Annotated in this window: 102 protein-coding genes, 5 tRNA genes, 1 other RNA gene and 1 pseudogene (1 of these 109 only partly in view); 34 read left to right on the plus strand and 75 right to left on the minus strand. The window is 66.9% G+C overall.

Annotated features, from left to right (window positions below):
• The first annotated feature begins 271 nt into the window (after positions 1-271).
• Positions 272-1,435, plus strand: a pseudogene (locus NQ036_RS06470) (IS481 family transposase).
• A gap of 119 nt (positions 1,436-1,554) precedes the next feature.
• Here NQ036_RS06470 and NQ036_RS06475 read toward each other — a convergent pair.
• Positions 1,555-1,639, minus strand: a tRNA-Ser gene (locus NQ036_RS06475).
• A 160-nt stretch (positions 1,640-1,799) separates the two neighbouring features.
• Here NQ036_RS06475 and ffs point away from each other — a divergent pair.
• The 3 genes from ffs (at position 1,800) to NQ036_RS06490 (ending at position 4,464) form a co-directional block, all read left to right on the plus strand.
• Positions 1,800-1,894, plus strand: an RNA gene (gene ffs / locus NQ036_RS06480) — signal recognition particle sRNA small type.
• 272 nt (positions 1,895-2,166) lie between these two features.
• Positions 2,167-3,537 carry an Ig-like domain-containing protein gene (locus NQ036_RS06485; protein ID WP_257049202.1) on the plus strand — a complete coding sequence of 457 codons (1,371 nt, stop codon included), beginning with the start codon at positions 2,167-2,169 and terminating at the stop codon, positions 3,535-3,537.
• A 189-nt stretch (positions 3,538-3,726) separates the two neighbouring features.
• Positions 3,727-4,464, plus strand: a complete 738-nt coding sequence (locus NQ036_RS06490) for an SDR family NAD(P)-dependent oxidoreductase (protein ID WP_257057791.1) — start codon at positions 3,727-3,729, stop codon at positions 4,462-4,464.
• Between the two features lie 177 nt (positions 4,465-4,641).
• On the opposite strand, the gene NQ036_RS06495 is transcribed toward NQ036_RS06490, so the two are convergent.
• Positions 4,642-5,130 (minus strand): DUF779 domain-containing protein, encoded by a 489-nt coding sequence (locus NQ036_RS06495; protein ID WP_257057794.1) that lies wholly within the window; start codon positions 5,128-5,130, stop codon positions 4,642-4,644.
• Between the two features lie 25 nt (positions 5,131-5,155).
• On the minus strand, positions 5,156-6,679 hold the full coding sequence (locus NQ036_RS06500; RefSeq protein WP_257049205.1) for an aldehyde dehydrogenase family protein: 1,524 nt from the start codon (positions 6,677-6,679) through the stop codon (positions 5,156-5,158).
• A 213-nt stretch (positions 6,680-6,892) separates the two neighbouring features.
• Between NQ036_RS06500 and NQ036_RS06505 the strand changes: the two genes are divergently transcribed.
• Positions 6,893-7,633, plus strand: coding sequence for an AAA family ATPase (locus NQ036_RS06505; protein ID WP_257057797.1), 741 nt, complete (start codon positions 6,893-6,895; stop codon positions 7,631-7,633).
• Positions 7,634-7,651: 18 nt separating this feature from the next.
• Here NQ036_RS06505 and NQ036_RS06510 read toward each other — a convergent pair whose 3' ends face one another.
• The 3 genes from NQ036_RS06510 to NQ036_RS06520 all read right to left on the minus strand — a co-directional run bounded on the left by NQ036_RS06510 (position 7,652) and on the right by NQ036_RS06520 (position 10,737).
• Positions 7,652-8,278 carry a peroxidase-related enzyme gene (locus NQ036_RS06510; protein ID WP_257057798.1) on the minus strand — a complete coding sequence of 209 codons (627 nt, stop codon included), beginning with the start codon at positions 8,276-8,278 and terminating at the stop codon, positions 7,652-7,654.
• A 26-nt stretch (positions 8,279-8,304) separates the two neighbouring features.
• Positions 8,305-9,423 carry an AI-2E family transporter gene (locus NQ036_RS06515; RefSeq protein WP_257057800.1) on the minus strand — a complete coding sequence of 373 codons (1,119 nt, stop codon included), beginning with the start codon at positions 9,421-9,423 and terminating at the stop codon, positions 8,305-8,307.
• Positions 9,424-9,495: 72 nt separating this feature from the next.
• A complete protein-coding gene (locus NQ036_RS06520) occupies positions 9,496-10,737 on the minus strand; it encodes an MFS transporter (RefSeq protein WP_257057802.1) in 1,242 nt (413 codons plus the stop codon).
• 70 nt (positions 10,738-10,807) lie between these two features.
• Between NQ036_RS06520 and NQ036_RS06525 the strand changes: the two genes are divergently transcribed.
• Genes NQ036_RS06525 through NQ036_RS06535 form a run of 3 tightly spaced genes read left to right on the plus strand, consistent with a single transcriptional unit; the run spans position 10,808 to position 14,479 of the window.
• Positions 10,808-13,117 (plus strand): M3 family metallopeptidase, encoded by a 2,310-nt coding sequence (locus NQ036_RS06525; RefSeq protein WP_257057804.1) that lies wholly within the window; start codon positions 10,808-10,810, stop codon positions 13,115-13,117.
• On the plus strand, positions 13,117-13,677 hold the full coding sequence (locus tag NQ036_RS06530) for a YbaK/EbsC family protein (protein ID WP_257057807.1): 561 nt from the start codon (positions 13,117-13,119) through the stop codon (positions 13,675-13,677). Before NQ036_RS06525 ends, NQ036_RS06530 begins: the two co-directional genes overlap by 1 nt.
• Positions 13,664-14,479, plus strand: a complete 816-nt coding sequence (locus tag NQ036_RS06535; RefSeq protein WP_257057809.1) for an SGNH/GDSL hydrolase family protein — start codon at positions 13,664-13,666, stop codon at positions 14,477-14,479. The genes NQ036_RS06530 and NQ036_RS06535 overlap by 14 nt, the downstream gene beginning before the upstream one ends.
• A 27-nt stretch (positions 14,480-14,506) precedes the next feature.
• On the opposite strand, the gene NQ036_RS06540 is transcribed toward NQ036_RS06535, so the two are convergent.
• From NQ036_RS06540 to NQ036_RS06550, 3 genes are all read right to left on the minus strand, one after another.
• A complete protein-coding gene (locus NQ036_RS06540; protein WP_257049217.1) occupies positions 14,507-15,214 on the minus strand; it encodes a FadR/GntR family transcriptional regulator in 708 nt (235 codons plus the stop codon).
• 118 nt (positions 15,215-15,332) lie between these two features.
• Positions 15,333-17,237: an alpha/beta hydrolase-fold protein gene (locus NQ036_RS06545; RefSeq protein WP_257057811.1), complete on the minus strand. Its 1,905-nt coding sequence runs from the start codon at positions 17,235-17,237 to the stop codon at positions 15,333-15,335.
• A gap of 10 nt (positions 17,238-17,247) precedes the next feature.
• Positions 17,248-19,077: an ABC transporter family substrate-binding protein gene (locus NQ036_RS06550; protein WP_257057814.1), complete on the minus strand. Its 1,830-nt coding sequence runs from the start codon at positions 19,075-19,077 to the stop codon at positions 17,248-17,250.
• A gap of 171 nt (positions 19,078-19,248) precedes the next feature.
• On the opposite strand from NQ036_RS06550, the gene NQ036_RS06555 reads away from it, so the two are divergent.
• Together NQ036_RS06555 and gnd are read left to right on the plus strand one after the other, a co-directional pair.
• The gene (locus NQ036_RS06555) at positions 19,249-19,914 is read left to right on the plus strand and encodes a gluconokinase (protein WP_257057816.1); all 666 of its coding nucleotides are present in this window, start codon (positions 19,249-19,251) and stop codon (positions 19,912-19,914) included.
• 4 nt (positions 19,915-19,918) lie between these two features.
• Positions 19,919-20,926, plus strand: a complete 1,008-nt coding sequence (gene gnd, locus NQ036_RS06560; RefSeq protein WP_257057818.1) for a phosphogluconate dehydrogenase (NAD(+)-dependent, decarboxylating) — start codon at positions 19,919-19,921, stop codon at positions 20,924-20,926.
• 103 nt (positions 20,927-21,029) lie between these two features.
• Here gnd and NQ036_RS06565 read toward each other — a convergent pair whose 3' ends face one another.
• The 5 genes from NQ036_RS06565 to NQ036_RS06585 all read right to left on the minus strand — a co-directional run bounded on the left by NQ036_RS06565 (position 21,030) and on the right by NQ036_RS06585 (position 26,974).
• Entirely contained in the window at positions 21,030-21,617 is a 588-nt protein-coding gene (locus NQ036_RS06565) for a hypothetical protein (protein WP_257049223.1), read from the minus strand.
• A 109-nt stretch (positions 21,618-21,726) separates the two neighbouring features.
• Complete coding sequence (locus tag NQ036_RS06570) at positions 21,727-24,012, minus strand: iron ABC transporter permease (RefSeq protein ID WP_257049224.1); 2,286 nt, start codon at positions 24,010-24,012, stop codon at positions 21,727-21,729.
• On the minus strand, positions 24,012-25,145 hold the full coding sequence (locus NQ036_RS06575) for an iron-siderophore ABC transporter substrate-binding protein (protein ID WP_257049226.1): 1,134 nt from the start codon (positions 25,143-25,145) through the stop codon (positions 24,012-24,014). Before NQ036_RS06575 ends, NQ036_RS06570 begins: the two co-directional genes overlap by 1 nt.
• Positions 25,142-26,008 (minus strand): ABC transporter ATP-binding protein, encoded by an 867-nt coding sequence (locus NQ036_RS06580; RefSeq protein ID WP_257049227.1) that lies wholly within the window; start codon positions 26,006-26,008, stop codon positions 25,142-25,144. The genes NQ036_RS06575 and NQ036_RS06580 overlap by 4 nt, the downstream gene beginning before the upstream one ends.
• Positions 26,009-26,116: 108 nt before the next feature.
• The gene (locus NQ036_RS06585) at positions 26,117-26,974 is read right to left on the minus strand and encodes a helix-turn-helix domain-containing protein (protein ID WP_257049228.1); all 858 of its coding nucleotides are present in this window, start codon (positions 26,972-26,974) and stop codon (positions 26,117-26,119) included.
• Between the two features lie 98 nt (positions 26,975-27,072).
• Here NQ036_RS06585 and NQ036_RS06590 point away from each other — a divergent pair, with 98 nt between their 5' ends.
• Positions 27,073-27,903 carry an ABC transporter ATP-binding protein gene (locus NQ036_RS06590; RefSeq protein ID WP_257057820.1) on the plus strand — a complete coding sequence of 277 codons (831 nt, stop codon included), beginning with the start codon at positions 27,073-27,075 and terminating at the stop codon, positions 27,901-27,903.
• 103 nt (positions 27,904-28,006) lie between these two features.
• Positions 28,007-28,852, plus strand: a complete 846-nt coding sequence (locus tag NQ036_RS06595; RefSeq protein WP_257049230.1) for a siderophore-interacting protein — start codon at positions 28,007-28,009, stop codon at positions 28,850-28,852.
• 92 nt (positions 28,853-28,944) lie between these two features.
• Here NQ036_RS06595 and tgt read toward each other — a convergent pair whose 3' ends face one another.
• From tgt to NQ036_RS06610, 3 genes are read right to left on the minus strand one after another with little or no spacing between them, the layout of a single operon-like run.
• A complete protein-coding gene (tgt, locus tag NQ036_RS06600) occupies positions 28,945-30,267 on the minus strand; it encodes a tRNA guanosine(34) transglycosylase Tgt (protein ID WP_257049231.1) in 1,323 nt (440 codons plus the stop codon).
• On the minus strand, positions 30,264-31,757 hold the full coding sequence (locus NQ036_RS06605) for an FAD-binding oxidoreductase (RefSeq protein WP_257049232.1): 1,494 nt from the start codon (positions 31,755-31,757) through the stop codon (positions 30,264-30,266). Before NQ036_RS06605 ends, tgt begins: the two co-directional genes overlap by 4 nt.
• Positions 31,757-32,875, minus strand: coding sequence for a histidinol-phosphate transaminase (locus NQ036_RS06610; protein ID WP_257049233.1), 1,119 nt, complete (start codon positions 32,873-32,875; stop codon positions 31,757-31,759). Before NQ036_RS06610 ends, NQ036_RS06605 begins: the two co-directional genes overlap by 1 nt.
• A 267-nt stretch (positions 32,876-33,142) precedes the next feature.
• Between NQ036_RS06610 and NQ036_RS06615 the strand changes: the two genes are divergently transcribed.
• The 5 genes from NQ036_RS06615 to NQ036_RS06635 all read left to right on the plus strand — a co-directional run bounded on the left by NQ036_RS06615 (position 33,143) and on the right by NQ036_RS06635 (position 38,495).
• A complete protein-coding gene (locus tag NQ036_RS06615; RefSeq protein WP_257049234.1) occupies positions 33,143-33,301 on the plus strand; it encodes a hypothetical protein in 159 nt (52 codons plus the stop codon).
• Between the two features lie 48 nt (positions 33,302-33,349).
• A complete protein-coding gene (locus NQ036_RS06620; protein WP_257049235.1) occupies positions 33,350-34,534 on the plus strand; it encodes an alpha/beta hydrolase in 1,185 nt (394 codons plus the stop codon).
• Positions 34,535-34,606: 72 nt separating this feature from the next.
• The gene (locus NQ036_RS06625; protein ID WP_257057822.1) at positions 34,607-35,896 is read left to right on the plus strand and encodes a PLP-dependent aminotransferase family protein; all 1,290 of its coding nucleotides are present in this window, start codon (positions 34,607-34,609) and stop codon (positions 35,894-35,896) included.
• A 370-nt stretch (positions 35,897-36,266) separates the two neighbouring features.
• Entirely contained in the window at positions 36,267-36,752 is a 486-nt protein-coding gene (locus NQ036_RS06630) for a PadR family transcriptional regulator (protein WP_373456761.1), read from the plus strand.
• A gap of 180 nt (positions 36,753-36,932) precedes the next feature.
• Positions 36,933-38,495, plus strand: a complete 1,563-nt coding sequence (locus tag NQ036_RS06635; RefSeq protein ID WP_257057824.1) for an acetolactate synthase large subunit — start codon at positions 36,933-36,935, stop codon at positions 38,493-38,495.
• A gap of 119 nt (positions 38,496-38,614) precedes the next feature.
• Here the strand turns inward: NQ036_RS06635 and NQ036_RS06640 are convergent.
• The 3 genes from NQ036_RS06640 to NQ036_RS06650 form a co-directional block, all read right to left on the minus strand.
• A tRNA-Ser gene (locus NQ036_RS06640) sits at positions 38,615-38,702 on the minus strand.
• 157 nt (positions 38,703-38,859) lie between these two features.
• The gene (locus NQ036_RS06645) at positions 38,860-39,300 is read right to left on the minus strand and encodes a nucleoside deaminase (RefSeq protein WP_257049263.1); all 441 of its coding nucleotides are present in this window, start codon (positions 39,298-39,300) and stop codon (positions 38,860-38,862) included.
• Positions 39,301-39,335: 35 nt separating this feature from the next.
• On the minus strand, positions 39,336-39,896 hold the full coding sequence (locus tag NQ036_RS06650; RefSeq protein ID WP_257049239.1) for a tRNA adenosine deaminase-associated protein: 561 nt from the start codon (positions 39,894-39,896) through the stop codon (positions 39,336-39,338).
• Between the two features lie 73 nt (positions 39,897-39,969).
• Here NQ036_RS06650 and upp point away from each other — a divergent pair, with 73 nt between their 5' ends.
• The 3 genes from upp to NQ036_RS06665 all read left to right on the plus strand — a co-directional run bounded on the left by upp (position 39,970) and on the right by NQ036_RS06665 (position 42,793).
• Positions 39,970-40,605, plus strand: a complete 636-nt coding sequence (gene upp / locus NQ036_RS06655) for a uracil phosphoribosyltransferase (RefSeq protein WP_257049240.1) — start codon at positions 39,970-39,972, stop codon at positions 40,603-40,605.
• Between the two features lie 329 nt (positions 40,606-40,934).
• The gene (locus tag NQ036_RS06660) at positions 40,935-41,738 is read left to right on the plus strand and encodes a winged helix-turn-helix domain-containing protein (RefSeq protein WP_257049241.1); all 804 of its coding nucleotides are present in this window, start codon (positions 40,935-40,937) and stop codon (positions 41,736-41,738) included.
• A gap of 131 nt (positions 41,739-41,869) precedes the next feature.
• Complete coding sequence (locus NQ036_RS06665; protein ID WP_257057826.1) at positions 41,870-42,793, plus strand: endonuclease/exonuclease/phosphatase family protein; 924 nt, start codon at positions 41,870-41,872, stop codon at positions 42,791-42,793.
• Between the two features lie 42 nt (positions 42,794-42,835).
• Here NQ036_RS06665 and NQ036_RS06670 read toward each other — a convergent pair whose 3' ends face one another.
• The 3 genes from NQ036_RS06670 to NQ036_RS06680 form a co-directional block, all read right to left on the minus strand.
• A complete protein-coding gene (locus tag NQ036_RS06670) occupies positions 42,836-44,050 on the minus strand; it encodes a MarP family serine protease (RefSeq protein WP_257057827.1) in 1,215 nt (404 codons plus the stop codon).
• On the minus strand, positions 44,047-45,675 hold the full coding sequence (locus tag NQ036_RS06675) for a PrsW family intramembrane metalloprotease (RefSeq protein ID WP_257057829.1): 1,629 nt from the start codon (positions 45,673-45,675) through the stop codon (positions 44,047-44,049). Before NQ036_RS06675 ends, NQ036_RS06670 begins: the two co-directional genes overlap by 4 nt.
• Positions 45,676-45,837: 162 nt before the next feature.
• On the minus strand, positions 45,838-47,307 hold the full coding sequence (locus tag NQ036_RS06680) for a malate:quinone oxidoreductase (RefSeq protein WP_257049245.1): 1,470 nt from the start codon (positions 47,305-47,307) through the stop codon (positions 45,838-45,840).
• A gap of 288 nt (positions 47,308-47,595) precedes the next feature.
• Between NQ036_RS06680 and NQ036_RS06685 the strand changes: the two genes are divergently transcribed.
• On the plus strand, positions 47,596-49,977 hold the full coding sequence (locus NQ036_RS06685; protein WP_257057831.1) for a hypothetical protein: 2,382 nt from the start codon (positions 47,596-47,598) through the stop codon (positions 49,975-49,977).
• 122 nt (positions 49,978-50,099) lie between these two features.
• Here the strand turns inward: NQ036_RS06685 and NQ036_RS06690 are convergent, their stop codons facing one another.
• The 4 genes from NQ036_RS06690 to NQ036_RS06705 form a co-directional block, all read right to left on the minus strand.
• A complete protein-coding gene (locus NQ036_RS06690) occupies positions 50,100-52,106 on the minus strand; it encodes an acetoacetate--CoA ligase (RefSeq protein WP_257049247.1) in 2,007 nt (668 codons plus the stop codon).
• Positions 52,107-52,253: 147 nt separating this feature from the next.
• Positions 52,254-52,326, minus strand: a tRNA-Arg gene (locus NQ036_RS06695).
• 93 nt (positions 52,327-52,419) lie between these two features.
• Positions 52,420-53,742 (minus strand): Nramp family divalent metal transporter, encoded by a 1,323-nt coding sequence (locus NQ036_RS06700; RefSeq protein WP_373456755.1) that lies wholly within the window; start codon positions 53,740-53,742, stop codon positions 52,420-52,422.
• 98 nt (positions 53,743-53,840) lie between these two features.
• A tRNA-Arg gene (locus tag NQ036_RS06705) sits at positions 53,841-53,913 on the minus strand.
• Between the two features lie 353 nt (positions 53,914-54,266).
• Between NQ036_RS06705 and NQ036_RS06710 the strand changes: the two genes are divergently transcribed.
• The gene (locus NQ036_RS06710) at positions 54,267-56,099 is read left to right on the plus strand and encodes a phosphoenolpyruvate carboxykinase (GTP) (RefSeq protein ID WP_257049248.1); all 1,833 of its coding nucleotides are present in this window, start codon (positions 54,267-54,269) and stop codon (positions 56,097-56,099) included.
• Between the two features lie 276 nt (positions 56,100-56,375).
• On the opposite strand, the gene NQ036_RS06715 is transcribed toward NQ036_RS06710, so the two are convergent.
• Complete coding sequence (locus NQ036_RS06715; RefSeq protein WP_257049249.1) at positions 56,376-56,696, minus strand: XRE family transcriptional regulator; 321 nt, start codon at positions 56,694-56,696, stop codon at positions 56,376-56,378.
• 367 nt (positions 56,697-57,063) lie between these two features.
• Between NQ036_RS06715 and NQ036_RS06720 the strand changes: the two genes are divergently transcribed.
• From NQ036_RS06720 to NQ036_RS06730, 3 genes are all read left to right on the plus strand, one after another.
• Entirely contained in the window at positions 57,064-57,291 is a 228-nt protein-coding gene (locus NQ036_RS06720; protein WP_257057833.1) for a hypothetical protein, read from the plus strand.
• Positions 57,292-57,438: 147 nt separating this feature from the next.
• Complete coding sequence (locus NQ036_RS06725) at positions 57,439-57,807, plus strand: hypothetical protein (protein WP_257057835.1); 369 nt, start codon at positions 57,439-57,441, stop codon at positions 57,805-57,807.
• Positions 57,808-57,865: 58 nt separating this feature from the next.
• The gene (locus NQ036_RS06730) at positions 57,866-58,378 is read left to right on the plus strand and encodes a hypothetical protein (RefSeq protein WP_257057838.1); all 513 of its coding nucleotides are present in this window, start codon (positions 57,866-57,868) and stop codon (positions 58,376-58,378) included.
• 472 nt (positions 58,379-58,850) lie between these two features.
• Here the strand turns inward: NQ036_RS06730 and NQ036_RS06735 are convergent, their stop codons facing one another.
• From NQ036_RS06735 to NQ036_RS06905, 35 genes are all read right to left on the minus strand, one after another.
• Positions 58,851-59,375 carry a hypothetical protein gene (locus NQ036_RS06735; RefSeq protein ID WP_257057840.1) on the minus strand — a complete coding sequence of 175 codons (525 nt, stop codon included), beginning with the start codon at positions 59,373-59,375 and terminating at the stop codon, positions 58,851-58,853.
• 3 nt (positions 59,376-59,378) lie between these two features.
• The gene (locus NQ036_RS06740; protein WP_257057841.1) at positions 59,379-60,329 is read right to left on the minus strand and encodes a hypothetical protein; all 951 of its coding nucleotides are present in this window, start codon (positions 60,327-60,329) and stop codon (positions 59,379-59,381) included.
• Positions 60,330-60,394: 65 nt separating this feature from the next.
• Positions 60,395-60,697 (minus strand): hypothetical protein, encoded by a 303-nt coding sequence (locus NQ036_RS06745; RefSeq protein WP_257057844.1) that lies wholly within the window; start codon positions 60,695-60,697, stop codon positions 60,395-60,397.
• Complete coding sequence (locus NQ036_RS06750; RefSeq protein WP_257057846.1) at positions 60,681-61,097, minus strand: hypothetical protein; 417 nt, start codon at positions 61,095-61,097, stop codon at positions 60,681-60,683. The genes NQ036_RS06745 and NQ036_RS06750 overlap by 17 nt, the downstream gene beginning before the upstream one ends.
• Positions 61,094-61,549, minus strand: coding sequence for a carbohydrate-binding protein (locus NQ036_RS06755; protein WP_257057849.1), 456 nt, complete (start codon positions 61,547-61,549; stop codon positions 61,094-61,096). Before NQ036_RS06755 ends, NQ036_RS06750 begins: the two co-directional genes overlap by 4 nt.
• Positions 61,537-61,710, minus strand: coding sequence for a hypothetical protein (locus tag NQ036_RS06760; protein WP_257057851.1), 174 nt, complete (start codon positions 61,708-61,710; stop codon positions 61,537-61,539). Before NQ036_RS06760 ends, NQ036_RS06755 begins: the two co-directional genes overlap by 13 nt.
• Before the next feature lie 401 nt (positions 61,711-62,111).
• Positions 62,112-65,660, minus strand: coding sequence for a hypothetical protein (locus tag NQ036_RS06765; RefSeq protein WP_257057853.1), 3,549 nt, complete (start codon positions 65,658-65,660; stop codon positions 62,112-62,114).
• Positions 65,657-66,790, minus strand: coding sequence for a hypothetical protein (locus NQ036_RS06770; RefSeq protein WP_257057855.1), 1,134 nt, complete (start codon positions 66,788-66,790; stop codon positions 65,657-65,659). The genes NQ036_RS06765 and NQ036_RS06770 overlap by 4 nt, the downstream gene beginning before the upstream one ends.
• Positions 66,790-67,839 carry a hypothetical protein gene (locus NQ036_RS06775; RefSeq protein ID WP_257057857.1) on the minus strand — a complete coding sequence of 350 codons (1,050 nt, stop codon included), beginning with the start codon at positions 67,837-67,839 and terminating at the stop codon, positions 66,790-66,792. The genes NQ036_RS06770 and NQ036_RS06775 overlap by 1 nt, the downstream gene beginning before the upstream one ends.
• A gap of 13 nt (positions 67,840-67,852) precedes the next feature.
• Positions 67,853-68,716, minus strand: coding sequence for a hypothetical protein (locus NQ036_RS06780; protein WP_257057859.1), 864 nt, complete (start codon positions 68,714-68,716; stop codon positions 67,853-67,855).
• Complete coding sequence (locus NQ036_RS06785) at positions 68,716-75,117, minus strand: phage tail tape measure protein (protein ID WP_257057860.1); 6,402 nt, start codon at positions 75,115-75,117, stop codon at positions 68,716-68,718. Before NQ036_RS06785 ends, NQ036_RS06780 begins: the two co-directional genes overlap by 1 nt.
• A gap of 380 nt (positions 75,118-75,497) precedes the next feature.
• Positions 75,498-76,028, minus strand: a complete 531-nt coding sequence (locus tag NQ036_RS06790) for a hypothetical protein (RefSeq protein ID WP_257057863.1) — start codon at positions 76,026-76,028, stop codon at positions 75,498-75,500.
• Between the two features lie 124 nt (positions 76,029-76,152).
• Complete coding sequence (locus tag NQ036_RS06795; RefSeq protein WP_257057865.1) at positions 76,153-76,566, minus strand: hypothetical protein; 414 nt, start codon at positions 76,564-76,566, stop codon at positions 76,153-76,155.
• Between the two features lie 79 nt (positions 76,567-76,645).
• Positions 76,646-77,143, minus strand: a complete 498-nt coding sequence (locus NQ036_RS06800; protein ID WP_257057867.1) for a hypothetical protein — start codon at positions 77,141-77,143, stop codon at positions 76,646-76,648.
• Between the two features lie 83 nt (positions 77,144-77,226).
• A complete protein-coding gene (locus NQ036_RS06805) occupies positions 77,227-77,664 on the minus strand; it encodes a hypothetical protein (protein ID WP_257057868.1) in 438 nt (145 codons plus the stop codon).
• Complete coding sequence (locus NQ036_RS06810) at positions 77,657-78,052, minus strand: hypothetical protein (protein ID WP_257057871.1); 396 nt, start codon at positions 78,050-78,052, stop codon at positions 77,657-77,659. The genes NQ036_RS06805 and NQ036_RS06810 overlap by 8 nt, the downstream gene beginning before the upstream one ends.
• A 9-nt stretch (positions 78,053-78,061) precedes the next feature.
• Positions 78,062-78,502 carry a DUF6093 family protein gene (locus NQ036_RS06815; protein ID WP_257057873.1) on the minus strand — a complete coding sequence of 147 codons (441 nt, stop codon included), beginning with the start codon at positions 78,500-78,502 and terminating at the stop codon, positions 78,062-78,064.
• On the minus strand, positions 78,499-79,098 hold the full coding sequence (locus NQ036_RS06820) for a hypothetical protein (RefSeq protein WP_257057875.1): 600 nt from the start codon (positions 79,096-79,098) through the stop codon (positions 78,499-78,501). The genes NQ036_RS06815 and NQ036_RS06820 overlap by 4 nt, the downstream gene beginning before the upstream one ends.
• A 52-nt stretch (positions 79,099-79,150) precedes the next feature.
• Positions 79,151-80,020, minus strand: a complete 870-nt coding sequence (locus NQ036_RS06825; protein WP_257057878.1) for a P22 phage major capsid protein family protein — start codon at positions 80,018-80,020, stop codon at positions 79,151-79,153.
• 34 nt (positions 80,021-80,054) lie between these two features.
• On the minus strand, positions 80,055-80,744 hold the full coding sequence (locus NQ036_RS06830) for a hypothetical protein (RefSeq protein WP_257057880.1): 690 nt from the start codon (positions 80,742-80,744) through the stop codon (positions 80,055-80,057).
• A 74-nt stretch (positions 80,745-80,818) separates the two neighbouring features.
• Positions 80,819-81,958 carry a hypothetical protein gene (locus NQ036_RS06835; protein WP_257057881.1) on the minus strand — a complete coding sequence of 380 codons (1,140 nt, stop codon included), beginning with the start codon at positions 81,956-81,958 and terminating at the stop codon, positions 80,819-80,821.
• Complete coding sequence (locus NQ036_RS06840) at positions 81,955-83,430, minus strand: phage portal protein (protein WP_257057884.1); 1,476 nt, start codon at positions 83,428-83,430, stop codon at positions 81,955-81,957. Before NQ036_RS06840 ends, NQ036_RS06835 begins: the two co-directional genes overlap by 4 nt.
• A gap of 4 nt (positions 83,431-83,434) precedes the next feature.
• Positions 83,435-85,108, minus strand: coding sequence for a phage terminase family protein (locus tag NQ036_RS06845; protein ID WP_257057886.1), 1,674 nt, complete (start codon positions 85,106-85,108; stop codon positions 83,435-83,437).
• Positions 85,092-85,535 carry a hypothetical protein gene (locus NQ036_RS06850; protein WP_257057889.1) on the minus strand — a complete coding sequence of 148 codons (444 nt, stop codon included), beginning with the start codon at positions 85,533-85,535 and terminating at the stop codon, positions 85,092-85,094. Before NQ036_RS06850 ends, NQ036_RS06845 begins: the two co-directional genes overlap by 17 nt.
• Before the next feature lie 328 nt (positions 85,536-85,863).
• Positions 85,864-86,241 (minus strand): hypothetical protein, encoded by a 378-nt coding sequence (locus NQ036_RS06855; protein WP_257057894.1) that lies wholly within the window; start codon positions 86,239-86,241, stop codon positions 85,864-85,866.
• A 102-nt stretch (positions 86,242-86,343) separates the two neighbouring features.
• Positions 86,344-87,096: a hypothetical protein gene (locus NQ036_RS06860; RefSeq protein ID WP_257057897.1), complete on the minus strand. Its 753-nt coding sequence runs from the start codon at positions 87,094-87,096 to the stop codon at positions 86,344-86,346.
• A complete protein-coding gene (locus NQ036_RS06865) occupies positions 87,093-87,428 on the minus strand; it encodes a VRR-NUC domain-containing protein (protein ID WP_306439959.1) in 336 nt (111 codons plus the stop codon). Before NQ036_RS06865 ends, NQ036_RS06860 begins: the two co-directional genes overlap by 4 nt.
• Entirely contained in the window at positions 87,425-88,780 is a 1,356-nt protein-coding gene (locus NQ036_RS06870; protein ID WP_257057900.1) for an HNH endonuclease, read from the minus strand. The genes NQ036_RS06865 and NQ036_RS06870 overlap by 4 nt, the downstream gene beginning before the upstream one ends.
• 136 nt (positions 88,781-88,916) lie before the next feature.
• Entirely contained in the window at positions 88,917-89,399 is a 483-nt protein-coding gene (locus NQ036_RS06875) for a hypothetical protein (protein ID WP_257057902.1), read from the minus strand.
• A 181-nt stretch (positions 89,400-89,580) separates the two neighbouring features.
• Positions 89,581-90,126 carry a hypothetical protein gene (locus tag NQ036_RS06880; protein ID WP_257057904.1) on the minus strand — a complete coding sequence of 182 codons (546 nt, stop codon included), beginning with the start codon at positions 90,124-90,126 and terminating at the stop codon, positions 89,581-89,583.
• Positions 90,113-90,493, minus strand: a complete 381-nt coding sequence (locus NQ036_RS06885) for a hypothetical protein (protein WP_257057906.1) — start codon at positions 90,491-90,493, stop codon at positions 90,113-90,115. Before NQ036_RS06885 ends, NQ036_RS06880 begins: the two co-directional genes overlap by 14 nt.
• Positions 90,494-90,502: 9 nt before the next feature.
• Positions 90,503-90,697: a hypothetical protein gene (locus tag NQ036_RS06890; protein ID WP_257057909.1), complete on the minus strand. Its 195-nt coding sequence runs from the start codon at positions 90,695-90,697 to the stop codon at positions 90,503-90,505.
• 13 nt (positions 90,698-90,710) lie between these two features.
• Positions 90,711-91,268, minus strand: a complete 558-nt coding sequence (locus tag NQ036_RS06895; RefSeq protein ID WP_257057911.1) for a single-stranded DNA-binding protein — start codon at positions 91,266-91,268, stop codon at positions 90,711-90,713.
• Complete coding sequence (locus NQ036_RS06900; RefSeq protein WP_257057913.1) at positions 91,268-92,158, minus strand: hypothetical protein; 891 nt, start codon at positions 92,156-92,158, stop codon at positions 91,268-91,270. Before NQ036_RS06900 ends, NQ036_RS06895 begins: the two co-directional genes overlap by 1 nt.
• Positions 92,155-92,376 carry a hypothetical protein gene (locus NQ036_RS06905; protein ID WP_257057916.1) on the minus strand — a complete coding sequence of 74 codons (222 nt, stop codon included), beginning with the start codon at positions 92,374-92,376 and terminating at the stop codon, positions 92,155-92,157. The genes NQ036_RS06900 and NQ036_RS06905 overlap by 4 nt, the downstream gene beginning before the upstream one ends.
• 23 nt (positions 92,377-92,399) lie before the next feature.
• On the opposite strand from NQ036_RS06905, the gene NQ036_RS06910 reads away from it, so the two are divergent.
• Positions 92,400-92,603 carry a hypothetical protein gene (locus NQ036_RS06910; protein WP_257057918.1) on the plus strand — a complete coding sequence of 68 codons (204 nt, stop codon included), beginning with the start codon at positions 92,400-92,402 and terminating at the stop codon, positions 92,601-92,603.
• A 145-nt stretch (positions 92,604-92,748) separates the two neighbouring features.
• On the opposite strand, the gene NQ036_RS06915 is transcribed toward NQ036_RS06910, so the two are convergent.
• From NQ036_RS06915 to NQ036_RS06940, 6 genes are read right to left on the minus strand one after another with little or no spacing between them, the layout of a single operon-like run.
• On the minus strand, positions 92,749-93,054 hold the full coding sequence (locus NQ036_RS06915) for a hypothetical protein (protein ID WP_257057920.1): 306 nt from the start codon (positions 93,052-93,054) through the stop codon (positions 92,749-92,751).
• A gap of 4 nt (positions 93,055-93,058) precedes the next feature.
• Positions 93,059-93,496, minus strand: coding sequence for a hypothetical protein (locus NQ036_RS06920; protein ID WP_257057921.1), 438 nt, complete (start codon positions 93,494-93,496; stop codon positions 93,059-93,061).
• A gap of 9 nt (positions 93,497-93,505) precedes the next feature.
• Positions 93,506-93,739: a hypothetical protein gene (locus NQ036_RS06925; protein ID WP_257057922.1), complete on the minus strand. Its 234-nt coding sequence runs from the start codon at positions 93,737-93,739 to the stop codon at positions 93,506-93,508.
• Positions 93,723-94,487, minus strand: a complete 765-nt coding sequence (locus NQ036_RS06930; RefSeq protein WP_257057923.1) for a phage antirepressor KilAC domain-containing protein — start codon at positions 94,485-94,487, stop codon at positions 93,723-93,725. Before NQ036_RS06930 ends, NQ036_RS06925 begins: the two co-directional genes overlap by 17 nt.
• 60 nt (positions 94,488-94,547) lie before the next feature.
• Positions 94,548-94,784, minus strand: coding sequence for a hypothetical protein (locus NQ036_RS06935; RefSeq protein ID WP_257057924.1), 237 nt, complete (start codon positions 94,782-94,784; stop codon positions 94,548-94,550).
• The gene (locus NQ036_RS06940) at positions 94,781-95,134 is read right to left on the minus strand and encodes a helix-turn-helix transcriptional regulator (RefSeq protein ID WP_257057925.1); all 354 of its coding nucleotides are present in this window, start codon (positions 95,132-95,134) and stop codon (positions 94,781-94,783) included. The genes NQ036_RS06935 and NQ036_RS06940 overlap by 4 nt, the downstream gene beginning before the upstream one ends.
• 173 nt (positions 95,135-95,307) lie before the next feature.
• Between NQ036_RS06940 and NQ036_RS06945 the strand changes: the two genes are divergently transcribed.
• The 4 genes from NQ036_RS06945 (at position 95,308) to NQ036_RS06960 (ending at position 98,577) form a co-directional block, all read left to right on the plus strand.
• Positions 95,308-95,913 carry a hypothetical protein gene (locus NQ036_RS06945; RefSeq protein WP_257057926.1) on the plus strand — a complete coding sequence of 202 codons (606 nt, stop codon included), beginning with the start codon at positions 95,308-95,310 and terminating at the stop codon, positions 95,911-95,913.
• Between the two features lie 57 nt (positions 95,914-95,970).
• Positions 95,971-96,966, plus strand: coding sequence for an HIRAN domain-containing protein (locus NQ036_RS06950; RefSeq protein ID WP_257057929.1), 996 nt, complete (start codon positions 95,971-95,973; stop codon positions 96,964-96,966).
• Positions 96,967-97,021: 55 nt separating this feature from the next.
• Positions 97,022-97,444 carry an ImmA/IrrE family metallo-endopeptidase gene (locus tag NQ036_RS06955; RefSeq protein ID WP_257057931.1) on the plus strand — a complete coding sequence of 141 codons (423 nt, stop codon included), beginning with the start codon at positions 97,022-97,024 and terminating at the stop codon, positions 97,442-97,444.
• A gap of 68 nt (positions 97,445-97,512) precedes the next feature.
• The gene (locus tag NQ036_RS06960) at positions 97,513-98,577 is read left to right on the plus strand and encodes a site-specific integrase (RefSeq protein WP_257057932.1); all 1,065 of its coding nucleotides are present in this window, start codon (positions 97,513-97,515) and stop codon (positions 98,575-98,577) included.
• A 102-nt stretch (positions 98,578-98,679) separates the two neighbouring features.
• On the opposite strand, the gene NQ036_RS06965 is transcribed toward NQ036_RS06960, so the two are convergent.
• Positions 98,680-98,768 (minus strand) — tRNA-Ser (locus NQ036_RS06965).
• A gap of 297 nt (positions 98,769-99,065) precedes the next feature.
• Here NQ036_RS06965 and NQ036_RS06970 point away from each other — a divergent pair.
• The 3 genes from NQ036_RS06970 (at position 99,066) to NQ036_RS06980 (ending at position 104,586) form a co-directional block, all read left to right on the plus strand.
• A complete protein-coding gene (locus NQ036_RS06970) occupies positions 99,066-101,357 on the plus strand; it encodes an LCP family protein (RefSeq protein ID WP_257057934.1) in 2,292 nt (763 codons plus the stop codon).
• Positions 101,354-103,411 carry an FAD/NAD(P)-binding protein gene (locus NQ036_RS06975; RefSeq protein WP_257057935.1) on the plus strand — a complete coding sequence of 686 codons (2,058 nt, stop codon included), beginning with the start codon at positions 101,354-101,356 and terminating at the stop codon, positions 103,409-103,411. The genes NQ036_RS06970 and NQ036_RS06975 overlap by 4 nt, the downstream gene beginning before the upstream one ends.
• Positions 103,412-103,506: 95 nt before the next feature.
• Positions 103,507-104,586, plus strand: a complete 1,080-nt coding sequence (locus NQ036_RS06980) for a 2,3-butanediol dehydrogenase (protein WP_257057936.1) — start codon at positions 103,507-103,509, stop codon at positions 104,584-104,586.
• A gap of 149 nt (positions 104,587-104,735) precedes the next feature.
• Here NQ036_RS06980 and NQ036_RS06985 read toward each other — a convergent pair whose 3' ends face one another.
• Both NQ036_RS06985 and NQ036_RS06990 read right to left on the minus strand, forming a co-directional pair.
• Positions 104,736-107,078 (minus strand): YhgE/Pip domain-containing protein, encoded by a 2,343-nt coding sequence (locus NQ036_RS06985; RefSeq protein WP_257057937.1) that lies wholly within the window; start codon positions 107,076-107,078, stop codon positions 104,736-104,738.
• Entirely contained in the window at positions 107,078-110,101 is a 3,024-nt protein-coding gene (locus tag NQ036_RS06990; RefSeq protein ID WP_257049257.1) for an MMPL family transporter, read from the minus strand. Before NQ036_RS06990 ends, NQ036_RS06985 begins: the two co-directional genes overlap by 1 nt.
• Before the next feature lie 210 nt (positions 110,102-110,311).
• On the opposite strand from NQ036_RS06990, the gene NQ036_RS06995 reads away from it, so the two are divergent.
• On the plus strand, positions 110,312-110,998 hold the full coding sequence (locus tag NQ036_RS06995) for a TetR/AcrR family transcriptional regulator (protein ID WP_257049258.1): 687 nt from the start codon (positions 110,312-110,314) through the stop codon (positions 110,996-110,998).
• 97 nt (positions 110,999-111,095) lie between these two features.
• Here NQ036_RS06995 and NQ036_RS07000 read toward each other — a convergent pair whose 3' ends face one another.
• From NQ036_RS07000 to NQ036_RS07010, 3 genes are all read right to left on the minus strand, one after another.
• Positions 111,096-112,532, minus strand: coding sequence for an amidase (locus NQ036_RS07000; RefSeq protein ID WP_257057939.1), 1,437 nt, complete (start codon positions 112,530-112,532; stop codon positions 111,096-111,098).
• Positions 112,533-112,567: 35 nt separating this feature from the next.
• Positions 112,568-113,809 carry an amidohydrolase gene (locus tag NQ036_RS07005; protein ID WP_257049260.1) on the minus strand — a complete coding sequence of 414 codons (1,242 nt, stop codon included), beginning with the start codon at positions 113,807-113,809 and terminating at the stop codon, positions 112,568-112,570.
• A gap of 88 nt (positions 113,810-113,897) precedes the next feature.
• On the minus strand, positions 113,898-114,416 hold the 3' end of the coding sequence (locus tag NQ036_RS07010; RefSeq protein WP_257057941.1) for a C45 family peptidase. 858 nt of this gene lie beyond the right edge of the window; the window shows 519 of its 1,377 coding nt (coding positions 859-1,377); its start codon lies off the right edge, out of view; it ends in the stop codon at positions 113,898-113,900.

Below are 114,416 nucleotides of genomic sequence, written 5' to 3' on the forward strand. Positions count from 1 at the left end.
CTGAGTCCGGACAGCACGAAGGCCCCGGAGTTTTCACTCCGGAGCCTTCGTGTCATCCCTGTCGCGACTCATCTGTCAACGATGTCGCGACTCAGGACAAACTGCGGAGGATAGGGTGTCCAGCGTCAATACATCGTTGACAGCCTCCCGCCCGGCCGAACCCTCAAGACCGTTGACCGGTGAGTCGCGTCATCGTTGACAATCCAGACCCATGATCGTTGACTCATGAGTCGCGACACCATTGACAGCCACCTGTAGGCCAATATGGGGCATGACCACACACAGCCGAAACCTCGTCATCGCCCGATCCGTCATCGACCAGGGACTCACCCCAGCACAAGCCGCCACCAAATTCGACGTCACCCGCCAATGGGTCCACACACTCGTAAACCGCTACCGCACAGGCGGACCCCAAGCCTTAGAACCCCGCAGCAGAGCACCACACTCCACGCCCCGGGCCACGCCACCAACGATCCGCCACCGGATCATCGAACTGCGTAAAGAACTCACCGACCAAGGCGCCGACGCCGGCCCCCTGACCATCGCCTGGCACCTCGAACACGAAGGCCACCGACCCCCATCCGACTCCACCATCCGCCGCATCCTCCACCAGGCAGAACTCATCACCGACGAACCGAAGAAACGACCCAAAAGCTCCTACACCCGCTTCCAAGCCGACCTACCCAACGAATGCTGGCAATCCGACATAACCCACTGGTACCTCACCGACGGCACCCGCGTCGAAATCCTCGACTTCATCGACGACCACTCCCGCTACCTGCTATCCATCACCGCACGCACAGCCTTCACCGGCGCCGGAGTCGCCACCGAACTCCAACACCTCATCGACGACTACCGCCCACCAGCATCCACCCTGACCGACAACGGACTCGTCTTCACCACCCGACTCGCCCGCCACAAAGGCGGCAAGGGAGGCTTCGAAAAACTCCTCGACGCCCACCACATCAAACAGAAGAACGGCAACCCCGGCCACCCGCAGACCCAGGGCAAGATCGAACGCTTCCACCAAACCCTCAAACGCTGGCTGTCCGCCCGACCCAAACCCGCCACCACCGGCGACCTGCAGAACCAGCTCGACCAGTTCCGCACCTGGTACAACACCGGCAGGCCCCACCGCGCCATCGACAGGCACACACCCGAACAGGCCTACACCGCCCTGCCCAAAGCCAAACCCAACAGCGAACACGACCCCGAATGACGCACCCGCACCGACCGCGTCGACAAAACCGGCCGTGTCACTCTCAGATACGGAGGGAAACTCCGCCACCTCGGCATCGGCAGAGCCCACGCCGGACGACAAGTCCTCATGCTCATCCACGACCGCCACGTCGCCACCTCCGACGCCGAAACCGGAGAGGTCATCGCCGAACACACCATCGATCCCACCAAGGGATACCAGCGTCCCATCCGATAGCCCGGGATGAACCTACACGCGACTCCGGAAATAACAAGAGCCCCGGAGTGAAAACTCCGGGGCTCTCTGTAATCCTTGTCGCGACTCATCTGTCAACGATGTCGCGACTCAGGACAACGCGGAGGATAGGGGATTTGAACCCCTGAGGGCGTTAACCCAACACGCGTTCCAGGCGTGCGCCATAGGCCGCTAGGCGAATCCTCCGCAGATAACTTTACATGACCCGCCACCCCGGCGCGAATCGAAAAGGCCTCACGTGAGGCAACACACAACGATGCACACAACCACCCAGTGGTCGACTCGCGTCCCGCCTCCTGCGCTCCACCCCGTTTCGCTTCCACCGGTCCAATCCACTACACTTGTCAGTGGCTCTTCGTGCGGCGTCATCTTGCGAATCCCCCAGGACCGAAAGGTAGCAAGGGTAAGGAAGCTCTGGCGGGTGCACGGAGAGTCCTTTACTTTCCCCCTCCCCGCGGCAGTCCCTGTAACCACCTCCCCGGCCTCCCCCGTCGGCATATTACGATTCCGCAACAGTTCCCGTTGCTCTTTGAGAACGTTTGCCGCCCCCAGGCGTCGGATGCACGAGTTCTCACTGGAAAACGTCGGAGATTCGCATCACAAATACCTATCGCCGTACAGGACCGCCTCCTAACATGAATTGATCGCCTTCTTCCACCCGGGCACATCCGTGTGGAGGGCAGGTACTGAGCACCTTCTGGAGAGAGGCCCCCGTGTCACGTCGTCTTTACCCGATCGCCGCAGCCCTTGCGGCGGTTGTCGCCCTGAGCTCATGCACCGGCACGACCCCTGGCGGTGACGATGCGAAGAAGGCCGGCGCCAAAGCGGACGCCCCCGAAATCAGCGTCACCGCTCCCGATAAGACCATCAAGGCAGGCGGCAAGCTCAAGCTGAGCGTGGCCAATGGCAAGTTCCAGAAGGTCGAAGTCACCGATGCGGATCATTCCTCCGCCCCGGCCGACACCGGCGTGATGAACCCCAAGACCAAGTCGACCGCCACAGCGACGGAAACCGCCAAGGCCGGCGGAAACCTCGCTCTGACGTCGACCGACCAGACCACAGCGGCCACCGATCCGACGGACACCTCGGATGCGGAATCCAGTGCAGCCACCGACGACTCCGGCTCGCTCTCCGATACCCAGGCCAGTGCGGAGCCCACCGAACAGGGCACCACGTGGAGCTCGAAGTACGGCCTGGCCGGTAGCTCGACGTACAACTGGAAGGCCACCGTCGTCGACGACAACGGCAACACCCAGGAGAAGACCGGCACCGTCAAGACCGCCAAGCCCAAGGGCGAGGCAACCGGCATCAACCCGATCATCTCCGACGGCCAGACCGTGGGCGTGGGCGCACCGATCCTGTTGTACTTCAACACCATCGTCACCGACAAGAACAAGGCCGCCGTCGAATCCCGCCTTAAGGTCACGGCCACGGACAAGGATGGGAAGAAGCGCAATGTCGAGGGCACCTGGGCCTGGCTGCCGGTCGAGGACGGCATCTCCCGCCTGAACTACCGGCCGAAGGAATACTGGCCGGCCCACACCAACGTCAAGGTCGAGCTGCCGCTGAAGAACGTGCAGTACGCCGCCAATCGCTTCGGCAAGAAGGACGTGAACTTCAGCTTCAAGGTCGGCCGCGAGCAGATCGCCACCGGCAATGCGAAGACCCACCGCTTCAAGGTCGAGCGCAACGGCAAGGAGATCTGGAACTGGCCGGCTTCGCTGGGCCGCCCCGCTGCACCCAGCTACAACGGCGTCCACGTCGTCATGTCCAAACACGCGAACTACACGATGAAGTCCGAGCGCTGGAACTACACGACCCCCACCCAGTGGTCCGTGCGCATCCAGAACAACGGCGAATTCGTCCACGCGGCTCCCTGGTCGGAGGGCTCGCAGGGTTCGGCGAACGTGTCCCACGGCTGCATCAACCTGTCCAACAGCCGCGCGTACAAGTACTACAAGTCGGCTCTCTATGGCGACCCCGTCATCATCAAGGGCTCCTCGGTGAAGCTGTCGAAGTCCAATAGCGATGTCATCGACTGGGTCTACGACTGGGACGAATACAAGGAGATGTCCGCGCTCTAAGCAGCACGCGCCCACTCCGAACAGCGCAGGATCCTAGTGGCCGAGGCCGCACCCAACTGGGTGCGGCCTCGGCCACTTTGGGAATACATCCGATGACTTTCTGGTTGGAACAAGTGAAGACGCACAGATCGTCAGAACGGAACTGCCTTGCGCCTAGACACCCAGCCCACAAGACAAAGGAAACATACTATGACTGCTGTTCCGTCATTCGCACCCGACATGCTCGCCGGTAAGGTCGCCGTCGTCACCGGAGGCACCTCGGGCATTGGCCTGGCCACCGCGTCGACCCTGGCCCGCCTGGGCGCAACCGTCATCGCCGTCGGCCTGGGCTCCGATAAGACCCAGGTTCCCGAGGACGTCACCCTGGACCTGCGCGAACTCGATGTCACCGACGATGCAGGCGTCAAGGCCCTGATCGACAGCCTGGACCGCCTGGACATCCTGGTCCCAGCCGCCGGCATCAGCATGGGCGACCGCGAGGTCGAATGGGAGGCCTTCAACAAGGTCCTGTCCATCCAGCTCAACGCCGTCTACCGCATCACCGAACTGGCCCACGATCTGCTGGCCGCCTCGCACGGCTCGATCGTCAACATCGCCTCGATGTACTCGTTCTTCGGAGGCGGCAAGCGCGTCGCCTACTCGGCTGCCAAGGGCGCCGTCGCCCAGATCACCAAGTCCCTGGCCGAGGCATGGGCCCCCGAGGGCATTCGCGTCAACGCCGTCGCCCCGGGCTGGATCGACACCCCGCTGCTGGCCACCCTGGACGACTCCGGCAAGGAGCGCCTGCTCTCCCGCACCCCGGCCAACCGCTTCGGCCGCCCCGAAGAGGTCGGGCAGGTCATCGCCTTCCTGGTCTCCGACGCCGCGTCCTTCGTCACCGGCACCGTGGTCCCGGTCGACGGCGGCTACCTGACCACCGGCATCTGAGACACACCCGCGCCGGTGCCGTTTACAGCGGATCGGCCGGGCGAGGGGCCGGCCAGACAGCGGCCCGACCGGTCAGCCGACCGGCCCCTCCAAGCCAATCGGTCCCTGTGGGACGGATCCATCGAGGATTCCGTCCCACAGGGACCGATTCGCGTCCGGGCACGACGGCCCTGGTGCTCAGGCCTCCATCAGCCGCGAACGGATGAGGAAGCGCTTGCCCGTGGGCGACTCCACACTGAACCCCGAACCACGCCCGGGCACCACGTCCAGGGTCAGGTACGTGTGTTTCCAGTACTCGAACTGTTCGGCTGACATCCAGAATTCCAGCTCCGCCTGATCCTCCGGCACCCCCGGCAGAGTGAACCGTCCCAACAACACGTCCGCATCGCCGGTGATGAACTCGCCTGCCGGATAGCACATGGGCGAGGAGCCATCGCAGCACCCGCCCGACTGATGGAACATCAGCTGCCCATACTGCCCCACCAACTGCTGCAACAGCTCCAGTGCCGCAGCCTTCATATCGACCCGGGGCCGGGTCTCACCCTCGATCGTCGACTCCGAGGCGAGCACGGCCTCGACGCCGGTGTCCTGTTCGTTCGTAGATGCGCCGACACCCGCGGCGGGGGTGTCCCCCGCCGCGGGTGCTGCGCCGAAATCGGTATTCATGACGACACCGATCGATCCCTTCCGTTTAGAAGAAGCCCTGTTTGCCCTCGGCATAGCTGACCAGCAGGTTCTTGGTCTGCTGGTAGTGGTCGAGCATCATCAGGTGGTTCTCGCGGCCGATGCCCGAGGACTTGTAACCGCCGAAGGCCGCGTGTGCGGGGTACGAGTGGTAGTTGTTGACCCATACACGACCGGCCTGGATGTCCCGGCCCGCCCGGTAGGCGGTGTTGCCGTTGCGACTCCATACACCGGCGCCCAGACCGTACAGGGTGTCATTGGCCTGTGCGATCACATTGTCATAATCGGTGAACGAGGTCAGCGCCAGCACCGGTCCGAAGATCTCCTCCTGGAAGATCCGCATCTTGTTGTCCCCGTGGAACACCGTGGGCTGGATGTAGAAGCCATCGGCCAGGTCCCCATCGAGGTGTGCCTGTTCGCCGCCGATCAGGACCTTCGCGCCCTCCTGCTTGCCGATGTCCAAATAGGACTTGATCTTCTCCAGCTGATCGTTCGAGGCCTGCGCGCCGATCATCGTGTCCGTGTCCAGCGGGTTGCCGATCTTGGTATTGCGAACGCGCTCGATGCCGGCTCCGACGAAGCTGTCGAAGATGGAATCCTGAACGAACGAACGCGAGGGGCAGGTGCAGACCTCGCCCGAGTTCAGGCTGAACATCGCGAAGCCCTCGAGCGCCTTGTCGTAGAACGCATCGTCCTTCGCCGCCACGTCCTCGAAGAAGATGTTCGGGCTCTTGCCACCCAGCTCCAGGGTGACGGGAATCAGGTTCTGGGATGCGTACTGCATGATGAGGCGACCCGTGGTCGTCTCACCGGTGAAGGCGATCTTCGAGATCCGCTTATTGCTGGCCAGCGGCTTGCCACATTCCACGCCGAAGCCGTTGACGATGTTGACCACGCCCGGGGGCAGCAGATCGCCGATGATCTCCATGACCACCAGGATGGAGACCGGGGTCTGCTCTGCCGGCTTGAGGACCACGCAGTTGCCGGCGGCCAGGGCCGGCGCCAGCTTCCACACGGCCATCAGAATGGGGAAGTTCCACGGGATGATCTGGCCGACTACGCCCAGCGGCTCGTGGTAGTGGTAGGCGACCGTGTCCTCGTCGATCTGGGACAGGCTGCCCTCCTGCGCGCGGATGGCGCCGGCGAAGTAGCGGAAGTGGTCGACGGCCAGCGGCAGGTCCGCTGCCAGCGGTTCCCTGATCGCCTTGCCGTTGTCCCAGGTCTCGGCGACCGCGATCTTCTCCAGGTTCGCCTCGATCCGGTCGGCGATCTTGTTCAGAATCACCGCGCGCTCCGCCACGCTGGTCTTGCCCCAGGTGAGCTTCGCCTTGTGGGCCGCGTCGAGCGCGACTTCGATGTCCTCGGCATCGGACTGTGCGACCTCTGTGAAGGGCTTGCCGTTGACGGGGCTGACGTTTTCGAAGTAGCGCCCCTTGACCGGCGGGACCCATTCGCCGCCGATGTAGTTCTCGTAACGGGGCTTGAAGTCGATAAGTGCGCCCGGCGTGCCCGGTGCTGCGTAAACCGCCATGATGTCTCCTCGTTGAGTAATCGTGGTCCCGCTGTGCGGGTATGTCCACTGTAAGTCTGCTCATGCACAGTTGCACCCGCGTTGCATGGATTTTCTGGGAGGGCCGGCTCCCAACACAGGCGTAAACACCACGCGAGCGCGGGAACGACCGGCTGTAGTGAGTCGTTTCCGCGCTCAGGTGGTGTCTGCGCGCTCAAGCACTAGGCTCGGGGCATGGACTTCAAGCAACCGCCCGTCGTCCGCATCAGCCGGGACACCACTGGTGGCGCCGAGAACGGATCGGCCGGGGCAGAACCAGGCTCTGCTTACCCCTTTTCGATCCCCGCCGTGGCCCAGCTGCTCGCCGAGGGCCTGACCCTGGACCCCGGGATGACGTTCCTGGTCGGCGAGAACGGCTCGGGCAAATCCACGATCTTAGAGGGCATCGCCCTGGCCTTCGGCTTCGCCCCCGAGGGTGGGTCGATCCACTCCCAGCACAGCACCTGGCCATCGGAGTCCGACCTGTATACACGCCTGTACATCCAGCGGGGGATCGGGACCAAACGGTGGGGCTTCTTCCTACGCTCGGAGACCACCCATTCCCTCTACACCTACCTGGAGGAGGTCTCGCCCGGAACTGGGCTGCACCAGATGAGCCACGGCGAATCGTATCTGGAGCTCTTCTCCGACTACTTCTCCCGGCCCGGCTTCTACTGCATGGACGAGCCCGAGGCCGCGCTGTCCTTCGGCTCCACCCTGCGCCTGCTGCGCATCCTGGACCAGATCAGATCCGCCGGCGGGCAGGCGCTCATCGCCACCCACTCCCCCATCCTGGCCTCGCTGCCGGGTGCCACCGTCATCGAGGTGGGCGACTGGGGCATGCGACAGGTGCAGTGGCGCGACCTCGAGCTGGTCGACCACTGGTGCCGCTATCTTCAGGCCCCGGAACGCTATCTGCGGCACCTGCTCGATTAAGGCCTCGGGCGCGGCCGGCTACGCCAGGTCCATCATCTGGTCCTTGGGCACCCGCCCCATCACGTAGAACTCGGGGTTCGGCTGGATCCCGCCGACGATCGCCATGCGGTTCGACAGGCCGAAGAAACCGGTGACCGCCGCGATGTCCCAGATGTCCTCGGCGTCCAGGCCCTGTCGAAGCACCGGGACATAGTCGGCCTGGCGCACCAGTTCTGGCGAGCGCGCCAGCTTGACTGCCAAGTCGACGATCGCCTGCTGGCGCGGCGCCAGGCCGGCGTGCCGCGGGTTGACCGCGACCTTGTCCGCAATGTGCTTATCGCGCGCATAGATGCGCAGGAAGGCGCCATGGGACACGACGCAGTACAGGCAGCCGTTGGCCGCCGAGGTCGCGGTCACGATGAGCTCGCGGTCCGCCTTGGTCAGATTGCCGGTCTCCTTGGTCATGAGCGCGTCGTAGTAGTTCACGAAGGCCCAGAACTCCGCCGGGCGCCGGGCCAGGGCAATGAAGACGTTCGGGGTGAAGCCCGCCTTCTCGGTCTGCTGAGCCAGGTACTCGCGGATGTCCTCGGGAATGTCGGCCGGGTCCGGCAATGGGAATTCGACGGGTGGGAACGAAGTGGGTGAGATGTCGTCTTTGGCATTCATGGTCCAACCCTAACGCCTGCCGGCCCCTATCGCGCGGCCTGGTGCGGCACCACCACGCGCCGGATGATGATGAGCAGGCTGGCCGTCACCGGCACCGCCAGCAGGGCGCCCAGCACCCCGGCGATCGTGGCCCCGGCGACCGCCCCGATGATCACCAGGGCACCCGGCACGTTGACGGCCGCGCGCATGATCCGGGGGCTGAACACATAGGACTCGATCTGCATGTAGACCAGATAGTAGATGCCCGCGATGATCGCCATGGTCGGCGATACGAACAGGCACGATACGACGATGACGACGGATGCCGACAGGGTCCCCACCAGCGGGATCATCGAGCCGATGAAGGCGATCAGGGCCAGTAGCGCGGGCAACGGCGCCTGCAGGATGACCAGGAACACCGCGGAGAGGACTCCGTTGATGGCCGCCAGGCTGACCTGGCCCAGCACGTAGCCGCCGACCGAGCGCATGATCTCCTCGGCCACGGATTCCGTCCCGGCGCGCCGGGACGCGGGGACCAGTGCAAACGCCCAGGACTTGATCGTCGGCAGGGTCGCGGAGAAGTAGACGGTCAGGATCAGCACGATGATCACGCCTGTCGTGCCGTTGGCGATCGTCGAGCCGACGCTGACGAGCCCACCGCCCACGCTCACCAGGTTCTGCGGATCACTGGCCCAGGTGGTGGCGTTGGCGACCATCGTGTCGACGTCCAGCGAACCGCCGAATCTGCTCTCCAGGTCCTTGACCCATTCCTGTTCGGCGATATCGCCGATGATCGTGGGCAGATTGCCGATGAACGCCTGGATCTGCGCGACCAGGGTCGGCACGATCAACAGGAGGACGCCGGTGACCACCAGAAGGAAGGCCACCGCCACGATGACCACTGCAATGGAGCGTTTGATCCCCCGTTTGGCCAGGAAGCGCACGATCGGGTCCAGGCCCAGGGTGATGAAGAATGCGATGGCCACATAGGTGACGACGGTGGACAGGGTGTCGATGCCCTGCAGCAGCCACCAGCCCATACCCCCGCCGAGCACCAGCAGGAAGCCCACCAGGAAGGCCTGGCCCGGCCGGGCCAGCACCGCGCCCACGAGGTTCTTCGGGCGCGTGGCCGCGGGCAGCGGGGAATCCGACGATTCGTCACTCATGAACCCCAGCATAGGCGGACCCGGCCCGTGCCCGGCTACGGTGGGAAGCAGCCGCGGCGCAGCGGGAAGCGGCTACAGCAGTGAGCGGCTGCGGCGCAACATAATCGTGATGACCAGGCAGATCACCATGCACGCGCCGATCACCCAGGTCACGCCGGGCCAGGACGCCAGCTCCCAGGCCCGCGGCGTGACATTGCCCGCCAGTGAGGACCCCGCATAGTAGAACAGCATGTACAGCGATGCCGCCTGCGCGGGGACCCCGGCTCCGGCAGCCCCGCGCTGGGCCACCCACGCCGAGGCCAGCGAGTGCACCATGAAGAACCCGGTACTCAACAGCAGCAGGCCCAGGATGATCACCCACAGGGGCCGCATGGCCAGGGCCGCCACGCCCAATAGGGCGACGACCGGTCCGAACACCACGACGGAACGCAGACTGGTCCTATCCGCCAGGCGCCCGGCGAATGCCCCGGCCTGGCCCCCGATCGGATACACCAGGTAGAGCAGCCCGACCACGCCCACACTGAGCAGGTACGGCGCCTGTTCCAGCCGGAAGCCGATGACGTTGAAGGTTCCGACGAAGGCGCCCATGCCCAGTGCGCCCAGCAGATACAGGCCGATCAGCACGGGGTCGCGCAGGGCGCGACCGAACTTGGCCACCAGCTCGGCGACGGAATCGCGGTGCGGGGTGAAGCCTCGGGATTCCGGGAGCAGGATCCAGCAGCCCGCGGCGCACAAGGCGGACACCAGAACCGTGGCCGCGAGCGCCAAATGGGATGTGTCGAGCCAGGCCACGTGGCTCACTCCCAGTCGGCCGAGCAGTTCGATGACCCCGGCGGACACCAACCGGCCGGTCAGGCCGCCGATCGTGGTGCCGAAGATGTACTGGCCGGTGGCGGTGGTGGCATAGGAGGGGTGGATCTCCTCGCGCAGGTAGACAGCGGCTGTGCCGGGCAGTCCGGCCAGCACCAGGCCCATGCAGAAGCGCCCGCACAGGAACAGTGGCCAGCTGGGGATGAGGGAGACGACGATGCTGAGCACGACCGCCAGGGCCAGGGACCAGCGAATCAGCCGGACCCGCCCGATCCGCTCGGATACGGGCACCGCCAGGATCAGGCCGATGCCAAGGCCTGCGGTCGCCACGGACACCGACAGGGCGGCCGTAGCGGGGCTGATGCTGTAATCGCGCGCGAAATACGGCAAAATGGCTTGAGTGTTGTAGAGGAGGACGAAGGTCGCGATTCCAGCCATGAGCAGGCCGGCCTCGATTCTCCGTGTTGCGGGTTCTCCCTTGAGGTATCCGGCGAATTCGCTCACACGTCCATGGTAGGCGCCCGCCTCCCGCCCGCAACGGGGGCACCCGGGCGCCGCGATCGAGGAGACAAGAGTGACCGACGATTCCACCCCCGCGCCGGGCCCGGCCGGGGAAGCCACAACCGCGCAGATCCCACAGGTGGAGGAAGCCACGGCCGCTTCCGGGGCTGTGGCCGAGGGTCCAGCCACCGCTGAAGTCGCCGACCCGCTGGCAGCGCTCCCCGGACACCGGCAGGCGCTGCACGACTTCGTGGTGGCCCCGGAGAACCTGACGCTGCCGGACTTCTCCGGCATCGACTCGGCGGCTCTGCTGGAGGTCCTGGAGTTCGTCGAATCCTTCCAGGCCGCCCGCCTCGCCGAACTCGTCGCCGATCCGGCCGCACCCACCTTCATCAACACCACGCTGCGCATCGACGAGGCCACCGCTCCGGCGTTCCGCCTGGCCGCGGTAGCGCGCGTCATCGGCTCGAACATCATGACCGAGGCCATCACCGACGCGGTCAACACCGTGTTCCGTCGGCTCGCCGCCCTGCAGACCGGCCTGCTGTTGGACGCCGACCTCTACGCCAGGCTCGACGAGGTCCCCACGGCCGCGCTGACCCCGGAGGACCGTCGCCACCACGAACTCATGGTCGCCGATTTCGTCCACGCCGGTGCCAAACTCGACCCCGATGCCCGCGCCCGTGTGCGCGACCTGTCCGCGGAGATCACCCGGCTGGAGACGGACTTCGACGTCGAGGTCCTGGCCGAGTCCGATTCCCTGGCCCTGCAGGTGCCGTACGACCGGGCGGCCGCGGCGCTGGCCGGCCTCGACGCGGAGACACTGGCCGGGCTGCGCGAACCGGCGGGGGCATCGGCGGGGGATGCAGCCGAAGCCGGCTACACCCTGCCGCTGGTCAACACGACCCAGCAGCCGGCCCTGGAGCACTTGGACGATCCGGCGACCCGCGCCGCGCTGCTGGAGCGCTCCATGTCCCGCGGCGGTCGCGGGGGCGCGCACGATACGCGCACCATCATCGCCGACCTGACCGCCCTGCGGGCCGCGCTGGCCGCCGAACTGGGCTATCGCAGCTTCGCCGACTACTCGATCTCCACGCAGGCCGCCGGCTCCCCCGACGCGGCCTCGGCGCTGTTGTCCCGGATGCTCGAACCCGCGCAGGCGCAGGCCGCTGCGGAACTGGACGCGGTACGCTCGGCCTACGGCCTGGACGAACTGGGACCTGCCGATGTCACGCACTATCTGGCGCGCTACAAGCAGGACCATTTCGCGCTGGACCCCCGGGAGCTGCGGAGCTACTTCGAGTTCGACCGGGTGTTGGTCGACGGCGCGTTCTACGCCGCCACACAGCTCTACGGGGTCGAATTCGTCCGCACCGAACTGTCCGGCTGGCACCCCGATGTGACCGTCTACGCCGCGGTGGAGGACGGCGCCGTCACCGGGTTGGTCTGTGTCGACCCCTATGCCCGACCGATCAAGGGCGGCGGCGCGTGGATGGACCAGCTGGTCTCCCCCGGCCGCTATCTGGGTCAGGCCCCGATCCTGACCCTGTCGACGAACTTCGCCAAACCGGCCGAGGGCGCGCCCCTGCTGCTGAGCGTGGACAACGTCCGCACCGTCTTCCACGAGTTCGGCCACGTGCTCCACGGGCTGTTCTCCGATTCCCTGTACTCGACCAGGTCGGGGACGTCAGTGCCACGCGACTTCGTCGAGTTCCCCTCGCAGTTCAACGAGATGTGGATGTTCCACCCCGCGGTGCTGCCGAACTATGCGGTGGACCATCGGACCGGTCGCAGCCTGCCCCAGGAGACCGTGGAGCGCCTGCACACGGCCGAGCGCTTCGGGCAGGGCTTCTCCACCGTGGAGCTCCTGTCCGCCGCGCTGCTGGACCTGGGCTGGCACTCGCTGCAGGCGGGCGAACAGGTCGACGCCGTGCTGTCCTTCGAAGCCGCGGTCCTGGACAGCGCCGGATTCGATTCGCTCATTCCGCCGCGCTACCGCTCCACCTACTTCCGCCACATCTTCTCCGGTGGGTACGCCGCCGGCTACTACGCCTATCTGTGGTCCGAGGTGCTGGCCGCCTACACCCAGGAGTGGTTCACCGCACGCGGTCTGAGCCCCGAGGCCGGCGAGGCCTTCCGCACTCATATCCTGGCGCCCGGCTACTCCGCCGATCCGAGCGAGTACGTGCGCGAGTTCTTCGGCGAGGACCCGGGCGTGGGTCCGCTGCTGCGCAGCCGCGGCCTGGCTCCGGTCGAGGATGCAGATGCGGATGCTGACGGTGCCGCTGTCGCCGGGACTGGCGGCGGGACCGGGGCCGGACAGGCCGAAGACGCCGCGGGGATGGGAAACCCGGGTGCGGGCCCGGACGAACGGGACTCCTGATGCACGCGCGCAATCGGGCCGTCGAGGCCGATCTGCGCGCGGCTGGCATTGACGCGCAGATCAGGATCTTCTCCGAGCACACTCCATCGGCGCGTGCCGCAGCCGATGCCCTGGGCGTCGAGCTCGGCGCAATCGCCAACAGCCTCGTCTTCATGGCGGTGCCGAACGCGGACGCCTGCGGGCCCGCGGGCGGCGCGCAGCCGATTCCCACCGACGAGGCCGGGCCGGCCGACCCGGCGGGCAGCGCCGGTGAGCCGTTCGCGGTGCTGCTCATGACCTCGGGCGCGCACCGGGTCGATACCGGTTATGCGGCGGCCCGGCTGGGGGTCGCGAAGCTCAAGCGGGCCACGCCCGAACAGGTGCGCGCCGCGACCGGCCAGGTGATCGGCGGGGTGTCGCCCTGTGGGCACCCGGCGCCACTGCCGATCTACGTCGACCGGGCACTGCGCGACCATGATGTGCTGTGGGCCGCCGGCGGCACCGCCGATGCGATGTTCCCGCTGAGCTATGCACAGTTGCTCGCCCTGACCTGTGGCGAGGAGATCGATGTCGAGCCCTGATCGGGAAGGCCGCCTGGCTCTGCGGATTGCGGGCTTCGCTGCGGGAGTGGCCGCCGGTTACGGCCTGGACGTGGCCAGGGCCCAACTGCAATCGCGCTTCTACCCCCATTACTGGAACACCCACCCCTATCCCGAGGGACCAGAGCCACGATCCAAGGGGCTCCCGGCACCGGTGACCATGCACGTGGTGGGTGATTCTGCGGCTGCGGGGGTGGGTCCGGGCTTCATCGATCCCCGCAAGGGCTACGTGGGCCTGGTGGAGAAGCGTCTGGAGAATCTGGCGGGCCGGCGCGTGCGCACCTCCAACCTGGCGATCCCGGGTGCCAGTTCGTGGCTGCTCATGGAACATCAGCTGCCGAGGTTCCGCGCACTGCGGGAGCGGGTCGGCCCGGCCGATGTCACCCTGTGCATCATCGGCGCCAATGACATCGCCGGCCGCGAATACACGCTGGACGGTTTCATCTGGACGGCCGAACGGCTCTACGCACAGCTGCCCGCCGGCACCGTGGTCGGGACGATCCCCAGCTTCGGATTCGACCTGGTCAACCGCAGGGTGACCGACGCCAACGCCGTGATCCGGGCCCTGGCAGCCCGGCACGATCTGGAGCTGGCAGATCTGTTCGCCATCACCTCGGCGCTGGATCTACGCAGTTATCTGGCCCGCACGGGCGGCGACTTCTTCCACCCCAATGCGGCCGGCTACCGCCTGTGGACCCACGCGATCTGGCCGGCAGTGCGCCGGGCGTACCTGCGGCAGGGCCGCACGCAAACACGTCCTTTCCCCGCGAACACGTCCCTATAGCAGCGTGTTCGTGGGGAAAGGACGTGTTCAGGAAGCCGGACCGGCCCCCTGCACCGCGCTGTCGGACTCCTCCACGATCGCCAGGGCCGCCCGGAAGGCCGACTGCCCATCGCCCGACTGCACCGCCGCGACGATGTCACCGTGCCAGCGCAGGGCATTGGCATTGGCTATCTGCGGCATCAGGTCGTGATGGGTGCGCCCGGCCAATAGCGCATCGACCACACCGGTCAGGCCGGCGAAGAACTCATTGCCCGAGGCCTGTAGCAGCACCCGGTGGAAATCCATGTCATGGCGCAGATAGTCCTCGGTCCGGGCATCGCGCGCGGTGGCGACCATGCCGACATAGGCGGCGGCCAGTGCCGCGCACTGTTCGCCCGAGGCCCTTTCAGCGGCTCGGCGCGCGGCACTCGGCTCCACCGCCGCGCGCAGTTCGGCCAGGGTCCCCAGCAGTTGGGCGCGCTGCGGACCTGCCAGCCGCCAGCGCAGCACATCGGGGTTGTAGGGGCTCCAGGACTCCTGCGGCTGCACCGTGATGCCCACCCTCTGGCGGCTGGCCACCAGGCCCATGGACTCCAGTACCCGCACGACCTCGCGGATCACCCCGCGCGACACCCCGAACTGGGCTGCAACTGCATCGGTCGACACGATGGCCCCCACCGGGCGCTCACCGGACACGATCTCCTGGCCCCATTGCTCCACCACCGAGGTGTGGAGGTCTCTACCGGTCAGTGCCATAGCCACCCATCGTCGTCATAGCTCAAGGATACGAACTGGGTGGCTATGGACCGAAACCGGCAGGGCCCTCGCCATCGGCGGCGGGTCCGGCCGCGGAGGCCGCAGCGGGTAGGACCCCTTAGAGTCCCGGGGGCTCCAGGATCGACGGATCGTCCACCGAGGCGCCCTGGGTGGTCAACCGGCGGGAGTACACCGTGCCGTCCTGCACGATGAACAGGTCCCGCCGGTCCGCGCCACCGAAGGCCACCGCGTCGACCCCGTGGTGGACCACCGGCCCGGCCAGGAAGATCGCCACGCGCCCGATCGGTTCGCACACCTGCACTCCGGCGGGCGTTGCGAAGTACGCCCATTCCGCGGTGTCGAAGGTCGCCGAGGCGCTGCCGCCCCAATCGTCATAGGTCTCCAGGCGGAAGAACGGCGCCCCGAACTGCGGCAGCCGCGCCTCGTCGAGCTGGTAGATCCACTGATTGCGGTCCTCGGCATCGGCGATGATGAGCATCGAACCGTCCGCGCCCAGTGCCAGGGCCGAGGCCTCCTTCTGCGGCAGCGCGACCTCGCCGCGCACCGCGCCGGTGTCCAGGTTCACGACCCGCAGCACCGCCGTCACGCTACCCGCGCGCCTGGCTCCGGGGGCGGCGGAACCCGGCGTCATGGCCTCGGTCGAGGTGATGGGCCGGACCGCGTCCGCTGCCACCTCGTCGATCACGGCCAGGTCGCCGCCACCCAGCCAGCAGGCCGCGCGCACGTGCAGATCCGGCAGGATCGTCCGGCCGGCCGCGCCCTCGGCGCCGCTATCTGCAGCAGGGCCGGTGCCGAGGTCCCAGACCGTCAGGCCCCCGCGTGCGGGGTCCGCAGTCACCAGGCGGCCCGCTCCCGCGGCGGCGAGTACCGCGGCGGGTTCCGGAAGCACCCGGGTGCCGGCGGCCTCGGCTGCCTCAGCAGACGCAGCGTTCCCGGCACCGGTGGAGCCGAGCGCGACACGGTACACGCCGTCGTCCAGGCTCGCGTACACGCTGCCGTCGCTCGCCTGGGCCAGACCGGTGGCGCGTCCAGCGGGCAGCCCGGTCACCGGCTGCCAGTCGCGGATGCCGGTGATCGTCTCCCAGACGCTGCCGCGGGTGTCCCAGCCCGCCTGGCCGCGCGCCGGCGGCTCATGCGATTCCAGCGGGGCCGGGTAGTCCCGCCACAGCCAGCGCATCGCATCGGGCCACAGTTCCCCGGCGAGCACCGTGGAGTGGTCGCCTTCGAAGAAGTCGAGTTCCGCATCGTAGCCGGAGAATTTCAACGCCTCGTACATGGTCTGCGCGGCATTGGGCCAGGAGCCCGCGTAGAAGGTGCCCCAGGGCTGTGCAGCGGACAGGTGGTCGCCGTCGCCGGCCAGGATCCGCACCCGCAGCGGGCGGGCCTCGGTCTTGCGGACAAGTTCGGCCAGGGTGTCCCCGCCGCGCATCGCGACGAAGGTCGGAACCTGCGGGATGACGCGCCGGAACTGGTCCGGGCGGTGCCAGGCGGCCAGGAAGCAGGCGATGCCGCCGGTCGACGAGCCCATGATCGCGCGATCGTTCGGATCGTTCGACAGCGGGATCTCCGCGTGCACGGCCGGCAGCAGTTCCTCGGCCAGGAAATTCGCATAGCGAGGCGACAGCGAGTCGTACTCGTACGACCGGTCGTAGCGGCCCAGGTACGTCCCGTCGGTGTGCTTGCCGCTCAGCGTGGGCAGCACGCCCGGGTCGATGAACACCGCCGCCATCCGCGGCACATCGCCTGCGGCAATGAGCGCGTCGAGGCGCTGCGGCACCAGTTCCTTGTTCCGGATCGAGGTCCCGTCGAGCGCGATGAGCAGGGGCAGCGGGCCGTCGGCCTGTCCATCGGCCCGCGGCGCCGGACGGTAGATCGCATATTCGTGCGGGACTCCGGGGAAGTACTTTCCCGGTGCCAGGGTACGTTCCTCGACCGTCCCCACAGGGGCGTTCGGGTCGATTCCGCTGGGCAGGTCGCTCGCGTCGGCGGGATTGTTCGTCACTGTCATCCTCCTACTGCATCTTCCAATCGAAGTAGTTCCACAGCATGCCAGGGGCCACCGTGGTGGGCTTGATCCCGGTCAGGCCCTGCTTGTAGCCCACCAGATCGGGGGCTTGGAACAGGGGCAGGCCGTAGGCATCATCGGCCAGCTGCTTTTCGATCTTGGCCTCGAACTGGCCCTGCTTCGAGGTGTCGAGTGTGCGATGCAGATCGCCGAAGAGCTTATCGACCTGCGGATCGCTGTACTTCGTGTAATTGTCCTGGCCGGTGGTGATGTGGCGGGTCTCCGGCAGGGTGGCGCCCGCGTTGTCCGCGCTCCAGCCGAACAGGGCGGCGTCCCAGCGCGAGGAGTCGGCCAGGTGCTCACTGGCCTGCGCATCGGCTCCGTCGACGATCTCGAAACCGGCCTTCTCGGCGCCCTCCTTGATGATCTGGAACTGCTGCTCCCGGCGGACATTGCCCTTGGTGTAGAGGATCCGGACCTTGGGCTTGGAGACGCCGGCTTCAGCCAGTAGCTTCTTGGCCGCCTCCGGATCCGCTGTTCCGTACTCCTTGGACAGGCCGTTGGCCGCGACCATCTCATCGTAGCCATCGGATCCGGGGACCTTGAGGTACGAGTCGCGGACCACTGCTTTGTCGTTGAGCGGCTTGATGATGTCGTCGACGATCTTCTGACGCGGAATCGTCTTGAGGAAGGCCTGGCGGACCTTGAGCGCCTTGGCCTTGTCACCACCGTAGGTCTTCGGATCGAAGGGCCCGCCGTTGGCGAAGGCCAGATCGATGTGTTCGAAGACGGGGCTGTCGCCGTTCTGCATATCGACCCCGTCGAGCGCCTCGACCGACTTGCGGATGTCGGCGGTCGCCGTCGGGTTGATGAGGTCGACCTCGCCATTCTGCAGGGCCTGGACCGCAGCGGTCGGGTCCTGGTTGAAGCGGAAGGTCACGGTCTTGAACGCGGGCTTGCGTTCGCCCTCGTAGTCATCGCGGCGGGTCAGGGTGAGGAACTGGCCCTCCTGGAACTCCGTCATCTTGTACGGCCCGGTGCCCACCAGCAGGTCGGGATCATCCGGCAGTTTGGTGAAGTCGAAGCCGGTGTTCCACGTGTTCGCCAGCTTGGCCAGAGCGGTCTTGTCGTCATCCTTGAAGGCCTTGAGTACTGCGGCGTTGGCCTTGGCCGGGTCGTCGATCCCCAGGGCCTTCTTCGCCACGATGTGGGCGGGCAGGCCGGAATCCATCTGGGTCAGGTTGAACTGCCAGTCGGCGAAGGGCTCCGCGTATTCGAAGGTCAGGGTCTTGTTCTCATCGGCGATCTCCGGGAACTTCTTGATGACCGACAGGCTGGGCTCACCGGCGTTGAAGACGACGTTCTCGCCCTTCTGCGCCTTGACCGCGCCGGACTTGTCCGCGACCTTGTCCGCATCCTTGGTGTTGAAGTTGCCGCTGCGCGCACCCCAGGCCAGGACCAGGTCCGCCGCCGAATAGGGCGTGCCATCTGACCACTTGGCGGTGTCCGCGATCGAGTACTTGACCTTCAGCGGGCTGTCGGAGACCTTCTCCACCGTGCCGAAGGACTTGTTCGGCTGCACCTTGAGGTCCGAGTCCGTGTAGCTGAAGGTGTCGTCCATGAAGTACTTGATCGTACCGTTGGCCGAGTTGCTGTTACCCGTGGTCGAGTTCAGGTTCGACGAATAGAACGCTGCACTCTGCATGATCTTGATTTCGCCGTCATTGCCGCCCCCACCGGAGGCCGCTTCGCCTCCACCGTTGTTCGGCGTGCAGGCCGACAACAGCAACGCCGATGTCACTGCGGCCGCACCCAGGGCCAAGAAGTGCTTCTTCACTTCCCCTACCTCTCTTACGTATGATTACTCATGTATGTATCTTCTAATAGTATGAGTATTGTCACCATACTCTATGAATAGGCAGATGGACAGGGCATAGTCGGAATGCGGTACCGCGACAATCCGGCTCAGCAGCACCCCAACTCAGCCCAACGAAGGACGGAAACGGACGTGAACGGAACTGAAGTGGTCCCCGGCGACCCGGCAGGAGCCTCGGCGCGGGCGTCCGCGTCCGGATCGGAGTCCACACCGGCGGCCGGCACCCCGCCCATCCTCGTGGTGATGGGCGTCTCCGGCAGCGGCAAGAGCACCCTGGCCACCCGCCTGGCCACGGCCCTGGGCTGGGACCTGGCCGAGGGCGATGACCTGCACCCGCAGGCCAATATCGACAAGATGGCGCTGGGCCACCCGCTCACCGACGCCGACCGTGCGCCCTGGCTGGACCTGATCGCCGCCTGGATCGCAGAGCACACGGCCGCGGGTCGGCCCGGAATCGTCGCCTGTTCCGCCCTCAAGCGCCGCTACCGCGACAGGCTGCGCGCACCTGGCGTCATCTTCGTCCACCCGCACGGACCGCGGGCCACCGTGCACGAACGCATGCACCGGCGCCGCGACCATTTCATGCCCGAGTCCCTGCTGGACTCCCAGTACGCGGACTTAGAACAGTTGGCCGCCGATGAATCCGGCATCGTCGTGGACCTGGCACTGTCCCCGGATGCCCAGGCAGCCGAGGTCTTGGCCCGCTTGGGCCTGGCAGCCGCCGGTCACAGCGCACCGGACGAACCGGCTCCCGCACCCACAGCATCGTCATCGTCGTTCTCCGCTCGGAAGGAATAGAGATATGCATCTTGGAATGATCGGACTGGGCCGCATGGGCGCCAATATCGTGCGGCGCGTGATGCGCGCCGGCCACACCTGCGTGGTCAGCGATGTGAACCCGGAGGCCGTCGCTGAACTGGCAGGTGAGGGAGCACAACCGGCTGCGGACCTCGGCGACCTCATCGCGCAACTGCCCAGCCCGCGCGTCGTCTGGCTGATGGTGCCGGCCTCGCTGACCGATGCGCTGGTCGACCAGGTCGCAGCGTTGCTGGAGCCCGGCGACATCCTGATCGACGGTGGCAACTCGAACTACCGCGACGACGTCGTGCGCGCCGGCCGCCTGGCCGAATCCGGCATCGAGTACATGGACATCGGCACCTCAGGCGGAGTGTTCGGCCTGGACCGCGGCTACTGCCTGATGGTCGGCGGATCGGATCGCGCATTCGACACGATCGAGCCCCTGCTGTCCACCATCTCGCCGGGCACCGGCGACATCCCCCGCACACCAGGGCGCGAGGGCGAGCGGGCCCCGGAGGAACAGGGCTATCTGCACTGTGGCAAGGCCGGCGCCGGGCACTTCGTGAAGATGGTGCACAACGGGATCGAGTACGGGATGATGGCCGCCTTCGCCGAGGGCCTGAACCTCTTGGAGAACGCGGACGCGGGCCTGCGCGCAGCGGAGGACTCCGCCGAGGTCGCACCCCTGGCCGATCCGCACTTCTACGAGTTCGACATCGACACCGCCAAGGTCACCGAACTGTGGCGCCGTGGCTCCGTCGTGTCCTCCTGGCTGCTGGACCTGACCGCAGCAGCCCTGCAGGAGAACCCCACGCTGGATGGCCTGGCCGGGCGGGTGTCCGATTCCGGCGAGGGACGCTGGACCGTGCAGGCCGCAGTGGACACGGGTGTGCCGGTGCCGGTCCTGTCCGCCGCGCTGTTCGAACGCTTCGCATCGCGCGGTCAGGACCACTTCGCGAACCAGACCCTGTCGGCCATGCGCCAGCAGTTCGGCGGCCACCGCGAGCGCTGAGCCCGGAACCGGCCTGAGCACCTGAACACGTCGTTTCCCCGTGCACACGTCCCTATAGGGACGTGTGCACGGGGAAACGACGTGTTTTCGTGACGGACCGCGCTCAGCGACCGGCGGACACTGGCCTGAGTCTGCCGGTCTGGACGCAGAAGACGATGAACAGCACCAGGCCCAGCAGCGCCGCGCAGAACCCCAGGATCACCGCGCCGCCGATCAGCAGGCCCTCCACCAGGGTCTGTCCTATGGTGATGGGCTCTCCCACCTTGTAGGTCCCGGCCCCGTCACAGCGCACGATATAGGTGCCGTCCGCGGGGGCCTCGTAGGTGGCCGAGCCGTACCACCGGGTGCCGGAGTCGTCGTCATAGCTGTACGAGGAGTCGACTCGGGCGAACGGGGAGAGCTTCTGCTCCCTGGTATCGACCACCTCGCACTCATCCGCGTCCGTCCGTTCGTCCGCATATACGGAGAACCGGTCGCCGGACTCCAGCCGCAGTTCGATCGTCTCCGTGAACTCCTGATCCGTCTGTTTTCCCAGGACTCCGAATCCGGGGGTCAGCACCACCATGACCACCGCTACGATGACGCCGATGATGCACAGGCCCACGCCCGACCCCAGCAGCCACAGCGACGCCTTGCCAAGCGGTGTCCAGGGCTTCTTTCGCGGCCGCTGTGGATATCCTCCGTACATCATGGGCCTCAGACTAACAGTGACCTCCGACACAACACGTCGTTCCCCCGTGAACACGCCCCTATAGCAGCGTGTTCACGGGGAAACGACGTGTTTGGGCGACGGGCCCCTGCTACCCGCGCATCCGGCGCATCAGGTAGACGAAGTAGGGCGCGCCCACCAGTGCGATCATCAGGCCGGCCGGCAGCTGGGAGGGGGCGATGAGCGTGCGCCCCAGGGTGTCGGCGACCAGCACCAGCAGACCGCCCAGCAGCATGGACACCGGAATGATCCTCCCATGCCTGGCGCCCACCAGACTGCGCGCCAAATGCGGGGCGACCAGTCCGACGAAGCCCACCGTGCCCACCGCCACCACGGCCACCCCGGCCAGCACCGCGGCGATCGCCAGCAGGGTCAGGCGGGTCGCCTGGGGACGGATCCCCAGGATCCGGGGCGTGTCCTCGTCGACCGACATGAGGTCCAAGTCCCGCCGCAGCCCGGCCAGCAGCGGTATCGCCAGCACCAGCACAATGGCCACCGGCCAGACATCGGCCAGGGTCCGACCATAGGTCGTGCCCGACAGCCAGGTCATGATCCGCGGGGTCTGCCAGGGGTCGTTGCTCAACAGCAGATAGGTCGTCAGGGCGCTGAGCGCATAGCCCGTGCCGATGCCCACCAGCACGAAGCGGTCGGGCAGTAGTCCACCGCGCCAGGCCAGCAGGGTGATCAGCGCGAAGGTGGCAAGACCGGCCAGTACCGCCATGAGGACCATCGCACCCTGTCCCCCGCCCAGGAATCCGGTGGTGACGACGAAGACCGCACCCAATCCGGCGCCGGCCGTGATGCCCAGCAGTCCGGGCTCGGCCAGCGGATTGCGCACGGTCCCCTGGACCACCGTGCCGGACAGGCCCAGGGCGGCACCGGCCAACACGGCGGCGGCGATCCGGGCGGCGCGGTCGTCGAGCGCATAATCGATGAGCCCGGGCGCGCGGCCCTGGATCCACAGGGAGACATCGCCCAGCTTCAGCCACAGGCTGCCGGCCAGCAGGGCGATGAGCACGCAGGCCACCAGCAGCACCGCCGCGACGATCACCGCGGCGGTGAAGACCCGGCGGGCCCGTGCGGGACCCGAGCGAGCGGCAGAGGCCCGTCCCCTCCCCCACAGGCGCGCGCCCGGGCGAGCACCACCGTGCGTGGGGCGGCTGCCACTGCGTGCGGGGCGGCCGGCCGGTGCGGCCTCGGCGGAGGAACCCGCGGCCGAGGCGTCGCGCATCCGCAGCGCCAGGACCACGATGACGATCCCGCCCAGCAGCGAGGTGGGGATGCCGGTGGGGATCGAGGTCGCGCCCTCGGCGCCCAGGATCCCGCGCAGCACGGCATCGGCCAGCAGGATCACCAGCGAGCCCAGCAGTCCGGCGGCGGGAATGAGGAAGATGTGCCGGTTCAGCGCCCGGATCTTGACCGCCAGCAGGCGTGCCAGCACGGGCGCGCCCAGACCCACGAAGGCGATCGGCCCGGCCAGGGTGACGGACACGGCTGCCAGCAACACCGCGGCCAGGATCGCCACGATCCGGGTGGAGCGCACCGGCACGCCCAGGCCCGCCGCGCTGTCCTCGCCCAGGCCCAGCACGTCGAGTCGGCGGGCGAACAGCAGCGCCACCACGAGCACCACGACGATCAGCGGGACCGCGCGCAGCGAGGCGTCGATGTTGAGCTGGCCCAGGGAACCCGAACCCCAGGCGAACAGGCCGGTGGTGTTCTCCTTGAACAGGATGAGCAGCATCGCAGTGCCCGCGTCCAGGGCCATGGCGATCGCGGAGCCGGCCAGGATCAGCCGGGTGGTCCCCGTGCCCGAGGTCCGGCCCGTGATCCCGAGGACCAGCGCGGCGGCCAGCAGACCGCCGACGAAGGCAACCCCCGAGGAGGCCAGCAGCGGCACCGTGATGCCGAAGGCCGCGACCAGGGTCAGAGCGAAATAGGCCCCGGCGGTCACCGCCAGGGTGTCGGGGCTGGCCAGCTGGTTGCGGGTGATCGACTGCAGCAGGCAGCCGGCCACGCCCAGGGCGAAGCCGACCAGGACGCCCGCGGCCAGGCGCGGCAGCCGGGATCCGGAGAAGATCTCGTCTGCGCCCACGCCACCCACCTCGACGCGCGCGCCGAACAGCCCGCGCACCAGGTCCACGGCGCCCAGGCCCGAGGTCCCCTGCGTCAGGTGCCACAGTCCGGTGGCCGCTACGGCCACGGCCAGGACCACCAGCAGGACGATCCCGCCGGCGGCCCTGGCCGCGCCGACCCGCTCGGGGGCCCCGCCCTGTTCCGGGGCGATCCCCCGTGCCGGTGCCTCGGCCCGTGCAGCGCCGCCCTCCCGGTCGGTAGCGGCCCTTTCCGGACCGGCCGGCCGGGCCCCATTGCGCTGCATCACTTGGAGGCGGCTCCGGATGCCGAATCGGAGGCGGAGTCAGAGGCCGAATCGGCACCCGCGCCGGCCGCGTTGTCCTGGATGACCTTGACGAAGGCGTCGATGGCCTGTTCGCCGGACTTCGGACCGCCGGCGCCCCAGACACCGGCCGGGAAGGCGTAGGCGCGGTTGTCCTTGACAGCCGGCAGGTTCTTCCAGATCTTGCTCTTCTTCAGATCGGTCACGTAATTGTCGGCTTGGCCGTCGTCGCCGTAGAACAGGTTGGCGCTGCCCACGGCGGTCAGGCCCTCGATATCGGTCTGTGCCAGGCCATAGGCGGGATCCACGCCGCCGGAGCCGTAGCCCTTGTTGACCTCGTCGGTCCAGGCCCCCTGCATGCCCAGCTGTTCGCCCAGCTCGGTGAACAGCGCGCCCTTGCCGTAGGGGCGCACCACCACATTGCCGCCCTCCTTCCAGCCGTCGAAGAACACGAAGTCCTTCACCGGCATATCGACCTTGGCGACCTTCTCCTTGGCCGTGGCCAGGTGGGAGTCGAAGTCCGAGAGCACGGCGTCGGCGCGCTCGGTCCGGCCGGTGGCCTCGGCGACCTGCTTGAAGACCTTGCGCATATTGTCCAGCTGGCCGTTCTTCGCGTCGGCGCCCACCGTCGCCAGGACCGGCACATCGCGCTCCTCGAGCTTCTTGAGGATCTTGTCGTCCTTGGAGTACGCCTCGACGATGATGAGGTCGGGGTTGGTCCCGTAGATGGCGTCCAGGTCCGGTTCGCCGCGCTCGCCCACATCCTTGGTGGAATCCGGCAGCTTCTCCGCGCTGACGTAGGTCGTGTAGTCCTTGGTGCTGGCCGCGCCCACGGGGTTCACGCATAGGCTCAGCAGGTCCTCGGTCTGCTGCCATTCGAGGACCGCGACCCGGCTGGCCGGCTTGTCCAGCTTGACCTGGCGGCCCAGCATATCCGTCATGTCGACCGGGTCGGTCGAGGTCTGGGTCTTGTCGTCGGCGCAGTTGGCCGAGGCGGGGCTCGCCGAGGCATCTGCGCCGGCGTCCACATCGGTGGTGCCGCAGGCGCTCAGCAGCAGGGCGGTCGTGCCCAGTGCCGCCAGGGCGAGGCCGTGGCGGGTCTGAATTCTTCTCATCGTGTGTTTCCTTCTGACTGGTGGTGTTCGGTTACGCGCAGGTCGTGCCGGCTCACCGGATCGATGCGCAGGTGTCCGGTGGATTCGTCCAGGTGAACGTCGACCCGCAAGTCGTAGGCGGTGCTGATATTGGTCGCGGTGAGTACGTCGAGGGCGGGGCCGGCCGCCAGAATCCGGCCGGCGTGCAGCAGGACCACATCGTCGGCGACGCGCGCGGCGTGGTCCAGGTCGTGCAGGACCACTCCAACGGCGACCCCGTAGTCCTCGGCCAGATCGCGGATCAGGTCGAGGGTCTCCGTCTGATAGCGCAGGTCCAGGTGATTCGTCGGTTCGTCGAGCAGCACGATGCCGGTCTCCTGGGCCAGACAGCAGGCCAGCCAGACTCGTTGCAGCTCCCCGCCGGAGAGCTCCCCGGCTGAGCGCTCCGCCATCGCGGAGACCCCGGTGATGTCCAGGGCGCGGTCCACCGCTGCGTGGTCGGCGGGACTCAGCCCGGCGAAGCGCTTGCGGTAGGGGTGGCGGCCGAACTCCACGACCTCGCGCACGGACAGTCCGGACGGGGCCGAGCGGGTCTGGGCGAACAGCGTGACCTCGCGGGCGAACTCGCGTGGGCTCATGCTCAGCGCATCGCGCTCGCCGGAGCCGATGCTCACACCTCCGGATTCCGGGGAGTGCAGGCGCGCCAGGGTGCGCAGCAGCGTCGACTTGCCCGAACCATTCGGACCCACCAGGGCTGTGACCCGGCCGGGGACCAATTCGATGGAGACACCGTGGACCACCTCGGTGCGGCCGAAGCCCAGGACCAGGTCGTGACCCGCCAAGCGCTGCGGAGTCCGCGTGTCCAAGGGTTCGAGTGCAGTCATGTATCGCCTATCGCTGGTGAGGTAAGCCGCGCCTAGGCAAGTGTAAGAAGATCGCGCTATGTCCGCAATCATGATGCCTAGACATTCGATACGGAGTTTCGGACAGAGTCAGCGGCCGGTAGCGTAGGCCCCCGGAGTCGTCCCCAGCACCCGCTTGAACGAGGCGATGAAGGTACTGGGCTGTGCGTAGCCCAGGCGCTCGGCGACCTCCTGGACTTCCAGACCCGCTGCGATCAACTCCAGAGCCCGGTGCACCCGCAGGGTCTGGCGCCATTGCACGAAGGACAGACCGGTGGCCTGCCGGAACGCACGGGTCACTGTGCGTTCACTCACATCGAGTGAGACCGCCCAGTCCGACAGACTTCGGTCATTGGCGGGATCGGCCAGCAGGGCCGCAACGATCGGTGCCACGCGCCGGCCACGCGGCACCTGCAAGGAGATCTGCCGGGTGGCCGGCGCCAGCACATCGAAGACCACCGCCTCGGCCCGCAGCCGGGGACCTGACTCCAGGTCGGGATCCTCCAGGTGCGTCAGCAGGGACTCCAGAACCGGCGTCATCTGGATCCCGGTGGGTTCGGAGAAGACCACCGGGGACCGCTCGGTGTCGAAATAGGCATCGCACAGTTCGGTGTGCGCAGTCATCCGGCCCGAATGCACAGTGCCGGCGGGGATCCACAGACCCTGTCCCTCCGGCACGGTCAACACCCGGTCGGCCAGGCGGACCGTCATGGTGCCCCCACGCACCCACACCAGTTCGTGCAGCGCGTGTGCATGCGGTTCGAATTCCAGTGGCACCGGGGCCAGTGCCTGCTCGGCGAAGATCGCGAAGGGCGCTGCGATGACTTCGGGGGAATCGACCTCCTCGAGCACGAAGGTCCTGCGCTCGCGCCGCCAAGCCCCGCGGCCGGGCTGCGCCTGCGCATCGGCCCGGGCTGCGGGCGATGAGGGCACGGTCGGCTGGGGCATGGCCCTCAGTCTAGCCAGATGGCCCGAAACCGGAGGGATGACCCGGTACACGGGGGCATTCCCCCGGTTTCGGGTCATCTGGAGTAACGTGCACTCCGATGACTGTCACGACCCCCACACCCGAAGACATCCGCACGACCACTCCCGTCCTGGACCTGCAGCAGGTGACGTTCCGGCGCGGCCAGACGCACATCCTGCACGGCATCGACTGGACCGTCCGCCCGGGCGAGCACTGGGCGCTGTTGGGCCCCAACGGCGCGGGCAAGTCCACCATCATGGGCTTCGCCGGCGCGCAGACGCATCCCAGCTCCGGCACCGTGGACGTGCTGGGCAATCGCCTGGGCCGCGTCGACATGCAGACCCTGCGCCGGGACATCGGGCACGTGAACCCGCGTCATCCGGTGCGCAGCGCGCTGACGATCACACAGGTCGTGCTGACCGGACTGACCGGCACGGTGGAACTGCCCCCGCGCTTCACCCCCACCGCCGAACAGGTGGACGCCGCCCGCGCACTCGCGCAGGAGTTCGGACTGGGCGCACGCCTCGACGCACCCTGGCCGGTGCTCAGCCAGGGCGAGCGCGGCAAGGCGCTGATCGCCCGGGCGATCCTGGCCGACCCACAACTGCTGCTGCTCGACGAACCGACCACCGGCTTGGACGTCGCGGCGCGCGAACAGTTCCTCGAAGCGGTGGATGAGCTGACCGAACGCCGCCCGGAACTGACCACGGTGCTGGTGACCCACCACCTGGAGGAACTGCCGGAGACGACCACCCATGCACTGGTGATCAGCCACGGCGCGGTCCTCGCCCAGGGCGCGGCGGACGAGGTCATCACCGATGAGATCATCACGCGCGCCTTCGAGTACCCGATCGCGGTGACCCGCACACAGGGCCGCTGGTCGGCCCGGGCCGTCCGCCACAGGGCTTGAGCCTCAGGGCTACACGCCTCGGGGCCCGGCCCACAGGGCCTGAGCCTTCCCATATACCGACAAGGTTATGTTTCCCTTAAAGGGAACCGCTAATATGGGGTATATGACCCGCTCCCTCGACGGAATCCCGGACGATCCACAACTGTTCCGCGGCACGGTCGCCTATACGACGCGCCTTTCGCCCACGTTCCAGCGCGTTACCGTCCGCTCAACCGAAATGCTCGACTTCCACTGGCTCGGCCTCGACCATTGGTTCCGCCTGTTCATTCCCAGGACCGGACAGGGCCCCGAGGCCTTCGAGCTCCCCGGCATCCACGGCCGCGACTGGTGGAAGAAGCTGCAGAAGTTCCCCACGGACGACTACCCCTATATCAGCAATTACACGGTGGCGGACTTCCGCATCGTCGAATCTCCGGCCGCCCCCGGCACTCCGGCCGAGAGGTATGCGGAGATGGACATCGACGTGGCCCTCCACCCCGATGAGCGCGGGGATTTCTCCGCTCCCGTCTCGGCCTGGGCGACCAGCTGCATTGCCGGCACACCCATCGCCATCCTGGACCAGGGCCTGTTGTTCCTGCCGCCGGAGGACACGGAGGAATACGTCATCGCCGTCGACGACACCGGCCTGCCCGCGGCACGGCAGATCGTCGCCGACCTGCCCGAATCGGCCCGCGGCAGAATAATGGTCGAGGTCGCCCACGCCGCGGACATCGAATCCTGGGAACGCCCGGCGGGCCTGTCGCTGACCTGGCTGCCGCGCGACGATCACACGATCCGCCCCGGTTCCCTGGCCCTGGCCGAAATGCAGAAGATCGACGCCATCAATCCCAGCGCCTATGGCTTCGTGGTGGGCGAATCGAAGCTGGCCACCGGGGGCCGCCGCGCCCTGGTGGCCGCAGGCCTGGGCAAGGACCGGATCACCTTCTCCGGTTTCTGGCGCCTGGACTGAAATCGATCACCCCACGTTTTGTACTTCTGCTCCCTTGGCACCGCTGAGATCAGGGGTGCCAAGGGAGCAGAAGTAGAAAACGCAGAAGGGACCTAGGCGTAGTAGCGGCCCAGGACCTCGGCCTCGAGTTCCGCGAAGCGGTCGGGACCCTCCTCGATCGCCTGCCGCATGGAATCGACCAGGCGCACCGTCCAGCGCTCATTGTGGATCGTGCACAGGGTGGAGAACAGCATCTCCTTGGCCTTGTACAGATGCCGCAGATAGGCCCGCGAATAGTTCTGGCAGGTATAGCAGTCGCATTCGGGGTCGATCGGGCCGAAGTCCCGCTTGTGCTTGGCAGCGGAAATGTTGAACCGGCCGTCATTGGTGTACAGCGCGGCATTGCGGGCCACGCGTGAGGGCGAGACGCAGTCGAAGGTGTCCGCACCGGTCTTGACCGCCTCGAACAGATCATCCGGCTCCGAAATACCCAGCAGGTGGCGGGGTTTATCCTCCGGCAGCTCCTCGCACACCCAGCGGATGATCGTGCCCAGGTTCTCCTTCTCCAGGGCCCCGCCGATCCCGAAGCCGTCGAAGTCCATGGCGCCCAGGTCCCGCGCGGCCTTGCGCCGCAGGTCCTCGTACTGCGCACCCTGCAGCACCCCGAACAGCGCCTGATACGGCCGGTGGCTGCGTTCGGCGGTGAGCCGCTGGTGTTCGGCCACGCAGCGGACGGCCCACTTGCGCGTGCGCTCCAGGGACTCCTCCTGATAGCCGCGCGTATTGACCAGGGTGGTCAATTCGTCGAAGGCGAACATGATGTCGGCGCCCAGCCTGTGCTGGATGCCCATGGAGACCTCGGGGCTGAACCGGTGGCGGCTGCCGTCCAGATGGCTCTTGAACCACACGCCGTCGTCGTCAACGAAGCTGTGGCGCTCCTTGCCGGCGGCCACCGCGTCGTCGTTCTGCTCCCCCGTCGCCTCCATCGAGATGACCTTCTTGAAGCCCGCGCCCAGGCTCATCACCTGGAAGCCGCCGGAATCCGTGTACGTGGGGCCGTGCCAGTTCATGAACCGGCCCAGGCCACCGGCCTCGTCGACGATGTCCGGGCCCGGCTCCAGGTACAGGTGGTAGGCGTTCGACAGCACCGCCTGCGCACCCAGGTCCTCGATCTCATCGGGGCGGACGGCCTTGACGCTGGCCTTCGTGCCCACCGGGATGAAGGCGGGGGTGCGGATATCGCCGTGCGGCGTGTGGATCACGCCGGTGCGCCCACCGGTGGGCAGGGTGGCGCCCACCTCGAAACCGAACCTCGCGCGGTCGTTGACGGGGGCCTCGGCCGCCGAGGCCGCAGCCGGCACTGTGCCGGCGGCACCTGCCAGGGTGGCCGGGCCCGCGAGGGTCCCCGCCGCAGCGGCGGGCGCGTCCGCGCTCATGCGTCCTCCGAGATCTTCACGGGCTCGTTGACGAAGGGGTAGAGCATCTTGCCGGGGTTCATAATGCCCAGCGGATCCAGGCCGTGCTTGATGACGGCGTGGATGTGCTTGCTCGCCGGGTCCAGTTCCTCGCCCAGCCACTTGGCCTTGAGGTAGCCCACGCCGTGCTCGCCGGTGACGGTGCCGCCCAGGTCCAGGCCCAGCTGCATGATCGCGGCGAACAGTTCGCGCGCATGTTCGGTCGAGGTCGCGTCCGAGGCGTCGAACAGCACCGTGGGGTGCATGTTCCCGTCGCCCACGTGGGCACAGGTGGTGACCTCGGCGTCGGTGAAGCGGGCGTCGAGTTCGAGCAGGGCGGCGAAGAACTCCCGCATCTTCCCGCGCGGAATGCACACATCGTCGACCAGCGAACCGCCGCCGTGGTTGTTCACGTACTTCTCCGTGGCCGGCGACACTGCGCGGCGGGCGGCCACCAGCATGTCGGAGTCGGCCGGGTCGTCGGAGTACATGACGTCCAGCGCGCCATTGGCCTTGGCGACCTCTTCCAGGCGGGCCAGTTCGTCCTTGGCGCGCTCCAGCGAGCCGTCACCGTCGGACTGCACCAACAGCATCCCGGCGATCCCGTCCGGCAGGCCGAAGTCCTGGTAGTCGTTGACCATCGCGACGGTCTTGCCGTCCATGAACTCCATCAGGTTCGGCTTGTTGCCGGCGGCCAGGAAGTCCGTGACGGTGCCGACGGCGGCGACCTGGTCATCGAAGAGCACCATGGCCGTCAGGGGCGCCGGCAGAAGCGGCACCAGGTCCAGGGTGATCTCCACGACCACGCCCAGGGTGCCCTCGGCGCCGATGAACAGCTGGGACAGCTCCAGGCCCGCGACGTCCTTCTTCGTGTGCCGGCCCACCGTGGTCAGCGTGCCGTCGGCCAGGACCACCTTGAGGCTGCGCACGTACTGGCGGGTCACGCCGTACTTCACGCAGCACATGCCGCCGGCGTTGGTGGAGACGTTGCCGCCGATCGTGGAGATCGCGACCGAGCCCGGGTCCGGCGGGTAGGCCAGGCCGTGCGGGGCCAGCTGATCCTTCAGGTCCTTGTTGATGATGCCCGGCTGGACCGTGCACGTCGATTCCACGGGGTTGACGTCGAGCAGCCGGTCCATTTTGTGCAGGCTCAGCAACAGGCTGCCGTCCACGGCATTGGCGGCGCCGGCCAGGCCGGTGCGCGCCCCCTGCGGGACGATCGGGATGCGGTTGGCCGCGGCGAAGCGCACGGTGGCCTGGACGTCCTCTATGGTCTCCGCGCGGACCAGGCCGCGGGCCGTGCCGAAGGGGCAGAACATGGCGTGGTCGATGGAGTACGAGGCCACGACGTCGGCATCGGTGACCAGGGCGTGCTCACTGCTCAGGGCCGCGCGCAGCGGGCCCAGGTCGACGGGGGTGGCCGCAGGGGTCAGGCCCTGCTGTTCCGGCTGCGTCAGATCTACCAATTCCATCAGGCAATACCTCCATCGGTGGCGGCCGGGGCGCCCGGCGCGGTCCGGTACTTCGATTCCAGGCCCGAGGCGACCTCGACCACCCGGTCCATTGCGGCTTCGGGGCCCACGGAGATGCGCACGCCGTCGTGCAGATTGCGCACGGCCAGACCCGCGGCCTTGAACGCGGCCTCGATCCGGTCGGAGTCCTCGTGCACGGGCAGCCAGACGAAGTTGCCCTGGGCGCTGGGCACCGGCCAGCCCTGTTGGCGGAGGCGGTCGACCAGGCCGTCGCGCAGTGCTGCTACCTCCTTGGCGCGGACCTCGACCTCGCCCTGAGCCGCCAGCGAGGCGGATGCCGCTGCCTGGGCGACCGCGGAGACGGAGAACGGCGGGATCGCCTTGTGCAGTTCGTGGATGATCTCCGGGGCCGCGAGCGCATAGCCGATGCGCAGCCCGGCCAGGCCGTGGGCTTTGGAGAAGGTGCGCAGCACGACCAGGTTCTTGTGCGCGGGCAGGGTGGTGGGGCCGTCGGCCGTCTGCGGGTCGTTGGCGAATTCGATGTAGGCCTCGTCGAGGACGACCAGCAGGTCATCGGGCACGGCGGCCAGCAGGCGGTCGAGTTCGTCCTGGTGCAGGGTGGGACCGGTGGGGTTGTTGGGGCTGCACAGCACCAGCAGGCGGGTGTCCTCGTCCACTGCGGCGGCGAGCGCATCGACGTCCTGGCGGTAGTCGGCGGTCAGAGGGACCGGACGGGCCTGCGTGCCGGAGAGGGCGGCGAGCTGCGCATACGATTCGAAGGACGGCCAGGGGAAGACGACATTGTGGTCTTCATCGGCGGCCAGGCGGAACAGGGCGGTAAGGATCTCCGAGGCTCCGGCACCGAAGATGACGGAGTCCGTGGAGACGCCGAAGTGCGCGGCGGTCTGTTCCGTCAGGGCGGTGACCCCCGGGTCGGGATAGTTGGCTGGGAGGACGGCGGCGTCCACCATGGCCTGGGCGACCTGCGGCAGCGGCGGCAGGTGGCTTTCATTGCTCGACAGCTTGTAGGTCTGCACGCCCGGAGTGGGGGCGGCGGGCTTGCCGGGAACATATGCGGGGGTGTTTTCCAGCGCTGAGCGCAGTCGGACTTGACTCATTCTTCCATCTTCGCATACGACACACCTGCTGAGACGACTCAGTCCACCAAGTCCCCGGACCGCGCTCCAGGCCAGGTGGAATGCACATGTAGGCGTTTGTACAGTCGCATGCGCCCGCGGAACATGAAAGCAACCTCAGCAGCACTCCACACCACGACTCCGGTGATTCTGCGTACACTCGCAAGCAAGACCCCGCCGCCACTGTACGGTCGCCCGCAGATGTAGGCCTATACATGTTGAATGCAGGACAGCAAAGGAGCGGCCCGCATGAAGAAGCCCCGCATCACCCCACTGATCATGGCCTTCGCCGTCCTCATCGTCGGCTACAGCCTGTTCGACGAGGTCAGCCATCTGTCGGGCATCGCCACATTCGCCGTGGCCGCTTGCCTGTTCGGCATCGCCTTCAATTCGCCGGACAAGCGCTGAGGGTTCCGTTGACCCACCGCCGTCCACCCCACCACTACGATGGGCCACATGGATGAGCAGCGGCAGTGGCGCGAGGACATTCTGGGGCCGGACTTCGAGGCCACCCGGCTCGACCTGCCCGACGCGGCCCGCGCGACCCTGGTCAGGCACGTGCCCGCAGCACCGGAACCGGCCACCGCCCCACCCCGCGACACCGTGGTGCTGCACCTGCACGGCTGGTCCGACTACTTCTTCCACCGCGAACTCGCCGAGTTCTGGTCCGGCCGCGGCACCCACTTCTTCGCCCTGGACTTCCGCAACTACGGCCGCAATCTGATCCCCGACGCCTCCTGGCCACTGCTCGGCCAATCCTGGGATGAGGATCCGGAGATCGCCGCCTACCTGGCCGCGCAGTGGAACGAATACGGCACCCGCGAACTCGCCGAGGCCGCCCCGGAACCGTCCCAGCGCCCCGGCTATGCCTCCAGCATCGCGCTGTACAACCAGGACATCACCGCCGCCCTGCGCGTGATCGGCGGGCTGCACCCCGGCGCGCGCCTCATCGTCTCCGCGCATTCCATGGGCGGCCTGGTCGCCACACTATGGGCCGCCGATCTGCACGCGGGCCGCGCCACCTCGCACGCGGGCGACACCGCACAACCCACCGTCGGGACCCCGACCCCGGACCCAGCAACCGACCCGCTGGGCGGCCTGGGCGAGTTGGCGGGCCTGTGCCTGAACTCGCCCTGGCTGGAGTTCCAGTACTCCACGGCGGTGCGCAAGATCCTGATGCCGGTGATGCGACTGAGCGCCCGACGGCCCGATGACCGCATCAAACCGCTGCCGATCGACATGCCGAACTTCTACACCCTGGCCGCCGCGGAAACGCATGGCCGCCCACAGTACGATCTGGCCCTCAAACCGGCCGGCAGCTTCCCCGTCTACCCCGACTGGCTCTCCAGCATCTTCGCCGGTCAGGAGCGCATCTACGACGGGATCGACGTGGGCGTGCCGGTGCTGATCCAGACCTCGGCCAAGACCTACCAGTCCCCGCGGTACTCCTCGAAGATGACGCGCGCCGACATCGTGCTCAACGTGGACCTGATCCGCCGCGCCGGCGCCGAGGTCGGCGACACCGTCGTGCTCCAGCGGATTCCCGGCGCTGTGCACGACGTCTTCGCCTCGGCTCCGGAGCAACTGCACCGCGCCTACGCCGGTATCGCCCACTTCGCCGCCGGCTATCTGGACGCCTGAGCAACGACCGCACTGACCGCGCAGGCCGCGGACACCCGTGCGGCCGGCTCGCACACCTCCTATCATCGGAGCATGACCGACACCACATCAGAACCGACCTCAGCCGAACCCACTCCGACCGGCGCCGCCGCCGCGCCAGAGTCCCCGACCCCCGCCTCGGCCTGGGCGACGCGCTTGGCCAGGCGCGCCCAGGGCGGTCCCAGCGAACTGGCCGCAGTGCTCGCGCTCTCGGGAGCCGGCGGCGACCTCGTCGACTTCTCCGGCGGCTTCCCCGACCCCGCCCTGTTCGACACCGGGCTGCTGGCCGAGCTTGCGGCCAAGGCGATCGAGACCCGGCCCGAGGTCTCCCTCCAGTACGCCTCCAATCTGGGCCTGCCCTCGCTGCGCGAGGTCCTGCGCGCGGACTTCTCCCGCACCCAGTCCCGGGTGCCGGGCGAAGACGAACTCATCGTCACCTCGGGCGGGGTGGACGCCATGACCCTGCTGAGCAAGGCGCTGCTGGATCCCGGAGACGCCGTGCTGGTCGAGTCGCCGTCCTATCTGGGCGCCTTCGGCGTCTTCCGCACCCACGAGGGCGTGTGCGTGCCCATGGCCGGCGACGCCGCGGGCCTGGACCCGGATTCCATCGGCCCCGCCGTCGCGACCGCCCGCGCCCGCGGCGCCGAACCCAAGATGCTCTACGTCATCCCCGATTTCCAGAACCCCTCGGGCCTGTGGCTGTCCGCCGAGCGCAGGCAGGCCATCGTCGATGCGGCCCGCCTCCACGGCCTGCTCATCATCGAGGACGTCGCCTACCGCGACCTGGCCTTCGACGGCACCACCCGCCCGTCGATCTGGGAGCTGGGCCCCGATGTCACCGTGCAGATCGGCACCTTCTCCAAGACCTTCACCCCCGGCACCCGGATGGGCTGGGCAGCCGGGCCCGCACCGGTCATCGCGGCCCTGGCCGAGGCCAAGACCAACACGGACCAGTGTGCCGGCGCCCTGGGGCAGTGCATCCTGGAGGACATGCTGCGCACCGGCCACTACACGCAGGCGCTACCGGGCCTGCGCGAGGCCTACGGGCAACGCGGCCGGGCCCTCATCGGTGCATTCGCCCAGGTCCTGGCCCCGGCGGTGCCCGACGCCACCTGGACCGAACCGGCCGGTGGCTTCTTCACCTGGGTGCGCCTGCCCGGCATCGACACCAAGGAACTGGCCACAGCCGCCGCCTCCCACGGCGTCGCATTCGTCCCCGGGTCACCGTTCTACGCCGATGCGCGCCGCAGCGAGCACCTGCGCATGTCCTTCTCCCGCACCCCGATCGAACGGATGCCCGAGGGCGTGGCCCGGCTGGTGGGCGCCATCGAATCCGTGCGCTGAGGCCCGGCTCGCGAACATGGGGTGGTTTGTTTCAGATGTGACTGTTCGAACGGCCTCATCTGAAACAAATCGCCCCATGATTTCTCCGGACCCGCCCACGGGGCCCGAAACCACCCCCACTGCACACCCCACACGAAACGCCCAGCCCTCTCCCATTGTCTTTAACGATATGTCGTAATACAGTCGTGAGTGATCGCAATACAGTCACAGAGGAGGAACCATGAACATCCACGACAATGACGACGACTTCCCCCGCACCCATGCGGGCCACGGCGGACGCGGACGCGGCTTCGGCGGGCCCGGTGGGTTCGGCGGCTTCGGGTCCTGGGACGGCAACGGTGGCTTCGACCCCTTCGGCATCTCCGATGTCATGCGCAAGATGGCAGGGGGCGGCCGCGGGCACGGGCGCCGGATGAGCCGCGGCGACGTCCGCCAGGCGGTGCTCGCCCTGCTGGCGGAGGAGCCCATGCACGGCTACCAGATCATCCGCGAACTCGAGGAGCGCAGCGGCGGCACCTGGAAGCCCAGCGCCGGATCGGTCTACCCGACCCTGCAGATGCTCACCGATGAAGGCCTATTGGAGGCGGCTGAGGACGCGGGCAAGAAGGTCTACTCCCTGACCGAGGCGGGCCGCTCCGCCGCCGCGGAAGAGGCCGACGAGCCCAAGCCATGGGAACAGGCGGCGGGCCGCGGGTTCGGCTCCGGCTTCACGATGGAGCTGGGCAAGGAACTGGCCAAGCTGGGACAGGCGACCAGCCAGATCATGCGCGGGGGAACCAAGGAACAGGCCGAGGCCGCCGCCACCGTGCTGGCCGATGCCCGCAAGGGCATCTACCGCATTCTCGCCGAGGACTGATCGAACAAACCGGGGCGGTGCGCACCGGGAGGCTATGGCTTCCGGTGCGCACCGCCTCGGCGCGTAATGGCGCTGTTCGCCCGGGCTCGTTCGTATCGGCAGGTGACCCGGGGATTGTCCCGGATGGAGGCGTTCACTAGGCTGTGCGGTATATCGCATTCAGCCTATGGAAGGACGCCCGTGAACGGTGCCAATCGCCTGGTCAACACCCTGGTCAAAAACGGAGTGGAGGTCTGCTTCGCCAACCCGGGGACGTCGGAGATGCACTTCGTCTCCGCCGTCGAGAACGTTCCGGAACTCCGGTGCGTCCTGGCGATGTTCGAAGGCGTCGTCACCGGTGCCGCCGACGGCTACGCCAGGGTCGCCCGCAAGCCCGCAGCCACCCTGCTGCACCTGGGCCCCGGCCTGGCCAACGGCATGTCGAACCTGCACAACGCCCTGCGCGCGGATTCTCCGATCGTCAACATCATCGGCGACCACGCCACCTACCACCGCCAGTACGACGCCCCGCTGACCAGCGATATCGAAGGTGCGGCACGGCCTTTCAGCGACTGGGTCCGGACCTCGCCGACCGCCGATTCGATCGCCACGGACACCGCGGCCGCCATCGCCGCATCCCAGACCATGCCCGGCCAGATCGCCTCGCTCATCCTGCCGGCGGACACCGCCTGGACCGAACCCCAGGTCGATGCCCCGCTGCCGGACGCAGTGGTACCCAGGCCGCAGCCGGTCGACCAGTCCAAGGTCAAGGCCGTGGCGGAAATCCTGACCCGCGCCAAGGAACGCGGCGAGGGCGCCGGCCTCATCCTCTCGCGCAATGTCACCGACCCCGAATCCCTCGAGATCGCGGGCCGGATCGCCAAGGCCACCGGCGCCCGCCTGCTGCTGCTGAACATGACAGGTGTCGCATCCCACGGGGCCGGCCGCGTAGCCGTCGAGCGGATCCCCTACGCCGTGAACGACGCTGTGGAATTCCTGGCGGACTTCCAGAACCTGGTGCTGGTGGGCACCAAAGTGCCGGTGTCCTTCTTCGCCTACCCGGACAAGCCCAGCGAGCAGTTCGCCCAGGGCACACTCATCCAGGAACTGGCCACCTCGGTCTCGGATCAGCGCGGTGCGCTCGAGGCACTGGCCGCCGAACTGGGCGCCACCGACCTCGAACCGGACCTGCCGGAACTCAAGCTGCCCGAACCCCCGACCACCGGAGCAATCACGCCTCGCTCGGTTGCCGAACTCGTCGTCAACCGGATGCCGGAGAACAGCGTGCTGATCGATGAGTCGATCACCTCCGGCGGCTGGTACTGGCCGCTGGCAGCCACCGCCCGTCCGCACGAGTACCTCAGCGGCACCGGCGGCTCGATCGGCTACGCCATGCCGGTCGCCGTGGGCGCCGCGATCGCCGCACCGGAATCACAGGTCATCACCCTGGAGTCGGATGGATCGGGGATGTACCAGCTGCAGGCCCTGTGGACCCAGGCCCGCGAGAACCTCAACATCGTCACGCTGATCTTCTCGAACAACAAGTACCAGATCCTGCGCAATGAGATGGCGAACGTCGGTGCGACCTTCGGGGAACGCTCCGAGCGCCTGCTGGATCTGTCCGATCCGAACCTGGACTGGGTCAAGCTGGCCGGCGGCATGGGCGTGCACGCAGAACGTGCCACCACCATGGAGGAACTGACCGCGGCCCTGGACACCGCGCTGGCCACCGACGGCCCGGCCCTGATCGAGGTCGACCTCTAGAAGTCCGCCCTCCCGGGGACTTCCACTGGGAAGTCCCCGGGACCAGGATCCGGGTTTTGGCCGCAGTCGGCAAAACAGAAGGACCCCGCCTCAACGAGACGGGGTCCTTCTATCAAACGCGGTAGCGGAGGGATTTGAACCCTCGGTACGGGGTTACCGTACACAACATTTCGAGTGTTGCACCTTCGGCCGCTCGGACACGCTACCGCTAGATACTCTAGGGCAACTCGACCATCCGGGGCAAACCAGCAGCCACTCCATCGACGCGAGCTTCATCACACCGCGCTCCGCCCACTCAGCACCCGCTCCACTGAGCAGTCACTTTGGTCTGGGTCTGGGCCCAGGAGCGGACCAAAACGCCTGCTCAGCGGCGGGAGGCGAAGAAGTCGCGCAACTGGGCCGCGGCCTCGGGGGCGCGGATGCCGGCGTAGACCTCGGGGTGGTGCAGGGCGGCACGGTCGCGCGGCAGGTCCCAGACGGAACCGCAGGCGCCCGCCTTGTCGTCATGGGCCCCGTAGACGATGGTGTCGACGCGCGCGGCCAGCGCGGCACCCGCGCACATCAGGCACGGTTCGAGCGTGACCACCAGCGTCGCGCCCTCCAAGCGCCACCGCCCCAGGGCCGAGGCCGCGCGCCGCAGCGCCAGGACCTCGGCGTGGGCGGTCGGATCGCCGGTCAACTCGCGTTCGTTATACCCCTCGCCCAGCACCCGGCCGGCGGAGTCGACGACCAGGGCGCCCACGGGCACGTCCCCGGAGTCCAGGCTGTGCTCGGCCAGCCGCAGGGCCCGGCCCATCCACTCCAGGTGCTCCCTCCGCGGACTCAGACCGGATACGGGACTCAGCGCGCGGCCTCGAGCGAATCCGCGAAGCCCACGACCTCGCCGATGTGCGCCACAATGCGCGCCGGGTCCGACTGGTACTTCTCGACCTGTTCCAGGAGCTCGGCAGCGTCGACCCCACGGTCGGCGAAGATATCGGAGTCCCCACCGGTCTCGCCGTCGGATTCGAAGTCGAGCATTTCCAGGTCCTCGTCCTGGTCGTCCTCCGGTTCATCATCGGAATCGTCGGAGTCCGCGAAGTCCTCCTCTGCGAAATCCTCCTCCTCGTACTGTTCGTCCTTGGGCGAATCGAGGTAGTCGACGAAGAGCTCGGCATAGGGACTGGCTGCGGCCGCGTCGATATCGGAGATGAACACCTTGATCTCATCGCTGGGCAACAGCCGGACGATGGCGAACCATTCGTCCTCGTGTTCGACGACCGCCACCGAATCGCCGTCCCCTTCGCCTGCGTTGACCATCATGTCGATGAGGTCGTCCAGGCTGGAGGCGTCGTCGACGTCGATATCGACCAGCTTGAAGGTGGAGCCGTTTTCATTCAGTACTGCGGTGAAGTAGGACATGCCTCTATTGTGTAGCCTCCGAGCGGCTCCGACCACCTTTCAGACCCCTCCTTTCAGGCGATATTCTTCTGCTATGGAACTCCACGTGGCAGATCACCCGCTCATCGCCCATAAACTCACCGTCCTGCGCGATGAGCGCACGGACTCGGCCCGCTTCCGGCAGCTGACCGACGAACTGGTCACGCTGCTGTCCTATGAGGCCACCCGCAATGTGCGCACCGAGCCCAAGGTCATCACCACCCCCGTGGCACAGACCACCGGCGTCCAGTTGGCCACCCCCAGGCCGGTCGTCGTGCCGATCCTGCGCGCGGGACTGGGGATGCTCGAGGGCATGCTGCGCATCCTGCCCACCGCCGAGGTCGGATTCCTGGGCATGATGCGCGATGAGGAGACCCTGGAGGTCACCGCCTACGCCGAGCGCCTGCCGCAGGACCTGACGCACCGGCAGGTCTACATCATCGACCCGATGCTGGCCACCGGCGCCACCCTGGAGATGGCAATCGACTTCCTGTTGGAACGCGGGGTGCACGAGGTCACCGCCGTGTGCCTGGTGTCCGCCCCGGAGGGCGTCGAGGCCATCCAGGCGAAGTACGACGGGCAGGCGAACATCACGATCCACACCGCTGCCCTGGACGAACGGCTCAACGAGAACGGCTACATCGTGCCGGGGCTGGGCGATGCCGGCGATCGCCTCTACGGCGTGGTGTGATCGACGCGCGACGCCCAGCGGGCGCGGCGCGCGAACGACCCGCGCTGTCATATTCCGTCACATTGGGGCCCCGGCTCTTCCATATGACACCTGCATGAAGAATAATGACAGTCATGACCCGAATCCTCCCGATGCACATATGCGCACCGCGCGGCAGCTGTCGCCGGCCCCGCGCATCCGCGCAGAGCATGCAGATGCTCTGCGTTCGCGATCACTGATCACCTGCGTCGCACCGAGTGCGGCATGATCGCGAACGAGTCACCACACGAATCATCCCGCCCGGCGGGAATCGTCCACCCACTCGCAGCACCGGAAACCCGAGGATCGACATGCCATTCGCACAGCGCAGCACCACCCCGACGGACCTGACCGCCCGTACTACCTCCCCCCATCCCCGCTCCGCGGCGGCGACGCGCCGCCAGGGCGCCAGGCTAACCGCCGTTGACCCTGCCGCGGCTCCCCGCACGCTGGCCCCGGCCGGGGTCCAGGCCACCCCGCGGGCCGCCCGCGGCATCGTGCTCTACATCGGCCTGGACGAGGAGAAGGCCTCGCAGGACGGCACCAACCTCACCGCCATCGCCGAGGCCCTGCAGTCCTATGCGCACGAACTCGCCGCACGGGCCGAAACCCAGGCCGTCATCGCCCTGGCGCCAGAGGGCCCCGGCAGGGACCTCGACGCCGTGCGCGCCGTGGCCACCGGGTCCCCCGCCGCCACCGGCGGCTCGGCCGTGCGCCACGGACCGCTGCGCTCGCGCATCCCGGCCCATATCCGCCCGCCGCGCCCCACCGAGGATACAGAGGCACAGCGGACCACCGCGGGCCTGCGCGTGGACATCCCCCGCCGCGAGGTCCACATCGACGACGTCCAGGTGAACGTCACGACGAAGGAATTCGACCTGTTGGCCACCCTGGTGTCCCACCCGGGCGAAACCCTGGACCGCTCCCACCTGATCCAGGCCCTGTGGTCGGCCGATGCCCAGGAACCCGATGAGCGCACCGTGGACGTGCACGTGCGCCGCCTGCGCCGCCGGTTGGGCGACTACGCCAATGTCGTGCGCACCATCCGGGGCGGCGGCTACCGCTACGACGCCCACCCCGATGTCGAGGTCTGGTCGGCCACCGCACTGCACTGAGCCCGCTGCACTGCGTCGGCACCACGGGCCACGGCTCCCCGGATCCGGCTTCGCCACCTCATCCGCGCCTCCCTGCCACCTTGCGCCCAATCTGAGGGGCACGGTCAGGGTGGCCACCTAGCATTGGGGGAATGACGCGCAGAAAGTCCCCCACCCGCGGAATCATCGTCTTCATCCTGGGCGTGCTGTTGGCTCTACTGCTGTTCTTCCACAGCCGCCTGCCGGAGACCAAGGGCCTGGCCCTTGTGGTCGAGTCCGCCCTGCCCTGGACCGTGGTCCTGGTGGTTCTGCTCATCATCATGGGCCTGATCCGCTTCAGCTTCCTGGGCATCCTGGGCTTTCTCATCCCGGCCGTGGTCTGGTGCTCCATGTTCGGAGGGTACCTGCGGCCGACCTTCGGCACCGCCGACGGGCAGCTGACGGTGGCGACCCAGAATGTGGGGGCCAAACTGTCCCAGCCCACCGCCACCGCGCAGAATCTGCTCGACCGGAAACCCGATGTGCTGGCGGTACAGGAGCTGGCCAGTAAATCCGGCAAGATCATCAAGTCGAAACTCGATGGTGCCTACTCCTATTCCCGGGTCGAGGACTCTTTGGGCCTGTGGTCGAAATACCCCCTGGGCGAATCCAAGGTGATCGATCTGGGCCTGAAGTGGCCGCGCGCCTTCCGCACCGTGCTGGCCGGGCCCAATGGCGATATCGCGCTGTACGCCGTCCACATCCCCTCGGTGCGCATCGGCGAGGAGGATCTGCGCAATGCGGCGTTGGAGAAGCTCGCGCAGATCGTCCGGCAGGACTCCGCCGGGCGCGTCATCATGCTCGGCGACCTCAATGCCGGCGGGGCCGACCGCTACTTGGGGAACCTGACCACGGAGTTGCAGGATTCCCGGGCTGCCACCGGTGGGGGCTTCGGCGCCACCTGGCCCACCCAATTCCCGCTGGTCAGACTGGACCATGTGCTCACCCGCGGCTTCGACGTCAAGTCCGATGAGGTGCTCGACCGCGGCACCAGCGATCACCGAGCTGTGGTCGTGCGCCTCGACCAGTCCGAATAACACCCGGTGCCGGAGGACGACTCGGTCAGCTTCCGGAGCCGTTCAGTCAGCCGCACAGCTCCCGGTGTCCACCGGAGTGGTCCGCGTGGCGTCCAGGTGTTTCCGGACCTCGCCCAGGGTCAGTGCGTAACCGGTGTCCTCGTCGGTCGCAGACTTCGCGAAGACCATCCCCACGACCCGTCCCCGGGCGTCCAGTAGGGGTCCGCCCGAATTGCCGTGGCGCACCACCGCGCGCAGGGAGTAGACATCGCGGGTGACCGTGGACGAACCGTAGATGTCCAGGCCCCGGGCGGGGAGCTGCTCCCTGATCCGGGCCGGCGATATCGTATAGGGCCCGTTCTCCGGGTAGCCGACGACCACTGCATCGGCCCGCGACCGCAGGTCCTGGCCCAGGGACAGCGCCGCCGCCGGCAATTGTGGAGCATAGAGGACGGCCACGTCGGTGTCCGCATCGAAGGCCACGACCCGTGCCGCATAGGGTGCGCCCTTGCCGCCGGTCTGCACGCTGAGCCGGTGGGCACCCGCGACCACATGGGCGTTTGTGGCGACATAACCCCGTTTGAACACCCAGCCGGTGCCCTCGCTCAGGGTGCCACACACGGTCTGGTCGGTCACGATCTTGACCGTCGAGTCCTGCGCCCGGCGTCCCACCGACGCCAGGTCCTTGTTCGGCACACCGACATCGCAGATCCGCTCCGTCTGGCCGCTGAACACCTGGGGGAAGCCATTGCGGGCCAACACCGAATCGATCTCGCCCAGGGCCACCGCCGAGGTCGAGGGCGCCAGTCGGTCGAGGGTTGCGACGATCTGCGACTGGGCCACCATCCGGTTCGCCTCGACCAGGGGCGAGACCCGGATCCAACCCGCTCCCAGCCAGACGACCAGGGCGAAGGCCAGCAGAGAGCCCGCCGCTCCGCCCAGGGCGTCCAGCCCCCGGCCCAGGCGGCTGGTGATGCTCTCGCGCAGCAGCGCCCCGACCCAGCTGCCGATGGCGGATACGATGATTCCGCACAGAATCGGCACCCCGGCCAGGACCGCCAACTGCAATCCGGCTGATGTGTTCCCGGTCAGATCGGACAGGTCGACGATGCCCTCCCCGTTCCCCGTGCCGAACAGCCAGCCGCCCAGAAAGCGGCCGCCGATCAGGCCCAGGATGAAGCCCAGTAAACCGCCCAGGGTCATGGTCAGGCGCTGGCTGTAGCCCACCGCTGCGCACAGCAGCGCGATCAGGACCAGCACCCAGTCGACGAGCATCATCGCGGCGGGCCCCAGCCCCCGCCGGACTGGGGCCGGTAACCGCCGGCCGGCGGGTTCATCCCGGGACCGGGTTGCGACCGGTAGCCGGGTGCCTGCGGCTGTCCCGGTCCCGAGGCCGTGCCCGGCCCGCCGACCCCGCTCGGCCAATCGCCCGCCTGCGGGCGACCGGGAGTTCCCGGGGCGCCGGGTCCCGGGACGCCGGGGAGCTGTTGGGTGAACTGCCCGCCGGGACGCTGCCCGGCCTCGGCCCGCTGCATGAGCTCACGACGGTTGCGGGTGAACTCCTCGAGCTCGAAGCGCTCCACCTGCACCTCCTTGGCACCGGCGACCTGCGCCAGCAGCCGCATCCGGATCGCCGCCAGATCCGCCGACAGGGAGATCATCCGGTTCATGTTCGCAATGGCCCCTGGGAACCGCCTGGCCCAACGGCGGCCGGCGCGCCGTCCGGCCCAGGTGCCCAGCATCGAGACCTCGTCGTGGGTCAGCCAGCCCGCATTCGCATAGTCGCCCAATGCCCTCCGGGTGGCCTTCGCCTCGCCGGAGCGCAGGAACAGGCCCGTACCGAACCACAGGCAGGAGATGAGCAGGGAGAACGCCAGGGTGACGGCCAGTGCCGCCAAGCCGTTGTCCCACTCCCCCGTCAGCGTCGCCATGGCGTTCCACGACCCGTGCAGCACCATGCCGCAGAACATGCCAGGCAGCCAGGCGACGATCGTCAGCCACCACTGGCCGCGGCGGGACGCCAGACCGATCGACACGCCGGCGCACATGACGAAGGTCGAGTGCAGCAGCGGCGACATCAGACAGCGCATCACGAAGGTCCCGACCAGTCCCGCGGCCGAGCCCTCCGCCAGGCCGGAACTCAGATAGAGCAGGTTCTCTGTGAAGGCGAAGCCGGCGCCCAACAGGCTGCCGTAGACCCAGCCGTCCAAGGGACCGGTGAAGTACTTGCGGCCGGCCAGCACCAGCACCACCAGGAAGACGCCCTTGAAGGACTCCTCGAACAGCGGTGCCATCACCACTGCGCCCATCGTGTCGCCCGTCAGGTCCAGGCCGAACAGGCTCGCGATCCCGATGCCCAGCGCCTGGAAGACCACGACGCCCACCACCGCGGCCACCGCGCCCCACAGGATGCAGGCCGCCATCAACAGTTTGGGCTGGGGTTTCCAGCGGTCGAACCACAGCACCATGCCGACGATGAACAGCAGGGGCAGGGACGACAGGATGACCACGATGACGCCCAGGCCGTGGAAGCTCAAAGAGGCGATGAGCAGGATGACCGCCAGGCCCAGGCCCAGCAGGCACACGGCCACGATCGCTATGATCAGACGCGCCAGGTGGGCGCCGTCGTCATTGGGATTCCACTTCTTGGCGACGGGATAACCCGGCCCTCGTCCCGGGCCGGCGTAGCCCGGCCGAGCCGCGGTCCGCGCGCCTGCCGTCCACCCCGCCTGCACCGGACCGCCCTGATAGGCCGTCACCGGCGCTTGGGCCCGCATCGTCGATGTGACCGGTGGGATATAGCGCGGCATCGGGTAGTTCCGCTGCATCGGCGCCTGTGGATAACCGGGCTGCGACGGTGCCTGCTGCTGTGGAGGCACCCGGTTCGGAGGCTGTTCACTCATGCGGTTCCTTTGCTCACGATCTGTGCCGTTAGACGAAGAAAGTCGGAATAGGTCGATCCTATTCCGACTTCCTTGTGGTTCCATCCCAGCCACACGGCGGGAGCGGCGAGCCGCCCGGCCCGGCTGCACACAGCCGGGCCGGGGCCTCGACCCGCTTGGTGCTCAGCCCAGCTGCAGCGTCCGGGTGGTGTACTCGAACAGCTCGTCGTAGAGCTTCTCGTCGTCGGCCAGCTTCAGGCCGTAGGACGGGACCATCGCCTTGATCTTGGACTCCCAGCCGGAGAACTGCGCGGGGAAGCAGGACTTCAGCAGGTTGAACATGATCGGCGTGGCCGTCGAAGCACCGGGCGAGGCGCCCAGCAGAGCGGCCAGCGAGCCGTCGGCCGCGGCCACCAGTTCGGTGCCGAAGCCCAGTTCGCCGCCCTTGGACGAGGGCTTCATGACCTGCACGCGCTGGCCTGCGGTGATGAACTCCCAATCGCTCGGGTCGACCTCGGGGGTGAAATCGCCCAGCGCCGCGAAACGGCCCTTCTTCGTTTCGGCCAGCTGTGTGACCAGGTACTTCTCCAGACCGAAGTTGTCCTTGGCGACGTTGAGCAGGACGCCCAGGTTGCCGCCCTTGATGGACTTGGGCAGGTCCATGAAGGAACCGCGCTTGAGGAACTTGGGCGAGAATCCGGCGTACGGGCCGAACATCAGGTATTCCTTGCCGTCGATCACACGGGTGTCGAGGTGCGGCACGGACATGGGCGGGGCGCCCACGGAGGCCTGGCCGTAGACCTTGGCGTGGTGGCGGGCCACCAGTTCCGGGTTCGAGGTGCGCAGGAACAGACCGGAGACGGGGAAGCCGCCGTAGCCGCGGCCCTCGGCGATACCGGACTTCTGCAGCAGGTGCAGGGCCCCGCCGCCGGCGCCGATGAAGACGAACTTGGCTGCCACCGTGTGGACGTCACCGGAGGTCAGGTCCTTGACCGTGACCTTCCAGCCGTCTGCCGCGCGGTCCAGGCCGATGACCTGGTGTTCCGTGCGGATGTCGGCACCCTTGGCGCCCACGTGGGTCAGCAGCTGGCGCGAGAGCGAACCGAAGTCCACGTCAGTGCCCTCAGCGACCTTCGAAACGGCGTTGATCTGACCGGGGCCGCGCTTCTCGAACATCAAAGGCAGCCACTGCGCCTGCGTGGCGGCGTCGTCGGAGTACTCCATGGTCTTGAACAGCGGATTGGAGACCATCGTGTCGTAGCGCCGCTTGATGTAGTCACGGCCCTTCTCACCACGGCCGTAGGAGATGTGCGGCACGGAGTTGATGAAGGACTTGGGGTCGGTGATGACGCCCTCGTCGACCAGGTAGGACCAGAACTGGCGCGACACCTGGAACTGTTCGGCGATGTTCACGGCCTTGGTGATGTCGATGTCACCGTTGGCCTTCTCCGGCGAGTAGTTCAGCTCGCACAGGGCCGAGTGGCCGGTGCCCGCGTTGTTCCACGGGTCCGAGCTCTCCTTGGCAACGTAGTTGAGTCGTTCGTAGACCCGGATATTCCAATCGGGCTGGAGTTCGGTGAGCATCGCGCCCAGGGTGGCGCTCATAATGCCGCCACCGATGAGCACTACGTCGGCAGTGTCCTTGTTAACCATCAATTCCCTCGCGTCGTCTGGCCGCAAAGCGGGTACCTTCCGTATGGCACTCTACCCCTTGCGTCCGCACCGCCACTAACCGAGGCGGGACCCAGCAGGCGGTAACGACACGCCGCGCAGTCCACCAGCGTTGGGTCGTTTCCCGGGGACGGAGCCCTCACCGGCGCACTTGTCCCTGTGGATGCTCCGGCGAGCGTGCGTACCCGCACCCTGTGGATGGATTCCCTTCGTCCACAGCCCGACGCCCGCCCCTTCCCGTACACCCAGGAGTGGCGGTGACATGAGGGCATGAAGAAACGCATCCTGTTCCTGACCGCACTACTCCTCTTCGCGCCGCTGGCCGTGCTCCTGGCCCTGCCGGCCACGGCCCAGCATCCGGCCGACACCCTGCTGCGCGCCGCCGAGGCTCCACCGCCTGCCGCGGCGACCTCGCCCACTGCTCGTGCCGGGGCCACGGCCGGGCCCGCGCTCGTGACACTGCGCGGCACCGGTGGTTCCGGCAGCGCAGACAGCCGGCGAGCCCTCGGCACCGGTGAGATACCGACGGCCGGCGGGCAGAGCGTATTGGCCGGCCTGGCGGGCAACGGCGCCTCCGCCGAACTGGGCCGGGCCCTGGACACGAACGAGAAATCCGTGCTGGGGCCGGGGCATTGGCACTCCACCCCAACGGGCAAGACCTGGTACGGTGCCTATTTGAGTCTGACCGGCTACAACGCCTACTGCATCGATGCGGGCCTGCGCACCCCCTACGCCCGCTATTTCACAGCGGCGAAGGGCTCCGAGATCGAATCCGCCGGCAGCGCCTATCTGCTGAGCCGCTATTCGGACTCGAAGAAGGCCGATGTCCACGCCGCACTGTCGGCCATCGTCAAACTGGATCCGCAGATCGCCCACCGCCACCAGGTGCCCGTGGCGGCCCCCGGCAAACTGGGCAAGCGCTTCGCCGGGACCGCGAAGCAGTACGCCGCACTGCGCGCCGAGGCCAAGAAGTATGCGGGGCCCTACACGCTGACGGTCACTGTGGGTGATCCGACGCCTGCCCCCGGTGGGAGCGGCGGCCCCACCGCCGACCGCGTGGCACCGGTGAGCGTCGTGCTGAAATCAGCATCGGGCCGTGCCGTGCCCGGCTATACCGTGCGACTGTCGAGCAGCGCTGGGAAACTCGCAGCCGCAGCGCTGACCACCGGCACCTCCCCCACGACCACCCGGCTGACGGTCCCCAGGCCCAAGGCGACTCAGCCCGCGAGCGCCACGGTGACCGCTACCGTCAGCGGCCTGCCCAATCATCGACTGCTGCAGTACAAGCCGAAGGGCAGCGGATCCAAGCGGGTGCAGAACATCGTCACACGCGGGCTCCCCATGAGCCTCAGCGCGCGAGCCGGCCTGAACGTGCACGGCCCCACCCGGCCCACGGTGACGACGACGATCAACGCGCAGCGCCTGGAGCCGGGCGCTCGGGTGTTCGACCGCTTCACCGTCGCGGGACTGGGACAGGGTCTGCGCGCCGATGTCGTCCACACCCTGTGGCACTCGGAGTCCAAGCCCAAGCGCACCAAGGACGCTCCGGCCGGGGCGAAGAGCCTGGGCAGTGTGACCTCGGCTGCGGTGGCCGACGGGGCCCACACCTCGCCCACGCTGACCCTGCCGGCCGGGATCCGCGGCTGGGTTTACTGGACGGAGTCCATCGCGGCGGGTCCAGACCATATCGCCTGGAACTCCGACCATGGGATCGCCCGGGAAACCGCACTGGTGCCCTGGCGCCCCCGCATCGAGACCACCGCGGTCCTGGGCGGGCAGAAGATCCCCCAAGCCGTCGCCTTCGGAGGGACGCAGGAGAAGTGGGCCAAGCGAGACACCGTCGCCGTGCCCACCGCTGGGACTCTGCCGGCCACTGCGCGTCCATCGCAGACCGCGCCGGTGCCGGTCGGTTCGACGGCGGACACGATCCGTGTTCGGGATGCCCGGCCCGGCAGCACTCTGCAGCTGACGGCGAGCCTCTATCATTCGCAGGCCGAGCCCCGCCAGGCGGCGCAGCCGGTGGGGAAGCGCATCGCGCAGCAGCAGGTGACACTGCGGGTCGACAAGTCGGGCGCGGGCAATACGCGGACGGCGCCGGTGACAATCGAGCCCGGCTGGGCCAGCTGGGTGGTGGAGTTGGCCGCGGGCGAGGGCTGGGATGCCTGGCACAGCGAATACGGGATCCCGGCCGAGACGGTGCACCGCACACCCCCACCACCGATCGTGACGACAGCGCCGCCTGGCACCACGCCTCCCGTGGTCCCGCCCAGCAGTGCCCCGCCCACGACACCGGCTGCTCCACCGAGCACTCCCTCGGAGGTTCCGCCCAGCTCGGCACCGCCGAGCACAACACCTCCGGCTGTGCCGAGTAGCCCACCTGTGTCCTCACAGCCGGCCGGACCCGGCGCTCCCCCGACGAGTCCGGTGGCCCCGACGAGCCCTCCGCCCCCGCCGGCCGACGAGGCCGGCCCCGGAGGCGATGTGCAGGTCCCGCCAGAGCAACCCGCGCCGGAACGACCGGAACAAGCGGCACCACGGGAGCAGGCACTGCCGCGGACGGGGGCGACGACGGCCATCACCGCCGGCACCGCTCTGGCCCTGGTGGGCACGGGCATCCTGTTCCTATACCTGAGCAGGAGGCGGAGCGCCTGAGTCCGGCCCGCGCGCACCCGGCCAGGCCGGACAGCGGCCCCGGCCCCACGTGGGGCCGGGGCCGCCCGGGACGTGGTGGGATCTCCGACCGACGGCCGAGCCCGCCTGTGGCAGGGCTCCCGTCAGTCCGCGGACTGGGCCCTGCGTGACCTCGCGAAGTCCACATACCAGTCCAGCACCGCGGAATCGGCTGCACTCGACCGGTTGATGGACTCCACGGGGGCTCCCTGCAGGATCCGCTTGATGGGGATCTCCAGCAATTTGCCCGTCCGCGTGGTCGGCACGGCGGGGGCCTCGATGATCTCATCGGGGACATAGCGCGGGGATACCTCGGAGCGGATCGCACGCACGATCTCATCGCGCAGCGCATCATCGACCACTGTGCCCGGTGAGGGGACGACGAACAGCGGCATGTAATAGTCCCCTGCTTCCAGCTCGGCACCGATCACCATCGAGGTGAGCACACCCGGCACACGGTCGACGACCTGGGTGATATCCGCCGAGCCCATCCGGATGCCACCCCGGTTGATCGTCGAATCGGAACGGCCGTGGACGATGAACTGCCCGCCCGGGAGCTTCGTCACCCAGTCCCCGTGGCGCCACACCCCGGGATACTGTTCGAAGTAGGCACCCCGGTACTTCGATCCGTCCGGATCGTTCCAGAACTTCACGGGCATGGACGGCATCGGCTCCGTGATGACCAGCTCGCCCACCTCGTCGACCACCGGCCGGCCCTGCGCATCGAAGGAGTCCGCGGCCACGCCCAGCCAGGCCCCCTGCAATTCGCCCAGATAGATCGGGTCATAGGGATTCGAGCCGATGAAGGCCGTGCAGACGTCGGTGCCGCCGGAGTCGGATCCGATGTGGATATCGGCTCCGACGTGGTCCTCGGCCCATTGCCAGGTGGAATCCGGCAGGGTCGAACCGGTGGACATGATGGTCTCCAGATGCGACAGATCGTAGCGGTCGGCAGGCGACAGCCCGGACTTCTCCATCATCTGCAGGATCGCGGCCCCCGTACCGAAACGGGCCACCCGCTCGGCCGCGACGATCTGGAACTGTTTGTCGGCGGCCTCGTACGCGGGCGAACCGTCATAGGTGATGACCGTCCCACCCACCAGCAGGTTGTTCACCAGGCTGTTCCACACCATCCAGGTTGTGGCCACTGCGGAATACGCACGGTCGCCCGCCCGGCCCTCAGTCTGCAGGGCAGTGCTCTTCAGCCCCTCCAGCACGATCCCGCCGTGGCCCTGCACGATCCCCTTGGGCTTGCCCGTGGTGCCCGAGGAGTACAGCACCCACAGGGGATGGGAGAACTCCACCCGGGTGAACTCGGGAACACGGGGCTCGCGGGCCACGTCCGAGAGCCGGACGCTGGGCACCTCTGTGCCCGGCACCGCGGCCTCGCCCCATGGCAGCTCGTCCGGATGCTGATCGACCAACACATGGTGTTCCACGGTGGGCAGCAGTTCCAGCAGCTCGGCCACGCCCGCACGCCGGTCCAGCAGTTTGCCGTTGAACCGGTAACCGTCGACCGTCAACAAGACCTTCGGCTCGATCTGGGCGAACCGATCGGCAACCCCGGGAGCCGCGAAGTCGGCACCAACGACCGACCACACGGCACCCACCGCAGTACTTGCCAACAATCCGACCACCGCATCGGGGATATTCGGCAGGACAGCACAGACGGTGTCCCCCTGCCGCACTCCCACCGAACGCAGCCAGTGGGCCAAGGCGCCCACTCTGCCGCTCAGGGTGCTCCAGCTCAGGGAATCGCGGCGGGCGTCCTCGTGCACCCCCACCAGGGCCTCGGCATCGGGCCGGGCCGCCGCGTGCCGCAGCATGTTCTCCGCGTAGTTGATGCGCGCGCCCGGGAACCAGGCCACCCCCGGCATCGTGTCCCCTGACATGACGGGACCGGTGCCGCGCTCGCCCAGGACGTCGAAGTACTCCCAGATCGACTCCCAGAACTCCGGCAGGTGCGTCACCGACCAGTTCCACAACTGCGGATAGTCCTGCTCTGCGGTGTGCACGTCCCGGGTGTCGGCCAGCCAGCGCTGATAGGCCAGCATCTCGCTGTGCCCGATCCTCTCCTGCGACGGGGTCCAGAGTTTCGTCCGATCTGCCATGTGTTCTCTCTACTTCCTTGTAGGGCTCGCTTCGCGGTTCCGTACCCGATTCTATGCAGAAGGGGTGACCGGGCTCACCGGAGCCGGAGAACACTCAGGCCCCGGAGTCGTAACTCCGGGGCCCGTGTGGTGCAATGGCACGAAAAGTGCGCCATGGGGGATTCGAACCCTCAACCTTCTGATCCGTAGTCAGATGCTCTATCCGTTGAGCTAATGGCGCATGTCTTGACGACAAGACACCACTATACACTCCGGACACACCAGCGGCAAAGGCCGTCGGGCGGAATCCCCCGAGACGCTCCTCACGTGGGCGTCATCCTCCCGTGATGGCGCCGATCAGCTCATTGACGCCCAGGACCAGGAACAGACCCGCGATGATGACCAGGATGATGTTGATGTACCACTTGTTGCGCCACTCCTTTGGCGTGTGCTTGCCATTGAGTAGGAACAGCAGCGTGATCGCCAGGAACGGCATGAAGAACGCGCCCAGCACGCCGTAGGTGATGATGATGCCCACCGGCTTGCCGATGAACAGCAACAGCATGGGCGGGAAGGTCAGCCACAGGATGTAGACCTTGTAGTACTTGCCACCCAGGCCACGGTCCTTGTGGCCCTCCGGCAGCTTGCGGGTCCGACCCCAGAAATCGGCGAACATGAGTGAAACGCCGTTCCACACGCCCAGCACGGAGGAGAAGGAGGAGGCCCAGAAGCCCACCAGGAAGACATTGGCCAGGAATGCACCATGGCGATCCTCCAGCACATTCGCCAGGTCCAGCAGGCCCTGGTCGCCGGACTTGATGGCGATACCGGCCGTGTAGAGCAGCTCCGCCCCGATCACCAGCATGGCGACCACGAAAATACCGGAGATGACGTAGGCCATCGAATTGTCGATCCGCATCACGCGCATCCACTTCGGCGAGGACCAGCCCTTCTCCTTGAGCCAGTAGCCGTAGGCCGCCAGTGTGATGGTGCCGCCCACGCCGCCGGCGATGCTCAGCGTGTAGATGACCCCACCCTCGGGAATCAGCGGAACCAAGCCCTTGACCAGCTCCGGGATGTTGGGCAGCGTGTAGACGGCCAGGCCCACGACGGTGACGAACATGAGGCCCACCAGGGCCGCCACGAGCTTCTCGAAGGCCTGATACCTCCCCGACCAGACCAACGCCGCGCCGATGAGCCCGGACACCGCGCCGTAGAGGACGATGTCGTAGTTGTTGCCCCAGATCGGGAAGGCCGTGGCGATCGGCAGGGCGGAGGCCGACATCGCCGTGGCACCGTAGACGAAGCCCCACACGACGATGTAGGGACCGAAGTAGATGGAGGTCCAACGGCCCAGCCGCCGCCACCCCTCGAAGATCGAGTGGCCGGTCGCCAGGGTCCACCGCCCGGCGCCTTCGACGAGGAAGATCTTGATAATGCAGCCGGCGATCGCTGCCCAGAGGAGCGCGTAGCCGAATTTCGAGCCGGCCACCAGGGTGGCGACCAGGTCGCCTGCACCGATTCCGGTGGCGGCGACGACCAGGCCGGGGCCGATCAGTTTCCATTTGGGTCGTTCTTCGGAAGACGAGGACACAGCGGCGGCTGTGTCATGCGCAGTCGTCTCCCCTGACAGGGGGTCTGGAGTGTTCTCAGTCACACTTCAAAAGTTTATCGGACAACCAATCTTTTCAGAAAGACTCGGCATGCCCACACATGCAAAAGACCCGAAACCTAGAGTTCCGGGCCTTCCTTCGGTGCGCCATGGGGGATTCGAACCCTCAACCTTCTGATCCGTAGTCAGATGCTCTATCCGTTGAGCTAATGGCGCATGTCCTAACGACAGGACTCAACTATACACAGGCGCCGCGGGTACCGCCAGTCCTGCGAACATGGACTGAGTCACACAGGCCGTCACATAAGCACACCGCCCGCCCCGCAACCCATAGGGCTCGTAAATCAAAAATACGTCTTTCATGCACAAAAATCCGCCCATCTATTTGCAACAAGACGTCTTCTTTGCATCCCTTGTGAGTCAATGCACAGGAAAAACCGGTGGTTTCGCGCTGAATCGGCATTCGCCCCTCCCCTACCGTGATTATCACCCGCCGGGAACAGCGGGCCGAACCTCACCAGGATCGGGCCAGTTCCCGGCAGTCCGTCAAAAGATTTGGAGTAACGCCGATGACAGTCCTCGACACTGGCTCAGTCGAAGACCAGCTCGCATGTGCGCCGACCAAGAACGCCCACGTTCTGGAGTTCGTGCGCCGGATCGCAGATAAGACACAACCGGCCCGCATCGAATTCATCACCGGCGACGCCGCTCAGCGGCACGCGATCGAAGACCAGCTGGTGGCCGCGGGCACCCTGGTCCGTCTGGACAAGAAGAAGGACTCCTTCTATGCGGCGTCCGACCCCAATGACGTCGCCCGCGTCGAGGACCGCACCTTCATCTGCTCCGAGAAGGAGGAAGACGCCGGCGCTCTGAACAACTGGATGGCTCCCACGGAGATGAAGGCCATCCTCGACGACCTGTTCGCCGGCTCCATGGCGGGGCGCACCATGTACGTCATCCCCTTCGTGATGGGCCACACCGAGGCCAAGCAGCCGATGTTCGGCGTCGAGGTCACGGACTCCCCCTACGTCGTCCTGTCCATGATGATCATGGCCCGCACCGGCAATGTCGTGCTCGACGCGATCGACCGCAACGGCGGCAGCTTCGTCGAGTGCGTCCACTCCGTCGGCGCGCCCCTGGCCGAGGGCCAGCAGGACGTCAAGTGGCCCTGCAACGAGACCAAGTACATCACCCACTTCCCCCAGGACCGCGCCATCTGGTCCTACGGCTCCGGTTACGGCGGCAACGCCCTGCTGGGCAAGAAGTGCTACGCGCTGCGCATCGCCTCGTCCATCGCCCATGAAGAGGGCTGGCTGGCCGAGCACATGCTGATCCTCAAGCTGACCAGCCCGGAGGGCGAGGTCAAGTTCATCGCCGCGGCCTTCCCGTCCGCCTGTGGCAAGACCAACCTGGCCATGATCGAACCGACCGTCCCCGGGTGGAAGGCCGAGACCCTGGGCGACGACATCGCCTGGATGCGCTTCGGCGAGGACGGACAGCTGTACGCGGTCAACCCGGAGTTCGGCCTGTTCGGCGTGGCGCCGGGCACCGGCTACGGCACCAACCCCACCGCGATGCGCGCAATCGAAGAGGGCGGCAACGTCTTCACCAACGTCGCGCTGACCGACGACGGCGATGTCTGGTGGGAGGGCATGACCGATGAGGCCCCCGCCCACCTGACCGACTGGCGCGGCAACGACTGGACTCCGGAGTCGGAGACCAAGGCGGCCCACCCGAACTCCCGCTTCTGCACTCCGATCACCAATGTGCCGACGCTGGCCAAGGAGTACGACAACCCCAACGGTGTGCCGATCTCCGCGATCATGTTCGGCGGTCGCCGCAAGACGACGATGCCGCTGGTCGTGCAGACCTCGGACTGGACCAACGGCGTGTTCATGGGTTCCGTGCTCAGCTCGGAGACCACCGCTGCCGCAGTCGGCAAGGTCGGCGTGGTCCGCCGCGACCCGATGGCCATGCGTCCGTTCATCGGCTACAACGTGGGCGACTACTTCCAGCACTGGTTGAACATCGGAGCGACCGCCGGCGCCAAGCTGCCGCAGATCTTCTACGTCAACTGGTTCCGCCGCGATGAGGACGGTTCGTTCCTGTGGCCGGGCTTCTCGGAGAACTCCCGCGTGCTCAAGTGGGTCGCCGAACGCCTGGACGACAAGGCCGGGGCCGTGCAGACCCCGATCGGCCTGGTTCCGGCCCCCGGCGCCCTGGACGTCGACGGTCTGGACATCACCGATGAGCAGCTGGCGAAGGCCCTGGCCGTCAAGCCGGAGGAATGGGAGCCCGAACTGGCTTCGATCGAGGAATGGTACGCCGAGCTCGGCGATGCCGTCCCCGCCGAGCTCAAGGCCCAGGTCGACGCGCTGCGCGAACGCATCAACGCCCGCTGATCACAGCCGGGCGACCTCCGGCCGAGGCGACACGGACCCACGTGCATCACGCACTCTGAGTCCGTGCGGCCTCGGCCGGGAAGCCCGCGGTGTCCCCGCACCGCGAATACCCACAGATTGTCCCCACCAGAACCGGCTACAACGATGTAGGCCAATGAACCGGAAGGGCACGCACTCTTGAGCCAGAGTGCGTGCCCTTCTTCTTTTCGATCATTCCGTTCTCGATCCGGTTGGCCGCGGGCCCGTCCGGAGCCGGACCCGCGCCGGGTTCATGGATCAGATGTCGTCGAAGCCGACGATCCCGCCCTGGCCCTCCATATCCTCGACTTCGGCGGCGGTCGCCTTGCTGAACTTCAGCCGCACCCCGTGGCCCGAACCGCCGGCCTCATCGGAGATGAAGTGGGCGCCCAGGCCCTCGAGCGCGGAGATCATCGCCTCGCGCTTGTCATCGGTCAGCGAGTGCATGCCCCGTTCGAAGCCCAGGACCTCGGCCTCGGACAGGCCGGCGCGGTCCGCCACCGTGCCGGTGCCGACCTGGACCAGAGCTCGGGCAGAGCGCGCCAGCGAACCGTCGAAGAACAGTCGTGCTGCAGCCATTTCGTTTCCTCCTCGAATCGTGGGCCGCCGGCCTCGGCATCCGAGGTCACTGTGCCCTGAGAATATGTCCTCAGCACCAGCGTACGTGCCCCAGGTGGATTCCACATGACTTCACCCCGGCAGAAGACCCGAAACCGGGGATGTACCCCCGGTTTCGGATCATCCGGGGTTCGGGCCCCGGGCATGCAGAAACCCCCGCTCACCCAGACGGACACTGGGCTAGCGGGGGTTCCGGATAACGCGGAGCCGGAGGGATTTGAACCCTCGTATTAGTGCAGGTCAGGGCCGCAGTCCGCGTGTTTTCGCGGATTCTGCGTGACGGTGAATGCCGGTGAATCGTGGTGAATGATCGCGAGGTGTGGGCAAAATGTGGGCACTGCGAGCGCCGAGTGCGGCGGCGGGTTACGATCACAAGACCAACCACATCCTGGAAGGAATCCCCGATATGTCCCCTGGTCTGCTTGTCATCCTACTGGCCTACATCCTGGTGTTCTGCGCGGCCGTGGCCCTCGGCACTGTGATTGCGTTCTACACGTGGCGGAAGCTCGACGGGCACGAACGGAAGAAGGCTGGGCTGCCGCCTCGGCAGGCCTAACCGTGAATGCACTGATGGCCCCCTACCCGGGTTCGGGTAGGGGGCCATTTCTGTCTTGTGTCAGGCGTTACGTTACCCAGTGTTGCACTACAGCAATCCATGCCGTATAGTTAACGGTGTCAGCAGGAAACAGCGAAAGGCACGATCATGGCTCAGTACAACATCACCGAATATGTCACGGACAACCTCACCATCGACGATCTCCGGAAATCACCCTTCTGGTGCGACATCGCCGACCTCGCTGAGGGCGTTTTCATCCGCAGTCGCTCCTCCTACGAAAAGTTCCTCCGCTGGGCCGCCGACCGCACCCCCGCCCAGCCTGAGGCCGTAGCCCAGGAGATGGACAAGCAGGCCGGCCCGAAGGCGACTGAGAAGCAGGTCGCTTTCATCCTCCGACTGATCGCCGACGATCGCCACGAGGGCTGCCACATGGTCATCCCGACCGACTATGACGTGATCGCCAGCCTGCCCCGGCGGACCGCCTCGACCTACATTGACGCGATGCTCAACAACTGACCACTACCTACCCCGGCCCCGGGCCACACGGCCCGGGGCCCCACCCGAAAGGGATCCCATGACCTTCGAAACCGATTTCCAGCCCGACCGCTACGACTACCCGACCAGCATCCACGAGCTAGCCCAGCACGCCCACGACTGGCCCGACACACCCCAGGACGCGCTCATTGACGGCACCATACAGCTGTCCTACCGGCCGCGTCAGCCCCGCTGGATCCGCGGCGGCCACGATCTGGAGGGCTACGATACCGCCCTGTTCGCGGCCCACTCCGGCGACCATGACGGCGACAGAGGCCTCGCCTGGATCGACCCCGCCGACATCGACCAGGTGACCCGGGCCGCCCATAAGCTCATCGAGCAGGTCACCCCTGCCCCCGGCGTCCCCGAGGTCCGGCAGGCCCGCGGTGCCATCCACGATATGGAGCACCACCAGGTACTCGCCGACACGGCCCGTGCCGAGCGCGACACCGCGATCCGCGCCGCGCACACCGCAGGCATGTCCATGTACCGACTCGCCCAGGAGCTCGACATGCCCCAGTCCACCGTCCGCAAAATCGTCAACGCCGCGTGAACGCAAAGAAAGGCCCCACCCTCGGAAGGGTGGGGCCTCTTCGTGTTTCGAGTGTCAGCAGGAAACACGCGCCGACTCTACTAGACCGGATCACCCCCGCGCTGCGGGGATACTTCACCAGGACCTACTAGATCGGGTCACCCCCGCATACGCGGGGTGATATGCGCACTGCGTGTGTCCTATCTCCAAGAGAACGGACCATCCCCGCCTGCGCAGGGGCTATACGCACAGATCTGAGTGTATCAGTGCTCCGTGCCACCCGGCCCGAGAACTGCCCGACCACGATTAGCACATGGACCGGCCGACTGCAGGGCTATGATCAGATCACCACCCCTCCCACCAAGCGAAAGACCCCCACCATGCGTCACACCAATATGAACGGAAGAAGGCGGAGCGGCCGCCTCGGCAGGCCTGACCGTGAATGCGCGAATGGCCCCCTACCCGGGTAGGGGGCCATTGTCATGCGCCGGGGTCAGTGCCTCGGCTCGTAGTCGTACTCGTATGCCGCATCCGGGGAATCATCGACCCCAGGAAGGTCCGGATCGTCGATCTCGATCGGGTCGGCGTCCTCGTCATCGCCCGGTTCTACGATCTCGCCGGAGGCCAGGGCCGCGTCGAGCTGAGCCTGGCTGTCGTAGATCTCCTGCTCTACTGGCGGGACGTCGGCATCGTCGGTGACGATCTTCGTCCCGACCGCACCTACTGCCTCGGCCACGCCTGCGGGCTTCCACAGGCCATAGTGGGTGGCCACCGCGATGACGAAGGTTCCCAGGCCCAGGACGAGGGCCTGGCCCACGTCGTAGGTGGTGCCCGCCTGGTGTGCGGCCAGGGCCTCAGTGCCGATGGAGGTGGCCAGAGACAGGGCCGCCAGGAGGGCTGCCTTGAGGCCGCCGGATGCGTAGAGCTTGGTGACGAGTCCGACGAGGACGGGCAGGACGACGGCGACGACGACCTGGACGACCTGCCATACGTCGAAGGTGAAAGTGATTCCGTTCATTGGTCAGTCCCCCAGCACGCTGTATTGGATGTATTCAGTAGCCGCCTGGTCGGCGGTGATGTTCTTGACGACGATGTAGAGGCGCAACTCCCCGCCGTGCTTCGGCCCGGTCCCGATCTTGTCGATCACACCCAGGTGGTACCCGACAGCCTTCCCGTCGGCTCGGCCATGGATGGTGACCGGGCTGTAGTTGTAGTTGACGTGGCTGGTCTTCGTCTTCTTGACGTACTCCCCAATCCGGATCCAGGCCTCAGCGACCTGGCCCTCACGGAGTCCGGAGACCTTGCCGCGAGCACTCACGGCGATGGTCTCGCCCTTCTTGACCGAGCACAGGTAGGAGTTCGTGTTCTTCTTGTGGGTATGGAGGACGATCTCCTTGCCCTTGCCGATGGTCCGCTTCTCTGTGCGGTTGTCCTGGGCCTTCAGTGTCATGCCGAAGACTCCCTTCTTCTTCGTCATGTTGGTGGCGGGGGTCTTCCCGCCTGCGAGGTTGGGGCGGCCGGCCCATGCGAGGGTCGAGACTGCCCGCTTGCGGTAGTGGACGCCACCACCGTCGCGTTGGCTGCCGGAGTTGCCCGGGCTGGTGTTGCCCTCCCAACCGTAGGAGTAGGTCTTGCCCGTGCTGTAGCGGTCATGGAGGCCCGTGTGTGAGAACGCTTTAAAGCCGTACTGGTCGCCGCGTTTCATCTTGCGGACGGGGATTGCCCGCCCGTGGTCGCGATACCAGTCCCGGCAGATCGCGACACCGGCAGACTTGGGGTAGTCAATGCCGGCGCGCAGTCCGAGCTGGTCGAATACCCAGCTGGTGAATGCTGCACACCAGGCGGCCCACGAACCGTATTTACTGCGACCGCCGTAGAACCAGTCGTTGTACTTGACCTTGTTCGTATAACCGATCTCGTGAACACCGTCTTGGCTTTTCGCCTTGGCGATCACCTGCGCTGCTGTAGCCATATCACCCTCCTTTTGGGCATGAAAAAAGCCACCGCGGTGGGTGGCTCATGGTTGATGGGTTGGGGTTAGGGGCGGGGCCCGAGGATGTTCTCGGGGATCGGCAGGGGCGGCGGGTCTCCCCCACCGGCCAGGCACTTGGCGCGGCACTCCGTGCCGTAGTCCTCCCAGATGCGGGCCTCAGCCCGATACCAGTCCGCCTGCCGCCGGGACAAGGACAGTTCCTCCGCGGCAGACTTCGCGGCCGCCCGCTCCTCCGCCGTATGGCCCGACCGCTTCTTCTGGATCGTGTCCACCACCTGGTAGGCGATGACTGCAGCGCCGACAATCGCGGTGACGAGTGCAGAGTCCGTGTCACCTCCCGGGTTCATACTGAAGTCCCCTGATACACAGGTAGCGGATGCCCAGGGATAGCAGGGCGAACAAAGCTAGGGCGATCACCATGCCGCGCCCACCCGTGAGACGGCTCATGTGAGTGATCAGCACGATGATGTACATGCAGATGCCAGTCACGCAGGCAGTGATCGCGATGCGCTCCAGCCACCACACGCCAGTCGGAGCCGCACACGCGCCGATCGCGCCACCGGTGATGAGCATGACCGCCCACACCGTGGTGAACCACCGTTCCCACGCCTCCATGATCGTCGGCGACGGCTCAATGAGCTGTGCAGTCGCCCCCGCCGCGAGGACGACGTAGACGACCGCCTGGAGGATGCTGACCCATTTCGGTTCGGTGATCCTCTCCCAGACCACCCTGGCCGCCGCCCTCACGACTCCACCTCCCACCCGGCCGGGTAGTCGGTCGGACTCCATGTGTTGCCGTCGATGAGCGAGCGGTAGACCTGGCCCCGGTAGGTGACTCTGTCGCCGGTCTGGTAGGCGTCGTGAGCGCCGGTCGGGGCCACCCACTCAGGCGGGGACCCGTCCGCAGTGACCTCCCGCCACCCAGACACGCCCGGCTCCCAGACGTTCGCCGGGGTGGTGGATTCCCACAGGGTGCCGGCGTGGGTGACCCGCCAGCCGGCCGGGTAAGCGTCCACGGCGGACGTGGGCTGCCGCCACTCCTGCCCCTCCACGACGCCGGCGGCGGCGAGGTAGTCGGCGTTGAGCTGGAGCGACTGGGCTTCGGCCGTGCGCAGCGTGGCGCGGCGGGCCAGCTCCGTCTCGATCGCCTGCCGGTACTGGACCAGCTCGGCATCTGTTGCGTCTCTTATAGATCCCATGCGGGCATCTCCTCAGGTAGTGGCGTGGGCTGGCTGGTTTTGTCGGTGATCTCCTGGCCGCACACGCCGCACACGATGATGGGCATGGGGTCGGTGAGCTCGGTTTGGGTGCCGTGTTCGGGACATCCGGGGGTTTGGCATGTGGCGTAGATGGTCGCCATGGGGTTCTCCTATCGGTGGGGGTCTGATTGGCAGGTTTAGCGTTCCTCCGTACACCGTGGTGACGCCTCAGACTGGGTCGCCTGGCACCGTGGTCACGGGGTCGTCGGTCGGAGATACCAGCACTTCGAGCGTCACGATCTGGGTGACGAGGGCCAACACCGTGCAAACCTCGGTGAGGTGGATGGCCATCCAGATGACGACGACTGATGGGGCAGGCTGAGCTGGCAGGTTTAGCGTCCCGCCACTCGTGATCGCCAGCCCGGATACATCGGGGCCAGGGACCATCGTTCCCGGCGCATCGTCAACTAATACGACGATGACCGATACGACGATCTACCTGACCCGGATCAACCAGAATGCGACGGGCATCAGGTGAATTGCGGTCCAGATGACGCCAGTATCAGCCGCTGGCTGATCCGGAATCCATCTGTATGGCGGACCAGTTAACCCACCGATTGGTGGAATCTGGGGCGCGTAGGTAGACCGTGATGCTGGTCGACGTGTTCGTGGCGGACCCCACCATGACGTTCGAGATCGTGGTGGCATTCACTCCCAGCACGACCATGGGCGGGACGCTAAACCTGCCAGTTGGGAGTTTGACCGTGACGCCGGTTGGGGTGTTTGGTGCGGTGGGTGTGATGTTGACGGTGCCGGCGGCCATCGCGTAGGGCACGCCGGGGAGTTGGACTGTGCCGTCTCCTCGAAGGGCCCACTTGCCCGCCTCATCTTGGATGGTGCCGTAGTCGGACGTGCCGAACGTCGATTTCGTGGGCGCGCCGGCGCCAGCCTGCCAGTTCGGGACCTGGGTGAGGACCGTGCGGGTGGCGAATCTGCCTGGGGTGGACAGTGGCAGGGTGCCGATTTTCCGCCACCCAGACAGCGCTGGCCCCTGGTTGAGGTAGAGGTTCGCGCCCGTCACGCCGTCCGGCCGGCTGGGGCCTTGTATGGCGAGGCCTGCGCGGCGGTCCCAGTTCGTCTGCATGGCGGGCCCGAGCATGGTCTCTTGGCCGTCTGGCCCGGTCCACGTGTAGGCGAGTCGCCAGCTGTAGGCGTTGTCCCCCTGGGCGGTAGTCGCAGCGGTTGCGACTCCGCCGAACTTTGTGACGATCCGGCCATCCGCAGCAAGCGAATAGAACGTCCCACTGTCGTACCCGAATCCGATATGTGCAGACCGGGTGCGTGACCGCCATGCGCGAGCCCCGTCATAGGCGGTGCCGTTGTAGGCCGTGATGAACCCGTCGGTTCGTTTCTGTACGAACGCTCGGGACGCTCCCGTGTCGGCGGCGCCGACCCACACGTTGGTGCAGTCGGAGGCGAACGTGTCCTGGGTGTTGATCTCGTCGGTCTTGTTCCAGCTACTGCCGGACGGCGCCCATTTGCGGATCGTCATTTTGCCGTCCGCCCAGCACTGGGCGATGACGAGTTTGCTGCCGTCTACGCCAATACCGGGCCGGTATGTTGCGGTGCCGTAATCGGTGTAGTTTACTTCGTCTTTCCATCCACCACCAGTGTTGTTGAATGAATAGCAGGTTGCTGCCTTATATTTCTTCACAGTCCACAGGACATATATTCGATTGTTCAAATAGGCTATGGAGAACTCGGCATTGTCGGTTTCTTCGTTCTCAGGACCACTACCGGTCGTGTACGTGTTGACTGCGAGTGTTGTCGGGTGGATGCGCTGGAGCAACTCGGCATGGTCGGATTTCCGGTAGCAGTACCGCCACAGGTATCCCCCACCAGCCGTGAACGCCTTGGCCACGGACCCGGCAGGAACCGCCGGCAGGGCGATCGTGTCCCACACGTTCGACACGGACAGGGGTGCCGAGGGCTTTGTCACACCAGAGGCGACCATCAGGCGGGCGCCCTTGAGCACTACGGCCTCGCCCGTGAGTGAGAGTGACGGGGTTTCCAGGTTGTCTGCGACTACGTCGCCCCTGAACTGTGCGGGTGTTCCGTCGCCGGGGATGGACACGAGGACGTTACCCGCGTCGTCCACCTGCTGCAGCCCGAACGCATCGGAGATACTCGTGTTTCCGGCTTGGAAGATAGCGCCCAAGAATGTAATACCTTGGAATGCGTTGCCCTTGAACTGAATACCTTCGATGGAATCGGCGCGTAAATGGTTCGTGTCAATCGAACCATCCTCAATCAGTGTCCCGCCGACGACCTCACGAATCGACACCTGGCCGATATGCAAGGCGCCTGCGAAAGCGGGGGCGGATGCCGGGAAATACATTGTCAAGATCGGTTCGACAAAACCGTATGGTGCATCGTCGGGGACGGTGAACTGTCCACCGACCTCGACCCAGCGGCCGGCGGGGAAGATTCCGTCGCCGATACCCACCGCGCCATCCGGGCCAATGGCCGGTCTGGTTCCTGACTCACCCGTTGAGGTCTGCGTCGCACGCGTGTAGAGCTGCAGGCTCACTCCCGCGAAGTTGTTCTCCGTCGAGACCAGGCCGGTGATTTCGTCAGTGGCCCAGCACCAGGCCGACGCGGTGTACGTCGAGCCCGGAGACACGGGGATCCGCTGGCCCGGCAACGGGCCGGGCCCATACTTCGACATGTTCGCCGACCCGACAGCATTCGACACCATCCGGACGCTCGTCCCGTGACCCAGCCTGGTGTTCTCCGTCGACCACGTACGGCCATACGACCCTGCCGCCGGCAGGTTCCACGTCCGCTCCCGCCCATCCATGTACGGGTCCGCTACCAGCTCCGACCCGCCAGGGACGAGCAGCATGTCCGTCGTCATCATCTGCGAGCGCACGACTTTGGACCAGAGCACGTCGATGACGGCCTGTTGGAGGACGCCGGCGCCGGCGGTGAGTTTTCCGACGTCTAGGTTGGCGATGGCGGCCGATGAGATTTGCTGTTTGATCCACTGGTTGGTGGCGGCGTTCCAGCGCCATTCGGCGATGATGTTCTGGGATCCGTCGCGTTGCCGGTAGGTGTCGCCGTCCGTCTGTCCGGTGCCTGCGACTGTGGTGGTGCCGTAGGTGGCGGTGGTTTTGCTGCCGGCCATGGTGACGGCGTAGTCGGCGCGTTCCTTGGCTGTGCCGGCTGCGTTCTGCGCGGTCTGCGCAGTTTGGGCGGCCTGTGCGGCGGCGGCGGCTGCGTCGGTGGCGGTCTTGTCCGTGACGGCGACCCAGCTGGTGCCGTTCCAGCGTTTCGGGGTGTTCGCCCCGCTGGTCGTGTCGATCCACAGTGTGCTGGGCAAGCGGTACTCGGGCGCGGGTGCGCTGGGCTGGATGAGGGTTGTGGATTTGCCGTTCGCGATGCCCGCTGCGGCGGCCGCGTCCTCCGCTGCCCGGTCGGCTGCGTCCTGCGCTGCCGAGGCCGCACGGCTGGCTTCCGTGACCTTCCCATCCACCTGGCCCAACGCCTCGTCCGTAGCCTGGTTGATGCGGTCCTCAGCGTCGCTGATCGCCGTCTGCAGGTCCTCAGACACCAGCGGCATCGTGACCTCGACCTGGGCGGGGGTGGACAGGTCCGAGACCTGACCCGACTCCGACTCCAAGGCCAGCCACACCCACCAGGTGCCCTCGCTGGTGACGACGGTGGTGGTGGTCCCGCCGTACTGCTGGGCGATCTCGGCGACGGGGGCGCGGGGGTGATCGGGGTCCTGGGAGACGTACACGCGTGCGCGCCGGAGGTCGGCCGGCAGGGGTGTGGCGTCTACGGTGTCGCCGAGCCATTCGGCCATGATGGTGAGTCCGTCGCTGGTGGCCAGGGGCGCGCCGGGGACGGGCGGGGTGGGTCCGGTGAGGTGGGTGACGGTGGTGGTGCCGTCTGGCTGGTTGCCGATGAGCACGCGGGTGTTGCCGTCCTCGTCGTTGACGGGGATCGCCTGGCCGGCTTCGAGGCTGGAGCGGCCGAGTTGGCCGCGGGCTGCGACCTGGCCCTCGAGGTAGTCGAGGCGGTTGAGGATGCGGCCGAGTTCGCTCATTGCTGGTCTACCTTGTCTGTGCGGCGGACTGTGAGGTTGGTGAGTCCGGTGTCGGGGTGGTGGACGATGGTGAGGATCTTCACCCAGAGGGTCTGGGTGCCGTACCAGCCTTGTCGGGCGGTGGTGATCTGGATATCGTCTCCGGGGTCGTATGTGCCGATCGGTGCGTTGGGGTGTTCGATGATGGTCAGGTCGGTGATGTCCGGGGCACCCGTGCGGGCCTTGAGCTCGGCCGCGCCGCGCGCCTTGACCTGCGCCGGCGTGGTCAGCGTCTTGTCGCTGATGATCGCGTATCGGCCCAGGCGGGATGGCTTGGCTTGGGCCTGCTCGTCGCGCATCATGGCTGTGCCCTCGCCGGCGCCGAGGGTGAGGACGTGGGAGGCGTAGTCGTCACCCGTGTGCGTAATACCCGGTTCCTCGATGACGTTCTCGCCGACGACGAAGCGGAGGTCGGTGCGGCGCTTGCCGAGGCGGGGGTAGCCGTAGACGAGCCGGTGCAGGATCTTCTCGCCGGACCATGCGTGGGTCATGGTCCACTCGTAGCCGCCGAGCGTGGCCATGTCTTCGAACTCTTTGCCGAGGTCCTGGCCGAGGTACCAGGCGAGCACGTACGGGTCGACCTGCTGGGCGCTGCCGGTGCCGACCGTGTCCGGGGCCGCGAGGAACACGTCCCGGCTCTTGGTGGTGCCCGTGCGGGTCACGCCCAGGTTGAAGCCCTTGCGGGCCTGGGTGTGCTCCCACATGTGCCAGGACGTGGCCAGCGGATCCCCGCGCGTGACCGACTTGACTGCGGTGTAGGGCATGCCGTCGAGGTAGCCGGTGTGTCCGGTGGCCTCGATCGTGAGGTCCTGCCGGCCGTCACCGGCGGCCGGGTCCGAAGTGAGGATCCCGCCGCCGCGGATCTGGCCGGCCGGGGCCTCGGCGTAGATCGCAGTCGACCAGGGCAGGAAGATCGGCGCGGACGTGCTGTCCTGCAGGCGGGTGGCCTCCGGGCTGATCGTGCCCTTGATGCCACCATGGCCGTTGACCGCGGTCGTCACCTCGGGGTTGGACAATGGCAGCTCGGAGGCGATCCGGGTCTCCGTGCCGTCGCCGTTCATGCGGGTGGCGAAGTAGGACCAGTCGTCCATCAGGCGGCCTCGCCTGCGCTGTAGGCGGTAGCGAGTTCCCGGAACGTCACACGTAGGAAGATCCCTGAGTTCGAGTCCATGTAGACCTTCTTCGCCTGGGCATTCTTCGACCCGTTGACGATCGCCTTCATGAGCATTTTGATGTCCTTGCCCCGGAATTTCGCGGGGATCGTGCGCACGTCAGCCAGCAACCAGTTCGTGCGGTAGGCGTAGGTTTTCCCGCTAGCGTCCTCCTGCACGTCCCATCCGAACGCCTGCGTTTGGAACTCGTAGTCGCGCTTATCCGTCCACCCAGCTGCCTTGTACTGGTCGCCGTACTCGACCCAGCATGAGCCCCACGACGAAGCGCCCGTACAGCCGACCGACAGCCATTGCGCCTCCACCACCATCTGCGTAGCCCACTCCGGGACCGGCACCGTGATGTTCGAGTACTGCTGTCCGAGCTCGCCACCGGGGAACCACTCGCCACCAGTTTTCTTATCAGCCAGATAGGTTGTCCCGTTCGCCAGCGTCATCGCGTACGGATACTCCACCGTCTTAGTGCGCGGGACCGCGACCTCACGCAGGTCCGTGATCATCGAGTTCGTGATCGTCGCCGTGTTCGCCGGCTGGACGACCTTCGCCAGGGGCACATGCGGATAGGCCGGCGGATTCTTCACCGGGTCCGACGACAGCCACTGATACCGGCAGTACGGCCCGTTGGCCACGTCACCTGGGACCTGGCCACCGAACTGTGGATCATCGACACGCCACACCAGATAGCGCGTCGCACCGCCCGAGGAACCCGTGGCCGGGCACGGGAAATCCGTCACGCCCAACTCAGCGCCGGAGTACGATTCCGAGGGCTGGGACTGGTAATCGTTCGGGCTCTTGCACGTGCCCGCTTTGATCCGCACCGAGGATCCGGGGGTCGGTGTCTGCGAGACCTTCATGTCCCCGGCATGCGTGACACCGCGAGCGCCCTGGGTTGAGTCGTAGAGGGCGCGGCGGGCACCGCCGACGGAGTTCTCGGCGCCGCCGCCGATGGCCCATGGCATATCGAGTGGCATGATGGTCCTCTTTTCAGATGGTGGGGTTCCAGGTAATGGTCGCGGTGCTGGTTCCGGTCTCGTCCTCGCCCGTGAACGTCAGTTCGGAGTTGCCGGGTTTGATGACGATGTCGGAGAAGAACGTGGACCGGGACAGCAGGGAGACTGCGCTTCCGCCGTTGTCCCACGTGGCGGTCTTGGCGCGGGCGTTGATGTCGATGTAGCGGTCGTAGGCCAGTGAGCCGGTAAGTTTCAGCGTCCAGCCAGGGCCTTTCACCACGGGGTTTTTGATGGGGCCGTGGATGCGGATCCGCACATCGTGGGTCGGGCGGCGGCCAGTCGAGGTGATGACGCCCTGCCGCTGTCCCGCCTCGGTCGTCGACCAGGGGAACACCACCGGGAAGACAAACCCGGAGTAGCGGCCGGCGGCCATGGTCAAGGTGATCGACTGGGCAGCGTCGGCGTACAGGGTCGCGTCGCCCGGCTGGAACTCGGCCTTCTGCCCCGTGACCGTCTCCAGGGTCCACAGGTCCGCCGTGTCCAAGTCCAGGGCGCGGGGCCGTCCGTAGATCCGCTTGACGGCCCCGTGCCGGTTGAACGTCAGCGGGATGTCCTCGCCCGGCTTCCACGTCTCCCGGGCGTACTCCCACGCCCGCTCGAACGCCTCGGCGTTGGCGGCTGCCTCGGCCGGGGTAGCGCCGGTGATCGTCATGTCGAGCACCCACGGGCGCGGCGTCCGGTAGTCCCGGCCGAACAGGAGGCCGTCGCCGGCCGGGTTCGGCTGGTCCTGCACCCGCTTGTCCACCCCACCGGGATGGACAAGCGCCGGGTACACGGGATATCCGACACCGAACCTGTACCCGGCGAGGTCCCACTGGCCATGCTCCAGCTGTGCCATCAGCGTGCACCTACCAATCTGCTGCCCTGAGCAATCGACGACCTGGTGTCCCTCACGCCGTGGTCGACCACCGCGGTGATGTGCGCGGCCATCTGCCGGCCGTCGACCATGAGCGTCATCTGCACGCCCTGGAGCGCTGCCGCGAGCGCCTGCGGGCTGGTGTTCTGGCTGCCGGCGATGGTGGCCTGCAGCTGGGTGAGGGAGTCCGGGGAGAGAGCGAGGGTCTGCTGTGTGCGGAGCACCTGGTTCTCCACGGAGACTGCCTGCCGGTTCGGGACGATCTGGTCCCCGCCCCTGAGTTTCCGAAGTTCGGGTCCTCGTTCCCCTACCCAGGCGTAGCCTGGGATCGCCGACTTGGTGCCGCCCTCGTAGCCATGTCCGCGACCGATCGCTGCCTGCCACGGATGGTAGTCGTGGGCCGCCTGACGCATGCCGGTAATCAGGTTCTTGTAGGGGTCGTACACGTTCGGGATGAACGGGCCTAGCCCCTTTCCGAAATCAGCCCATGTCACACCGGGGACCTGGACAAGGCCGCGGGCAGGATCTCCACGCTTCCAGTTCGCATCCCACACCGCGCGGGACTGGATCAGCTTCGGGTTGCCGGATGACTCGGACATGATCTGACGTAGCCACCTGTCCTCGTCAGCCCGTCCACCGCCGACCTTGGTGTAGGCCAGGGCTTTGGCAACCAGAGGACGCCAGTACTCCATCGACGCCGATGCCTTGAAATTCCCGCCACCGGAGAGGTCGTTGGACTTGCCCCATGCCTGGGCCTTCTTCGTCAGCCCGGCGCCCATCTTGGAGATGATTCCGTTGGCCAGATCCCCGTACATGCCCGGCAGGTCCGCGATCTGTCCGGCCACGGTGGCCTTGGCCTTCTTCAGGTGGAACTCTGCCGCTTTCGCGTAGGTCTTCTTCACGTCGCCGGTCACGCTCTTGATCCCGGCGTCGGTGAGGAACTTCGGGGTGATCGGCTCCATGCCGTACCCGCCGCCACCGACCGCCGCGCCCACCTTCATACCGCGGAGCTTCTCCCACAGGTCGCCGGAGACATCCGGGTTTCGGTTGAAGCTGCCGAGTGAGCGGTTGCCGAGGTCGACGTGGGCGTGGTTGTAGTGGCCCGTCCACCGCCAGATGACACCCCACCCGAGCTTGTACAGCAGGGGCATGATCCGGTCGAAGTCGCGCATTTCCTTCGCTGACTGGCCGGGCGCTGTGTTGAGGTCCAGGGCGCCCTGCCGGTAGTGCCAGGAGTTCGGCGCGTGCACCCGGTGGACCGGCCCGAACGGGGCCGGGCCCTCCGAGGCCCGCACACCCAAGCCGTTGAGCAGCTTGCCCAGCTGGACGAGGCCGGCCGTGTTCTTCTTGATGCCGCCTGTCGCGTACTTCTCGTGTGGCAGATCGAGGAACTTCTGCACGCCCGGGCGGCCGCCATGGATCGCGGCCGCGTTGATACCGTCGACCCACTGAGGGCCCAAGACTGCGCCCGCCTCCGGGCGCAGCACCGGCTCACCGCCGGAAAGCTCCAGGATTCCGCCGGTCGGCGAGTAGTAGGTGTGCACGTCGCGGCCCGGCGTGTAGCCCGGGACCACGCCGACGCCGGCCGTGCCCGTGGCGTACTTGAGCTTCGCCGGCGCGGAGAGCTTCACACCGACCTCGCTGAACGCCTTGTTCACGCTGCCGGCAAACTTCCCCATGATGCCAATAACGGAGTTCAGTTTCGCCCCGGCGTTCGGGCGAGCCTTGGCCAACTCCGAATTCATGCCGGAGCGGATCCCACGGAACGCCGCTACGCCCGTATCCTCGATCCGGCCAAAGCCGGACTTCGCGGTGCGCTTCATGCTGTCCAGCCGGTTCGACTGGTCCGAACCCATGCCCTTGTACGTCCGGTTCTGCTGCCGGCGCATCGACTGCGTCAGATTGTCCGCCGTGTCCCGAATCGACGTATGAGCGCGTTTCGACCGATCCTTCTGGTCGTCGAGCTTCGACGCGGTGTCCTTGCCGATGTCCCGGTACCGCTTCGACTGCGTCTTGGCCATCTGGTCGAGCATCGACGCCTGACCATCCGTGAGCGCCTTCGACGACTTCTTGGACTTCTCCGTCTGCGCGTCGAGGTTCTTCGCCTGGTCCGCGGCCATCTTCTGGTAGGCGTCGGCGTTGACCTGCTGCATGCCCGCCAGCGTCTCCGCCGCCGCCTTCGCCGCGTCCTCGTCCGTCTGAGCCTGCGGGGCCGCGAGCGCGCCCGTGTGTGCGTCCTGGTCGTCCTCCTGGGCTCCTGTGGGGCGTTGGACGGGCTGGATGGTCTGGGGGCCGCGCATGAGGCCGGACAGGCTGTCCGTGTCCAGGCCGATGGGCAGGGTTCGGCGGGTGACGTCGGGGACGAGGGCCGCGGCGAGCTTCTGCGTTGCCGTCTGCACCGCGGGGATGCCGTCTTCGACGCCGAGTGCGGCGCCGGCGGGGACCCAGCGGGTGACGTCGCGGATGACCGTGGATGGGGAGTGGATGCCGAGGCTCTTCTTGAGCGTCTTCTCCATCCGCTTTGCCAGCTTCTTGATCGCCTTATCGACGCTCTTCTGGTCGGATTCGAGGCCCTTGACCAGGCCGGCGGCCGCGTTCACCCCGCCCTTGTAGAACGACTTGGTGACGTCGGCGCCCGTGCGGTTCGAGTACGTCTCGATCGTCTTGTACGAGCTGTTCAGGCTCTTGACGTCGGCCTTCGACCCCTTGAGCAGCTCGTTGGCGACTGCGAGGGATTCCTCGACGCTGCCCTGTCCGGTGACCTCCTGGAGGATCGCGCCGGAGTAGCCCATCCGCTGCAGCTTCGTGATCTTCCCCGCCAGGTCCTTGACCCGGTTCGCGGCCGCGCGGGCGTTAGTGACCGCGCCCTTGACGCCCGCCGCATGCGACCACTTGCCGCCTTTGCCCTGCGTCCAGGTCTCGGACACGTCGAGCTTGTACGCGTTGCCCTGTATCGACGACGAGACAGAGTCCTGGATCGACTTGAGTTCGTCGAGCTTGCTCTTGGCCTTCTCGACCCGCTTGTCCAGCTTGTCCATCTGGCCATACAGGCGCTTGGCCGTGCGCTCATACGAGGACGTGGACGCACCCGCGATCCGGCGCTGCCGCTTCGACAGATCCGAGTTCTTCGACAGGTCACGCAGGCGATCCACCGCGGAGTACGCGCCGGACAGGCCACCGGTGACCTGCTCGCGGAAATCGCCCCGGCGGATGTCTGTGCGCGCGTCTGTGCGCAGCTCACCCACCCGCTGGCGGCGCTCCTTGGCCTCCTGCGCCTTCTTCTTCGCCTCAGCTGCGGCCTTCTTCGCTGCCGCCGCGTCAGACTTGGCGCCCTTAAGCCTGGCCTTCGCGTCCCTGAGGTCGTCCTCCAGCGAGCGCACCCGCCTGGTCCACTCGGCCTTGTCGCTCTTCTTCGCGTCGCTCTTGTGCCGGCGTGCGGACGTGAGCTGCTTCTGCAGGGAGTCGACGGACTTCTGTGCGGAGACAACGCCACCGCGGGCCATGAACCGGCCAGCGGCGCCTGGCATCCGCTTGAGCGCCTCCATGAGGATCTTCCAGGAGCGCGGGGACCCGTCGAGAGGCACGTAGGCCTCGTCGACGTCCATGCGGTCACCCACGACACGCCAGGTGCCCGGCTTGACCATGGCCGCGGTGTCATCCATCGGGGAGAGGAACCCGCCGTCGGCCATGGGCTTGACCAGGCCGCCGTAGTAGGACGCCCACTGGTTCTTCTGGTAGGCGCGCCCGGTGTCTGGGTTCTTCGGCGTCGTCGCGGTCTCCGCCCCACCGTCGACGTACTTGCGCACGACAGTGACGGGGATCTTCATCAAGGGCAGGCTCTCGACCCAGTCGAGGATCCCGTCGATCTTCGACTTCGCCTTGCTCGTGTCCGAGTCCACGTAGACCTTGGGCCGAGTCTTGTCGAGCTTGTCCGCCTTCTTCTGGACGCCCGTGATCTTCTTCCCGGATTTCTCAGTGCCTTCGGTCTTGACCCTGGTCTTGACCTCTTCGGGGGTCATCATGACCTGGTCCGCGTACTTCTTCGCCTCGGACTTCGACATACCGAATGACTCAGCGGTCTCGATGATCCGCTTGCGCGAGCTCTTCATCTTCTTCTCGAGCTCGTCGGCGCTACCACCGTTCTCGAGGATCGCCGCGGCCGAGTCGTTGGCGCTCTTGGCCAGGGTATCGAGGGCGTCGCCGTTCTTCCGGCCGGCCTCCGTGTTGTCGTCGAGGGTCTTCCCGTTCTCCTTCAGTGAGTCACGCGCATCGTCGATCGCCTTCTCGAAATCTCGGGTGGCCTTGCGCTCATCGAGCGTGGCCTTGCCGAACCCACGGATTTCGTCGGCCAAATCCTTGATCTGGTCTTCTGTGGTCTTCGCCTGCACGCCGAGGGTCTGGAGCTTCTTTGCCTGCTCGTCACTGGATGACCCTGCCTCCAGCATGTCCTGGCTGATCTCGCCCGTGGCGATCTGGAGCAGTGTTTGCTCGTCTGTCGTGTAGCCAGCAGCGGTGGCCACCGATTCGAGGTAGCTCTTGTACTCCGGGAACTTCTTGAACAGGTCGTCCAGGCTCGTCCCGTTAGCCTCAGCCTGCTGAGCGATCTTGAGGAACCCGTCTGCGGCGGTATCCATGGCGCCGCCCTGTGCCAGGTTCGTCAGAGCCTGGTCAGTCGACTCGATCGTGTCTGAAACGATCGTTGCGGACGTACGTGTCCCCATGATCGTGTCGAGGAACTTGCCGACCTTGTTGTCCGAGGCCTCAATGGCCTTGCCCCAGTTGTCGATGGCGTCCCCGCCATTGACCCAATAGCCGTTTGCTTCCTTCCAGATTTCGGGATCGAGCACGCCCCCGCCGGTGGACTTCGTGCCGGCCTTCTGCATGGCGACAAGGCGTCGTGTCATTTCGTCAGACGACCGCGACGTCGAGTCGATGACTGACCCCATTGCCGCGGCGGCTACCTGCGCAGTTGCAAGCCCGATTGCGGCGTACCCCGCCATCTTGCCGACCTTGGACAGGCCCGAGGCCACCTTCGGGTGGACCTTCGTCAGTTCCTTAAACTCGTCGATCGTGTCGAACACCTTCGGCGCCAGGGTAAGGAACCCACCGGCGGCGATAGCTGCGGTGCCCCCGATCCCGGCGATCCCCACGGTTGCGTTCTTGACGGGATCCGGCAGCTTAGCGAACCACTGCGCCAGGCCCGCGACACCGTCTGCGGCATCGGCCACCACGGGTAGGAGCACGTCGCCGAAGTTGATCGCCGCGTCCTTGATGCTGTTCCCGGCGATCTTCACGCGCGATTCCGCAGTGGCGTAGCGCTTCTCCGCCTCTTGGATCAGGGCTATGCCCTTGGCGTATTCCTCATTGCCCGTGGCCAGGGCATCCTGCATGGTCCCGGCTGATGCGGACAGGCGTAGCAGCGCGTCGGATTCGCGTATACCCGTGATTCCCAGGTCGGAGAGCACCTTGTTGACGTTCTCGCCCTTGTCCTGGGCCTTGCCCAGGCCGGCCACGAACTTCTGCATGGTGCCGGCCGAGTTCTCGCCCCAGGCCTGCTGGAACTGGTCCGACGACATTCCGGCGACGTTGGCCAGCATCGCCAGGTCGTCCCCGCCTTCGGCGACGGAGTTGCCCATCCGCTTCATCGTCGTAGAGATCGCGGTGCCGCCGGCCTCGGCCTCGATGCCCACCGAGGACAGGGCCGCGGCCATGCCGAGTACGTCGCCTTCGGACATGTGGGCCTGCTGGCCGGCACCGGCGATGCGCATGGCCATGTCCATGATCTCGGACTCAGTGGTCGCAAAATTGTTGCCCAGGCCCACGATGGAGGCGCCCAGGCGGCCCACATCCGTCTGCGAGGTCCCCATGATGTTCATGAACCGGCTCAGTGACGTTGCGGCCTCGTCGGCCGACAGGTTCGTCGCCTCGCCCATGTCGATCATGGTCTTTGTGAACGAGGTGATGTTGCCTGTCTGGATCCCAAGCTGACCGGCGGCCTCGGCGACGGCCGCGATCTCCTGGTGAGAGGCCGGCAGCTTCGTCGCGGCGAGGTTCCGCAGTGATTTCTGAATCTCATCGAGCTCTTCGGGCGTTCCGTTGACGGTCTTCTTCACGCCTGCGAATGCCGACTCCCAGCCCATGGCCGCCTTCGTTGCCATGCCCAGGGACACGACCACGCCAGTGCCGAACCCCGCGACCGCAGTGCCTGTGCTCTGCCAGGCCTGTGCATGGTTCTTCGCGGACTTCTCCAGGCCCGACAGGTATTTCTTGCTGGTGGTGGCTGTGCCGTGGATCTTCTGGATGGCCGCCGAGGCTTTCTGGGCTCCGGTCTCGACACCGGTGGCGTCGAGCATCATGCGCCAGACGATTGAGCGGTCAGCCACGGCGGTCTCCTTCTTCGGTTATTCGGGTGTGTCTTCTGGTCGGCGTGCCGACCATATGAGTGCGTCCGGGTGGTCGTACTCGGTGTCCTCTTGCGCGCGCCGGAGTGCGGTGGTGGCGTGGCAGCGGGTTGGGGGTGGGACTTCCCAGCCGGTTTCCTGCGACTGGCACACGCTCTTGGGGTATCCGCAGACCGGGCACAGGTTCGCCTCGTACTGGGCCAGGGCGAGCATGAGGTCCGTCTCCCGGCGGTCGAACTCTGGTTCGGGCCGGGATGTGGCGAGGCGCCCGTGATTGTCGTAGGTGTGGCTGGTGGTGGGTTCCCACCCTCGGAATCTCCGGTGGGAGATTCCGAGGGTGCGGGCGGCGCGGAGTTCTGCGACTAGCCCTGGATCAGACTCGAGGCGAGTCGCGAGAAAGGGACTTCGGAGGACACCTGGTTCAGCTCCAAGACCGCATCGACAAAATCACTGAACTGGGCGTTGGAAATGTCCTCGAGCAGCTGTGGCCATTCCCCGGCTTCCATCTCGACGGTCTCGCCGGTGGCCTTCGCGCGGACGATGACGACGGATTCCGTGATCGCCACTGGGAAGAAGGCGTCGACGTTGACGCCGAACCGGGAATCGACGTCGTTGTCCTCGCGCGCTGGGTGCTTTTCCTTGATCTCTTCGTACTTGGCCGAGGGCAGTGCGGTGAGGGTGACGAGGACGATGGAGTCGTCCATGGCCTTCTCGAGGTCTACGACGCGCTGTGCCGCGTTGCGGGCTTCCGTGGACCCCGTGAGTCGGTTGTCCGTGGTGGTGGCCTTGCGGGCCCGGTCGAGGTCTTCGACGGCCTGGTCGTACTCGGCACGGAGGCTGAGGTCGGTGACGAGCTTGACGATGCGGGTGGCGCGCTTGATCTGGATGGACATGGGTTCCTCCCTGGAACGTGGTGGTGTGGTCTCCCTGGAGTGTGTGGTGCCCGCCCGCGGCCCCAGGGAGGGATAGCCGCGGGCGGGGTTCGGGGTGGTACAGGCCGAGGCCGGCGCCGGAGTGTCAGCCCTCGGGCGGCGGCGTGGCCGCGCCCTCGAGTGCCGTGATCCGGGCGACCGCGGCGGTGAGGTCCGACTGTTTGGCCAGGCCGGAGACAGACGGGATCGTCGGCTTGTCGGTCAGATCGTTGAAGCTGTGCGTATGGTTACCGGCGGCCGCGTCCGTCGCGGCGGGGCCAACTTTGAGGTTGGACGAGCCGTTGCCGGTGCCCGCGCCGATCGCGTCGCGTGCGGCCTTCGCGTCGGCGGCCTTCATGACCTTCTTGCCGGTGTCGGTCACGCCGGACAGGTTGTCGGCGGTCGGCGCGGCAGCGTTCTGGCCGGCCGCGATGCCATCCTCCATGCGGTTGAGCTCTGCGGCGCTGACGGGTGTGCCGCCGTCCTTGCCGTCTGCCCATGTTTTCTTGGTGTATGCCATGGTCAGTTACCTCCTGGGTATAGGTCCGGTCCTGGGTAGGTGGTGCTCCCCGGCAGCAGCGGTGCTGGTGCCGGGGGTGTCATTCCCCCAGCTCCACCGTCACAACCTCCGCGCGGATGAACGTCGGGATGGTCGTGCGGGTGACGCTGTTGGCTTCGATGGCCACGGGCTGGTGCTCGCCCATCGTCACGGGGAAGATTCTGACGGTCTGTTCCTTGGCCCAGGGCAGGGCCGAGTCGACGCCGCGGCGCTCCACGAAATAGCCGTTGGCGCCCTCGACGAACGTCTCGACGGCCTTGTTCGGATCCGTCGTGTTCGTGTTGTCGATGACGGTCACGGACAGGCCAGGGGTCTTCGTGCCCGGGCGGTTGAACTCCTGGCGCGAGTTCAGGCGACGGTCAGGGATCGACGCCTGATCGGACGTGGGATTCCAGCCGTCACCGGTGAAATAGTTCGACGCCTCGAGGGCTCCTTCGGCGGTCAGTTCGGCCACGGTCGGCTTGGTGTAGTCCTTGAATTTCGGCACCCAGTCGACGCGGGTATTTCCATCTGCCGGGGTTGACGGGATTTCAGCCATGATCGGCTCCTCTCACGCGCCCAGGCGGGCGCGGCTACGGCCCGGACCGCGAGCGCGGGCCGGGTGTTGGTGTGTTGTGGTGGTCAGGTGGTGCGGGTGGCAGTCAGCTGGTAGGTGACGACCGTGTACAGGACCAGGCGGTTAGCCTCGGTCAGGGTCAGGTCCGGGTCCTCCAGGATGTCCGTGGAGGACTCTTCGCGGACCCGGGTGAGGTTCCATCCGTCCGCGACCGGCAGGGCCCCGTCCAGGGCCTGCGTGAGCTTGTCGTAGGTGCCCCGTACCGATTCCCGGGTGAGGCCCGCGACCGTTGCGGTGACGCGGACCCGTTCTGCCTGTCTGGCGCCGGCCAGGGACTGACTGGCCGGGTTGGGCAGGTGCACGGCCAGGACGATCCAGGGCAGGGCCTTGGCCGGGTACAAGCCGTTCTCGTTGGGCTTCGCCTGATCCAGGAACAGCGTGTACGTCGGCCCGTCCGGTACCAGCGCGTGGATCGCCGCGGCGAGCGCGCGGGTGCTAGACATCGTTGAGCGCCTTCTGCAGGATCTGGTCGAGGTACTTGTCGATGTTGGGTTCCTCGTCGGCCATGGGCTGGTCGAAGTCGAGGGTCCCTCCGCCTCCTCGCGCTCCACCGAAGTACGCGATTCCGGCGAGGTGCTGTTGTCCGTTGCCGCGGTCCCGGTCTACGCCCACCTCGGTTTCCACTGTGGAGTGGCCGGCCTTGGTGTCGTAGCTGATGGACCGGGCGATCGGGTAGAAGTGCCGCGACTTCTTCGCGCCGGCCTGCAGGCCTTTCTTGACGTTCAGTGCACCCTTGGCCATCACGGGTTTGCCCTCGCGGATGACCCTGGGTGCGATCTTCCTCAGCCCGGTGGCGAGCTTCTCCAGCTCGCTGTCGTCTACCTCTGCCATGCCGGCCTCCTATCCTGCGATCTTGTCGACGAAAACGCGGTCGGCGGTGGCGTGGTCGCGGAAACCGCCCTCCTGCGCGATCCGGTATCGGTTGCCGATGAACCGGGGCAGGCGCAGGGCCTTCGCGCGGGCGTCGGAGACGCGGTATCCCGTGATGGTGACGATGTCGCCCACGTTGAGGTCCGCGGCGCCGGTCGGGAAATGCGCGGTCAGGCGCTGGGAGACCAGCCGGGCGCCGGCCACCTCAGCCGACTGCTCGTATCCCTCATACGAGGTGATCTTGCAGCGGCCGTCCTGGCCCGGGCCCGGGTAGATCCTCGCGGTCTCCACATGCGCCTGATCGTTTTCGTCCGTCCACTCCCTGAGGACACGGTCGACGGTGCACACGAGCAGCATGTGGCGCTCGGCCTGGCGCATGCCACGGATGACCGCGGCCTCCGCCCGGCTCACAGCGTCCTCAGCACGCGAGCGCCGCCACCGAACTGGCTGGCGAGCCATTTGCGGGTGCGTTCCGGTAGGGACATGGGCGTGACTTGCTCGACGCCCTCCCCACTGGTGGCGTTGGACTCCTGGTAGTCGTCGATGCGGATCGACGAGCGGGATCCGTTCTGCAGTTCCCACCCGTCGTCCTCGGCGGCGAGGATGCCCGCGATGACCATGGACGCGCACAGGGCCTCGATGTCGGCGGGTACCTCGTCGAGGCCGTGCTGGTAGGTCACCTGCACCTCGGTCACGGCTCCCGAGGCGTCCGCCCAGCCGGCGGGCCGGTACAGGCCCGAGGCTGCGAGTTTCCAGTCCGTCACCGGGGTGCCGTCCATGAGGACGGTGGAGGCGGATCGGATTGGCAGGCCGGGCAGATCGAGGATCCGCTCGTCCATGCCCAGGACGACCACGGTTGATTCGCGGGCGAGGATGGGTGCGCCGGCCGCACTGGTGATCGCGGCGGTTGCCGCCTTGATCATCCGCGTTGCCGTGGCCATTGTCCGCTTGTCGTCTGGGTCGATTTCCTGGCCGTAGTCGGCGAGGGCGTCCACGCTGATGAGCATGGTCAGCCCCCTGGATACGTATTGGGTCCCGGGTACGTATCCGCGCCCGGGATCAAGGGTTTTTGATGTCTGCTTCCACCCCGGTGAACTTCACGATCGCCTCCGGGCGGACCAGCTTGCCGCCGTAGACGTGCAGTCCACGCAGGCGGTCGGCAAACTTGTTCTCCGCCCGCATGGCCTCAGTCTTCTCGATCTGGGAGACGTAGGCGATCGCAGACCGGTGGAACGCGATGACCTGCGGCTTGTCGACCTCGGTCAGGTTGTTCGACGTGAACCCGGTGAATCCCAGGATGTTGCCGATCGCCGCGGAGCGCAGACCCGACGTGGTGCCGGAGGTGTCCGCGCTGGTGAGCTTGGAGTCAGCCGAGAGCAGCAGGGCCTCGAACTCCGCATTGGCGACGAACACGCGGTTCTCCGCCGGCACGTCGGCCTTGTTCAACGCCTTGCGCAGGTCACGCAGGACGTTGAACGCATTGTTCCCCGCCTCCTTGTTCCCAGGCCGTACGTCAGCGGGATCGACCGTCGAGGTCGGCACCTTCGTGTCCTTCACAGCCAGGTTCGCGAGGAACTGATCGGCGTCCTGGACCAGGCCGTAGGACGCGGACTGGGCGTAGACGTTGAGCTCGGACGGGTTGACCGACTGGGCCTTGTCGATGTCGTCGACGTAGAAGTCAAACGACTTCTCCTGGTCGATCGTCATCGTGATCTCAGTGTCCTGGATATCGTCAGCCGTGGTCGTGCGGCCGGCGGCCGCGTAGTCCTTGATCTTGACCGGGACGGGGGACACGATGTGGACCGTCTGCCCCCGGGTCAAGTCCCCCTCGTATTCCCGGTTGGTCAGGCCTGCGAAGATCGCATTGCGCTGGAACTCCAGCAGCATCTTCGAGGCCCACACCTCCGGGATGAACTTCTCGATAGACATACTGTCTCCTCTGGTAGTGCCCCAGGCGGGGCGGTTACATGTCGATGCGGCCCTCGTCGTACGCCTTCGCGATTGCCGCGGCAGACATACCCGTCAGGTCGGACTTCGTGAGCTTCTTCTTCGGGCGGGGCTTCCCCCGGCCGGAGTCGAAACTCTGGGCGCCGCCTTGCGCGGCAAGATGGGGTTTGCGCGTCAACAGGTCCTCGATGGCCTCGGCGATCGCCTCAGCATCCGGATCCCCGTCCTCGTCCACGTCGAACGACGCCACGTCGAGGAACGCGAGCGCGTCGGCGGGGTCCCGGAACTTCCCTGCGGCGGCCTGCTTGATCTCGGCGCGGACGAGCTTCGCGTTGGTCTTCGCCTCGCGTGCGGTCTCTCGGTCGCGCTCGGCCTGGGCGGCAGCCTGCTCTTCGGCGGTCTTACCGGCGTTGGCCTGGGCGGCCTCCATGTCGGCGATGCGCTTCTCCAGGTCCCGGCGTGCCTTGCGCTCGGCGTTGCGCTCGGCCTTCATCGTGTCCAGGGCCTTCTTCCCCGGGTCGCCCAACGCGTCTGACCCCTCCGGGTCCTCATCGTCGTCTTCGTCCTCGTCGTCGCCGGTGTGGGCCGATCCCTCACCCTGGTCCCCGGCTCCCTGGCCGGTCGGCTGATCCTCGTCGGGCGCGTTGCCCGAGTCGTCCAGGTTGTCGGCGGGGATGGTGGGGGTCTGCTGCAGCTTGATCGTCATGGGGTCCTCCTGTGCATTGCGCATGGGTTGGGCCCGGACCGCGAGCGCGGGCCGGGTGGCTTGTGGGTGGTGGGTTACCGCTGCTGGGCGCGGAGTTCTCTGAGTTCGGCGGCGGTGGCCGTGTACATGGATCGGGGATCCCGGGTTCCGGTGCGGCGGGCGTTCAGAACTGCCTCTCGGGCTCCTGCGCGGGTGCCGCCGCGGCCGAACTTGCCGAAGCCCTCGACCTGGCCGCGGATCACGCCGCCGGCGATCTGTCCCTCGTCGAAGATGTAGCCGTTCTCCCAGAGCATCCGCACGGCCAGGGTGCGATCGTCGCCGGCCTGCCGGTAGATCTCCCCCACCGTCATGCGGCGCTTCCCGGCTTGGCCACGCGCCGTGTAGCGCCGGTAGGCGCCGTACCGGGTCGTGCCCTCCGTGGTGTAGCGTTCCCGCCCGGTCCGGTGGGTGCCGTCCGTGAGTGGGCGGCTGATCGAGTTGCCGATCTGGTAGATGTCCCCGCCCTCGCGGATCGCCTGCGCGCCCGCGCGGGTCCAGATGCGGGCCTGCTCCGATTCGGACAGGGATTCGAACAGCTGGTACGGGTCCGAGCCCAGGTCGCCGCCGGGAACCTCCCGGGCCGGGAAGTGCTCGCACCGGCATCCCGGGTGCCGTTTGAACCCGCGGTTCCAGCGATACCAGCGGCCGGCCAGGAGTGAGCAGCGGATGCAGCATCCGGGCTGGGCCACGCGCACCCACCCGATCGTCTGAGACCGGGACGCCGTGACGACAGACCCCATGGCCTCGCCCGCTCCCGCAGTGGCCAGCTGGATCAGGTCGCCGAGTTCGAACCGGCCGGCGGCCAGGGCCTGGGCCGGGGCCTGGCCGCCGGCGATCCGGTCCAGCGCGTGGAATCCGACACCGGCCAGGGCCGATTCGACCAGGGCGCCCGTCTCCGGCATGAATCCCGCGACTGCCGCTGGGTTCGGCACTGGGCCGGCCGCGTCGATGTCCTGCGCGTCCAGGGCCGTGTACGCGAGCGCCGCGGTGTTCGTGCCGGCGAGGTATTGGGCGGTGGCCACGGCTGATGCTGCGGCCGGCAGCAGATCACTCCAGGAGGCTGCGATCGCTCCGGGGTCGACCTGGTTCCATGCGGTCAGGGAGTGGCGGTAGGCAGATCCCACGAGCGCGGTGGTGTTGTCGCGGTTGAGTGCGACGACCTGGTCGATGGTCACCAGGCGCCGCGCTCATACTGGGGCCCAGCCTCGGTGGCGTCCGGACCGGATTCGGGGGTCTGGGGGCCGGCGGCGGAACCGGCGTAGTGGGCGGCGGCCAGTGGGTCCTGGGCCTGCTCGGTGCGGATCATCTCCATGATGCGAGCGACCTGCTCGGGGTCGTTTCCGTCCTGCTCGAGAATCCACTCCATGGGGTAGCCCATCTGGCGTTTCTTCACCAGGGAATCCGCGCGCTGTGCCTCGGACCGGTACTGTATATCGGCCCACATGACCTTCCCAGCGGACAGCCGTTCGACCTCGGAGGCGGGGCGGCGCATGGCCAGGGCCATGAGTCGGTACATGGCGCGCACACCGGGGTTGACCTGGGTGATGGCCTGGCGAACCTTGGAGACCAAGCCCGCCTCGGAGATGGTCAGGGCCTCGGCGGCCGTGTTGACCATCTTGGCCATGAGGTAGTGCGGGGGCGTGCGTGTCTGGGAGGCTATGTGCTCCACCGCCTGGTCGATGACCTTGGAGAACGGCTCCAGCTGCGCAGCCGGCCAGAACTGGGCTTTCGCCTCGCCGGGGACCCAGAGGATCTTCTCGTCGACCAGGCCGTCGAGCTCGATGGGCCGCCGGCCGATGACCTGGCCCTTCGCGTCGAGGATCGGGGCCTCTGGTGCAGCCGCGTTGGTGATGATGCGCTGAGGCATCGAGGCCTGGTCCAAACTGTTGAGCAGGTAGGCCCAAATCAGGTTGATGGAGTCCTGCATGGCCATGACGCCGCGGATGTCCGATCGGGGCTGGTCGTCCAACAGGTCCGCGTTGGCGAACTCCACGATCGGGACCTCCTGGAAGGGATTTGATGCCCAGGCGTCGTCCCCGCGGGGCTGCCAGCCGGCCGTGAGGTCGACAGGGCGGCCCTGTCGCTCGTAGCGGTCCTCGTGCGTCTCCCGCTGAAACTTGTAGATCTCCAGGGGCGTGTAGAGGGTCGCGTACTCCATCTTGTCGTCGACCCACATGACCAGGCCGTAGCGGCGTTCTTTGGTGGCGGGGTCCGTGTCCACGATCGTCGAATCGGGGTTTTCAAACGTGATCCGCGGAGTGTCATCCGTGCGGCCGGGCGCGACCATGGCGAACGACCGGCGGGCTGCGGCACGGCAGATGAGCGCAGTCTGCATGCCGGCAGCGGCCTCGGACCGCTCCCACGCGCGGTTCGTCGCATCGTCGGCGCGCGCGGACGCCCACGGGCGGATGCCCAGGACGGTCATGCGCTCCGGGCCCGCGTCAGCCACGGGCTGGCACCAGTTGTCCGAGAACCCCTTGTACCGGCCCGTGTACTTCTTCCTGAACTTCTCGCTGGCGAACTTGAGCGCACCCTGCTCGCCCTTGTAATAGGCCAACTCCGACTGGATGTCAGGACGGCGGGACAGCAGCTCGCGCGACAGGCGCTCCGTCACGCGCGCGGCCGATTCGAATGTCAGATACGGCATTCGATCACCACCTCCCATACGATCCCATTGCTGTGGATGAACCTGTGTAAATCATGCTGTCGGGCCGATTCGCGGCCCCGCCCTTGATCGAGTCGACCGTCGCCGAGTGCGCAAGCACCGACGACATGGCCAGGTCGATCTTCTGGTCCTCGGTCGGCTTCTCGATGTAGTACTTCCCTTGGGCGCCCAAGGCTTTCTCGACGGCGTTGCGAATGTGGATGCCCGCGGTCTTATTACCGTCGTGCGTGAACGTCGAATCCTCCTGGACCACGTCGGTGCGGAACTGCTCGAGTTCCTCCCACATGAGGTTCGTGCGGTTCGTGCGCCACTCGACGAACACCCGGTCGCCCCAACGGGCGGCCCAGGTGGCCAACTCGGTTCCCCACCCAAACGGGTCGACGTAGCAGAGGACGACCTCGTACTCGGACACGATGTCCTCGAACGCCGCGTTGACCTCCAGGCGCGGCACACGGCCGCCCCAGTCGCGCGGATTCCAGATCGCCTCCCGCTCACCCCGGTGATAGGTCGGAGTGAACTGGTGCAGGTCCAGGGTCTCGGCGCGGATGCCCGTCCAGTCGTTGGACTCCGAGCCGTCGAAGCCCAGACAGATCCGGGTGCGCGGCTGCACAACCGCTGCGGGCCGCGAGCGCTCTTCCCATGCTCCTCGGGGCATCCAGGCGTTGTTACCGGCGACGATCCGGTTGCCGTAGAAGCGTTCGGCCTCGCCGGGGTTCGTCAGCAGGAGCTCTTTCGTGTATCCCTCGATGGAGCGGAGGTCCACCCAGGGTGAGAACTGGTAGTTGAACTCGAAGATCTTCCGCCGGTCGGCAGGGTCCTTGAAGTCGAGCTTCACGGGCGGCGGGAAGTAGTGGACGTACACGTCATCCTGGGACAGCTCCACGGTGTCCTGGAGCCAGGAGTTCTCCGTGGGGTCGTAGGGGTTCGATGATTCGACCATCCGTCCGTTCATGCCGCCGAGGCCGCGCATGAGCGTGCGGTTGAACTTCTTCATCTTGTTCGAGTCCGTGTACAGGCCCGTCTCGTCCGGGAACGCGGCGCAGATGCGAGCGCCGAGCTTGGAGTCGGCCTTGGAGGTGACGATCTCGATCTTCGAATCCCGGTTCCCGTTGGGGTGCCGGATGAACTCTTCGCCGGCGCGCGGGATGACGTTGGACAGTGGCCCGTCGTTGATCATCGGGACCAGCGCGCCCCAGGTGTTCTCGACCTGGTCCTCGACCACGGCGGCCAGCTGGATGCGCGGGGTAGGCCAGGGCCGGCCCATCGGCTCGCCCTTGCCGTATTCGTACTCCCAGCCGCACGGGCAGCCGTGGTCGCGGCACCGGTACGTTTCCCCGCCCGTGGCCCAGCCGGCGAACAGGCAGGGGCCTACGAACTCGATCAGCGCGTGGCCTGCGATGCCCGGCGACTTTCCGACCTTCTGCGCGGCGATCCATGCGGACCGGCGGTAGAGGAACGCGGATCCGGCCTCGCCGTACTTGGCATCCTTGCGGAGGCGGTAGTGGTTGGCCAGGAAGATCGTGTGGTCGATCGTCGGAACGAACGGCTTGCCGGCCAGGTTGCCTTCGGGGACGACCGCGTGCCGGCCGAGCCAGTCGGTGAGCATGTAGCCGAGCGTTTCGGTGGGCTTCGGGATGGAGTAGTCAGGCCTCGGTGTCATCGGACTGACTCAGGAATGCTGCGAGCCGGTCCGCGGTGCGGATCGGCTCGTCATCTTCCAGGTTCTTCGGGTCCACCGGCATCTCCGGTGGGGGCGGCGCGAACCGCCATTTGTGCCGTAGAAGCCCGTCCATGGACAGGCCCAGCGCGTCCTCACGGCGGCGGCACTCCGTCAGCAGCGATATCGGTACGGCGCGGGGGTCTTCCTCGGTGACCACCGCCATCCGGACGTAGATCGCGACCGCGTGCGCCTGGTGCTGCTCTTCCCACACGATGGACTGGCCTTGCCGCCAGAGCCTGCGCCACACGGTGCGTTCACGGTCGGTGGGCGGCGGGTTCAGCGGCCAGTTCGGGGTGCGACGGCGCTCCACCTTGTCGGGCAGGGTGCGCCAATCGGAATCGCTTTTCCGCTGTCGGTAGCTGTCCATGTCCGCGACCGGACCGGACCGTGCGCGAGCGCCTCCGGATGTCATCATTTCCCCCTTCGAACCCGTTGCGGGTCAGATGGTCACGAATTCAGCCGTCACTTAGCTGCACTTTGCTGTTGTTTGATGCCCGTCGCGGCGCGGTTTTCCGGCCCTCCAGACCGGTTTCGAGGCCCTGAAATCCGAGGATTTTTGAACCCGTTTCCAGCTATTCAGCCCTCACCGGCGGCACTAAAGCGACCCCCCTCCGGGGGTCACCCCCCGGCAAGTGAGCCTGTTCTTTTAGGGTTGCCCCACTCGACAGGGAACCTTGCCCCAACGGGGGCGGGGCTCAATGTTTCGAACGTCGGTCGTTCCACCCGCCCGGCTGGTTCTCGGCCGTCTCGCGCGAGTGGCATGGGATGCACAGGCCGCGGCCGTACTGCGGATCGTTGGGATCGAGGCCCGCGTCGACCAGCTCGCGCCGCGACATCGGGTAGTGGTCAGCGACGACGGCCGGCGCGCGAAAGCAGATCACGCAGATGGGGTTGCGGGCAAGCACACCGGGCCTGAACCGGGCACGGTGCTCACGGCCGTAGCCACGCTGGGCAGCCGTGCCGCGCCGCCTGTCTGCCTGCCGCCTGTGCCGATCGCACCGGGCCTGTGGCTTCGGGATCAGCTCGACGCACCCAGGCTCGTTGCACTTCTTCATCAACGGCACCGTGATCACCTGCCCCGAGCATGAAGGAAGCCCCGGGCCGTAATGGCCTCGGGGCTTCCTTCCCAGCTGTGCTGACGTTATGTCAAGGGTATGGGCCAAATTGGCGAGCTGTCAACTCACAGCCCGCTCGTACTTGCGAGCTCTGCCCTTTGCCGCGATCACATCACCGATGCGGTACAGCTTCACACCGGCGCCGTTCGTGCCCACGCTCTTGAGCCTGGGCTTGCCTGCGCCGTCCTTCCGCTTGGTCCAGTGCCGAGCCTGCACCTCGGTGATGGACAGGCCCGAGGCACGCACGATCAGCACAGCCTGAGACAGCGGCATGCGCGCGGCCGAGGCCCGCATCAGCTTCCGGTCCCTCACCTCCTGCACGTCATGCCACCCGGCACAGCCCGGGCACTGCACCCGCTTGTCCCCCTGCTCGCACCACACCTGCGTCTCACACGTCTCGGCCGGATCACCAACAGGCAGACCACACACGCCCAAGCACGCGAGGTCCGCCGGCCGATCAACCACCGACCAACCCTCATCGACCAGAGCCCGCAACCTGGCATACCACTGCGCCGACCCCTCGTGCTTGTCGACCCAGAGGACCGACTGCCTGACCATGTCCAACAGCCCACGGATATCCCGATCCACCACACGCCGCACCCGATAGTCCCGCGCGTACGCCGTGGCGATCTCCACCAACACGCCCCGGATCCGCTCCTGCACATCCGCCGCACCGAACCTCATCGGCGCCGGTGCGCCAGCAGACGACCCGCCACGCGCCGGCATCACATCCATCCGGCACTTCGACACATGCAGCTCAGCCCACACCTGCCACGTCCGATCCAGCAGCCCACGCCACTCCGACACACTCATACCCGAACCCTCAGCTCCCTCTCGATCCGCCTCGACACCAGGTCGGACGGCCTCCACACCGCCACGTCATGACCACCACGCAACGCCGACGCCAACCACTCCGACTGCTCCGGCCGCAACCGACCGTCCTGCCGCTTCAACTCCCGGAACATCAACCGGCCCGACTCCAAATGGAGCAGACACAGATCCGGGAACCCAGCCTGAGACCGCCGACTGTCGAACGTATGCGCCACATGCCAACCCAAAGCCCGAGCCAGAGTCACAACCTGAGATTGGAAATCCCTCTCAGACATACGACTAGCCCGGGACTGGAGAAACTCGATAGTCTTCATCTCCCCCGTCTTCTCGCTCTCCTCTTGGCCGAGGCCGTGCGCCCTGCGGGCGCAGCCTCCCGCCCCTTCCCTACCCGGCCCGACCCGTCCCGACCCGTCCCGGAAACTCCAGATCCTCCACGCTGGCGATCTACTCGTTTCAAGTCGGATCTAGCGGGACCCTCTGACCTGGGCTTATGTCTTCTCTGCTCGTCACCCGCGGGGCCATGCTCCACCGTCGTGGAAGGCCGCACAGTCCGGGTGACCTCGGCGCCCACGTCCCCCGGCTGGCTGCCGGCGGGCGTGGTGGCCGGTTGATCGTCGGATGCGTCTGCGGGGCCCCGAACCTCCGTCGAGGCAGGGCCGCACAGTCCAGGCGCATCCGCCTGCATGCTCGCGGGGCCGTCAGCCACCCTGGGGGTGGCAGGCCGCACAGTCCGAGGTACAGGCGTGGCCACCATGGCCCGGGCCGGCTGGCTGCCAGTCCGGGCCGGGCGCGGCGGCTGGTTGCCGCCGGCGCCGGTGGTGGTCACTGGATCAGTCCCCGGGCCACTGTCTGCGGGGCCACCCACTGGTGTGGGGATGCCCTGCGGACCAGACAGTGGGCCCGGGGTAGGAGCGATATCCGCGGGGCCGTGCTCCACCGTCGTGGAAGGCCGCACAGGCCGGCTATCGTCCTCATGCCCGGCCGGGATCTCGGGTCCGTCCCAGCGGGTTGCTGGGGCGCCCTTCTCCCGGCCGGGCGGCACACGCCCAGCTGCCACATCCGGCTCACGTTGCGTGGGCACGGGCAGGTTGTGCATGTGCACGTATTCGTGGTCCCTGAGCCACTCCAGCGTCTTCGGCTTGAAGTAGGGGCGGGGCGGGACCGGCATCATCTCCGCTTCCCGGTGAGACCGGGGCGCATCCAGCAAGGTCGCATTGCAGGCGTTGCAGGCAACCACGATGTCGTCTGGGCCCTGCGGCTTCCTCACCAGGTGGTCATAGGTGCCGCCCTTTTGGCCGCGGCGGTTGCCATGGAAATTCACGACGAGGCCGCAATAGCGGCAAGCGTCGCCGTCACGCAGGCGCGCGGGGATCGTCAGCGCAGGGTTCTTGTTGTCCTCCTTGCGCTGTCGTTCCCAGTCGATCTCCTCGCGCGTGCGCATGTGCAGGAATGTGTCATCGTCGACCAGCTTGTAAGCCGTGCGACCATCGGCCAGGGTCAGCGTCTCCGTGAAGTAGCCGGCGGCCAGGGCCATGCCAATGAGCTCCGTTGCCCTCGACTGGCCCGCCATGGCCACCGCGGTGCCCTGCGTGATCACGTAGTCGGTCAGGTGCGCCGTCGACTGCACAGCACACCGCAGGACGAACCCGAATGCCTCGTTGAGCATGCGGTCATCACAACCGGCATACTCGAGCACCGCGAGCGCGATCGGGTGATTCGCGCTGGTGTCTCCGACTCTGAGCCAAGGCATTCGGGTCCGTCCTGTTCTTCTGGTGGTGTTCTAGGTGGGTGCTTTCGGGCGGTCAGTTGTCCGGTTCATCTCCCTCGGCGGCTGCGGCGCGGGCGGCGCGGATGACGGATTGGGCGAGCAGGCGGTAGTCCTGCTTGGTCGTCTCGACTTCGCCGTCCCAGACCTCCACGATGTTGTGGCTGTCGAGGTGGTCGTGGGCGTAGGCGGCGAGCGCGCCGGCTTCGATGGAGCCGGTGTTGAGTGGGCCGGTGTACCAGGGTGTGGGTTCGGGTGTGGGTAGGGCGATGGTCATGAGGTGGGTGCGTAGTGGGTAGTCGAAGAGGGTTGCGTTTTCGCGGATCTCGTCGCGGTTGGCGGGGAGTTCTCTGTAGTAGATGAGGCCGTTGTCTGCGCCGATGGAGGTGCTGACTTCGACGCTTCCGGATCGGACTCGGGTGGGGTCGAGGCCGTTGTCCCGGACCCATTTCTGGATTGCTTGGCTGGCGTATGGGTAGTCGACGTGGGTGCCGTTGATTTTGATGGTTTCGGTGGTCATCGTCTTCTCTTTCTGGTGGCCCGGTCGGGTGCCGGGGTGGTTTCGGTTTCTGGTTCGGGTGGGTGGTGGTTGCAGGTGGGGCAGCAGGGTCGGCCGCGGTCTCGGGTGAGGATCTTGCAGGAGTGGAGTGTGGCCGGGCAGTCGCTGCACCTCGCGTATTTCGGTGCTTCGGCTCGCTGGGTCATGACGTGATCCGTGCCCGGGCGAGGGCTGCGAGCGCGGTGTCGATGAGGTGGTTTGCGAGGTCCCATGCGGGGCGGGCGAACTCGGCGACTCCGCTGTCTGTGGTCATGTTCTTCCAGTCCTTCGCGTCTGCTCTGAGGTCGAGTGGGCGTTGGAAGGCCTTGACGGCTTCGGGGTATGTCAGCGCCCAGGCTTCCCTCCCCCAGCTGTGGAGATCGGCTATTTCGTCCTCGTGTTCGTAGAGGAGGTCGTCCAGGTCGGTCCAGCACATGCACCTCCACTGGAGTACGGTCTCGCCTGACCCCCTTTCGTAGAGGGCGTCGTCCAGGCGTGCGATGGGGATGCCGACCATGCCGGGGCCGGGCAGGCTCCAAGCGTGCGTCTTGCCGAGGCCGCGGCACGCGAGGATTTCGAGGGTGTCCGTGCATTCCCAGCGAAGGAACGTCAGGCACTCCCGCATCCACTCGACCTCGCCGGGTTCCCAGATGCGGTTCGGTGGTTCGGGGATCACGTCGAAGATGTTGCTCTGGTCAGTCGTCGGCATGGCTGCTCCTGCGAGCGCGGTGTCGGCTTCCGATGATGAGTCCGATGCCCATGTTGTAGGCGACGGTGTAGCTGATGCTGGTGCGGCCGGGGAGTCCGTGCCAGATGACTCCTGCGTAGTGGCCCTTTTCTGCTTTGCGGAGTTCGTGTTGGGTGAGGCCGGTGACGATGTGGAGTTCGGCGTGGGAGATGCCGAGGCGTTGGCGCATGGCGCGCATTTTGGCGCCTTCTTGGCGTTCGTGGGTTCTTCGGGCTGCCATGAGGCGGCGGTGGGCTTTGGGGGCGTAGCGGCGGAATCGGACCTGGTCGAAGCCGTTCTGGTCGGGCTGGATGTAGGCCTGCGGGTACATGGTGCGGTGGTGTCTCATGGGTGGTTCCTAGAGGTCGTAGTCTTCGGCGAGGCAGTTGTCGCAGATGTGCATGGTGTCGTCGGGGTCGTCATCGTCGGGTTCGTCGGTGGGGTCTTCGCCTCGGCCGAGGGCCAGGGGCACGGTGATGATCGCGACGACGGCGATGAGGGTTGCGGCGGCGCCCAGGCCGATGCCGAGGCCCAGTGCGGTGGTGATGCTCATTCGGGTGTCCTGTCTAGAAGGGGTTGTCGTCGGCAGGGGGTTCCTGTCCCCATCCGCCGGCGGCCTGGCCCTGGGGTTGCGTGGCCCAGGGGTCGTCGGTGGCCTGGCCGGTGCCGTTGCCCGCGCCGTGGACCGTGTGCGGTTGGCCCTGCGGGTGGGTGGGCTGGTCGCGGCCCCACTGCTGGTCCCGGCCTCGGTCCTGCGGGCGCTCGTTGCGGCGCACCGCCGCGGTGGCATAGCGCAGGGACGGGCCCACCTCGTCGACGTCGAGTTCGAACACGGTGCGGTTCTCGCCCTCCTTCGTCTCGAACGTGCGGGCGCGGAGGCGGCCCTGCACGATCACGCGCGTGCCCTTGGCCAGGGAGCTGGCGACGTTCTCGCCCAGGTCCCGCCATGCGGCACAGCGGAGGAACATGGTCTCGCCGTCCTTGAATTCGTTCGTGCGGCGGTCGAACGTGCGCGGGGTCGAGGCCACGGTGAAGTTCGCGACCGCGGAGCCGTTCGGTGTGAACCTGAGGTCGGGGTCCGTGGTGAGGTTCCCAACCACGGTGATGATCGTTTCGCCAGCCATCAGTGCATCCCCTCCAACGCCCGAACCCAGTCCAGGGACAGGGCATGTTCCTCTTCCAGGCGCTTCTCGCCCATCGACTCGCGGAACGCGGTGGCCACGAACCTATCCCCCACCGTGACGTGCAAGAGTTCCTCGTCACTGGTCGGGGCGATCACCGGGCGGCGGCCCAGCGCGGCCGACGTCGCCGCGATCGCGCCCAGGGACTCGGGGTTCCAACCGAACATCGTCTCGCCGCCCCACATGGGCACCGGCTTGACCGCGAGGACGCGGCCCATCAGATCCGGGATGTAGCTGTTCTCCGGCTGGCACTGTGCGATGAACTTCTCCCCCGGGATGATGCCCGTGGTATCCGCGAACTCCAGCTCCGCCGGCGGACGCAGGGAATCATCGTTGATGTGCGCGTTCTCCCGCCGGGCGACCGACAGCACCTTCCGGTTCGTGGCCACGCCGTCCGATGACGGGTGCACCGTCACGGTGATCGCCGCGTCAGGATCCGGATCGCCCTCGATCTTCGGAACCTTGAACAGGCGCGTGATCTTCGTGAGGACCTCGCGCTGCACGATCGCACGATCCGACTCGATGCCACCCGTCAAGCCCTCATGATCGTGCACGCGGACCCGGACCACGGCCTTGTTCGCCATGCCACCGGAGATGACCATCCACGAATCCGAGAACGTGAAGCCGACGCCGTCATACGGGTGGCCACCAGCCTTCCCAGACGGGACGTGCGGCAGCATCGCCTTGCACGCGGACAACAGTGCACCCATCGGCACCGTGACCGACACCGGCGCCGGCTCGAACAGCTTCGGCAAGCGGACAGGCGGCTGCTCGGCGCCCTCCGACTTCACAGACACCATGCCACCCTTGATCTCAATAACCTCGGCACTCATCTCGCACCCACCCGATCGGCAGCGGCCAAGGCGACCCGCGCCATGCCGAGGAATCCGTCCTGCGTGTACTTGTCGGCCTGTTCCCACGAGCGCTGTGTGTGGAATCCCTCCGAGGCCTTCCACTGCCGGCGCTCCACCTCCTTATGCAGGGCCTGGGCCGCGGCCAGGTGCCGTGCATCCGGTACGACCTCCACACCTGGGGTCTTCGTCTCACTCACTGTTCTCTCCTCACGATTCGTTCATGCGGGCAGTCCGGGCAGCACGCCACATCGAACTGCTGCTGATTCCGCCGGCACTGCTTGGCTGTCATCCCGCACGCGTGGCAGGTCGCCAGCGCGGCCACCACCCGCGTCAGCACGGCGGCTCGTTCGTCGTGGGCCGGGTGTCGGCGCCCCGGCTGGCGAGGAGGTTTTCCGCCTCCATCGCCTCGGCCCACGTATGGTGAATCGTGACTGGTGGCCGATTCCCCGGCGTGTACACGATCCAGGGATACGGTGACCCCTCCCAAATACGGTTCCGTCTGACCTGCGGGCGCCTGGTCTCCAACCTGCGGCTGAGCGTCCGGGCGCGCGGCGTCTTCAACCACGACATCACCGGCACCGTCCCTCGACCAGCACCGCCACCAACCCCACACCCACCAGGCCCACCAGGGACCACAGCTCCCCTTGGAGACTGTCGTGTGCCAGGGCCACCACGTAGGTGACAGCCAGGACAGCGGCCGGCGGCGTGTACAGGAAGCCGATGCGGCGCCGCTCCTGGCGAGCGCGGCGGATCCTGCGGGCCTCGCGGCGCTCGTCGGTGGCGGTGTGGTTCTGGTATTCGATGGCTTCGTTGATGGTCTGGCTCATGGTGTCCTCCAGGGCGGACGAATCGTCGGTGGTAAAGATTTCGGGCATCGGGTTAGCCGGCTGCGGGCTCGTGGAAGTCATCCCCATCACCTCCACGATCCGCCGCGCGGCGCGCCACCATATGAGGGAATGGCTTGTCTGTCTCGCCCTCGGTGGCGTCATCCTGGCCTGTCCAGTCTTCGACGGGCACGTACTGGGGGTCTCTTCCGTCCCGGACCATCTGGGCCAGGTCCGCTGGGCTATGTGGTTGCAGAACGTTGGCGATCTGGTCGATGCCCTTGCAGTAGCCCTGGGCATCGCGCGTGATCGCAGGCGCCAGCGCAACCATGTCGTCGAGCAGATCCCACCGGCTCATGGCGTAAGCCTGGTGTGCATCGAGCTCGGCGAGTTTCTTCTGCAGAACGTTGACCTCAATGTGAGCGCGGTGGATCGCCTTGTCCACCAGGAAAGCTGCACGGGCCATATCTCTATCGCCCTGGGTGATCGTCATGGTGTTCTCCTATGAGGCGTATCGGTCGGATTGGGTGTGGGTGTCCTGCTCGTAGGCGATGACATCCGCGAGGTTGTAGCGGACCTGTGCGCGGTTGAGTTTCCAGAACGCGGGGCCGCGTCCCTGATAGCGCAGGCGCCTGAGTTCCTCGGTCGTGGTCCCCCAGCGGGTGGCCAAGTCCTCGGGCTTGAGCGGGGGCGGGCCCAGGGTGGTGGGCGGGGCCGGCTTAGTCCTCGACGGCATCGGCGGGCGCCTCCTTCCTGGCCTGGGCCGCGGCGATGCGGCGCCTAATGAAGTCCAGGCCGGAGGGCAGGACCCTGGTGGTGTGGCTGGTCCCCCGCGTACCGTCCGAGCGCTCATACGATCCGGCGGCCACGTCGAAGTGGTGCGCGTACCGCTGGTAAGGCGTGTTGCGCAAGTGTCCCTTCGGGATGAGAACACCGTCGGAGCGGAGGAACTGGAACAGGCGGTTCTGTGACCAGCCCTGGCCGATGATCTTCGCGACCGCGCCAATGCTGTACGCCCCGTCCGAGTCCATGAGCGCCTCATACGCCTGGACCTTCGGCGCGTCCACCGCGCGGGCGGCCTCCAGCTCGGCGACCTGCGCCGTGGTGATCTGCAACGCCCGGGCCACGATCTGCTGGTCATCCAACGCGGCAGGTGTGGCGCCGTATCCGCCGGTCTTGCGAATCGAGGGCAGGACCTCGCGGGTGATCCATCGTTTGAACGCCTTGGCACCTGGTACCTGCGACCCCATCACCGCCGAGTACAGGCCCGGCTCAGAGATAACCGTCATCTCCTGCTCTCCTGACGGGGTACGCACTGAGCGCGTACCCCTCTCGTCCTCGTCCAGGCGCCGCGTCATGTCCGATGCCATGCGGTATCCGAGGATCCGAGCAATGTCCGCGGCGACGAACCACGGTTCACCGTCGACCATGACCACCCGAATCTCGGTATCCTGGTAGCTGAAGATGTTCATCAGCTCGTTCATCTGACTGGTCTCCTTTCTGGAGGTCCCGCCCTCACCTATGGCAGTAGGTGGGGGCACATTTCATTTGGTGGTCTGGGTACGGGTAGTGGCGCGGCGGTGGAGCTCGGCCTTGGCCTCGCGGTACAGCAGGATGTCGAAGTCGTCACCGCTGAGGCAGCCGCCGGCGGCTAGACGATCGTCGATGAGCTCAGCCGCCATGTCGGCGACTCGGTTGGCGATGAGGGCGGCCTGCGCGTCGATCCGCGCGAGCAGGGTCGGAGTCTCATCGTTGGCGAAGTAACCGTCGAGACCCGTCATGCTGCCACCTTCCCTGACTGTCGTTTAGAGTTTCGCGCGTTTGTCACTCGATGCACGCGAGCACCCCCATGCTCAATGAAGAGTTCGCGGGTCTTGCGCCCCAGCCATTTTGCGATGGTGTCAGCCAGATCCTTGGTGCAGTACTTCATGACACCCCGTTCGAGTGCTGAGATTGTGGCTTGACTGCACTGGCACAGCATCGCCAGTTGCCCCTGGGTGTACCCCTTGTCATCCCTCAACTCTCGGAGGAGGTCGCGGTCTATTGGCTCCATGTACACCTCCCGGTTGTATCGAGCCTTGGGCTTCTTCTTGTTGGGCCGGCGCATTGGAACGATCGCCTGGTAGGTCATATCTTGCCCCTTCGTTTCGGAATATACAAGTGAAGTATCACGCGTTTACCACTCACTTGTCAACAGTGCCCGCTCCTTGCCCAGTGTTTGCGCGGTACCCTGGCTATTGACTTTTATTTTTGGCCGCTCCGCACGGTGGCACTAGTGAAATATTGACAGCGAGGATTGACGGCATGACGACCAAGGTCACGACGCTCCAGGAGCTCGCACAGCTAGCGTCCGATGAGAACGGCGGCAAGCGAGGGCGAGCGCTCCAGACGGAGGCGGATCGACGTGGGCTCAGGTTGTCATACACGACCGTGGACAAGATCCTCAATGGCAAATACACATCGACCCCAAGGCGCGAGACGATCGAGGCCTTGGCCACCCTGGCCGGGGTCCCCGCCGAGGTAGCTTTCGCTGCCGCCGGCGTTCCGACCCCGACAAGGCCTGTCGTAGATGAGTTGCCGCCGGACATCGACATCATCAGCGATGACCAACGCCATGTCCTAGTGAGCCTGGCCCGCGTGTTCGTGAAGCAGACGAAAGAGCTACACGAATTGAGGAACCATGCCGACCACTCCCCTACCACAGACAACGGACACCGCGCCCCGGCCGCTACCGTGGCAGACCCACCGGCGGCGGGAACACCGCGCGAAACCGAGCCTCAAGACCAGAAGACCCCGACCCGCGACGAACTCGCCCACCTCCGCCGGCGGCAAGAGGAAGCCGACAACACCCCCATCGAGAAGATCCTCGGCTACGCGGCCGACCGCGAGCGCCCTCTAGACGGCCAGTAGCCGCACCTATCCCCCGTGGTTGGCCGTTTGGCCGACACGATGCAGTCAGGAGACCCCATGCAACCTTTCCACCTTCGCGGACGCGGTAGCTACATCGAGGTGGCCGGCACGCGTTATCGCCGGCATGAAATGAAAGAGGTTCTCAGCGTCACCGATCCGAGTGAAAGCTATCGGGAAAGCGCCTCGGTGTTTCTGGTCCCAGAGCCCGACAATCCGCATGATGCGCATGCGATTTCAGTTCGAGTCGGGTCGACCTGCATCGGGTATATCCCGGCTGATGAGTTGGAAACCTGGTGGCCGATCGTAGCTCGGTTCGTGGCGAGCGGCTATATCCCTCAGGTGGACTGCAATCTGCGATGGTCGCCAGCCTACCTGGATCATATAGATGAGGGTGGGTTCGCTGGTGCCGACCTGTATCTGCCCGAGCCTGAGCAGGTCTTCGCGTTGAATGACGCACCTGCCGAATCATCTCTCCTTCCCGATGGGGGTAGTGCCCAAGTGGTGAAGGAGGAAGATCACTTCGATGTCCTCTTCAACTACGTGCCCCGTAGCGGCGAGGGCCGCCTTTACCTTGAGTTCCGGCTAGGGGCGAGAACGTTGAAGAACGGGCAAGAGCGAACAATCGTGTACGTGTATCTCGACGGGGAGCATGTTGGCGAGCTGTCTTCGGTGACTGGGCAGAAGTTCGAGGCCGCCCTGCGGCATGCTGAGGATATGGGGAAGCGGGTGGTTGTATGGGGCACGATCAAGGGCTCGGCTCTGTCGGCGTCGCTGACATTCAAAGCCGCGAAGTCCGATGAACTTCCTGATGAGTGGGTCCGTGACCTTCCGTCTGCCCCGATCCTCATTCCCGATTCCGGAGTCAGATTAGAGGCGCTGCCGAGAGCGTACAAACCATCATGGCTAGATCTTCACCCGGCACCCCCAAAGCCTCAGTCGCCAGCGGCCAAGTCGGCTGCGAAGTCAGGAGGGTGCGCCGTTCTCATAGGTGCGGGTTTAGGCCTGGCCGGAGCTGCAGCAGCATTGGGGAGCAGCATCATTCACTTTGCGTGAATCTCATATTTCGGATTTCACTTCTATATTCGATCACGTGTACTAATCTGCACGTGTGAATATCCCCCACCCATGGCATGACCTGCAGCGCCGCGGGCATGTGGTGATCTCCTGGCGCGCGGACATGCCGGCAGGCATGTACGCGAGCACGAACGGCGCGGACCTGATTTGGATGTCGACGCGGATCCAGCAGACTCAGCGGCGTTGCTCGCTCATGCACGAGCTGGTGCACATCGACATGGGCCACCGGTGCGGTCAGTCCCCCGGAGTGGAGGCGCGAGTGCAGCGCGAGACTGCGCGGCGCCTGATCCCGCTGGAGTGCCTGTGCGATACGGCGCGGTGGGCCGGCACGGTGCCGGAAGCGGCCGAGGCGCTGTGGGTGACGGATGATGTGCTGCGCGATCGCCTCACCTGCCTGACGCCGGGCGAGCGTGAGGTCCTGGAGCGGATCGCGCGAGCGCACTGGCAGCAGCCCTAACACCTGATTGAATGCGCCACGGCGGTGGCGCTTTTTACCGACCCTGATTTCAGAGAATCGAGACGACCATGGCCACGATCACGGCCTACCAGACCAAAGCCGGCAAGCGGTACCGCGTGCGGTATCGGAAGCCGGACCGGTCCCAGACGGACCGGCGGGGCTTCAAGACGATGCGGGATGCGAAGGCGTTTGCGGCGACGGTGGAGACGTCCAAGCTGATGGGCACGTACATCGACCCGAGCGCGGGCCGGGTCACCATTGGGCAGTTGGGTGAGGCCTGGATTGGCCGGCAGGCGGACTGGAAGCCGTCGTATGCGACGACGATGCGGCAGTCTTGGGGCAAGCATGTGGATCCGCGGTGGGGCGGCACGGCGGTGGCGGACGTGCGGCGGTCGCAGGTTGAGGAGTGGATCGCCGGCCTGGGCCTGTCGAACTCGGTGGCCACGCGCTGTCTGACGATTCTGTCGTCCATCCTGGAGTCCGCGGTGGCCGATCATCTGATCCCGGCCAACCCCGCGCGCGGTGTCCCGGTGCCCCGGCGGATCCCGAAGCCGCGCGTGTATCTGACCCATCAGCAGGTCGCGCGGCTGGCGGCGGCCGCCGGGGCGCGCGGGGTCATCGTGGACATGCTCGCGTACACCGGTCTTCGGTGGGGCGAGCTGGCCGGCCTGCACGGGCCCGACGTGGACCTTGTGCTCGGGCGTGTGAGCGTGCACCGGAACGCGGTGGAGGTCGGCTCGCATGTCATCCTCGGCACGCCGAAGGGGCACGAGCTCCGCTCGGTGCCGCTGCCGGGGTTCCTCGTCGCGGAGCTGCGCGGGCGGGTGCCGGCGGGGATCGTGTTCCCGGGCAGTGACGGCGGGTATGCGCGGGCGCCGCGGACATCGGCGACGCGCAAGAGCTGGCTGAAGACTGCTGTGCTCGATGCCGGCGTGCCGATGCTGTCCCCGCACGACCTGCGGCACACTGCGGCGAGCCTGGCCATCAGCGCGGGCGCGAACGTCAAAGCGGTCCAGCGGATGCTCGGGCACAAGAGCGCCGCGCTGACCCTGGACACCTACAGCGACCTCTTCCCCGACGACCTGCAGTCGGTGGCCGTTGCCCTCGATGCCGCGCGCGAGCGCGCGGTCTGATTCGGAGTGTGGGCAAAGTGTGGGCACGGGGTGGGTTTGTGGGCATGAAGAAACCCCCGCTTCCCCAGTGTTTACCTGGGATAGCGGGGGTTCCGGATAACGCGGAGCCGGAGGGATTTGAACCCTCGGTCCCCAGTTCAAGGGACTCCACCTTAGCAGGGTGGTGCTTTCGGCCGCTCAGCCACGACTCCACTGATCGCCTCCCACCCGAGGGCGGGAACACAACCAGCACTAGCCTACAGATAAACGGACGGCCTCGCAAAACGAACGGCTCCCCTGCCGCACAGGATCTGCCGTACAACGCCCTGTACAGGGTCACATGGCGACCTCTCATCCGACCGTCCAGGCACTACGGGTCCGGATCTGCACGTTTACACAGCCGGAACCGATAAACTCGGGATGGTTTTGCACTACGCCCATGCCTTCTACGGCGGCCACCCCACTCGGTGGGCCCGTCCGGAGCCGGGCACGATTTCAAGGAGTTCGGATTGTCGGGAGAGGACAACAAGGGCGATAAGATGCCCGATTCGCCCGCTGAGCCCCGCCGCGCATCGGCCAAACCCAGCTTCCGCGGCGAGGAGCGCGCGAGTTCGGCGCCCGCAACGCCCGGCAGTTCACAGGTACCGCGCACCCGGGCCGAACGCAAGGCCATGGAGGCGGCCGCCCGTGCCCGTGCGGCGCAGACCCATATGGGCAACCGCTATCTGAGCCCGCGCAGCGAGGCCGAAAGCGCCTATACGGCCGATGGCATCCCCCCGGCGCCCTCCCAGCAGCACGCGGCTGGTGACACGGCCCAACCCGGAACTTCACAGATCCCCTCCACCTTCTCCATGGAGCCGAGCACCGAAACTCCGCCCGCCACGTGGGAGGCAGCCACAGGGACGGACTCCACCGACGAGGACGCCGAGTCCGAAGACCACCGGCCCGGCGCACGCCGCGGCAATCCACGGCACGCCCGCCGGGCACACGAGTCGAGCACTCCGCGCCCGGGCCCCAACGGCCTCGCCGGAGCCGCAGAGACGGCCGGGACGACTGCCGCCGGGGCTGCCGCGGCCACGAATGCACGTGCGACGGCCGGCGCTGCACAGGGTACGACCGGCGCAGCGGCTGCCGCGGCAACCGCTGCAGCCCGGGCACCCATCCCGGCCCGCGATCCCGACGGCACCATTCACATCCGGCCCGAGGACGACACAGACGCACGCCGCCACCCCAGCTACCGGGCGGGCGCGAACACCAGCTTCCCCGGACTGGTCGGGTGGACCGCCCTGGGCACCCTGGTCCCCGGACTGGGCGTATTGCACCGGAACCGGCGCAGCCCCACCGGCTGGGTGCTGTTCGGCGGATTCGTCCTCACTCTGGTGGCGATCGCGGCCTATGCACTCATCAAGGGTCCCACCCGGGCATTGACCGGTTTCATCGGCAGCGCCGCGGATATGACGGTGCTGTCCTATCTGCTCATGGGCCTGATCGCCATCTATGCGATCAATATCCTCATCTCCTACTTCAGTCTGCGGCGGGGGCACCGACTGACCCGCAGCCGCCGTCTGCTGGGCGGAGTGCTGGTCGCCTCGCTCATCCTCATCACCGGCCTGCCCATGGGCGTGGGCGCCTATTATTCACGCGTCACGGCCTCCACCTACAGCAAGATCTTCGGCTCCGATGCCGGACCGGCGATGAGCGCGGAGGACCTGTGGGCCGATAAAAAGCACGTCAATGTCTTCCTGATGGGCCGGGATTCCTCGGATACCCGCGAGGGCACGCGCCCCGACACCATGTTGGTCGCCTCGATCGACACGCAGACGGGCAATACGACGCTCATCTCGATCCCCCGCAACCTGGCCTTCCCGATCTTCCCCAAGGGCAGCCCGCTGGCCAAGCGCTGGCCCGAGGGCTTCCGTCCCACCGGCAGTTCCGACGAGGACCTGATCAACGCGGTCTGGGACTGGAGCACCGACAACAAGGCCGATTTCAAGGACGTCGACACCCACGGCCTGGAACTGGGCATGTGGGCGACCATGCAGGCGGTCACCGGTTCCACCGGCCTCGACCTGGACTACTGGGCCAGTGTCAACATGCAGGGCTTCAAGGACGTCGTCAACGCCCTGGGCGGCGTGACGATCGATGTGGAGCGGCCGATTCCGATCGGCGGCGGCCATAATCTGTCCACCGGCGGCATGTACCCCGTCAAGGGCTGGATCGATCCCGGCAAGCAGAAGCTCAAGGGCTCGAAGGCCCTGTGGTACGTGCGTTCCCGCCATCTATCGGACAACTACGACCGGATGTGCCGCCAGCAGCGCATGCTCAAGACCGTGTTGAGCCAGGCCGATCCGCAGACCATCGCGGTCGCCTATCCGAAGCTGGCCGGCGCCGCCGGGGACAATGTCGCCACCAGCATCCCCGGCAATGAGATCCCGGCATTCCTGCAGCTTGCCATCAAGATGCAAAGCGGCAAGTTGAAGTCCGCGCAGATCAACAACGGCGTGACGAAGACCTACAAGCCCGATTTCGATGAGCTCAAGGACTGGGTCGAGGAACAGACCGATCCGGAGACCAAGAGCCAGCAGGAAGCGGTCGAGGGCGTCGACAGCTCGGACAAGTACAAGAGCGGGGCGATGGACGAACCGAGCGCCGAACCGACCGAGACCGATGAACCGGAGACCGCCGAGGACCGCGCCAAGAAGGCCGGCCTGGAGGATGAGTCCGGTATGTGCTATCCCTCGGAACGCCCCAAGGGCACCGACTGGACCAAATTGGGCTGGCCCGGCCCCGCTGACAAGTGACCGGCGGCGGCCCGGCAGCGTCCACCGTCCGCGTTGCGGTGGTGGGCGCGGGGCCCCGCGGTCTGAGCGTTTGTGAACGGCTGATCGCCAATGCCCGCGCGGCCGCCGGGCGCATCGGCACAACTGCGACCACCCACTCGGCGTCCTGCCCGGTACCGGACCTCGTCATCGATCTGATCGACCCGTACCCGCCCGGTGCGGGCCGCGTCTGGCGCACCGGACAGGCAGCCGAACTGCTGATGAACACCACGATCGGCGATCAGACGGTCTTCCCGGATGACACCTGCACCGACCTGGTCCCGGGCCTCGGCCCCGATATGGGCACCTGGTGGCGTGCCCGCCGCGACGTCGAATGCGCCCCCGGCCACCCGGCGACCCATACCGCAGCGGAGTGCGCGACGGTCTTCCCCTCCCGCCGCCTCTACGGCGCCTACCTGGACGATGCCTTCCAACTCGTCCGCGAGGCCGCCGAGGCAGCCCCCGGCGTCACTCTGCGGGTCCACCGGGCACAGGCGACCGACATCGTCGAGCCCGATCACGCGCAGGACCGGCAGCTGCTCCGCCTATCCGACGGCACGACCCTGGAGGTCACCGATGTGGTGCTGTGCCTGGGCCACATCCCCACCGCCCCGGGCGCCGAGCGTGCTTCCTTCGCCGAGTTCGCCCAGCACGCCGGGCTCGACTACGTGCCACCCGGACTGCCCGCCGAGGCCGATCTGGACGGCCTGCTGCCCGGCGAACCCGTGGCCTTCCGCGGCTTCGGCCTGAACTTCTTCGACCTCATGGCCCGACTGACCCATGGCCGCGGCGGAAGCTTCCAGCCCGCGGGGGACGAGCTCGTCTACCGGGCCTCGGGCGCCGAACCGATTCTGGTCCCAGGCTCCCGGCGCGGCACCCCCTACCGCTGCAAGCCGGTCACCGCCGAGCACGGCATGCCGGACTACCGGCTGCACTTCTTCACCGCCGAGGCCGCCGGAATTCCGACTCAGGCCGGTCCGCTGCGCTTCAACGAACATCTGTGGCCGCTCATCCTGGCCGATCTGCGGCTGGCCTGGTACACGGCAATGCGCCGCTCGGCCCCCGAGGCGCTGACCTGTTCGGCCGAGGCCATGGAACGGGCCATTGCGACCGCGGCCGGGCTGGAGCCGGGCCTTTCGAACTCTGCCGGGCCGGTGCACGGCCGCACCGCAGCCGAAGTCAGGGGCGCCTGGGAGGCCTTCGAGGCGCGCGCGGTGCCGGAGCCCACCAATCGTCTGGACCTGGCACGCCTGGCCCGGCCCCTCGAGGGCAGGGAGTTCACCACCCGGGAGGCGGGGGCCTCGGCGGCCGAGGGGCAATCCCTGCACGATGCGATGCTGGCCTTCCTGCGCGAGGACCTGCGCGACTCCCTGCTCGGCTGCGAGCTGGCTCCGTCCAAGGCGGTCTTCGCCGTGCTGTGGGCCGCCCGCACCCTGCTCAAGGAGATCGTGGCCGATGGCCGGCTGGCCCCCGACAGCTTCGCAACCGAGGTCAGGGGCTGGTTCGAGGACCTGGTCGCCGGACTGTGCGATGGGCCGCCGCCGCAGCGCTACGCCGAACTCATCGCCTTGGCCGAGGCCGGGTTGGCGCGCTTCGCCGGGCCCCGGATGCAGGTGCGGCGCAGCCCGGCGGGCGCACCGGCCGGCTTCCTCGTGTCATCCCCCGCAGTGCCCGGCGAGGTGCGGGCCAGGGCCCTGGTGGATGCGGCCTCGCCGGCCAACAACGTCAGGCGGGCCGCCGATGGACTCGTCTCCGGGCTGGTGGAACGCGGCAGACTGTCCGCAGCCGAGGTCCGCTCCGGCGCGACGCTGATCCCGGGGACGGGATTGCGGGTCGCGGGACCGGCCCATCACACCGTCGATTCCCTGGGCCGGGAGCACCCACACCGCTTCGTGCTCTCGATCCAGCTGTCCGATGTCCAATTGGGTCTGGCGATCGCCGCGAACCCGGGCACCGATGCCCGGACGCTGCGTGACGCCGACACGATCGCCCGCGAGATTCTGGGGATCACAGGGGTCTCGGCAACCGCCGACTGACCCCAAGGTCACATGCCACACCCCCACCACCTTGTCTTTACAACTGTAAAATCATGGATGGAAACTCATCACATCATCGAGGAGGATGAAGAGATATGCGCGCAGTCATGTTCTACGACGCACACGACCTGCGGGTCGAGGACATTCCGGAGCCCGAGGCCCCCAAGCCGGGCTGGGTCAAGCTGAAGCTGGCCTACAACGGCATCTGCGGATCCGATCTGCACATGTTCACAGATGGCGGCTTCACGGGCAATACGCCCACCGCAACGGAGGAGAACCCGCTAACCGGCGAGACCCTGCCGATCGTGCTGGGCCACGAGTTCTCCGGCACTGTCGTCGAACTGGGCGAGGGCGTCGAGGACGTCTCCATCGGGCAGAACGTGGCGGTGCGCGCGAACGTGTCCTGCGGGGAATGCGCCGCCTGCCGGTCCGGGAAGTCGAATATCTGCCGCAAGCAGTGGGGCTTCGGGATCTCCGGCGGGGGCGGCGGCCTGGCCGAGTACATCAACGTGCCGGCGGGCAATGTGCACGTGGTGGGCGATATGGACCTGGGCCACGCCGCCATGCTGGAACCGCTGTCCGTGGCCACCCATGCGGTGCGCCTGTCCGGGGCGGATGCAGGGCAGACCGCCCTGGTGGGCGGCGCCGGTCCCGTCGGCCTGTTCACCGCCGCGATCCTCAAGGCCAAGGGGCTGACGGTCATCGTGTCGGAACCGTCCCAGGCGCGCCGCGACATCGCCCTGAGCGCATCGCACGCCGACTACGCGATCAACCCGATCGACGAGGATCTGAACGCCCTGGTCGCCCGGGTCACCGACGGCCTGGGCGCCGATATGGTCTTCGACGCCGCCGGTGTGGGCCCTGTGACCCACCAACTGATCGGCAATGTCCGCCCCGGCGGCCACGTGCAGATCATCGCGCTGCACGGCAAGCCCCTGGAGATGCAGGTGGCCCCGGAATTCCACTACACCGAGGCCACGTTCTCCGGCACGATGGCCTATCTGCCCGAGGACTTCGAGGACTCGATCGCCATGGTCAACTCCGGCAAGCTGGACCTGGAGGCCTTCGTGACCAAGCGGATCGATCCGGAGGACATCGTGGCCGAGGGCTTCGACACCCTCATCAACCATAATGACACCGCGGTGAAGATCCTGGTCAAGACCTCCCGCGACTGAACGGACGAACCCCTCCCGATACAGCCGAGGCCCCGGCCGGGTTCCGTGAAAATGGAACCCAGCCGGGGCCTCGGCCATTCATCCGCAGCCTTGGCCCATAGGCGAATGCCCATGGGCCAAGGAGCCGGATCGGTTAGGCGCCGGGTCGGTTAGGCGTGCGCCAGGCGCTGGATCTGTTCGAATCCGGCGCTGCGCTTCTTGGCGACCGCCGCGATGCCCGCGACCGCACCCAGCACCAGCCAGACCAGCAGCAGGCCGAAGGCCTTGCCCAGGCCGTCCGCGCCGGTCACCACTGCCGCCACACCATCGATTGCAGGTGTCAGCGGGGAGATGCCCGCCAGGCCGGACAGCCAGCCGGGCACCGCCGTGAGAATCTTCGCAGTCACGCCCAGCACCAGCAGGATGACGCCGATGAACCGGCCGGCGCCGCCGAACAGGGCGACCAGGGCGAAGTTCACCACCGTGAACACGATGCCGGCGAACACGGTGAAGCCCAGCAGGGACACGAAGTCCACGGTGTTGAGCTTGAGCAGCACCTGGCACAGGATCGTCAGCCCCAGGGACTGGACCACCGCGATGCCCAGACCCGGCAGCAGACCCTTGAGCATGATGACGAAGGAGCGCTTCCGACTGGTCAGCGAGGCCGCGGAGACCGGGCGCAGCACCGTATAGGCGATGAGCGCGCCCAGGAACAGCGCCATGACTAGCAGCAGTGCGATCGACGAGGCGATCGGGAACTTGTTCAGGGAGTCCAGGCTACCGACCTTGATCGGGGCGGCCGTGACCTCCTTGAGGGTCTCCCTATCGGACTTCGAGTAGTGCGGGACCGAGTCCTTGCCCTCGTCGAGGCCATCGGCGAACTTGCCGACACCGTCGGCGTACTTCTCGGTGCCGTCGGCCAGTTTGTCCGCGCCCTTGGTCATCTGCGGCATCTGCGCACTGAGCTTGACGACGCCTCCGGTGTACTGGGAGACGCCGGATCCGAACTGCGAGACGCCGTCGGCGAAGGTGCCAACACCCTTGGTGTACTTTCCTACGCCGTCGGAGAACTTCCCAACACCTGTACCGTACTGGGCGGCCCCGTCGGCGAATTTGCCAACGCCGTCGGTGTACTGCGCGACCCCGTCGGTGTACTGGGCAACGCCCGTGCCGTACTTGGCCACGCCGTCCGCCATTTTGCCGACGCCGTCGGTGTACTGTGAGACACCGTCTGTGTATTTCTTGACTCCGGGAGCGAGCTGTCCAATACCGTCAGCGACCTTGTCACCATTCTCGGCCAGAGGCTTCGCCAGTTCCGAGTCGCCCTGCATGCCAGAGGCGATACCCTTCAGATAGATCGCTTCACAGCTAGCGTCGCCCTTGCACTGAGCCTCTACTTCATCAGCCTGATCTTCAGAGATCAGGCCCTTCTCTCCGCCGACCAGCCCTTGGCTCTTCAGGATTGCAAGGCTAGGGATCTTCTTCAGATTGTCACCCTTGGTCTTGATTCCCTTTTGGAACTGCCCGACCCCATCGGTGTATTCCTTGACTCCGTCGGCAGTCTGTTGGAGTCCGCCGGACAACTTCGACCCGTTCTTGGAAAGCTCCGCGCCGCCCTTCTTCAGCTTCGGAGCCTCCTTCGCCAGGTCTTTACCGCCCTTGCCCAGCTTCTCGCCATTGTCGGCCAGGGCCTTGCCGCCCTTGGTCAGCTGTGGCACGCCCTTGGCGATCTTGCCGCCGGCATCGCCCAGCTGCTTCGCGCCCTTGGCCAGTTGGTCTCCACCGGCCTTGAGCTGCGGGGCGCCGGCTGCCAGCTGTGAACCGGCATCGCCCAGTTTGGCGCCCGCGGTGCCCAACTGGCCCACACCGTCGCCCAACTTGCCAACACCCTTGGCGAATTCCTTATTGCCGTCGGCCAGACCGTCGGCCCCGTCGTGCAGCTTATTGCCCGCATCGGCCAGGGTCTTGAACTGCTTGCCCATATCGTTGAAGCCCACGTAGATGCCGTCGAGCACCTGTTCGGCCCATTCGCGGTTGAACTTATCGCGCGCGGCATTGCCGATGGACTGCGAGATCATCGAATCGCTCAGCGGGGAGACCTTGGACGAGGTCACGCTGATGGTCGCCTGCACGGCCTCGGACGGATCGTCCTTGGTACCCGTGGCCACGGCCCGGGAGAAGCCCTTGGGGATGTGGACGACGGCGACGTACTCGCCCGACTTGAGCCCGGCCTCGGCCGAATCCACGTCCGCCAGTGACCACTTGTAGTTGCCGTCGGTGTCGTCGTCCATCAGGCCGGAGACCAGCATCCTGCCCAGGGGCACCTGCTGGCCCTGGATCTTCGCGCCGTCATCGTCGTTGACGATCGCGGCCTTGACCTCGCCCATCCGGTCGGAGACCTTCCAGGTGGCGAAGACGAAGCCGGCGGCGATGATCAGCGGCACCAGGATCAGACCGATGACCGATACCCAGGTCACCTTCTTGCCGGCGTCCGCGCGTTCGAACAGTGCCATCAGTTCGCCCCTCCCATGGATTCGGCGATGTTCATTGTCAGTTCTTCCGTTTCCTCTCCGCGGGGCCCGCCGGACGCCATCGCGTCCAGGTCAAGCCGGTGCAGGACGACCTCGGCCGGCAGCATCTGCAGGGCCTTCGGATTCGTCAGGCCAAGCACCACAGCGGATCCGCTGGTCAGCGCATTGCCCACCAGGGTGCGCACCGCCTGGGCCGTCTGCGGATCACGGGATTGGTCCGCCCGGTCCACCACCAACAGCTTGGGTGGTTTGGCCGCCAGCTGTTCGAGCTTGCTCAGCGCCGGCACCATCGCGTCCTCGGCCGGGTCCATATTCAGGTACGGCGTCGAATTGCGGATCTTGTTCGCCTGCTCCGGCAGGACATAGGGTCCGACCTTGAGCTCCCCGCCGTCCAGCTTGGCGCGGCCCGACAGGGCCAGCACCAGTCCGGGGGTGCCGTGGCCGGTGATGCCCAGGACCTCGCCGGGCTTGAGCGCCACGTCCACGTTCTCGAAGATCGGGTGGCGCTTGGTGCCCAGGCTCAGTCCCTCGCCGTAGACGGCGTAGGGGGAATCCTTCACGGGGAAGTCCTTGAGCTTGACCTGGTGGTACAGCCCCTCGCCCTCCACGTCGAAGTGCGGCAGGATCTTGTCCAGCCACTTGGGGATCCACCAGGCCTTGTCGCCCAGCAGTGCCATCACTGCCGGCACCAGGGTCATGCGCACGATGAACGCATCGGTGAACACGCCCACCGCCAGCGACAGGCCGATCGACTTGATGATCGCGGCGCCTTCGGGCACGAAGGCGAAGAACACGCTGAACATGATGATCGCAGCACCCGTGACGACCGCGGCGGAACCGGTGAAACCGCGCAGGATCGCCTGTTTGGCCGATGCGCCGTGTGCGTAGGCCTCGCGCATGCCGGAGACCAGGAACACCTCGTAGTCCATCGCCAAGCCGAACAGGATGCCCATCACGATGATCGGCAGGAAGGAGATCACGGGGCCGGCCTGATCGACCCCGATCAACGAGGCACCGTGGCCCTGGACGAACACCAGCGAGATGATGCCGAAGGACGTCACGACCGACAGCAGGAAGCCCAGGGTCGCCTTGATCGGCACCGCGATCGACCGGAAGACCATCATCAGCAGGATGAAGGACAGGCCCACCACAAAGGCGCCGAAGGGCAGCAGGGCGCGGCCCAGCTGGGCTGAGATATCCGAATACAGAGCCGTCGCGCCGGTGACCGATGTGTCGACACCGTAGTCGTCCTTGAAGTGCTGTTTCATATCGCGCAGTGCCTGAACCGTCTCCTCCGTCTGTGGATCGGACGGGCCGGTCTGCGGCACGATCTGGATCATGCCGGTGTCCGCGTTCTGATTGGGCACAGCGGCCAGCACCTTGACGACGCCGGGCACCTTCTCGATGTCGGCCTTCATATCGTCCATCACGTCCATCGGCTCGTCCGAGGTCGCCAGACCGTCGGCCAGCATGATGAGCGGACCGTTGAAGCCCTCGCCGAAGTGCTCGGTCGTCAGATCATAGGTGACGCGCGCGGGCGTGCCTGGATCCTCCGTGCCATTGTTGGGCATGGCCAGCTGGATCTTCGAGGCGGGGATCGCGAACAGGCCCAGGCCCACCACGATCACCACGATCGTCAGGATCGGGACCTTCGTCGCGGCCTTCACCCAGCCGCCGTAGAAGCGTTCTGCGAAACTCTTGCGGGGTCGTCCCCCGGCTTTCGGGGCCGAGGCCGCGCTCAGCAGAGCCGCACCCTCCTGCTCGACTCCGGCCGGCTCGGCGGCACTCGCCGGGGCACCCGTGCGAGCGTCGGCACCCGCCGGGGCCGCGTCCTCGGCGCCCTGGTGGGCCTGTGCGGCCTCGTAAGCCTCGGCGGCCCGGATCCGCGCGGCTGCCAGTGCCCGTTCTCCGGCGGCCCTGGCCTCGTGCTTGGAAGCCCCCTGGGCGAGCGCGTCCTTCTGCGCCCGCTTGGCGACCTTGCGGTGCGGATCGACCCGGGTGCCCAGGAAGCCCAACAGGGTGGGCACCAGGGTGAGCGCCACCAACACGGCAACGGCGACGGTGATCGCCGCGGCCACGCCCATGATGGTCAGGAAGGACATGCGCACGATGCTCAGGCCCACCAGGGCGATGATGACCGTGGTGCCGGCGAAGATCACGGCCGAGCCGGCGGTGGCCGTGGCCTGCGCGGTGGCCTCCTCCGGGTCCTGCCCGTGGCGCATGTTCTGTCTGGCGCGGGAGACGATGAACAAGGCGTAGTCGATGCCGACCGCCAGGCCCAACATCGCCGCCAGGGTGGGCGAGGTCGAGGAGACCGTGGTGAACGCCGTCATCGACACCAGGATCAGCATGCCGACGCCCACACCCACGATCGCGGTGATCAGCGGCAGGCCGGCGGCCAGGAAGGACCCGAAGGTGATGGCCAGGACGAAGAAGGCGATGACCACGCCGATCACCTCGGTGGCGCCCATTGACACCCCGGTCATCTGGAACACCTCGCCGCCGGGCTCCACCTGGCTGCCCTTGGGCAGATCGTTCTGCAGTTCGTCCACCTGGGCCTGCAACTTGTCCTGCGTGTCATCGGGCAGGTTGAAGCGGTCCGTGTCGTAGCTGATGTTGATGATCGCGGCGGACTTGTCGTCGCTGATGCCGCCTTCGATCATCGCGTTGAAGGGCGCGCTGGCCGTCTCCACATGGTCCAGATCGCCGATCCGTTCCGCGGCGTCCTTCATCTCCTGTTTATAGGGGTTGTGGTCGACGCGCTGCCCGTCGGGGGCGACGATGATGATCTGCGCGGACGCCCCGGATGCCTGCGGGAAGCTCAGCTTCATCGAGTCCAGGGCCTCCTGGGCCTCGGAGCCGGGCAGGGTGAAATCGTCTGCGAAGGGCTTGGAGAACGCCCCGACGAAACCGCCGATGGCCACCAGGATGATCAACCAGGTGGCCAGAACGGTTTTCTTGTGTCGGAACGCTCTGCGTCCCAGTTCATACAGGAAGGATGACACGTGTTCTCTTTCGTGACGGCAGGTGTCCGGGGTGGGTCGTGAGCGGATACGGTTCGAGCGGGGGACCCCGTTCGATACATTGGTGTATCCGATACAGAAGTGTATTCTTTAGGCAGGGGCCGATGCAACGCAGCCGGCCCACAACACCCCAGATCCGGGTCGGTCACCCGCATTCCGACCCGACACGCCCGAAAGGACGCCCGCCCCCGCATGACCATCACGGCCCGCCGCGCCAGGACCCGCGAAAAACTGTTGACCGCGGCAGTACCCGTATTCGCCAAACGTGGCGTCGCCGGCGCCTCGATCGAGGAACTGTGCGAGGCCGCGGGATTGACCCGCGGCGCCTTCTACTCGAACTTCGAGGGCAAAGAGGAACTGGTCCTGGCCCTGATCGAACAGCAGATGGACCAGGCGATCGGGCACATCACCGACCGGGCCGAGGCCGCAGGCGGAATGTCGGCCGACGGCACCCCGAACAGCTGTTCGATCATGGCGGAGGCGACTCCCGCCGAGCGCGCGAAACGCGCCGAACAGCTGGCCGCCGAGGCGATCGACGCCCTGAGCGAGGAGGCCGTCTCCTTCGTCCCCGACAGCCGTGACTGGGTGATCGCCCAGCGGGAGATCGAGCTCTACGCCCTGCGCACGCCCGGGCTGCAGACGCGCTTCCGGGAACTCGTCGACACCCAGCTGGCCAGGATCGCCGAAATCGTCACGACCATCCTGGCCCAGCACGGGGCGAAGTCGACGATTCCGATGGACGAACTGGTGGGCATCCTGGCCGCGGTCGGCAAAGACCGGCAGTTCACAGCTCTGGTCGCCAATCCCGACTCCGACACCGCGGCCTTCGACCCGGAGCAGACCATCCGCGTCCTGCTCGCCTTCATCGAATTCGTCTGAGCAGACCCCAACCTGAGTTCCACTACGACATGAATTGTCGACTTCTGGCCCAAACAGCCGATATATCGACAATTCATGTCGTAGTGGAACCCTCAGATTAGAAGGTGGGGTGGCGCTGGGCGTGGCCGGTGGCGGCCTCGAAGGCGTGTGCGACCTGCAGGACCTTGACATCGGCACCCGGCTTGCCGACGATCTGGATACCCACCGGCAGCCCGGCCTCGCTGAACCCGGCGGGCACGCTGATCGAGGGGCACCCGGTGGGCGAGATCAGCGTGGCCGCCCGCATCCAGTCCAGGTAGTCCGTCTGCTCGACCCCGTTGATCTGCGTGGGGTATTCGATCGAGGCGTCGAAGGGCAGCACCTGGCTGGTCGTCGTGACCAGCACATCGTGATCGGCGAAGAACCGGTCCACCGCGCGCAGCAGGCGGCCGCGCGCCTTGTCCTTGGCGATGATCTCCTCCACGCCCAGGTCCAGGCCCATCTGGATGTTCCACGCGACGAAGTCCTTGAACTTCTCCGGCTGCGCCTTGAGCAGCTGCCCGTAGAGCGCCGCGAAATCGTAGGCGCGCTGGACCCGGAAGACCTCGGCGGCGGCACTTAGGTTGATGCACTCCTCCGTCAGCTCCGCGCCCAGTTCCGCGAACACGTCCTGGCTCGCGCCTACGACGGCCGCGACCTCGGCCTCGACGTTCAGGCGGCCACCCAGGTCCGGGGCGAAGCCGATCTGCACGCCGGCCAGATTGGGCTGGTAGTCCGCGTCCAGCGCGAACTCCGGCAGGTCGAAGTCCGTGGGCGGCTGCGACTGCGGGGCCAGCCGGTGCGGACCCGAGGCCACGTTCATCAGCAGCGCGACGTCGCCGATCTCACGCGCCATGAAGCCCGACTGCGCCAGCCACGCCCACGGATCGCCCGGCAGGGCGTGCGGGATGAAGCCGTTGGACGGACGGAAGCCCACCACGTTGTTGAACGATCCGGGGGTGCGCAGCGAACCGCCCATGTCCGAACCGTCGCCCGCGGCCTGGATGCCGGCGGCGATCACCGCGCCCACCCCGCCGGATGAGCCCGACGCGGACTTGCTCCGGTCGTACGGATTGACCGTCGTGCCGAAGACCTGGTTGAAGGTGTGGGAGCCGGCGGCCAGTTCCGGCACGTTCGTCTTGCCGGTGGTGATGATGCCCGCCGCGCGCAGCCGCGCGATGATGAGCGAGTCCTTCTGCGGGATGTTGTCGGTGAACAGCGGCGAGCCGAAGGCCGTGCGCATCCCCGCGGTCTCATGGGTGTCCTTGTGCGTCATCGGCACGCCGTGCAGGGCGGGCAGTTCCCCGTCCGCACCCATCTCCAAGCGCGCCGCGTCGGCCTCGCGGGCCTCGGCCAGGGCGCGCTCACGATCCTCGGTGATGACCGCGTTGAGCGCCGGATTCACCGCGTCGATCCGCTCGAAGTGCGCGCGCACGGCCTCCTCGCTGGAGACCTCCCCGGTGGCGATCAGGTGCGCCAGCCGGCGCATGGACAGCCAGGTCAGGTCATCGGTCATAGGGTGTGTTCCTCCTCCTGGTCCGGTCGAATCGCTCACTTGCCCAGGCGTCCGAACAGGGCGGTGAGCGCCGCGCGTGCACCGGTGGCCAGGGTCAGTGGGACATCGCTGGGCATGAAGAACGGCGAGTGATTGCCGGGCACGCCCTTGACCCCGCCTGCCGCCTCGAGCTGGGCGGCGTCGTTCGAGCCGAAGAACCAGAAGACGTAGGGCACGTCGATCGCGGCGCCGAAGGTCCCGAAGTCCTCCGAGCCCATCCGCGGGGACGGGTTGATCACCGAGTCCTCGCCCAGTTCAGCGCGCAGGGCGGCGTCCAGGTCCGCGGCCAGCTGCGGGTCGTTGTCGCATTCGGGGAACTGGTAGAGCTCGCGGATCTGCGGTTCCGGGGCGCCGGAGGCCTGGGCCTCGGCGGCGATGATCCGGCGGATCGCATCGTTCACGCGCACCCGCACCCCGTGGTCCAGGGTGCGCACGTTGATGGTGAACACCGCCTTGTCCGGGATGATGTTCTCCTTCAGCCCGCCGTGGAAGGAGCCGACGGTGACGACGGCGGATTCCTGGGCGCCCAGTTCACGGGAGACGATCGTCTGCAGCCGGGTGACCATGGACGCGCCCAGCACGATCGGGTCGATCGAGGCCTCGGGCTGCGACCCGTGGGCCTGCTTGCCGTAGACGGTGACCTCGAGCGAGTCAGCGGTGGCCATGGCGGTGCCCAGCATCAGGTCGACGGTGCCGGCGCGACCCGGCCACACGTGCTGGCCGTAGATCGCATCGGGGCGCGGGGCGCGGTCCCACAGGCCGTCGGCGACCATCGCGGCTGACCCGGCCGCGGTCTCCTCGGCAGGCTGGAACAGCAGCACCAGGGTGCCCGACCACAGGTCCTGGTGTTCGGCCATGAGCTTGGCCGTCTCCAGGCCCACCGTGATGTGGGTGTCGTGGCCACAGCCGTGCATCACGAAGGTCTCGGTGCCATCGGCCAGGGTGCCGCGGGCCCGCGAGGCGAAGTCGCTGCCCGTGTCCTCCTCGATCGGCAGACCGTCGATGTCCGCGCGGTAGGCGATGGTCTGACCCTCGCCGTTGCGCAGCACGGCGACCACGCCGGTGCCTGCGCAGCGGAAGGTCTCATAGCCCAGTGCCTGCACGGCCTGTTCGATCTCCGCCGAGGTCTGGGTCTCCTGCATCGAGAGTTCCGGATGGGCGTGGAAGTGCTTGTACGTCTCCAACATCGCCGGCGCGTCGGCGGTCAGGGCCTGTTCGAGGTTCTGGTGCAGTGCCATGGTTCTCCTTGGGTTGTGGCTGGTGGCTGGGGGTCGGTGTGGTGGTCGGACGGTTGCGGACGATGGTGCAGCCGGGGCCACGGCTGAGTCAGAGGGCGAATTCGACGGTGCCCAGCGCCGCGTCCTGTGGCAGGCCGGCGTTCATCCGCACCAGTTTGCGGGCGGGATCCATCCGGACGGTCACCAGGGTCGCGATGTTGAGCCCCAGCGGGGCATCCGGCTTGGGCCGCCGGGCGACCAGGTCCGCGCCCGGGTCGGTCGCCAGCCAATTCAACAGCCCGTCCGCGGATTCGGGGAAGGCGGGCGCGGCGGGCGCGGCCCCCGTTACGCGGTCGTTGAGGACTCGGAACCGCTGGGGCGAGTTCGACACTCCCCCGCGTTTCTGGCCTGCGGCCAGTCCGGAGTCCTGGAAGTCATTGGTGTGGCAGAACCAGATCGCCTGATCCCGGCCGGATTCGTGCACTCCGCGCTGATCGGTCCGGCCCGGTTCCAGGATGCGGTGGCCACCGGGGGTCAGTTCGACCATCAGCACGCGGTCGGCGCTGGTGATGGTGATGAGCGAGGAGGCGCTGACCGGGGCGGATGCGATGATGTCGAGCGCTTGTTC

The organism is Brevibacterium sp. 91QC2O2 (assembly GCF_024580695.1).
GTDB lineage: Bacteria > Actinomycetota > Actinomycetes > Actinomycetales > Brevibacteriaceae > Brevibacterium > Brevibacterium moorei.

Coding starts and splice junctions, on each gene's coding strand:
- NQ036_RS06665 (WP_257057826.1), top strand. CDS start 41,870: ATGACGCGCAGAAAGTCCCCCACCCGCGGAATCATCGTCTTCATCCTG.
- NQ036_RS06650 (WP_257049239.1), bottom strand. CDS start 39,896: ATGTCCTACTTCACCGCAGTACTGAATGAAAACGGCTCCACCTTCAAG.
- NQ036_RS06910 (WP_257057918.1), top strand. CDS start 92,400: ATGCGGGCAGTCCGGGCAGCACGCCACATCGAACTGCTGCTGATTCCG.
- NQ036_RS06890 (WP_257057909.1), bottom strand. CDS start 90,697: ATGAGCATCACCACCGCACTGGGCCTCGGCATCGGCCTGGGCGCCGCC.
- NQ036_RS06610 (WP_257049233.1), bottom strand. CDS start 32,875: ATGAGTCAAGTCCGACTGCGCTCAGCGCTGGAAAACACCCCCGCATAT.
- NQ036_RS06935 (WP_257057924.1), bottom strand. CDS start 94,784: ATGACGGGTCTCGACGGTTACTTCGCCAACGATGAGACTCCGACCCTG.
- NQ036_RS06590 (WP_257057820.1), top strand. CDS start 27,073: ATGACTGTCACGACCCCCACACCCGAAGACATCCGCACGACCACTCCC.
- NQ036_RS06795 (WP_257057865.1), bottom strand. CDS start 76,566: ATGGCATACACCAAGAAAACATGGGCAGACGGCAAGGACGGCGGCACA.
- NQ036_RS06585 (WP_257049228.1), bottom strand. CDS start 26,974: ATGCCCCAGCCGACCGTGCCCTCATCGCCCGCAGCCCGGGCCGATGCG.
- NQ036_RS06630 (WP_373456761.1), top strand. CDS start 36,267: ATGCGCAAGATGGCAGGGGGCGGCCGCGGGCACGGGCGCCGGATGAGC.
- NQ036_RS06870 (WP_257057900.1), bottom strand. CDS start 88,780: ATGCTCAACGAGGCATTCGGGTTCGTCCTGCGGTGTGCTGTGCAGTCG.
- NQ036_RS06875 (WP_257057902.1), bottom strand. CDS start 89,399: ATGACCACCGAAACCATCAAAATCAACGGCACCCACGTCGACTACCCA.
- NQ036_RS06920 (WP_257057921.1), bottom strand. CDS start 93,496: ATGACGATCACCCAGGGCGATAGAGATATGGCCCGTGCAGCTTTCCTG.
- NQ036_RS06725 (WP_257057835.1), top strand. CDS start 57,439: ATGGCTCAGTACAACATCACCGAATATGTCACGGACAACCTCACCATC.
- NQ036_RS06780 (WP_257057859.1), bottom strand. CDS start 68,716: ATGGCACAGCTGGAGCATGGCCAGTGGGACCTCGCCGGGTACAGGTTC.
- gnd (WP_257057818.1), top strand. CDS start 19,919: ATGCATCTTGGAATGATCGGACTGGGCCGCATGGGCGCCAATATCGTG.
- NQ036_RS06820 (WP_257057875.1), bottom strand. CDS start 79,098: ATGCTCATCAGCGTGGACGCCCTCGCCGACTACGGCCAGGAAATCGAC.
- NQ036_RS06915 (WP_257057920.1), bottom strand. CDS start 93,054: ATGCCCGAAATCTTTACCACCGACGATTCGTCCGCCCTGGAGGACACC.
- NQ036_RS06505 (WP_257057797.1), top strand. CDS start 6,893: ATGGACTTCAAGCAACCGCCCGTCGTCCGCATCAGCCGGGACACCACT.
- NQ036_RS06755 (WP_257057849.1), bottom strand. CDS start 61,549: ATGGGATCTATAAGAGACGCAACAGATGCCGAGCTGGTCCAGTACCGG.
- NQ036_RS06985 (WP_257057937.1), bottom strand. CDS start 107,078: ATGGCACTGTTCGAACGCGCGGACGCCGGCAAGAAGGTGACCTGGGTA.
- NQ036_RS06605 (WP_257049232.1), bottom strand. CDS start 31,757: ATGGAATTGGTAGATCTGACGCAGCCGGAACAGCAGGGCCTGACCCCT.
- NQ036_RS06940 (WP_257057925.1), bottom strand. CDS start 95,134: ATGACCTACCAGGCGATCGTTCCAATGCGCCGGCCCAACAAGAAGAAG.
- NQ036_RS06760 (WP_257057851.1), bottom strand. CDS start 61,710: ATGGCGACCATCTACGCCACATGCCAAACCCCCGGATGTCCCGAACAC.
- NQ036_RS06570 (WP_257049224.1), bottom strand. CDS start 24,012: ATGCAGCGCAATGGGGCCCGGCCGGCCGGTCCGGAAAGGGCCGCTACC.
- tgt (WP_257049231.1), bottom strand. CDS start 30,267: ATGAGCGCGGACGCGCCCGCCGCTGCGGCGGGGACCCTCGCGGGCCCG.
- NQ036_RS06900 (WP_257057913.1), bottom strand. CDS start 92,158: ATGAGTGCCGAGGTTATTGAGATCAAGGGTGGCATGGTGTCTGTGAAG.
- NQ036_RS06515 (WP_257057800.1), bottom strand. CDS start 9,423: ATGAGTGACGAATCGTCGGATTCCCCGCTGCCCGCGGCCACGCGCCCG.
- NQ036_RS06945 (WP_257057926.1), top strand. CDS start 95,308: ATGACGACCAAGGTCACGACGCTCCAGGAGCTCGCACAGCTAGCGTCC.
- NQ036_RS06995 (WP_257049258.1), top strand. CDS start 110,312: ATGACCATCACGGCCCGCCGCGCCAGGACCCGCGAAAAACTGTTGACC.
- NQ036_RS06580 (WP_257049227.1), bottom strand. CDS start 26,008: ATGACTGCACTCGAACCCTTGGACACGCGGACTCCGCAGCGCTTGGCG.
- NQ036_RS06860 (WP_257057897.1), bottom strand. CDS start 87,096: ATGAGTGTGTCGGAGTGGCGTGGGCTGCTGGATCGGACGTGGCAGGTG.
- NQ036_RS06880 (WP_257057904.1), bottom strand. CDS start 90,126: ATGCCGACGACTGACCAGAGCAACATCTTCGACGTGATCCCCGAACCA.
- NQ036_RS06805 (WP_257057868.1), bottom strand. CDS start 77,664: ATGTCTAGCACCCGCGCGCTCGCCGCGGCGATCCACGCGCTGGTACCG.
- NQ036_RS06715 (WP_257049249.1), bottom strand. CDS start 56,696: ATGGCTGCAGCACGACTGTTCTTCGACGGTTCGCTGGCGCGCTCTGCC.
- NQ036_RS06730 (WP_257057838.1), top strand. CDS start 57,866: ATGACCTTCGAAACCGATTTCCAGCCCGACCGCTACGACTACCCGACC.
- NQ036_RS06790 (WP_257057863.1), bottom strand. CDS start 76,028: ATGTCCATCCAGATCAAGCGCGCCACCCGCATCGTCAAGCTCGTCACC.
- NQ036_RS06850 (WP_257057889.1), bottom strand. CDS start 85,535: ATGGACAGCTACCGACAGCGGAAAAGCGATTCCGATTGGCGCACCCTG.
- NQ036_RS06670 (WP_257057827.1), bottom strand. CDS start 44,050: ATGATGCTCGTCGACTGGGTGCTGGTCCTGATCGCGCTGCTGTGCGCA.
- NQ036_RS06770 (WP_257057855.1), bottom strand. CDS start 66,790: ATGGACGACTGGTCCTACTTCGCCACCCGCATGAACGGCGACGGCACG.
- NQ036_RS06735 (WP_257057840.1), bottom strand. CDS start 59,375: ATGAACGGAATCACTTTCACCTTCGACGTATGGCAGGTCGTCCAGGTC.
- NQ036_RS06575 (WP_257049226.1), bottom strand. CDS start 25,145: ATGAGAAGAATTCAGACCCGCCACGGCCTCGCCCTGGCGGCACTGGGC.
- NQ036_RS06925 (WP_257057922.1), bottom strand. CDS start 93,739: ATGCCGTCGAGGACTAAGCCGGCCCCGCCCACCACCCTGGGCCCGCCC.
- NQ036_RS06615 (WP_257049234.1), top strand. CDS start 33,143: ATGAAGAAGCCCCGCATCACCCCACTGATCATGGCCTTCGCCGTCCTC.
- NQ036_RS07005 (WP_257049260.1), bottom strand. CDS start 113,809: ATGGCACTGCACCAGAACCTCGAACAGGCCCTGACCGCCGACGCGCCG.
- NQ036_RS06565 (WP_257049223.1), bottom strand. CDS start 21,617: ATGATGTACGGAGGATATCCACAGCGGCCGCGAAAGAAGCCCTGGACA.
- NQ036_RS06660 (WP_257049241.1), top strand. CDS start 40,935: ATGCCATTCGCACAGCGCAGCACCACCCCGACGGACCTGACCGCCCGT.
- NQ036_RS06930 (WP_257057923.1), bottom strand. CDS start 94,487: ATGAACGAGCTGATGAACATCTTCAGCTACCAGGATACCGAGATTCGG.
- NQ036_RS06840 (WP_257057884.1), bottom strand. CDS start 83,430: ATGCCGTATCTGACATTCGAATCGGCCGCGCGCGTGACGGAGCGCCTG.
- NQ036_RS06500 (WP_257049205.1), bottom strand. CDS start 6,679: ATGGCGGTTTACGCAGCACCGGGCACGCCGGGCGCACTTATCGACTTC.
- NQ036_RS06710 (WP_257049248.1), top strand. CDS start 54,267: ATGACAGTCCTCGACACTGGCTCAGTCGAAGACCAGCTCGCATGTGCG.
- NQ036_RS06775 (WP_257057857.1), bottom strand. CDS start 67,839: ATGCCACTCGATATGCCATGGGCCATCGGCGGCGGCGCCGAGAACTCC.
- NQ036_RS06980 (WP_257057936.1), top strand. CDS start 103,507: ATGCGCGCAGTCATGTTCTACGACGCACACGACCTGCGGGTCGAGGAC.
- NQ036_RS06620 (WP_257049235.1), top strand. CDS start 33,350: ATGGATGAGCAGCGGCAGTGGCGCGAGGACATTCTGGGGCCGGACTTC.
- upp (WP_257049240.1), top strand. CDS start 39,970: ATGGAACTCCACGTGGCAGATCACCCGCTCATCGCCCATAAACTCACC.
- NQ036_RS06895 (WP_257057911.1), bottom strand. CDS start 91,268: ATGGCTGGCGAAACGATCATCACCGTGGTTGGGAACCTCACCACGGAC.
- NQ036_RS06680 (WP_257049245.1), bottom strand. CDS start 47,307: ATGGTTAACAAGGACACTGCCGACGTAGTGCTCATCGGTGGCGGCATT.
- NQ036_RS06745 (WP_257057844.1), bottom strand. CDS start 60,697: ATGAACCCGGGAGGTGACACGGACTCTGCACTCGTCACCGCGATTGTC.
- NQ036_RS06685 (WP_257057831.1), top strand. CDS start 47,596: ATGAAGAAACGCATCCTGTTCCTGACCGCACTACTCCTCTTCGCGCCG.
- NQ036_RS06960 (WP_257057932.1), top strand. CDS start 97,513: ATGGCCACGATCACGGCCTACCAGACCAAAGCCGGCAAGCGGTACCGC.
- NQ036_RS06510 (WP_257057798.1), bottom strand. CDS start 8,278: ATGAATGCCAAAGACGACATCTCACCCACTTCGTTCCCACCCGTCGAA.
- NQ036_RS06865 (WP_306439959.1), bottom strand. CDS start 87,428: ATGAAGACTATCGAGTTTCTCCAGTCCCGGGCTAGTCGTATGTCTGAG.
- NQ036_RS06495 (WP_257057794.1), bottom strand. CDS start 5,130: ATGAATACCGATTTCGGCGCAGCACCCGCGGCGGGGGACACCCCCGCC.
- NQ036_RS06825 (WP_257057878.1), bottom strand. CDS start 80,020: ATGTCTATCGAGAAGTTCATCCCGGAGGTGTGGGCCTCGAAGATGCTG.
- NQ036_RS06535 (WP_257057809.1), top strand. CDS start 13,664: ATGTCGAGCCCTGATCGGGAAGGCCGCCTGGCTCTGCGGATTGCGGGC.
- NQ036_RS06830 (WP_257057880.1), bottom strand. CDS start 80,744: ATGACGATCAAGCTGCAGCAGACCCCCACCATCCCCGCCGACAACCTG.
- NQ036_RS06950 (WP_257057929.1), top strand. CDS start 95,971: ATGCAACCTTTCCACCTTCGCGGACGCGGTAGCTACATCGAGGTGGCC.
- NQ036_RS06845 (WP_257057886.1), bottom strand. CDS start 85,108: ATGACACCGAGGCCTGACTACTCCATCCCGAAGCCCACCGAAACGCTC.
- NQ036_RS07000 (WP_257057939.1), bottom strand. CDS start 112,532: ATGACCGATGACCTGACCTGGCTGTCCATGCGCCGGCTGGCGCACCTG.
- NQ036_RS06800 (WP_257057867.1), bottom strand. CDS start 77,143: ATGGCTGAAATCCCGTCAACCCCGGCAGATGGAAATACCCGCGTCGAC.
- NQ036_RS06625 (WP_257057822.1), top strand. CDS start 34,607: ATGACCGACACCACATCAGAACCGACCTCAGCCGAACCCACTCCGACC.
- NQ036_RS06810 (WP_257057871.1), bottom strand. CDS start 78,052: ATGGCAGAGGTAGACGACAGCGAGCTGGAGAAGCTCGCCACCGGGCTG.
- NQ036_RS06540 (WP_257049217.1), bottom strand. CDS start 15,214: ATGGCACTGACCGGTAGAGACCTCCACACCTCGGTGGTGGAGCAATGG.
- NQ036_RS06530 (WP_257057807.1), top strand. CDS start 13,117: ATGCACGCGCGCAATCGGGCCGTCGAGGCCGATCTGCGCGCGGCTGGC.
- NQ036_RS06765 (WP_257057853.1), bottom strand. CDS start 65,660: ATGAGCGAACTCGGCCGCATCCTCAACCGCCTCGACTACCTCGAGGGC.
- NQ036_RS06490 (WP_257057791.1), top strand. CDS start 3,727: ATGACTGCTGTTCCGTCATTCGCACCCGACATGCTCGCCGGTAAGGTC.
- NQ036_RS06740 (WP_257057841.1), bottom strand. CDS start 60,329: ATGGCTACAGCAGCGCAGGTGATCGCCAAGGCGAAAAGCCAAGACGGT.
- NQ036_RS06675 (WP_257057829.1), bottom strand. CDS start 45,675: ATGAGTGAACAGCCTCCGAACCGGGTGCCTCCACAGCAGCAGGCACCG.
- NQ036_RS06690 (WP_257049247.1), bottom strand. CDS start 52,106: ATGGCAGATCGGACGAAACTCTGGACCCCGTCGCAGGAGAGGATCGGG.
- NQ036_RS06885 (WP_257057906.1), bottom strand. CDS start 90,493: ATGAGACACCACCGCACCATGTACCCGCAGGCCTACATCCAGCCCGAC.
- NQ036_RS06595 (WP_257049230.1), top strand. CDS start 28,007: ATGACCCGCTCCCTCGACGGAATCCCGGACGATCCACAACTGTTCCGC.
- NQ036_RS06720 (WP_257057833.1), top strand. CDS start 57,064: ATGTGGGCACTGCGAGCGCCGAGTGCGGCGGCGGGTTACGATCACAAG.